Origin of the sequence: Thiomonas bhubaneswarensis (assembly GCF_001418255.1) — a bacterium.
Taxonomy (GTDB): domain Bacteria; phylum Pseudomonadota; class Gammaproteobacteria; order Burkholderiales; family Burkholderiaceae_C; genus Thiomonas; species Thiomonas bhubaneswarensis.
The window spans coordinates 1-87,134 of the sequence record NZ_LIPV01000010.1 but is presented as its reverse complement, the minus strand read 5'-3'; the positions used below and the strand labels follow the sequence as shown (position 1 = coordinate 87,134).

Here is an 87,134-nt window from a genome sequence, read left to right as displayed (position 1 = left end):
AAACTCACCGCAAATCAATTGTTTATGAATAAATTAGGGACGACTAATTCGTATAAATCCAGCAAGCAAAAATCGGATGCCCCTTAATAATCATGGGCGGCCCCGCACGGTGCGCTTGAAACCCGGCCCTCCGCAGCAATCGTTCCACCCCGATATTCGTCACCATAATCAGCCGCTTGGCCCCCTGCTCAGCCGCACAGGCAAGGGATGCGTGCATCAATGCAATCGCGGCTTCTGAGGACATCTTCCCCAGCGCTGAGGTGGCTTGGCTGTTGAAATCGGTGGCCGCAAAGCGCGACAACTCCCAGACATCAGGGGATACTGGTGGCGCAAGGCCATTGAGTAGTTGCGGGAACACCTCGCCCAGGAGATAGGGTCGGGTGGTGGGCAGCAGCCGGGCACAGCCGCAGACCTGCCCTTGATCATCCCGGCCGACAACATAGACGGTATCCGGGCGATCGAACTGGTCGGCTTCAATGCCCTCCTGAGAGGGCACGTCCCAGCCGAGCTTCTCCACAAACACCCGATGACGATAGCGCCCGACGCTGGCGTGCAAGCCCTGCTGGAGCTGCGCCGAGGATCCTGACACGATCTGCATACCACCTCCCATTGGCATCCATCCTTGGGGGTGTATTCCACCTGCGCCAACACGGGCGCGTAACTGTCAGATCTGACAGGCCATCAGGCGTAACGTGAACGAATATGCTGTTCGACCGTCGCTTGCCAGGACCAGGTTGAAATCAGCATGCCCAGCGCGGCATCGCTCCTGCTTCTGCCCAGATCGCGGTGCTGAGCATCCACGATCATCACATTGCTTCGGGGTTCGCCGACCGAGGTATAGACGGGCGGCACCGCAGAGGGATCCAGCCACCAGTCCCAACCCAAGGTGATGGCCGGGGATGTCGGACTCAGCCATTCGGTGTAACCGGAGATGGTGTCCAGACTGGCCGCCTCACAGAGGGGTGGTGATCCGTCATGTTCATCCAGGCCGGACAGCAGATGGGTGAAGGGGATCGTCCTGAGGGTTTCAACGGTGAGACGGATCAGGCCGTCATCTGACAGGGTCATCATTGACGCTTGGAAAAATGCAAGGCCGTCATGCGTGGTCGGGTACATCATGTTTGTCGTCCTCGATGAATTGCAGGTGGCACGTTACATGAAGACACAATGCAGGAATAGTGTCAAATATGACAGTCCGCCACAAGAACTGTCCGCAGGAGAAGGCCGTGAAGGGATGGCAAGAACACCAACTCCATGCGCTGCAGACGATCACGTGTGACGCGCAGTTGTTCGAGCTCGCCGCCTCGATCGTCCATTCCCTCGGATTCGATCATTGCTCCTATGGGCTACGCATGCCGCTGCCGGTCGCTCAGCCCAGGGTGGTATTGCTGACCAATTATCCGCGTGCCTGGGAGGAACGGTACAAGGAGAAAGGTTATGTTGCGGTTGACCCCACGGTCCGCCATGGCACCCACTCCCTGCAGCCCGTCGTCTGGTCGGACGCGTTCTTCGCCTCGAGTCGTGATCTCTGGGAAGAAGCCCGCTCGTTCGGCTTGTGTGTCGGCTGGGCGCAATCCAGCCGGGACGTGAACAGCACCATGGGCCTGTTGTCGGTGTCACGATCGGGGGAGCCGATTTCCGAGATCGAGTTGCGCGACAAAGAGATCCAGTTGGCTTGGCTGACGCAGATGGTCCATCTCGGGATGTCGCGCATTCTCACGGCCAAGCTGATGCCTGAAGCAAAAGCCCAACTCACCGACCGGGAGATCGAGGTGCTGCGCTGGACGGCGGAAGGCAAGACCGCGTCGGAGATCGCCGACATCCTCAATATCTCCGAGCGGACGGCGAATTTTCACATTGCCAACGTGATCACCAAGCTGAATGCGCCGAACAAGACCGCTGCGGTCATTCGGGCGGGAATGCTGGGGATGCTGGGCTGATCGCGCCAACCGTTTCTGGAGCAAATCTCTGGAACAACACGGAGGCGGTGATCGCGAAGCTTCGAGAAGCGCCTTGTCGCACCCTGTCAAGATTGACAGGTGTCCGCATTTGTTGCCCGAAATACCATGCATGGTTTGAGTTTCTGCACCTCCCGGGTAGCCCTTGACCGCCTACCCCTTGATTGCACAGAGTGATTCGCGCGCAGCAGCACTTCGTCTATTTCCAACCGATACCCACGATGGCATCCTTCAAATACGCAATCCATATCCACCAGGACAACAGCAACGTCTTCGATCAAAAACACCCGCCCGGCAATTTTGCGCCGTTTGCCGGCATCTATCGCTGCGTTGTGTGCGGGAAGGAGATTGGCATCGCGCAGGGTCATACGCTGCCTCCGCAAAACCACCATCAGCATCCCAACGGGCGTGGCAGGGTCGAGTGGCAGTTGCTCGTGCAAGCGCACAGCTACTGAGGCGTTATCGGGGTTCCATTGATGGCAACGCCACACAAACAATCGCACACGGCATCCGCTCCTGCCAGCACAACTATGCCTACATCCTCTTCCGACGCAAAACAAACACCCGTCAGACCCCCTCGGGCGGAAACCAGTGTTCTGGCGAAATTCGCACTTGTTCTACCCCTCATCTACATCGCCCTATGCCTGATTGGGTTCGGTGTTTCTCTGGCTGTGGAGAGCCATCTGGGCATTCCCCATTCGTCGCTGTACAAGGGTCAGATCGATCTGCTGGACCTGTCCTCCATCGGCATGCTGTACCTCTTGCCGCTGATCACCAAAATTGCCGTCGATATCAACAACAATCCGCTCACGTTTTTCGGCCATCTGTTCTCTCAGCAGTGGCTCAGTAACGGGCTGGGAACGGCTGCGTTTGCGCTCATCATCGGTCTTGCCGCATTCTTCCTCCTGAGCATTCTTTTCCATAAGAGTCAGCAGCCAGCCGCGGATGCCAAGAAGCCTTGGCGTGGGCAGCAGAAGTGGGAGCAATTCACTGGGCAGTTGGCAAAGGCCAAGGAAGCCCTGCGAGGGAAGGGTTGGAGGACCGTTTTGGCAATCGGCATCGGCGTGTTGTTCCAACCGCTGTCCACCCTGCTTGCAGCGCTGGCGCTGATCGTCGTGGCGCTGATCCTTTCGATGCCTGTGGTCATTGGCGTCGCTTCGGGCACGGCCCTGATTTGCCAGGACACCCACGGTGCAGCCATGGGGTGTTCTCGCGCAGCGCCAGGGGTTAAGACCCCGCCGCTTACGTCCACCGCTCAGCAAATCATCGACGTGCATTTGAAGGACGGCAGGGATGTTGCCGGGATCTACCTGCTGTCGACCCCCAGCGCGGTGCTGATTTTTCAACCTCAGACGCGGCGGGCCATGGCGGTTGCTACCGAATCGATCGCCGACATGTCGTTCAAAATGGAACCCTGAGCATATCCATTTGTGCGAAGGGTCATCCCAGCGGTCACTGCGGCTGCCCTCTCGGTCGATCTGATCCGCGAGACGCGAGGGGTCGATGCGGTGCATGCCCCCCACCGACGATGGCCCTGACTCCAAAATCGCGTCGGGAAACAGCGTGCCGAACGCGGCACAGAAAAAGGGGGAACAGAGGGTGTCGGGCGCAGCCTGACCAAGCAGCCGGTTTCGGCGGGCGCGACAAGCGCCGGGTGAAACCCAGGCCTACCTTGCCCCCCATCCTCCTGCTGTTCGATGTTGTCGCGAGCCGACAAATCATGGTTAAAAACACTACCCGTATTGATTGCACTGAGTCCACCCCCTACATTTAGCGCATGCGCCCCGCCACTGGCACAGCCCAAACCGTCTTTGATCGCCCGATTCAGCGTAACCGGCCCGTGTTGGCCGCGACGCTGGCGACTGGTCTCGTCTTGGTTTTGTATTGTGGGGGCGCTGCGGTTTTGGCGGTCTCGGCCTTTGCGATCATGGCCATCGCCAGTTGTGTGACTGGTTTCTTACGATTGCATTGGCGCGGCATGCTTGATTGGGCGCGTGCCAATATCGATCTGATGGTCGTGTCTTTGCTGGCCGTGCCCATGTTTGCGATCAGCGTGTCCATCCCGCTGTTGGCTTCACGGCAGCGCCTGCTTGCCTTGACACGCAAGGCGATTTCCCGCCGGACTGCCCGCGTCGGCCATCGCCGCATCGCTCATATCGCCCTCACCGCGCGGGTCGTCCCCGCCCCCATCGCCCGCGCCTGACGCGGGCATCATCCCTCCCCTTTCGCTGCGCCCTGCAGCCGCTGCTCCCCGCAGCCCGCGTCACCCATCCGAGCGGCGTTCGCTTTATCGGAGGTGGACTATGTCATCCACAATTGGCGCGCAAGCGCTGTTTGAGGCCCTGCTCTCGCAGGGCTACCCGATGGTCATGTACCTGCATGATCCCTGGCTTCAACAGACCCTGGACTACAAGACGGTCAAGGCCGCCCATCGCCGCCGTGAGCGCGGCAACTTCCCGCCGACGACGCCCATGGGCAAAGGCACGGCGGTCATGCTGCCCGATCTGGCAGTATGGCTGGCGAGCAAGAGCGCTGCGGCACAGGCCGACGCGCCCTCCCAGGGCGTTCCCGCCCATGCTGATCTCCCGCCCGCACCGCGCCGACGCGGACGCCCGCGCAAGGGAGGTGCAATATGAGCGCCGCGACCCGACACCGCATCGCCGCGCTGCTGCGCCCGCAGTTCGACCGCACCCGCCTGCCCGACCCCGAGCGCTACTACGTCGGCCAACTCGGCGCGCTGCAAGGCCGTGGCGTGTGGCGTGATGCGGTCTGTCCTTTCCACCCCGACACCCGCCCCAGCCTGCGGGTGAACGTGCAGAGCGGCGCGTTTCGCTGCATGGCCTGCGGCGCATCCGGGGGCGACGTGCTGGCCTTCCAGATGCAGCGAAATGGGCAGTCCTTCATCGCCGCCTGCAAGGTGCTGGGAGCCTGGGTTGGAGGCCGCCATGTCTGAAGTCATCGACGCCGTGGAATCACCCCAACAGGCCGCCCGCCGGTTGTCCGCGCCCGCCCGCCGTGACGGGTTCGAACCCGAGGCCCTTCACCCCTACACCGACGACGCCGGGAACGCGTTGTTCTGGCGCATTCGGCTCAAGCACCCCGATGGCAGCAAGTGGATACGCCCCATGCGCCGCACGGCTGACGGCACCGGGTACGAGATCGGAGAGCCGTCCGCGCCAGCCGCAGGCAAGCCTCTCTACAACCTGCGCGCCATCGCAGCACACCCTGACGCCGCGGTGATCGTGACCGAGGGCGAGAAGGCCGCCGATGCCCTGGGCAAGCTAGGTCTTATCGCGACCACATCGGGCGGCGCAAGCAGTGCCAACGCCGCCGACTGGGCCCCGCTGGCCAGTCGCCGGGTGCTGATCTGGCCTGACCATGACGAACCTGGCGCGCAGTATGGCCGGGAGGTAGCCGCCCGCTTGCTGGCGCTCGGCAGCACCATCGCCGTGATCGACGTGGCTGCACTCGGTCTGCCGCCCAAAGCAGACGCCTGGGACTGGTGGAAGGCCCGCCCGCAGACGACTGCCGCCGAGGTGCTGGCGCTGGCTGCGCTGCCGGTTTTGCCTGCCGCCCCCCTTGCGAATGCTGCGAATCTTGCGAACGCAGAACGCCATTCGCAGCATTCGCAACTACCCCCGCTGCCTGTCCCGCAAGCCCTGGAGCGCGCCTGCGCCCTGGTGATGCCGCAGACAGAAGGCAGCGACGCCCCCTACCCCTTGGGGGCCCTGGGCCCGCTGGCTGCTGCTGCGGCCGCCCTGGCCGAAGGCGCGCAGGTCTCGCCGGCCATGGCCGGGCAATCGCTGCTGGCGGCCGCCGCCCTGCTGGTGCAGGGCGCAGCGAACGTGCGCACCTTATCGGGTCACGCCGCACCCCTGAGTCTGTACGCCCTGACCATCGCCCAGAGCGGCGACGGCAAGGACACGGCCGACCGCCCCGCCCTGCGCCCGATCCATGACTTCCAGCGCGAAGCAGGCCAGCGCCATGCGGAGGCGATGCAAGCCTATGAGGAGGCCAAATCTCGGCGCAAGAAGAACGACCCGCCGCCCGACCCTCCCGGCCCTGCGCCCTATCGCATCGCCGCCGATCTGACCATCGAGGGCATGCGCCGCAGTTTTGCTGAAGGGGTGTCTGCGCAAGGCGTTTTCTCGACCGAGGCGGGCGCTGTGCTCGCCGGGCACGCCATGACGCCAGAGAACCGCACCAAGACCGCCGCAAGCCTGTGCGGGCTGTGGGATCGAGGCCACCTGTCTGTGGTGCGCGCGGGTGGAGGCCGGACGGAGCGTTATGGCGTGCGCCTGTCCGCTCACCTGCTGATCCAGCCCGCCGCCCTGGGGGATGTGATGGGGGATGAAGTGTTATCGGGCATCGGGTTCTGGCCGCGCTTCCTGCTGGCCTGGCCTGCACCGCTTGCGCCGCGTGTGTTCAAGCCCTGGCGACCTGAACACAGCCCGGACATGCTCAGGTATTGGGCTGACTGCAAGCGCCTGTTGTCGCGCCCGCTGCCTGATGACTGCGACCCGCTGCCGGTGGTTGAGCTCGACGCGCAGGCCGCCCAGCGCATGGCCGGGTTTTTTGAGGACATGGAGCGCGAAGGACGGCAGGGCGGACTGCGCGACGTGCAGCCCTTCGCGCTGCGCGCGACCGAACAAGCCTGCCGCATCGCCGGGGTGCTGACGTGCTTCGCGGGCGCTGAGGGGATCGACGATCAGGCCGCCGCCTGGGGTGCAGCCCTGGCTGCGCACAGCCTGGACAACTGGCAAGCGGCGCTATCGGGCAAGGCCGATCCGACACCGGGCCGGGCGCTGACGCTGTATCGCTGGTTGGTGGAGCGCGTGGGCTGGGTGGCCCTGAAAGACATTCCGCGCATCGGGCCGTCTTGTTTGCGCAGCGCTGACCGACGCAATGACGCCCTCGACCGACTGGAGGCGCTGGGGCTGGTGGAGTTCGACGGGCAGAACGTCAAAGCGCAAGGGGTTGACCATGCGCGCCGCTGACATCGTTCGCCGCATTTGGGGTGATCCACCCCTTGCGAATGCTGCGAACGCTGCGAACGCCGAATGCTATTCGCAAGATTCGCAGCATTCGCAGCCCATCCCCCAAAGCATTCCATCCCTGCCGGGCCTGCTAGCGCAGCACGGCGGCTTCCCCGGTATCGACTGGCACGGACTGACCCTGACTGACGCGCAGGCATCCGCTCTGTGGATCGTGCAGCGCCCCGACGGCCTGCTGACCGTGCTGACCACCGTGGCGCCGATCAATAAACCGCTGAGCTACGCCCATGCGTGGCCTGCTCGATTCACCACCCCGGAACCGGACGACGCCGCCCCCGCCCTGTCCGCTGCGCAGGCCCTCATCGCCCGCGCCCGTGAATCGCCGTTTTAACCGCAGCTGTCCCCACCCCGCAGAGTCAGGGCAGCGTGAGGGCAAAGCGACTGCGTGGAGGCAACCGCGTGGAGGCAACCGCATGGGGGGCAAGGTAGGCCTGGGTTTCACCCGGCGCTTGTCGCGCCCGCCGAAACCGGCTCTTGGTCAGGCTGCGCCCGACACCCTGTTTTTCCCTCTTTCCTGTGCCGCGTTCGGCACTGCGTTTCTCACCCGTTTTGGAGAAGATGATGACTGAACAGACCAACCCCTTGAACACGCTCTTTGACCGCCTCGATGCGGCGGCGAAACTCTCCCGTCAACTCAGCGGCAAAGCCGCGGCGCGCACGGTGTGCGAGGCCTTCGTGAGCGAGCGCCTGGCCGACCTCCAGGCCCTGCAGCGCAGCGGCGTGCCGCTGGCGCGTTATGCACGCCTGATCGCGCCCCGTCTGGGCGTGCGCCCTGCCGCGCTGCTGGACGCCGTGCGCCGGGCCGGTTTGTCGGCTGCGGTCTCGGCGCCGCGTTCGACGGCCGAGGCCAAGTCCCCGCCCGCAGGCCCGCCTCCTGCGGCGAAACCGTCCGCCTCATCCGTTCCTTCGCTGGCTCCTTCGCTGGCCCCTTCGCAGTCCCCGTCGGGCGTGCCCGGTCTGGAGCTGCCGCCCTGGGCGGACGGCTCGGATCGACTGCCGGAGGAATCCGAGGCGGACTACATCCTGCGCAAGAACCTAGAGGGGCCGCCCGCTGCCGGGATCAAAGCCATCGGCGAGTCTCCGGCGGAACGGGCGGATGCGCTGCTCAAAAGCGGCAAGCTCGCTTTCGGCGCGGACGGCCCGACCGAGAGCGACCGCAAGACGCTCATCACCCTCATCGAGCGCTTCGGTGCCAACGCCGTGGAGCGGCGCATCGACATCGAGCGCAAGGCGTCGCCGGGGGACAAGCTCTACCCGAGCACGCTGCGCGCACGCATGACGGGAGCGTCCCATGCGTGAACGCACCGTGCATCTGGCGCTGCGCGCCACCCCCGCCGAGGCGGCCCTGATCCGCCATGCCGCCGAGGCGGCGATGCTGTCCACCAGCAGCTACCTGCGCACCCTGGCGCTGGGGGGTGATGGGTGCGTGATCCGCCTGCAATCCCTGCAGGCGGAGTTGCGGCGTCAGGGCGGACTGCTCAAGCATCTGGTCGCACGCGGCGCGCTCGACCGCCACGCCACGGAACAGGCCCTGGCGCTGTGGCGTGAAGTGGTGCAGCAGATTGCCGAGGCCGCGCATGCTCGCCAAAATCATTGCGCGTAAAACGCCCGCGCGCGGATTCGGCGAGGCCGTGCGCTATATCGCCCGCGACCGCCCCGACCAGGCGGGCGATCCCCGCCCGGAAATGGGCACGCTGGGCTTTGCCTGTCCGCTGGATACGGCCGAGGATAGACAGACTGCCATCGCCATTCTCGACGCCACGGCAGCTGCGGCACGGCGCAAGACGGGAAGCTCCCCGGTCTATCACGTCACCCTGGCCTGGCAGGCGGGCGAACACCCTACGGCCACGCAGATCGGCGCGGCGTGCGCGCAGGTGCTGGGCGCGCTGGGCTTCGAAGGGCATGAGGCGCTGTGGGCGCTGCACCGTGATACCGAGCACGATCATGTGCATTTGATCGTCAACCGGGTGCATCCCGATGGTCATACCGCCAAGGTGCCTCGGCTGGACTGGCTGCTGCTGGACCAGGCCATGCGGGAGATCGAGCGGGCGCAGGGCTGGAATCACAGCCCCGGCCCGTATGTCGCCTTGGAGACGGTCAGCGGGCCGCAGGTGGTGCGCATGAGCCGGGCTGAACGTCAGGAGCGAGGGTTGCTGAAAGAAGGGCCGCAGACTTCACCGGGGGCGGCAGATGCGGCGCACCGTGAGGCGGCGGCTTCGTTTCAGGCTTGGGCGGCGGGCGGGCCTGCCAAGGCGATCAAGGCGGCGCTCGATACGCCGGGGGTGACGTGGGAACGGCTGCATCAGCAGGTGGCACGGTACGGGCTGCATATCGAGCCGAAGGGTTCGGGGATGGTGGTGACGACCCGGCTCGATGATGGGCGCACGCTTGCGGCCAAGGCGTCGCAGTTGGGGCGCTGGGCGAGCAAGGCGGAACTGGAGAAGCGCCTTGGCCCTTGGCAGCCGCCACCGGACAAACTGCCTGCGGCTTCGGTGAGTTATCAGAAGTCACTCGATGCGGGCCGATTGTCGGCGCAGGCGGACGGGCCTGTACGCGGGTTGATCGCCGATGAGCGGACGGCGCGGCGTTTGGAGCGGTCGGCGGCGCGCAAGGTGCTGGCGGCGCGGTTCAAGGCCGAGCAGGACACGGCGCGGCAGGACAGGCCGAAGCAAAGGGCCGCGCTGGTGCAGCAGCATCGGGCCGAGCGGGCGGCGCTGACCGTCCAGTTGCGCGAGGAACGCAAGGCGTTGACGGCGCAGGCCCAGCAGTCTGGCCAGCCGCTGGCCGTGGTGCAGTCCTCCCTGTGGGCGCTCAGGGCGGCGCAGCAGCGCGAGGCCTTGCAGAAGCGGCAGGCGGCGCAGCGCAAGGCGCTCTCAGTCAAATTGCCCAAACAGGAAGTGTGGCGCAAGTGGGTTGAGCGAGAAGCCGCGCAGGGCGATGAAGCGGCGCAGGCCGCGCTGCGCGGCATTCGCTACCGCGAGCGGCGCAAGAAGAACCAGCAGGTGGACGGCATCGAGGGCGAAGAACTCGACCCGCTGCGCAAACTCACCCTGGCCGGTCTGGAAGCGCAGATCGACCACAAGCGGCAGACTGTGTTGTACCGGGGAACAGACGGGCGGGAACGGTTCACCGACACCGGCCCGCGTATCGTGCTGCACGACAAGGGGGATGACAGCCTGGAAGCCGCCCTGCGCCTGGCCGCGCAGAAGTATGGCGGCAAGGTGGACATTACTGGCAGCAGTGAGTTTCGGGAGCGGGCGGCGCGGCAGGCGGTACGGCTGGGCCTTGAGGTCATGGACGCCGACTTGCAGGCCGTGGTGCAAGATGAACGGCAGCGCAGGCAAACATCCCGGCAGGCCGTGCCTGCCGTGAGCCGGGCCGTGCCGCCGGACGAGCAGGAGCAGCCTCGCCCGCACCTCTTGGATGTTTTGCGAGGCACGACGGCGCGGCAGATCGAGGCCGAAGCCGAGGCGCGGGCGAAGCGGGTTGCCGAAATCATCGCGCGTGCCGAGGCAGCCGAAACCGAGGCCGAGACTGGCCCGCCCGGAATGCGGGCGGTCGATGCGGCGCTGGCCGCCTGGCAGCAGGCCCTGACCGATGCGGCGAGAACCCGCGCCGTGCAGGACTGGATGCGCGGCATGGAGCGCATCGAACAGCAGGGCGGCGACGTGGCAGCAGCGAACGCGCACAGCCGCAAGGCGCTGGGCGGGCGTTATGCCGGATTCATGCGGGAGGTGGGCGGGCTGGCGAGGCAGCGCGTGCAGCACCGCGAGAACGACCGGGGAATGAGTCGCTGAAATGCATTGCTTTTGTGTAGACATTGATCTACGATGAATCCATGAAAATAGCGGGGTTCGACTGGGACAGCGGTAACTGGCCTAAGTGCGGGAAGCATGGGGTTTTATATGGATGCCTCCCGGCGATCAAGAGCAATTGGCGTTGTGTTGTGAAGAAGTCGGCTGCTGCCTTATATCCGGCCTTGGTTGCATATTGATCTGGTTGCCCAGATCAATTGCGGGCCCCGATGTCATTCGCGGACAAGCGCCTCATCTCCTAGAGCGGACTGTGGAAGTCCGGCACCCCATACAGGTTTGGCTTGTCCCGGTCCGACCGGTTCACATCACGCTGCGTCTTGCTGCCTTATCGCCTACGAAGCGGTCCATTCCTTTCGATAGGTTGAGTGGATCAAGGGCTGCCTTTTCGTTCAGGCCGCTTCCGGCCGCACGCTGCGGTAGCCTCTCTGGTAGGGCTGTTGCCGAGCCGTGACGGCCCAGATCGTTCGCGCCATCTTGGCCGCCTGCGCAACGATGACCACGTTGGCCGGGCGCCGGGCTCGGATCTGCTCCAACCACGGCCCCGGTTCTTTGGCGTGCATGAGCACCGAGCGCGCGCCGTGGATGAGCAGCGTGCGCACGTAGGCGTCGCCGCGTTTGGAGATGCCCTGCAGGCGCACCTTGCCCCCTGTGCCCCACTGCTTGGGCACCAGGCCCAGCCAGGCGCAGAACTCGCGCGCCGAGCCAAAGGCGTGGGCGTCGCCCATGGTGGCGATCGCCGCCGTGGCGGTGAGCACCCCGACGCCGGGGATCTCGGCGATGCGCCGCATGGCCTCGTCCTGGCGTAACTGCAAGGCCAGACGTTTCTCGATGGCGGCCATGTCCTCGCCCAGCGCCTTGATACGCGCCACCTGCTCGCGCAGGCTCTCCAGCACCATCTGCGGCAGCTTGGTCGAGAGCGACTCCAGCGCCGCTTCGACCTCACCCAGCATGGCTTTGGTCCCCTTGGCGAAGACGGCGCCGAACTCGTAGAGCAGTCCGCGTAGCGCATGGGTCTGCATGACGCGCATCTTCATCAACAGCTCGCGCTGGCGGTGCAGCGTCAGCGTGGCCTGCTGCGACAGTGACTTCACGCCCACGCACTTGGTGCCCGGCTGCTGCACCGCCAGCCAGATCGCCCGCGCGTCCGCTGCATCGGTCTTGTTGCCCGACACGAACGGCCGCACCGCCTTGGCGTGCAGCAGCCTCACTTCATGGCCCAGCCCGCCCAACTCGCGTGCCCAATGGTGTGCGCCGCCACACGCCTCCATCCCGATCACGCACGGCGCCCGGTTGGCGAAATGCTCCAGCATTTTGCTGCGCTTGATCTGCACGTTGACGATCTCGCCCGTGGCCATGTCCACCGTGTGCATCTGGAACACCAGTTTGGCGATGTCCAGTCCCACAACCTGCATGCCGTCGATCATGCCCATGATTTGCCCTGCGCTCATGCCAGTCTTACGATTCATCTCGGGTCTGCGATGGTGTTTGTGAAGACCGTGGTCTATCACGCCTTGGGCACATCGATACCGTATCCACTTGGGGACCCACCCCGCCACCCTGGCGGCAAGCCCACTCCCGAACGGCTGCGCGTTCATCTCCGCACTCCTCCTGTCTCAATCCCCGTAGGGAGGGAGGCATCCATCACATCTCCCGTGAGGAAATCGAACGGCTGTTTCTCGAAGGCCAAGCGCGTGTTGCGCCTGACCTCAAGCACACCACATTGGCTGAGAGCCGACACATGGCGGCAGGCCGGGTCGATGGCCGGGCCATGTTCGTAGCGTTCGCGTTTCGGGGCGGCGTCATCCGCCCAATCAGTGCCCGCTACATGCACGCGAAGGAGGCGAGCAACTATGAAACGAGTCCCTGAATTCAAGACGGACGCCGAAGCCGAAGCGTTCCTGGAGCAAGACCTTTCCGGTCTTGACTTCAAACAGTTCAAGCCGATGCGCTTCGAGGTGGCGAAGAAGGAAGCCGCGCTGAATATGCGCCTGCCCGCCGCCCTGATGGACGCGGTGCGCGCCAAGGCCAAAGCCAAGGGCATCCCTTACGCCCGCTATGTGCGGATGGTGTTGGAAGCCGACTTGCAGCGAAACAGGGGGATGAAGCGCTGAACATCCCCCTGTGGGGGGAATCCAGGGGTGTCCAGCAAAGGGACATCTCGGGGCGGTCTGGGGGGAATTGAGGGGGAATGCGCTCCCACTGAGTGCCTGATTTGACGAAAAAAAGCCCACGTTGTTGGCGTGGGCTTGTTCTGCAACTCATTGATTTACTAGGTATTTTTTGGTCGGGGCGAGAGGATTCGAACCTCCGACCCTCTGCTCCCAAAGCAGATGCGCTACCAGACTGCGCTACGCCCCGACGATGCCCGTTATTCTACCGAGCCGTGCCAAGGCGTCGGGTGTGTGCCTGGGCGAGGGCCCAGTCGAGATGGTCCTGCACGAGGGGGGGCTCCATGGCTCGCGCCTCGCGCAGCGCCTTGATTGCGGCCTCGCGCCAGGCGGCATCGGGGTGTTCGCGAAGTCCGTTGCCTATGGCCACGGCCAGATTGCGCCGCCAGCGGATGTAGCCGATGCGATGGATCGCGCTGCCTTCGGTGCGCTGCGAGAATTCGGCCTCGGTCCACGCCCAGAGATCGAGCAGCATGACCCGATCGAGGTCGTTGCGCACCTCGAAGTCGGGCAGTGGGCTGCGCTGGGCATGGCGGTTCCAGGGGCAGATCAGCTGGCAGTCGTCACAACCGTAAATGCGATTGCCGATCAGCGGTCGCAGCTCGACGGGAATCGCGCCCTCATGCTCGATCGTCAGATAAGAGATGCAGCGCCGCGCATCGAGTTGCTGCGGGCCGATGATGGCGCGAGTGGGGCAGATGTCGATGCATTTGCGACAGCTTCCGCAGTGTGCGCTGGTGGGCGCATCCACCGGCAGCGGCAACCCCACGAAAATTTCGCCGAGGAAGAACATCGAGCCACCGTCGCGTTGCAACAGCAGGGTGTGCTTGCCGCGCCAGCCCAGACCGGCGCGTGCGGCGAGTTCGACTTCCAGCACGGGCGCCGAGTCGGTGAACACCCGCACCACACCCGGATCGACCCGGGCGGCGATGTGATCGGCTAGTTGCTTGAGCTTTCGTCGCAGCACCTTGTGATAGTCGCGGCCTCGGGCGTAGAGCGACACGGTAGCCGCTTCGGGCTGTTCCAGGCGTTGCCATTCCACACCGCGCCAGTTGCCAGGAGCATTGCGCGGCAGGTAATCCATGCGTGCGGTGATGACGCGCAGCGTGCCCGGCACCAGTTCGGCGGGACGGGCACGCTTGAGCCCGTGCCGTTGCATGTAGTCCATGCCGCCGTGGTGCCCTGCCGCGAGCCAGTCCAGCAAAGGCGCCTCGGCTTCGCGCAGATCCACGCCGGTGATGCCGATTTGCGAGAATCCCAGCGCACGCCCCTGCTGTTTGATGTCCTGCGCCAAGAGGCGCAGATCCTCGGGCGATGCGCTGATGGGCTCCATCAGCCTCATTTTAGAAATTCGATATGCCTTCTGTCGCCCTCACGCTGCGGCTTGCCGATGAACACGACACCGAGACGCTCGCAAGCGCCCTGGCTTTGGCGTGGATGCAACACCCGGAGCCGCGTCTTCTGATCACCCTCGACGGCGACCTCGGCGCAGGGAAAACCACCTTTGCGCGGGCCTTTCTTCGTGCTTTGGGCGTGCAAGGACGCATCAAAAGCCCAAGTTTCAGCCTGCTGGAGGAGTACAAGCTCGACATTCCCGACCTACAATTGAAGGGAACTCTTCAGACCTCTGCCTATCACATTGATCTTTATCGGTTTTCAGACCCGCATGAATGGGACGATTCCGGGCTGCGCGATGTCGTTGGCGGCGCCGGGGTCAGTATGATCGAGTGGCCGCAGCGCGCGCAGGGGCTCTTGCCCCTCGCCGATTTGAGCGTGCATCTCGAGCCCGATGGCGAGCAGCGCCGCTGCACCGTGCGTGCCTGGACCGAACAGGGCCAGCGACTGGCTCGCGCCTTGCCGGAGGGTTTGAAGTCCGGTTGACGCCGTGGGTTGGCTCCTGCAGCCCCGGTCTTGGAGCAGGAGCTTGAACATGTTGACCTCACCGCGCCGACGTTTTCTCGTGCAATCGTCCAGCCTCGTACTGCTGCTGACGGCTCCCATGATCGCGCGCGGCGCGACGCTGATGTCCATCCGCGTCTGGCCCGCGCCCGACTACACCCGGCTGACGCTGGAGTCCGACGGCGCCTTGAGCGCCACGCATCAGGTCTTGAGCGATCCGCCCAGGCTGGTGGTGGACATTCAGGGACTGCAGCTCGACAGCCAGCTGCGCAGTCTCGCGGGCAAGGTCAAGGCGGACGACCCCTTCATCAAGGATGTGCGCGTCGGCCAGTTCAAGCCCGACGTGGTCCGTCTGGTCATCGACCTCAAGCAGGCCGTCAAGCCGCAGGTCTTCAGCCTGCTGCCAGTGGCGGCCTATCAGAACCGGCTGGTTTTCGATCTCTACCCCGCTCATGGCGGCGATAGACTGATGGCATTCATGCGGCAGCAGGAACTGCTCGACCGCGAGAGCCAGGCCGCCGCGGGCAACGCCCCTGCGCCCAAGCTGGCGCAGGCCCAGAACGGCCAGCAAGACTCCTTGGGCGACTGGATTCGCCAGCACCGCAGCGAGCTCGACGGCCCGCAAGCCTCTCAGCCGCAGCAGTTTGCGCAGGCCGAGCCCGGCAGCGGCCTGCCTCGCCAGCAGGCAACCGCCCCGTCAGACACGCTGGCCGACAGCCCTCCTTCGCGCCCCGATCCGGTACGCCGCGACCGCCGCAACTTCCGTACCGTGCTGCTGGCCATCGACCCCGGCCATGGCGGGGAAGATCCGGGGGCCACGGGGCCCAGCGGCGTCCATGAAAAAGATGTGGTGCTGCTCATCGCCCGGCATCTTCGCGACCTTGCGCAGAACACGCCTTACATGCGGGTCATGATGACGCGCGACAGCGACTATTTCGTGCCGCTGTGGACGCGGGTGGAGAAGGCGCAATCGGCCAATGCCGACCTGTTCACCTCCATCCATGCCGACGGCTGGTTCACGCCGGATGCCCGCGGCGCCTCGGTGTACTGCCTATCCGAAGGAGGCGCCACCAGCGTGGAGGCCCGGTTGATGGCGCAGCGCGAGAACGCGGCCGACGCCATTGGCGGCATCGACATCAACTCGCGCAGCTATCAGGTAGCCAAGGTGCTGCTCGATATGTCCACCACGGCGAAGATCAACGCCAGCCTGAAAATGGCACGCCCGACCCTGAGCAAGATGGGGGAAATCGTGCACCTGCATTCGAAGCAGGTCCAGCAGGCCGGGTTCGCCGTGCTCAAGTCGCCGAGCATCCCCTCCATGCTGGTCGAAACCGCCTTCATCAGCAACCCGGAAGAAGAGGCACGGCTGCAGACTCCCGCCTACCGCAAGCAGATCGCCCGCGCTATTTTCGAGGGCCTGCGTGCCTATCTCGATACCAACCCGCCTCTGGCCCGTCGCCGCATCCTGACGTGACGCGCCAGTGCCCGCTCATCGCGCCCGGCATCAAAGCGCCAGCCCGAGCTGCTCGTGGCTGATGATCACGCCGTCTTCGTCCGCGTAGAGCCACTCGCCCGGCCGCACGATCACATCCTGAATGTTCAGCACGGCTTCGACCATGCCATGGCCCTGCTTGTCGGGCGGAGCAGGCATGGCGGCCAGGGCCAACAGACCTATCGGCACCTGCTGAATTTCGTTGACGTCACGCACGCAGCCGTTGATCACCACGCCGGCCCAGCCATTCTGGGCAGCGAGCGCCGCGAGTTTGCCCCCCAGAAGCGCCCGCTTCATCGAGGCCGCTCCGTCGACCACCAGCACACGGGCCAGCCCTGCCGATTCGAGGGTCGATCGGATCAGGGCATTGTCGTCGCGACATTGGACGGTCGCAATCTGCCCGCGAAACCGGTTGATCTTGCCGAAGGAACGGAAAACCGGCGGCAGCACGCGCAGCTCGTTGTTGTGCAGGGCTTCGCGATGCGCGTCGCACAGATCGCAGGTTGAAAACAAAGCGTGCATGACCTCTTCTCCCCAACGCGTATTCAATACTTGACCATTGAACCAGACCCTCGCAGCGCCCGCCCCGTATCAGGTCAAGTCCTCTACGATGTCATGCCCGCGTCTTTTCATCCTCCCATGCCCACCCTTGCACTCAAAGTCGATGTCGACACCCTTCGTGGCACGCTCGAAGGCGTACCCGCCCTGCTCCGCCTGCTCGATCGACATCAACTCCGTGCCACCTTTCTGTTCAGCCTCGGCCCGGATCACACCGGCCGCGCGCTCAAGCGCGTGTTCCGTCCGGGCTTTCTCGCCAAGGTCCGGCGCACCTCGGTGACCAGTCACTACGGTCTGAAGACCCTACTCTACGGCACCCTGCTGCCCGGCCCGGACATCGGCAGGCGTGCGGCCGACCCCATGCGCGATGCCGCGCGCAGCGGCCACGAAACCGGGGTGCATACCTGGGACCACATCCTGTGGCAGGACGCCGTGGTTCGCAAGAGCGCCGAGTGGACGCGTCGCCAGCTCCAGCTCGCAGTCGATCGCTACGGCGATATTTTCGGCCAGCCTCCGCAGGTGCACGGCGCCGCCGGCTGGCAGATGAACGACGCCGCCTACCTTCTGGAACAAGAACTCGGTTTCACCCTGGCATCCGATGGGCGCGGCATCCACCCCTTTCTGCCCGTCGTGCAGGGACAGGCGCTAAAAGTGCCGCAGTTGCCGACCACCCTGCCGACGCTCGATGAATTGATCGGTGTGGACGGACTCAACGCCGACAACGTGGCCGACCACCTCCTGCGCCTGAGCACCGACGGGCGCGACCACGTCTACACCCTGCACGCGGAACTCGAAGGCGGACAGCTCGCCTCCGTGTTCGACCGTCTGCTGCACGGCTGGAAGGCCGCAGGTCTGCATTGCACCACCATGCGGGCCTATGCGGACACCTTGAATCTGAGCGCTCTGCCGCATCACGCGGTCGGCCTCGGCAGCATTCCCGGGCGCAGCGGCACCCTTGCCGTGCAGGGCGAGGTGCAATGAGCGAGCCCTCCTTCAACGAAACCGGCGAACCCGACACGCCTTGTGTCGGCGTCTGCTCCACCGGCTTTGACGACGTCTGCCGCGGCTGTCTGCGCACCGCTGTCGAAGTCGGCCGCTGGGTCGAGATGAGTCCCGAGGAAAAGCGCGCGGTCTGGCGTCGCATCCTGGCGGCGGGCTACACACCACGCCGAGCCGAGTGAGTTGCGTCTGATCAACGCCGGGGTTGCGAGTCAACCCCCGAGTTTGCTGCATCGCACAAATGCAGAATCCCTTGTTAGTATCAGTGACATGTTCAACCCACGCGCTGACGAACAACATGCTTGCGACCATCACCAAAGCCGTCTTTCCCGTCGCCGGTCTCGGCACGCGCTTCCTGCCCGCGACCAAGGCCACTCCGAAAGAGATGATGCCGGTGGTCGACAAGCCGCTGATCCAGTACGCAGTCGAGGAAGCCTATGCCGCAGGCATCACCGAAATGATCTTTGTCACCGGCCGCCACAAACGCGCCATTGAAGACCATTTCGACACCGCCTACGAACTGGAGCATGAACTCGAGGCGGCGGGCAAGCAGGCCTTGCTGGAAGTGGTTCGCAGCGTCAAGCCCGACAACGTCCAATGCGTGTTTGTGCGCCAGCCGGTCGCCAACGGGCTTGGCGCCGCCGTGTTGTGCGCGGAGCGCCTGGTCGGCAACGAGCCGTTCGCCGTCATCCTCGCCGACGACCTGCTGGTGGGTGAGCCGCCCGTCATGGCGCAAATGGTCGACATTCACAGCCGCCATGGCCGCAGCGTCATCGCCACGGAAGAAGTGCCGCGCGAGCACACCAAACGCTACGGCATCGTCAGCGGCCAGGAGATCACCCCGGGGCTGACCTCGCTGTCAGGCATCGTGGAAAAGCCGGCGCCCGACGTGGCGCCGAGCACCCAGGCCGTGGTGGGCCGCTACATCCTCAGCCCGCGCGTGTTTCATCACCTGCGTCACGGCAAGCCCGGTGCCGGGGGTGAAATCCAACTCACCGACGGCATCTCCGCGCTGTTGCACGAAGAAGCGGTCTACGCCTATCGCTACAGCGGCCGCCGCTTCGACTGCGGCAGCAAAATGGGTTACCTGGAAGCCACCGTGCAACTGGGCATGAGCCACCCCGAAACGGGGCCGGAATTCAGCGCCTACATCAACAGTCTCCGCGCCGAAGGCTGAGCAGCAATCCCGCCGCTTGGCCTGCGGCGCCCGGCCATCCGGTGGGCGCCGGGTTCGTCGCGCGCCTCAGCGCCGACGCAGCAGATGGTGGTATTCGCCGCCCTCGGTCTTCTGGTCGACCAGGGCGTTGCCGGTCTGGCGGGCAAAAGCCTGAAAATCCCTCACCGAACCGCCGTCGGTGGACACCACGCGCAGCACCTGTCCGCTCTGCATCTGGGCCAGCGCTTTCTTGGCTTTAAGGATGGGCAGCGGGCAGTTCAGTCCGCGTGCATCCAGATCGACATCAATCACGGGTTGGTCCACTCGGTTCTCCATTGTTGGGCGCGATGGCATGCATTTTAGGGCTGGCTCTGAAGGCGAACTCGACAACGAGGACAATCATGCAGAGCGTATCCGGGACATGGCCATGAATCTGATCTCGCTGTTTTCCATACCCAGCCTGTCGCGTGGTTCGGCAGTGTTGGAATTCTCCAAGCTGAGCGAACAGCAACTGCTGGCACTGGCCATCTCGCTCGAAGAAGACGATGCGCGCATCTACAGCCAATACGCGCAGGCCTTGAGCGCCGATTATCCTGACACTGCGGCGCTCTTTCGAGGGATGGCGGCCGAGGAAAATACCCATCGGCACCGCCTGCTCGAGCTCTACCGCAAACGCTTTGGCGACCGGATACCGCTCATACGCCGACAGGACGTGCGCGGTTTCATCGAGCGCAAGCCCTTGTGGCTGGTGCAACCGATCGATCTGGACAAGTTCCGCGCTCAGGCCGAAGTGATGGAGGCCGAGTCGCGCATGTTCTACGCCAAGGCGGCGCGGCACGCTACAGACGCCGGCATTCGCCAGTTGCTCGGCGATCTCGCGGCCGCAGAGGCCAGCCACGAACAGAAGGCCGAGGCGCTCGGCAATCGCTTCATCACGCCGCAAGCCATCCACGCCGAGCGCGAAACGCAGCGACGCGCTTTCGTGCTTCGCTTCGTGCAACCCGGACTGGCCGGCTTGATGGACGGATCGGTGTCCACGCTGGCGCCACTTTTCGCCGCCGCTTTCGCCACGCACGACTCCTGGGCCACGTTTCTGGTCGGACTGGCCGCCGCATTGGGAGCGGGCATCAGCATGGCCTTCGCCGAGGCCATGTCGGACGACGGTTCACTCACCGGGCGCGGCAGCCCCTGGCTGCGTGGAGGCGTCACCGGGCTGATGACCGCACTGGGTGGCCTGGGCCATACCCTGCCCTATCTTCTGCCGAACTTCCATCTCGCCACCCTGCTGGCCTTCGCCGTCGTCGCGGTGGAGTTGGTGCTGATCGCCTGGGTGCGCAAACGATTCATGGATACGCCGTTCGGGCTGGCGGTGTTGCAGGTCGTCGTGGGCGGTCTGCTGGTCTTTGCCACCGGCATTCTGATCGGCAGCGCCTGATCACCCCTCGGCCGCGTCTCACTTTTGCAGCAGCGCCTCGCGGGCCGCACTCAGAACGGCACGGCTCAATCCATCGACCAGTGCCGATGCCGCCCGCGCATAGTGCCAGTACAGGGGAACATCCAGCACACTGTCGGGCGCGATCTCGACCAGCCGCCCCTGCCGCAGATGATCGGTCACCAGGACCTGCGGGTGCATGGCCCAGCCCATGCCCTCCACCGAGGCGGTGACGAAGGCCTGAGTCGACGGCAGCACATGACGCGGCAGTTCGACGGCCCGATGACAAAGCCGACGCACCCATCTGGCCTGAAGGTCATCCTTGATGCTGAACAGCAGAGACGGGGCCCTGGACAAGGCTCCCGGCGTCACCCCCTGCGCGAAATGGTGCTGCACGAAAGCCGGGCTGGCTGCGGCGACGTAGCGCAAGGCGCCGAGCGGGCGGCTGTTGCAGCCACTGGTAGGCCGCGCCTCGGACGTCACGGCAGCCAGCACCTCGCCACTGCGCAGCCACTCAGCAGTGTGTCCTTCGTCGTCGACCGCCACGTTCATCAGCACCGGAGCGTCGGCTGCGTAGGCGGCAATCGCCGGGGCGAGCCAGGTGGCCAGGCTGTCGGCGTTCACGGCGATGGACAGCGGAACCCTCGCGCCCTCCCCCGGCGTCAGCGCGGGCAGCGCGTCGTGCAGTTCCTGTTCCAGCAGGCGTACGCGATCGATGTGCTGACAAAGGCGGCGCCCCGTCTCGGTCGCCCGGCAGGGCTGGTCGCGTATCACCAGCGCGCAGCCGACGCGCTCCTCGAGCAGCCTGACGCGCTGCGACACGGCCGACGGCGTGACATGGAGAGCGCGGGCCGCTCGATCGAAGCTGCCTTCGCGAATCACGGCGGCAAGTGCCGCCAGGGCGGCGTAGTCGAGCATGGGTTTAGCACTATTTAATTTGATGAAGTATCCGTAGTTTGCCTTTATCACGAACCAACCGCAAGATGGCGGACATGCTCTCGACCTCTTCGCTCCTCTCCGTCGCGTCTGCCGCAACGCAAGGCCTGACCCTCAGCCTCGGCCTCATCGTGGCCATCGGTGCACAGAACACCTTCGTGCTCCGCCAGGGCCTGCGCCGCGAACATGTGGGCCCCATCGTCGCGTTCTGCGCCTTGGCCGATGTGAGCCTGATCGCCACAGGCGTCGCCGGGATGTCGCAGGCGCTGGGCGAAAGCCCCCTGCTGTCACGCGCACTGGCACTGGGCGGGACTGTCTTTCTGGCGGTGTATGGCTGGCGCGCGCTGCAACGCGCACGCCGCATCGAAACGCTCGAAGCCACGGCCCAGGGCCGCGGGCTAAGTCTGGGCGCCGCGATGGCTCAGGCTCTGGCGTTCACCCTGCTCAACCCGCACGTCTATCTCGACACCGTGCTGTTGATGGGCAATTTGGGCGCTCGCCAGCCGGATGGACTGCGCTGGTGGTTCGTCGCAGGTGCGGGCCTGGGCAGCGCGCTCTGGTTCGGCATACTCGGCTACGGAGCGCGCTGGCTGGCGCCGTGGTTCGCCCGCCCCCGTGCCTGGCAGATTCTCGATCGTCTGACGGGCGTGATCATGGCGGTGCTGGCCGCCTTGCTGCTGCCTCACGCCTTTCCGGGCCTGTAGGGCTGAGGCATAGGCGTAAGCCGTGCTGCGCCTTTGATGTTGGAGACGGCAGGCAAGGCGTCGCAAAACATATCCCTTCGGCAGCGGCTGGTGTCTGAACCCATCGACATCGGGCCTTGCTTTATTTTTATATTTCCATAAAATTTGAAACATGGAAACGAAAGCCGCACTCCTCGCACTGGCTGCTCTTGCGCAAGAGGCCCGACTCCGCGTTTTTCGCACCTTGGTGCAGGCGGGCCCGAAAGGGCTGGCTGCGGGAAAAATTGCCGAGCTGGCCGCCCTGCCTCCCTCATCGCTGTCGTTCCATCTGAAGGAGCTCGTTCACGCCGAACTGATCGAATCCCGCCCGGAAGGACGTTTCGTGATCTACAGCGCCCGCTTCGCCACCATGAACGCCCTGATCGGCTATCTCACCGAGAACTGCTGCGGCGGCAACCCCTGCGGCCCTGCGGCGGTTCATTGCCCGCCCGCTTCACTTTCCCGAACTGAGGACATCGCCCCATGAAACGCTTTCATGTTCACGTCAGCGTGCCAGCGCTCGACGACGCCGTTCGCTTCTACTCCGCGCTGTTCGCCGCCGAGCCCACGGTACGCAAGGCCGATTACGCCAAGTGGATGCTCGACGATCCGCGGGTGAATTTCGCCATTTCGCAGCGCGGTGCCGCGCCCGGGCTGAACCATCTCGGCATTCAAGTGGAGAGCGGCGCCGAACTCCTGGATATGCAGCAGCGCGTCGAGGCCACCGATGCTGAGGCAATCGCGGAGCTCGGCACCGCCTGCTGCTATGCCCGCTCCGACAAATACTGGGTCAACGACCCGGTCGGCATCGCCTGGGAGACCTATCACACCCTGGACACAATACCCATGTTCAATGAGGCTGCGCAAGGCGCAGGCTGCTGTGTGCCAACGGCTGCAGCGCCAGCCACGGCCGCGAACGAGCGCGGCAGCGCCACCTGCTGCGGCACAGTGACCGGCGGCAAACCAGCCAAATCATCCTGCTGCTGAATTTCAACTCGAGGAGTCTTCATGGACAACAAGGTCTACAACGTGCTGGTGCTGTGCACTGGAAATTCAGCCCGTTCCATCATGGGCGAAGGGCTGATCAACGTAATGGGCAAGGGACGCTTCAAGGCGTACAGCGCGGGCAGCCATCCGGGCGGCGTGGTCAACCCCTTCGCCATCGAACAGCTCAAGACCATCGGCTACCCCACCGAAACGCTGCGCAGCAAGAGCTGGGACGAGTTCTCCACCCCGGACGCGCCCGTCATGGACTTTGTGTTCACCGTGTGCGACAAGGCTGCGGGCGAAACCTGCCCCATCTGGCCAGGCCACCCTCTCACGGCGCATTGGGGCTTTGAAGACCCAGCCGCGGTGCAGGGTAGTGACGAAGAGAAGCGCCGCGCCTTCCAGACCATCTTCCGCCAGATCATGTGCCGGGTTCGCGCCTTCGTCAACCTGCCGCTGGACAAGCTCGACGAAGCCGCCACCCGGCAGGAGATCATCGCCATCGGCAAGACGCAGGTTCTGCCCCTCCCCGAGGAATGCGAGCGCGGTGAGCTCGACGTGATCAGCAAGTAAATTTGCAGGGCTTCCACGGCAGGTGTTGTTCAGCCTGCCGCTTTTCATTCCAACTCCTTCCTCGGGTTCGCACCTTCCATGCTCCTCGCCGCCGCCATCTTCATCCTCACCCTGGTGTTCGTGATCTGGCAGCCTCGGGGCCTGGGCATCGGCTACAGCGCCCTGGGCGGCGCGGCACTCGCGCTGATGCTCGGCGTCATCCAGTGGGGCGACATCCCTGTGGTCTGGCACATCGTCTGGGACGCCACTTTCACCTTCGTCGGTCTGATCATCATCTCGCTCATCCTCGACGACGCCGGCGTGTTCCACTGGGCCGCGCTGCATGTTGCGCGCTGGGGCGGCGGCCATGGAAAGCGCCTCTTTCCGCTGATGGTCGTGCTTGGCGCGGTGATCTCCGCTCTCTTCGCCAACGACGGCGCTGCTCTCATCCTCACCCCCATCGTGCTGGCCATGCTGCTGGCGCTGGGCTTCGGCCCGGCGGCGGCGCTGGCTTTCGTCATGGCTTGCGGCTTTGTCGCCGACACAACCTCGCTGCCGCTGATCATCTCCAATCTGGTGAACATCGTCACCGCGGGCTATTTCGGCATTCCCTTCGACCGCTACGCCGCCGTCATGGTGCCGGTGGACCTGGCGGCGCTTGCCGCCACCTTGGTCGTGCTGCTGATCTTTTTCCGCCGTGACATCCCTGCGCGCTACGACCTTGCGCGGATCGACGAGCCCGCCAGCGTCATCAAGGACGCGCTGGTGTTTCGCTGGACCTGGCCGGTGATGACGGTTTTACTGATCGCCTACTTCGTCACCGCTGCCTGGAAGGTGCCCGTCTCGCTGGTCACCAGCGCCGCAGCGCTGCTGCTGCTGGCGCTGGCCGGGCGCTGGTGGCGCAGAGGGCAAGGCGCCGTCATCGATCTGCGCCATGTGATCAAAGGGGCGCCGTGGCAGATCGTGCTGTTTTCACTGGGCATGTACCTGGTGGTCTACGGCCTGCGCAACGCAGGGCTCACGGCCTATCTGGCGCTGGCTCTGGAGGCGTTGGCCCGCCACGGTTTCGTCGCCGCCACGGTGGGCACCGGTTTTCTCAGCGCCGTGCTGTCATCCGTGATGAACAACATGCCGATGACGCTGGTCGGCGCGCTGGGCATCCATCATGCGCAGGGGCTCGACCCAGCGGTGCGCGAAGCCATGATCTACGCCCATGTGATCGGCTGCGACCTCGGCCCCAAATTCACCCCCATCGGCAGTCTCGCCACCCTGCTCTGGCTGCATGTGCTCGACCGCAAAGGCGTGCACATCGGCTGGGGCTATTACATGCGCGTCGGCCTCGTCCTCACCACGCCCGTGCTGCTGTTCACCCTGCTGGCGCTGGCGCTGCGGCTGAGTCTTTGATCGCTCTCCACCACTCGCCTAATGAATACCGCCACCTCGTTTCCCGCCGCCCACGAATTCCACATCAGTCTGCGCGTCGCCGACCTGGAACGCAGCACCGTCTTTTATGCGGCCTTTTTCGGCCTGCAGCCCAAAGACCGCACGGCCCGCTACAGCACCTTCATCGTGCCGCAACTGCACCTCAACCTCGTGCTGCTCGTCAACGACCGCGGCGAAGCGCTCGACACCTACAGCCTGTATCACCTCGGGCTGGGCGTGGCGGGCAAGGCGCAGGTCATCGAGGCCTACCACGCCGCCGTGGCCGCCCAAGCCGAAATCGTCAAGCCGCCACGCACGACTTGGCGCGGCACGCCCCTGCACGAGCTGTGGCTGCGCGACCCGACCGGCTACCTGATCGAGATCTATGCCCGGCTGACTCCGGAAGAACTCGCCCAGATGCCCGCCGACCAGGAGCCCGTTTTTCTGCTGCATCACGAGACGGAATGAAACCATGACCTCGACCCGCATCTATCACAACCCGCAATGCGGCACCTCGCGCAATGTGCTGGCGCTGATACGCCACGCCGGCATCGAGCCGGAGATCGTCGAATACCTCAAGACACCGCCCGACCGCACCACCATGCTCGCCCTGCTCTCGGCCATGCAGATGACCCCGCGTCAACTGCTGCGGCGCAAGGGCACGCCTTACGACACCCTCGGCCTCGATGACGCCACGCTAACCGACGACGCGCTGATCGAAGCCATGTTGGCCCATCCCATCCTGATCGAGCGCCCCATCGTCGTATCGCCGAAAGGCACTCGCCTGTGCCGCCCTTCTGAGACTGTGCTCGAACTGCTGCCCGCGGGGCCCCTGCCGCCCTTCAGCAAGGAAGACGGCGAAGTGGTCATCGGCGAAAACGGCCAACGTCCTGGCTGATCCGAGCAATCTGTCGACATGCGCGACTTGGGTGATGCCATGCCCAAGCGCCCACCCGTTTGCTCTGCCCGCGTCAGCGGCGATCCACGTCCGCCTCTGGACGCCCGGTCGATTGCACTCAGTGCAGCCTGCCACGTAGCCTGAAAGCCAAACTGAACAAGTCAGGAGTGTCCACCATGATCCAAACCCTAGCCAAAACTTTCGCGACTCTGGCCCTGGCGGCGCTGACCGTCACCGCGCAGGCCAGCGTACTGCAGACGATGAAAGTCGCCGAGAACATCTATGCGCTCGTCGGTCCGCTCGGCCAGCGTGACGCCGCCAACGCGGGCGACAACGCCACGTTCGGCGCCATCGTCACACCGGACGGCGTGATTCTCATCGACAGTGGCGCCACCAAGGTCGGAGCCGATCTCATCGAAACCACGCTCCAGACCATCACACCCAAACCTGTGCGCTGGGTGATCAACACCGGCAGCCAAGATCACCGCTGGCTGGGCAATGCAACCTTCGCCGCGAAGGGCGCAAAGATCCTGGCACTGGCCGCGACCGTCAAGGTCCAGCAGGCCAACGTGAATCAGGAACTGCAGGTTCTCAAGATGCTCTTGGGAAAAACCGCCGATGGCACGGCGCCCATGAGCAGCCCCGATCCGCTGCCCGGCAACGACGCCAAGCTCAATCTGGGCGGCGTCGAGCTTGAGCTGCGCCATTTCGGCACCGGGCATTTCCCGGGCGATGCCGTGGTCTGGCTCCCGAGGCAGCGCATCGCCTTCAGCGGCGACCTCGTCTTTGCCGACCGCATGCTCGGCGTGCTCGACAACGGCAGCCGCGTGGATCAATGGGCGCAAACCTTCAAGACCTTCGCCGAAACCCTCAAGCCGGAGATCATCGTCCCCGGTCACGGCAAGCCCTGTTCGCTGGCTCAGGCCCAGGCGCAGACCGGCGACTATCTCGACTGGCTGGTGCGCGAAGTGCAGCCCGCGGCGCAGAACATGGACGACATGGACAAGACCGTGCAGCGCCTGCACGCCGCCGCTCCCGAGGCTTTTCGCAAACTCGACAACTTCGAGGGCATCGACAAGAAGAACATCACCCGCGCGTACCTGGAGTTTCAATGACAGCGGATTCTGACAGGTGCGATTTCGGAGGAAGGGTCATGCCGCGTGGGAATCCCGTGGGGCAGAAATCGGGAGGGATCAGGCCCGCATTGTGGCGGTCCAGTGGGAATTGAGTGGGAATGCATTCCCACTGAAGGACTGTCGGGCACAAAAAAGCCCGACCGTTTGGGTCGGGCTTATCCATAACCTACTGATTTAGCTTTATTTTTTGGCGGAGTGGACGGGACTCGAACCCGCGACCCCCGGCGTGACAGGCCGGTATTCTAACCAACTGAACTACCACTCCATGCAGATTCTGGGTGAAGAATCTGGCGTCCCCTACGAGATTCGAACTCGTGTTATCGCCGTGAAAGGGCGGTGTCCTAGGCCTCTAGACGAAGGGGACAAAACTTTCCATTCTGTAGCTTGGTGGAGGTAAGCGGGATCGAACCGCTGACCTCTTGCATGCCATGCAAGCGCTCTCCCAGCTGAGCTATACCCCCCAAAGCAAACCAGCATTCTATACCGAGATTTTTTGGCAGTGCAAGGTCTTTTTTCAGCCCCACTTGATTGCTCGGTTGCCACCAATCGGTGTTAGGGCCGACTGCGCGACAGGCAGACCATTGTTGCATGATGAAGGCTGCCGCCATGTTCAGCTCTGGCCGAATACCTCGGCATAGAGGTCGGCGCCGAAGCTGGTGTGCAGCGCTTGTGCCGCCTCGAGCTTGAAGCTGCGACTGCCGTCGTCTCGACGCTCGGCACGCAGCATCAGCGCTTCCTGGGCATGTTGGCGCTGCAAGTGGTGAGCAGCCTCGAACAGATGGGTGACCAGTGCCACTTTGATGCCGCGCTGGCGCAGGGCATCGACGACCTGCAGCAACAGCTCGGAGCCTTCGCGCTCCTTGGTGGAGGCGAAGGATTCGTTCGACAGCCACAGCCCGCCAGGGCGGATGAGATCGGCGATTTCGCTCATGCGCTCGAGTTCCTCGTCGAGCTTGCCGCCTTGCAGTTCGGCGTCTTCCTCGCGCTTGTAGTGGGTGTAGATCCCGCTGGCGAGTTCCCCGGCGTAGTGCTCAGCAGCGACGAACATGCCCGCGTGCAGCATGAGCTGCGCCAGACCGACCGAGCGCAGGAACGTGGACTTGCCGCCCTGGTTCGCCCCGGTAACGGCCAAAAGGCTCTTGCCGTTGGCCGTGACGTCATTGCTCACAGGGGCGTGTTTCAGGGTGAGCGCGAGGGTGGGGTCGCACAAGGCCCGCGCCTCGAGGCTCTGGCTGCCCATGGGGTGAAACTCAGGCAGACACAGCGCCACGCCCCATTCTGTGAGCTTGCAGTGCAGATTGAGGCAGGCGACGTAAAAACCCAGTTCAGCACGCAGCAACTCGAAGAAGCTCAGCACATGATCCGTGGCCTGCGCCATGGCGTTGGCCACGTCGTTGATGCCGCGATCGACCAGTTCGGACAGAGCTTGGGCGCCAGCTTCGTCGCGCTCGGCCAGGCGGAAGGTGTATTCCGGCGGTGCCTGGTGCAGCAGACGGGCAAGCCAGCCGGGCCGACTGCCCGTGCCCGCGTGCAGCACATAGCCGACTCCCGCATTGCCCGGCCCCAGACCCGCGCTGAGCAGTACACCGTGGCGGAACCGCAAGGTTTCCAGATGCTCCTGGACAGCCTCGAAATAGTCGTCGCTGATGTCGCGCTGCAGGCTCGAGAACAACGCGCCGAAGGCTTCAGACTGAAATCTGCCGATCAGGCTGTCGGTCTGCTGGCGCAAACGGCGCAGGTACTGCACGAAGGTCTGCAGCAGTTCGACCGCACCGCGAAGATTGAAGCTGGGGTAACGCCCGAACAGGCCCATGCCGAACAGGTGTTTCTTGCGACTGTCGATGGCTTCTACGACCAGGTCGTACAGCGCCCGCACCTCGTCGGCATGGTCGAGCGCGTCGCGCAGCGCGGCCTGCCGGTAGGCGATAACGCGGCCATCACCCGCGCCGCATGCGTCCATCAAGGCGCGCGCGGCGACGTCGAGCAGGAAGGGGTCTTCTTGCGCCATCACGGCCAGCAGGGTATCGACCTCCAAGTCCTGTGCCACGACCGGCCATTGCCGCGGTGGATCGGCCTTGGGGTCGAAGTCACGATCGGGAAAAAGCAGATGCGCCTTCATGCGGGAATACGCTCGAGCAATTGTTGCCGCGTCACACCGAACTTCTGCGCTAGCGCCAGGGCATACGACTTGCCATCCGCAGCACGGCGCACGACCTTGAAGGTGCGTATCGTCGGGTCGTTCACATCCACGGTGCCCACCATGCTCACGGTATGCGCGTCGAAAGCGTAGAGCTCGTCGAGAAAGGTCACGAACACGCACACCGAGCCGATAGCCGACAGCTTGGCCATGATGCGCCGCGCCAGCCACAGCGCATCATCAAGGGTGGTGGATGAGAAGATCTCGTTCATCAGCACCAGGCTGCGCGACGTGGCCGCCGCCAGGATGCGATGCATGCGCACCAGATCGTCCTGTAACTTGCCGCGCTGGTTGCTGATGTCCTCCACCCGCTCGAAATGGGTAAATATCTGATCGCACAGCAGCAAGGCGGCACTGCGGGCACCTATGGTCAAGCCCAGAGAGCCAAGGTGGTGCAGTTGTCCGAAAGTGCGGGCCAGCGTGGTCTTGCCGCCGTGGTTCGGACCGGTGACCACGATCATGCGTTCCTGCCCCTGCAGCTTGACGTCGTTGCATACGACAGGCTGTTGCTTGTCAAGACAGGACCAGGCCAGCGCCATGTCGAAGGCTTGCGCGACGTCGATCTGCCCCGGGTCGGTCGTCAACTCCGGCATACAAATCGTCAGCCCGGCGCGCTCGAAGCACCGCGTGTAATCGATCCAGCACAGATACCATGCCAGCTCGCGGTCCAGCCGCAGCAAGCGCGCGTCGGCAAAGCCCTTCTGCGCCTCACAAAACCGCGCCAGCCCGCCGAAAACCTCGGGGTTCAGCATGGCAACCCGGTCGAGGATCTGCCCTTCCACCGGATTCAAACCGGATGAGGGTGTGAACTGCACACGGTAGTCCTTGACCTCGCCCTGACGGAAACGAGAGAAGAAATCGGCGATGGTGGCGCTGTAATCAGGCTCTTGCGGGTCCTGCAGCACCGATACCGTGGTGCCATCGATGCGCACGGCGTAGCGCAGTTTTGCCAAGGCATCGATCAGGGCCTGCGTCTCTTGCCCTCGCGCCTGCTGCTCGGCCGAGGTCACGAGGGCTGCAACATGCTCGCGCAAAGCTCGCAGGGCTTGCGAATGCAACTCGGCCGAAGCCAGCATGTGATGCAGGGCGTCGAGCGTCTGGCCGTAGATGCGCACCGCATCGAGAAACCAGCGCTGCCCTTCGATGGCGTTGTAGGCCTTTTCACTGCGGCGCAGCGATGCGCGCATCTGGCGCATGCCCTCTTGGAACGCCTGCATCCCCTTGTTTACGCTGGCCTGCTGCAAATCCTGCAGCGCCGCCTGACGGTACCGCACTTCTTCCGCATCATGCAGCGGCGTGCCGAAAAGCGACTGCAGCAACAGCAGCACCTGGGCACGGTACGGTGCTTCGTCATCCACGCGATCGGCCACGTAGTATGCGGGCTTTTCGCGCGGCAGAAAGGCGCCGTACGCCGCCGTGAAGACTTTGTCGAGGCAAAGATCGTGAAACACGTCGCGCAAATCGGGACTCGACGCGGCGTCTTCCGCCGCCTGGCTCGAGAAGACGATGCTGTGAAAGGGCACCATGTCGGGCATGGCGGACTTCAGCGATAAGGGTTGACAAAGCGTGCGCGCTCGCCGAGTTCGGCGTCGATTTCCAGCAGCCGGTTGTACTTGGCCAGACGCTCGCTGCGAGACAGCGAGCCCGATTTCATCTGCCCAGCATCCACCGCCACGGCGAAATCGGCGATGAAGGGATCTTCGGTTTCTCCACTGCGATGCGAGATCACGGTGCGCCAGCCCGCACGCTGGCAAAGCTGCACAGCCTCGACTGTCTCGCTCACCGTGCCGATCTGGTTGAGCTTGATCAGCGAGGCGTTGGCCGTGCCTTCGTCGATGCCGCGCTGAATGAAGCGAACATTGGTGACGAAGTTGTCATCGCCGACGATCTGAATGCGCTCGCCGAGCCTGCGGGTCATCTGCGCGAAGCCGCTCCAGTCGTCTTCGGCCATGCCGTCCTCGATCGACACGATGGGGTAGGCCGAAAGCCAGTCGGCGTACAGATCGATCATCTGTTCGCTGCTGTAACGCTGATGGCCCGATCGGGTGAGCCTGTACTCACCCTCCTGATAGAACGATGTGGCCGCCGGGTCGAGGGCGATCGCCAGGTCGATGCCCGGGCGATAGCCCGCGCGCTCGATGGCCCGCACGATCAACTCGCAGGCCGCCGCGTTGCCATTGCCCAGCCTGGGCGCAAACCCGCCCTCGTCACCTACGGAGGTCGAATGCCCCATGCTCTGAAGCAGCTTGCGCAGGGCGTCGAAGGTCTCGGCGGCGTAACGCACGGCTTCGGTAAAACCGGGTGCGCCCAGCGGAACCAGCATGAACTCCTGAAAGTCCATCGAGCTGCTTGGCGCATGCAGTCCGCCGTTGAGCACATTGAACATCGGCATGGGCAACAGATCGGCCTTGCCCACACCCAGGCTGCGATAGAGCGGCAGATCTCGCTCGACGGCTGCCGCACGTGCCGTGGCCATGCTCACGGCCAGCAGCGCATTCGCCCCCAGTCTCGCCTTGTTCGGCGTGCCGTCGAGCTCGATGAGCCGGGCGTCGATCGCCTGCTGATCGAGCGCGTTGCGGCCGACGAGACCCTTGGCGATCTCGCCCTGGACATGCGCCACGACCTTGCGCACCCCTTTACCGAAGTAACGATGCGGATCGCCGTCACGCAATTCCACGGCTTCCTCGCTGCCTGTGGAGGCTCCCGAGGGCACGGCCGCGGCACCGCTGGCGCCTGACTGCAGAACCACTCTGGCCTTGATGGTGGGAACACCACGCGAGTCGAGGATTTCCATCGCATCGATGGCGGCGATCGGAGACTGGAGTTGAACGTTCATGGCCTGCTTTCGAGTAGTGCCATCGGGCTGCGCCCGAGGCCATGCGCTCAAACGGTTTCGGTCTGACGCGGAGCGCTCTTGGGTGAACCGAGGTCTGCCGCCACCTCACCCGACATGGGCTGCCCCTTTGCCTCGTACATATAGCCGCGCGTGAACGGGTACTCGCACTGCCGCGCACGCAAGGTCTGGCTGCAGTCCACCCGTTCTTCCACCACGCCATCGGGACGGCTGCCCAACATCTGAAACAGCGAAATCCATCCCTGCTCGAAGCCCATGGCCGAGCCTGCGAGGTAAAGGCGGTAGGCGCGCAGCGTCTTTTCGGCCTTGTCGCCCAACACGCGACGGGCTTCGTCGATGTGGCCTTCGAGCGCGTCCACCCAGTACCACAGGGTCTTGGCGTAATGCGGCCGCAGGCATTCCATGTCCAAGGGCTCCAGACCGCCGCGGGCCATGGTGTCGGCCATCACGCTGATATGGACAAGCTGGCCGCCGGGGAAAATGTATTTTTCGATGAAGTCGCCCATGCCGCCGGCGAGCTGGCTGTTGTCAACTCCCCCGGCGGTGATGCCGTGGTTCATCACCAGTCCGCCCGGCTTGAGCAGGCGGCGGATCTTGCTGAAATACAGCGGCAGATTGGGACGGCCCACGTGCTCGCACATGCCCACCGAGGCCACCTTGTCGAAAGGCTGAGACTCATCGACGTCGCGGTAATCCTGCAACAGCATGCGCACCCTGCCCTGCAGCCCTTTCTCGGCGATCAGCCGGTTCACATGGTTGTATTGGTTCTTCGACAGGGTGATGCCCGTGGCGTCCACGCCGTAGTGCTCTGCGGCCCAGAGCAGCAGCCCGCCCCAACCCGCGCCGATGTCGATGAACCTCTCGCCCGGCTTGAGCATGAGCTTGGTGCAGATGTGGTCAAGCTTGGCCTCCTGTGCCTGCGCCAGGGTCATGGAAGGCTGGGCGAAGTAGGCGCATGAGTACACCCGGCGCGGGTCGAGCCAGAGCGCATAGAAGTCGTCGGAGACGTCGTAGTGGCTCTGGATCTGCGCGGCGTCTTTCTCGCGTGAATGGTGCGAGTGTTCCCACAGGGTGCGGCGCAACTGATGCCAGATGCGCGCGGTGGCGGCCGAGGGCTCGTTGCGCGGGTCGTCGTCGAGCAGCACTGGCGCGATACGCATGAGATCGCGCAGGCTGCCGAAGATGTCCACCAGGCCCTCCACGTAATCTTCGGCCAGCTTGCCGATCTGCCCCGTGGTGATGTGCCACAGCGCCCGCTTGTCCCTCAGCCGCATTTCAACCTGCGCATGGCTCGGGCCGACACGTTGACCGCCCGGCAAGACGACACTGCAAGGCAAGGGAAGATGCGACAGACGCGCATCGACCTGACCGAGAAGCGAAGAAGGGATCGAGGACATGCTGAACTCCTTTCAAAGTTGAGTGGGCATGAGGGGGCCAACGCCTTGAACAAGCGTGCGGGGCTTTGAGGGATGAGTGCGCACGGCCTGGAAGACAGGGGCGCGGTCTTGCGGAAAGGGCAAGACAAGAGGAATCGACAGGACTGATGACATCCGGTTTTCTCGCTACGGTCGCAGCCCCTTGAAAAAACCAGGGGCCAGCATGAAGACGGGTAGGAGTCATCAGCCCGGGGCAAGCCCTCAGAGGCATTTGAACGGCGAACTCCATCGCCGTTTGATGTTTTTTAATTTAGGCCACGAAAGCCGCAGGGTCAATGAAACGCCGACGCTCAGTTGCATCGAAATGCAAGTGTCCCGACTCTGTCGTCCTGCTACTGAGCCCCCCAGGGCCGGGCTCAGTACTTCTGCCGAGCCGGAATGACCCCGCGCACCCCGCCCAGCGGGTCGGCCATATCGCCGCGATAGCGCGGAATCAAATGCAGATGCACATGGAAAATGCTTTGTCCTGCGGCGGGTCCACAGTTCACCCCGAGGTTGAAGCCGTCGGGCTGGCGTTCGCGCTGCAGCCGGTCTCGGCCAACCGCGGCCAGGGCGAGCAGCGCCTGCTGTTCCTGCTCCGTACAGTCGAACCAGTCAGCCACATGGCGAAACGGAATCAGCAGCATGTGCCCCGGATTGACGGGGGTTCGGTCATACACCGCGAAGGCCAACTCGTTGTGCAGAACCCGGGGCATCTCCCGGCAGAACGGGCATTGTGGGTCGGCGTCAGCGTTCATGCGAGTTCCCTCAAATGCGACGTGTCGTTGACACAATGCAGTACCACCTTGCCGTGCGCGTCCACCTCGAACCTGTTGAGGCAGCACGGATGTTGGGTGATGCGCCAATAAGCCGAGAGTGGCAGATCGAGCGCTTGCAACAGCAAGGCGCGGTTGACGCTGTCATGCCCGACCAGCACCACCGTGTGATCGGCATGCCGCTGCATCAGGGTGCGCAGCGCGTCGGCCGTTCGCAATGCCAGATCCTGCAGCGATTCACCGTCGGGAAAACGCACCCACTGCGACGCGGCTTTCCACAGCGCGTAGTCCTGCGGGTGCGACGACTGCACTTCGTCGTGGGTTTTCCATTGCCAGGCGCCGTAGTCGAGATCATTCACGCCTTCGAGCACCTGTGCGCTCAGGCCGCAGGCCGACGCGATTTCGGCGCCGGTATCGCGGCAGCGCCCCATCGGGCTGGTGTAGACGGCTTGCGGCGCGAATTCGGCCGCTATGCGATGCGCCACGGCCTTGGCCTGCTGGCGTCCGTGCGCGGTGAGTTCGAGTTCCATGCGCCCGCGAAACCGCTCGGGGCGGATGCCTTCGACCTCACCATGTCGTGTCAGGATGATGTGCATCATGGGCTCCTTGAACCGTCCTGTACCGCTGGTAAGGCGTCGGTACAAACCATAGGCTGCGCCCGCTAGACCATCAAGTCAGACTGTGTAACGCGACGTTCCAGTTCAGCCGCGCCCATTCGGCCGCCTCCTGGCGCAGGCTATATTCGGTCAGCGGGTTGGCTTTCAGCCAAGGCTCGGGCGCGACGATGTCGAGCGCGGGGCGCAGCCCCGGCAGGCTCACGCCCGTGGGGTGGTAGCGCAGTCGCAGGCCGTCGAGGTCGACCGCGGTGCGATTGCGCGCCAGGATGACGGCCAGCCGCAGCGCCATGACGGCGTCGAGATCGAGACTTTCCAGATCGGTGGCGCTGAGTTTTTTGAGCTTGCCGGTATGCGCCAGCACCAGCTGCGCCAGCGCAGCCTGCTCGCCGCGCGAGAACCCCGGCATGTCGGCATTGGCGGCGATGTAGGCCGAGTGCTTGTGATACGCGCTGTGCGAAATGGACAAGCCGATCTCGTGCAGTTGCCCTGCCCAGCGCAGCAGGCGCTGTTCCCCTTCCGAGGCATCCGGGCGCAGTTGCCTGTAGAGCTGCAGCGCCAATTCGCTCACGCGCTGCGCCTGCTGCGGATCGGCGCCGTAGCGCTGGATGAATTGCAGCGCCGTGACCTCGCGCATGTCCTGCGATTGCTCGCGCCCGAGCAGGTCGTAGAGCACGCCCAGGCGCAGCGCTGCATCGGTGACTTCCATGTGCTGGATGCCCAGCTCCTCGAAGACGCCCAGCATGATGGCCAGCCCGCCGGCGGCCACCGGCACGCGGTCGGGCTTGAGACCCTCCATGCGCAACTTGTTGAGGTTGCCGGCCCGCACGAAAGCCCGGCGCAGTTCGCGCAAGCCCTGCAGGGTGATGTCGCCCGGCTGGTCGGGCGGGTTCAAGCCACTGCCAGCGATCATGTCGGCGAGCGCACGCGCCGTACCGCTCGACCCCACGGCATGATTCCAGCCGTTGCGCTTGAAATCGGCGGCGATGATCTGGATCTCCTTGCGGGCCGCGATCTCGGCCGCGCGCATGGTGGTTTCGTCGACCTGATTGCCGGGGAAGAACCGCTGGCTCATCGACACGCAGCCGATGTAGAGCGACTCCATCATGCCCGGTTCATAGCCCTGGCCGATGATGAATTCGGTGGAGCCGCCGCCGATGTCGACCACCAGCCGCTTGCCCTGCACCACCGAGACCGAATGCGCCGCGCCGATATAGACCAGCCGCGCCTCCTCCCGCCCGGCAATGACCTCGATCGGAAAGCCCAGTGCCGCCTGCGCGCGTTGCAGGAACTGCGGCGCATTCTTGGCCACGCGCACCGTGTTGGTGGCCACGGCGCGAACGCGGTCGGGATGAAACTGGCGCAGGCGCTCGCCAAAGCGCTGCAGCGTTTGCAGCGCGATCTGCTGCGCTGCTTCGGAGAGGTATTTCTTGTCGTCGAGCCCTGCGGCCAGACGCACAGGCTCGCGCAGCGAGTCGATGGCGTAGATCTGCACCCCCGCGGCGCTGTCCTGTGCTCTGCCGATGAGCATGCGGAAACTGTTCGAGCCGAGATCGACCGCGGCGAGATGCTGGTTCATCAAAGTGGGCATAGGCGCATTGAACGTCAGTTTGATGACGACTTGTTGAAGCTTGTCATCAAGAATTCATCGGATGCTGTCATTCTCGCTCGGATTTGTCGCGGCGCTGGCAAAATGCCGTCTGGCTTTCCGTTCCTATCTTCATGTCCCAAACCGACATCGCCCCCCGCCTGCTCAACCGTGAGCTGGGCACCCTCGAATTCAATCGCCGCGTGCTGTTTCAGGCGCTGGACGACACCAACCCCCTGCTCGAACGGCTGCGTTTTCTCAGCATCGTGTCGAGCAATATGGACGAGTTCTTCGAGACCCGCGTCGCCACGCTGCAAGACATGCTGGAAGCCGATCCGGGCTCGCGCACGCCCGACGGCATGCAGGTCAGCGACGCGCTGGCCGAGATCTCCGTACGGGCGCACGCCCTGATTGCCGACCAGTACCGCGTGCTGCAGCAGGCCGTGCTGCCCGCGCTCGACAAACAGGGCATCCGCCTGTATCGCCTGCCCGACTGGACCGAGGCGCAGCGCGCCTGGGCGCAGCATTATTTCGAGACCGAGGTCTCGCCCCTGCTCACGCCCATCGGCCTCGACCCAGCGCACCCCTTCCCCCGCGTCATCAACAAGAATCTGGTGTTCGCCGTGCAGCTCGAAGGTACTGACGCCTTCGGCCGCAATATCGAGCTGGGCGTGGTGCAGACCCCGCGCACGCTGCCGCGCATCGTGCCCATGCCGCCGGAGTTGTGCGACGCGCGCTACGGCTTCATGCTGCTGTCCTCGTGCATGCAGGCTTTCGCCGGGCAACTGTTTCCGGGACTGGAGGTGCGCGGCGTGCATCAGTTTCGCGTCACGCGCAACAGCGAGCTGTTCATCGACGACGACGACATCACCAATCTGCGTGCTGCCCTGCAGGGCGAACTGCGCGCCCGGCATTTCGGCGATGCGGTGCGGCTCGAAGTCGCCGCCGACTGTCCGCACGAGGTGATCGAGCGTCTGCTGCGCGAAAACAATATCCTGCCGCAAGACTGTTACCGCGTCGATGGCCCGGTGAATCTGGTACGGCTGCAGGAAATCCTCGATCAGGTCAACGAGCCGCAACTGCTGTTCAGCCCCTACCTGCCCGCCCTTCCTCGAAACTGGCCGGGGGTCGACGCCGAAATCTTCGACCGCATCCGCGAGCGCGATCTGTTGCTGCACCACCCTTACGATGCCTTCGCGCCCGTGGTCGATCTGGTGAAGACGGCCGCGCGCGATCCTTCGGTGGTCGCCATCAAGCAGACCATCTACCGCACCGGCGGCAACTCCGAACTGATGGACGCCCTGATCGAGGCGGCGCGCAACGGCAAGGAAGTCACCGTGGTACTGGAACTGATGGCCCGGCTGGACGAGGAGACGAATATCAACTGGTCGTCGCGGCTGGAAGCCGCAGGCGCGCACGTGGTCTTCGGCGTGGTCGGCTTCAAGTGCCACGCCAAGATGCTGCTCATCGTCAGACGCGAAACCGCCGAGGACAGCGGTCGCAAGATGCTGCGCATGTACGCGCACCTCGGCACGGGCAACTACCACGCCCGCACCGCGCGGCTCTATACCGACTTCGGCCTCATGACGGCCAACCCCGAAATCTGCGAAGACGCACGCCGCGTGTTCCTGCAGATCACGGGCTCCAGCCAGGTGCAGGAGCTCAAACGGTTGTGGCAGTCGCCCTTCACCCTGCACGCCAATGTGCTGGCCGCCATCGCCCGCGAGGCCGACCATGCCCGCAGCGGCAAGCCGGCGCGCGTCTGGGCACGAGTCAACGCTCTGCTCGAACCCACGGTCATCGAGGCGCTCTACGCCGCCTCGCAGGCCGGAGTGGAGATCCGGCTGCTGGTACGTGGCGCGTGCATGCTGCGCCCTGGCGTCGAGGGACTGTCCGACAACATCCGGGTGCGCTCGACCATAGGCCGATTCCTCGAACATTCACGGGTGTTCTACTTCCACAACGGCGGCGAAGCCGAGGTCTATATTTCCTCGGCCGACTGGATGGAGCGCAATCTGCTGCGCCGGGTCGAAATCGCCGTACCGCTGCTCGACAACAAGATCAAGGCCCAGGTCATCCGCGAAGGCCTGCGCGTGCAGTGGCAGCATCCGGGCAATGCCTGGGAGATGGACAGCGACGGCAACTACCACCGTCCGCGCGGCTCGCGCAGCCGACTGAGCTGCCATCAGGTGTTGATGCACTCGCGGCTGGAGCGCAAGCAATAGCGGCAGCCTGAAAGCGGCCGTTGCGCCCGCCGGGTCGATCAGGCCGCTTCGCGCTTGTCCTCGACGACGCTTGCGGCATGCGCCGCATCGGACGGCACCACGCGCGCGGCGGGAAAGCGCACCACGAAGCGGCTGCCCTTGCCCGGCGTGCTGTGAACCAGCAGTTCGGCCTGATGGCGCAGCAGCACGTGTTTGGCGATGGCCAGACCAAGCCCGGTGCCGCCCGAAGCACGCGAACGTCCGCGATCCACTCGGTAGAAGCGCTCGGTCAGGCGCGGGATATGCTCTGCCGCGATGCCGATGCCGGTATCCGTCACGCTGAACTCGGCGTAACTCGGCTGACCGTCGACGAAGACCGCATCCCATGCCAGGGTGATGGAGCCCCCGTCGGGCGTATAGCGCACGGCATTGCTCACCAAATTGGACAGCGCCGAATGCAGCTCCTGCGGGCTGCCGCGCACCCGGGAGTCGGTGCTCACTTCCAACCTGATCTGGTGTCGGCCGTTGGACAGCGCCTGAGCCTCGTTCTGGTATTGCGCCATCATCGACTTCATGTCGATGACATCCTCGGGCGGCGGATACGGATCGCCCTCCAGCCTGGCCAGCACCAGCAGATCGTCCACCAGATGCCGCATGCGGTCAGACTGCGTCAGCATCATGTCCAGCACTCTCAGGCGGTGAGCCTCATCCATCGGCACGTCGCGCAGGGTTTCGACAAAACCGCCCAACACGGTGAGCGGTGTCTTGATTTCATGCGAGACATTGGCGACGAAGTCGCGCCGCATCGCCTCGGTGCGCTCCAACTGGGTGATGTCCTGCGACAGCAGCAGTTTCTGTTGATCGCCATAGGGAAAGATCTGCACACTGAGCGTGAACTGCGTGCGGGCGCCGGATCGGTGCATGTGCAGAGGCTCGTGAAAATGCCCGGCCTGCAGATAGGCGACGAATTCCGGGTTGCGGATCAGGTGTACGGCATGCTGGCGAAGATCGCGCTGGACATCGAGGCCGAAGTGCAGCGCCGCGGTGGCGTTGCACCAGTCGATCTGATTGTTCTGATCGAGCAGCATCACCCCGTTGGGCGAAACCTGCAGCGCCTCGATGAACCGATGCAGTTTCGACTCCTCGTGATTCAGGCGCCCCGTCCACAAGCGCAACTGTCGCGAAGCGCGGTAAAACACTTCGCCCCACGCCCCCGAGCCCTTGGGTACAGCCGAGACCTCCGGCGCTCTGAGCCAGCGGATCAATCGTGACAGCGCCAGCGAGTCGCGCACCACCACGCCAATGAGCACCAACAGCGCCGCAACGGCTGCGCCTGGATACCCGTCGATCAACGCACCCACGCCTGCGGCCAGCAGGGCTAGGAGCAGGATGGTGGAAACGCGCCAGACAATGGAAATCATGGATGCCGCGCCACAAGAGCGGCTCTCGGAAAACGCTGCCCGCTACGGCCGTCAGTTCTGCCCATCAGGCTCGCAGCGGAAGCAATAATGAATCACACTTTGGACCCGTTCTAGCGGCTTTCGGCAAGTCGCAGATCCGACTCTCAGGCCGCCGACGCCTGCACGGCCCGTGTCTGCGCCGTGAAACGATAGCCGGCGCCGCGCACGGTCTCCACCATCTCGGCGCACTGCACCGGCGCCAGAGCCTCGCGCAGGCGCTTGATGTGGACATCCACGGTGCGCTCTTCGATGAAGACATGGTCGCCCCAGACCTTGTCGAGCAGCGCGCCACGGCTGTGCACCCGCTCGGGGTGGGCCATGAGATAGTGCAGCAGCTTGAACTCGGTGGGGCCCAGGCGGATTTCGACCGCATCGCCGCCGGGCTTTTTGAACATCGCACGACGGCTCGACGGATCGACCGACAGCCCCCCGACCTGCACCAGTTCATCGGTGAGTTGAGGTGCCCGGCGGCGCAGCACCGAGCGGATGCGCGCCAGCAGTTCCTTGGGCGAGAAGGGCTTGGTGATGTAATCGTCGGCCCCCGCGTCCAGCCCCTGCACCTTGTCGCTCTCTTCGCTGCGGGCTGTGAGCAGAATGATGGGGATGGCCTTGGTGCGCGCATCCGCGCGCAGCGCGCGGGCCAGCGCCACGCCCGACATGCCGGGCAGCATCCAGTCGATCAGCAACACATCGGGCAGCACGTCACGGATGACGCGCAAGGCCTCTTCTGCGCTGCCGGCGCGAATCGGGCAATGTCCGGCATGCTGCAGATTCATGGACAGCAATTCGGCAATCGCGGGCTCGTCTTCGACGATGAGGATGTTGCTCGATAAGCTCATGGTTCAATGCCCTGGAGAGGGAAGCGCAAGAGGCCGGGGCCGGGGTCAGAGCGAGCCGGCGACCTCGCGGAAGGCTTCCTTGTTGTGACGCACATCGGTGCCGCGCACGATATAGATGACGGCTTCGGCAATGCTCTTCGCATGGTCGCCGATGCGCTCGATGGCCTTGGCCACGAACATCATGTCGAGCATGGTGGAGATGGCACGTGGGTCTTCCATCACATAGGTGATGACCTTGCGGGTGAAGCCGTCGAACTCGTCGTCGATGCTGCGGTCGGTCTCGACGATGTCGACAGCGGCCTTTTCATCGAGACGCGCGAAGGCGTCGAGCGATTTGCGCAGCTGATCGATCGCCAGATCCGAGGCGTGCTGCAGATCGGAGATGCCGATGGCCACCGACGAGCCCGACTCGACGATGTCGCGTGCCATTCGGGCGATGCGTGAGGCTTCGTCACCAGCGCGTTCCAGATTGGCGATGGTCTTGGAGATGGCCATCAGCAGGCGCAGGTCGCGTGCCGTGGGCTGGCGCTTGGCGATGATTTGGGCGATGTCGCCGTCGATGTCGACTTCCATCTGGTTCACGCGTTTTTCCACCTGCAGCACGTTGCGCGCGGCCTCGATGTCGAGGTGGCGCAGCGCGTAGATGGCCTGCGCGAGCTGCGATTCGACCTGCCCGCCCATCTCGAGCACGCGGGTGGAAACGGCGTTGATTTCAGCGTCGAACTGCGACGACAGATGCTGCTTTTCCATGATGTGCTCTCCGATCAGCCAAAGCGGCCGGTGATGTAGTCCTCGGTTTCCTGCTTTTTGGGCTTGAGGAAGATCTGATTGGTCTCACCGAACTCGATGAGCTCGCCCAGGTACATATAAGCCGTGTAGTCTGACACGCGCGCGGCCTGCTGCATATTATGGGTCACGATAGCCACGGTGTAATCGCGCTTGAGCTCGATCACCAGTTCCTCCACCTTGGCCGTGGAGATGGGATCGAGCGCGGAGGTCGGCTCGTCGAGCAGCAGCACCTCGGGCTTGATCGCCACGCCACGAGCGATACACAGCCGCTGCTGCTGCCCGCCCGACAGGCTCATGCCGCTTTGCTGCAGCTTGTCTTTCACCTCGCCCCACAGCGCGGTCTTGGTCAGCGCCCATTCCACGCGGTCGTCGAGCTCCGACTTGGGCAGCTTCTCGTACAGCTTGATGCCGAAGGCGATGTTGTCGTAGATCGACATCGGAAACGGCGTGGGCTTCTGGAACACCATGCCGATCTTGGCGCGTACCAAAGCCACGTCTTCCTTGCTCGTCAGAATGTTCTGACCATCGAGCAGAATTTCGCCCTCGGCCCGCTGCTCGGGGTAGAGCTCGAACATGCGGTTGAAAATGCGCAGCAGGGTGGATTTGCCACAGCCCGACGGCCCGATGAAGGCCGTGACCTTGTTCTTGGCAATCTCCATGTTGACGTTCTTGATCGCCTTGAACTTGCCGTAATAGAAGTCCAGGTTCTTGACCGTCATGCAGGCCGGAGCCTGAGGGGTTTCAGCGACAGCGCTCATGTTGGGCCTCTCAGTGTTTTTGACGAATCAGGATGCGTGCGGTCACGTTGATGACCAGCACGCCGAAGGTAATGATCAGCACCCCGGCCCAGGCCAAGCTCTGCCAGTTGCTATAGGGGCTCATCGCGTAGTTGTAGATGGTCACCGGCAGGTTGGCCATGGGTTGCGACAGCCCCATGTTGAAGAACTGGTTGTTCAGCGCGGTGAACAGCAGGGGCGCGGTTTCACCGGCAATGCGCGCCACGGCGAGCATGATGCCGGTGAGCACCCCTGCCCGCGCCGAGCGCAGGATGACGGCGGAGATCACCTTCCACTTCGGCGTGCCCAGTGCATAGGCGGCTTCGCGCAGCGAACCCGGCACCAGCCGCAGCATGTCTTCGGTGGTGCGCACCACCACCGGCACGACCAGCAGCGCCAGCGCCACCGAGCCCGCCCAGCCCGAGAAGGTCTTGGTGTTGGCCACGATCAGCGCATAGACAAACAGGCCGATGATGATGGAAGGCGCCGCCAGCAGAATGTCGTTGATGAAGCGAGTCACCTGCGCCAGCCAGCCCCGTCCGCCATATTCCGACAGATAGACCCCGGCCATGATGCCCAGGGGCGTGCCCAGCAGCGTGCCCACGGCGGTCATGGCGAGCGAGCCGTAAATGGCGTTGAGCAGACCGCCCTCGGTCATCGGCGGCGGCGTCATCTGCGTGAACGTCGCCACGCTCAGACCGCTAAGGCCGAGTTGCAGCACGGAAAACAGAATCCAGAGCAGCCAGACCATGCCGAAGGCCATGGCCGCCAGCGAGAGGGTCAGCACGACGATATTGGTCGTTTTGCGGCGCGCGAAGTAACGCTGGCGGAAGTCGCCCTTGGCCGTCTGGCCCAGAGTCGTTGCGTTCATGAGCGGGTTCCTTCGCCTTTGGCCAGTTGCGCCAGCAGCAGCTTGGACAGCGCCAGCACAACAAAGGTGATGAAGAACAGCACCAGTCCGAGGTAGAACAGGGCTGATTGATGCAGAGGCCCGGCCTCGGCGAATTCATTGGCGAGCACCGAGGTGATGGTGTTGGCCGGTGCAAACAGCGAGGAGCTGAACGCGCTGGTATTGCCCACGATGAAGGTCACCGCCATGGTCTCGCCCAGGGCGCGCCCCAACCCCAGCATGATGCCGCCGATGACGCCAGCCTTGGTATAGGGCAGCACCACATTGCGCACCACTTCCCAGGTCGTGCAGCCGATGCCGTAGGCCGATTCCTTGAGCATGGGCGGAGTGATCTCGAACACATCCTTCATCACCGACGCGATGAAGGGAATGATCATGATGGCCAGGATCACCCCGGCCGACAGCAGGCCGATGCCCACCGGCGCGCCCTGGAACAGGAAGCCGACGCCAGGCACATTGCCGAACAGGTTCTGCAGCGGCGTCTGCACATACTGGGCCAGCAGCGGCGCGAAAACCAGCAGGCCCCACATGCCGTAAACGATGGATGGAATGGCGGCGAGCAACTCGATGGCGGTGGCCAGAGGACGCCGCAGCCAGATGGGGGAGAGTTCAGTGAGGAACAGCGCGATGCCGAAGCTCACGGGCACCGCGATCAGCAAGGCGATGATCGAGGTGATCAACGTGCCGTAAATCATGGAGAACCCGCCGAACTGATCGCTCGTCGGATCCCAGGTCGAACTGGTGAAAAAACCCAGGCCCGTGGCCTTGATCGCAGGCCAGGCGCCGATGAACAGAGAGATGATGATGCCGACCAGCGTGGCCAGCGTGACGATGGCCGCAAGACGGGCCGCGCCGGAAAACAGCAGATCGCCCAGAGGGTTGTGTTTGCGCTTCTGCCCTGCGCCGGGATCGCCGATGAGCACCTTGGACCTTGCGTTCATGGAAGTTGTGGAATAGCTCGCAGCCATGACTGTAAATCCTTCAATCAAACTGGCCCGCACGGAACGCTCCGTGCGGGCCTGTGGCATCCCGCAATGATCGGGGCACAGGCCATGCGATCATTGCGAGGGATTTACCGCTTCAGGCTCGATTACTTCCAGACCTGCTGGCCGGAGGCCGACTTCACCGAACCCCACTCCTTGTAGATCGCTTCCTTCACAGCAGCAGGCATGGGGATGTAATCCAGACCTTCAGCTGCCTTGTCGCCATCCTTGTAGGCCCACTGGAAGAACTTGAACACGTCGGCAGTCTGCTCAGGCTTGTCGGCTGTCTTGTGCACCAGGATGTAGGTGGCGTTGGTGATCGGCCAGGAGGCGTCGCCCGGCTGGTCGGTCAGCACTTGATAGAAGGTCTTGCTCCAATCGGCGCCAGCGGCGGCAGCCTTGAAGGCGTCGATCGAAGGCTTGACCGTCTTGCCAGCCTTGTTCACCAGATCGACCACGTCGAGCTTGGGGTTCTGCTTGGCGTAGGCGTATTCCACATAGCCGATGGAGTTCGGCAGTTGCGTCACGAAGCCGGCCACGCCGGGGTTGCCCTTGCCGCCCGTGCCGACGGGCCAGTTGACGGTGGTGCCGAACTTGTACTTCTCGGCCCACTCGGGGTTGGTCTTAGACAGGTAGTTCGAGAAGATGAACGTGGTGCCCGAAGCGTCAGCACGACGCACCACGGCGATCTGCGCATCAGGCAGCTTCACGCCAGGGTTGAGCTTGGCGATGGCGGGATCGTTCCACTTGGTGATCTTGCCCATGTAGATGTCGGCCAGCACCGCACCGGTGAGCTTCATCTCGTTGGACTTGATCCCGGCGATGTTGACCACGGGCACCACGCCGCCCATAACGGTCGGAAACTGGATCAGGCCGTCCTTGGCCAGCTCTTCATCGGTCAGCGGCATGTCGGAAGCGCCGAAATCGACGGTTTTGGCCTTGATCTGCTTGATGCCGGCGCCAGAGCCCACGCCCTGATAGTTCACCTTGCCCATGCCGGCCTTGTTGAACTCGTAGGCCCACTTTTCATAGACGGGCTGGGGAAACGTGGCACCGGCGCCCGAAATTTCGAGCGCATTGGCGCTGTAAGTAGCGGCCAGAAGGGCCGAAGCCAGCAGGCTCTTGACGATAATTTTCATTGAGTGAACTCCCTGTGTTGAACGGTATGAACGGCGCAAAGCAACATGCCCGTGTGAGGCAGCGACCGACACTTTAAGACACGAATATGACATTTTCGTGTCATTCACGGGAATGCACTAATCGGCTCAAGAAACCCGTTTCTTCAGCAGGAACAGGCGCGCCACCAGATTGATCGCCAGCACGATACCCACCACCAGAAACGCTGCGGCGTAGGCCAGCGCGTGCGCCGAGGCGAACGGCTGGTTGATGAAGCTCCAGATCACATAGGTGAGATAGCCGATGGGTTCCTGCGTCAATTTGCCATTCCACAGATAGTTCGACCAGCCCGCGGTGTAGATCAGCGGCGCGGTTTCACCCACCGAAATCGCCAGCGCGAACAGCACGCCCGTGAGCACCCCGGCGCGCGCCGAGGGCAGCAGCACGCGCATCACCACCTGATGTTCCTTGCAGCCCAGCGCATACGCGGCTTCGCGCAGGCTGGCCGGGTTCTGTCGCATGGACAATTCGGTGAAGCGGGCGATGTAGGGCATGACCATGATGGCCAGGGTGATGGCCCCGGCCAGCGCCGAAAACTGCCAGCCCATGCCCACCACCAGGGTGACGTAGGCGAAGTACCCCAGCACGATGGAGGGCACACCGGTCAGCACATCGGATAGGAAGCGCACCACCCTGCCCCAACGCCCGTGGCCATATTCCGCCAGATAGATGCCGCTGAGCACGCCGATGGGCGCGGCGAGCAGCAGCGCACCGCCGCTAAGCACCAGCGAGCCTTCGATGGCATTGAGCAGCCCGCCGCTGATACCGTTGGTCACCTGGGTGAACAGGCCGATCGACAGTGCCGCGCTTCCCTTGGACAGAGTCATCCACAACAGGTCGGCAAGCGGCACCACCACCACGGCGAATGCCAGGACGCACAGCGCCGCGAACACGCCGTTGAACACCCGGCGCTTGCGTTGCCGACGGCTGACCCGCTCAGACACGATGGACGGCGATGCGGTTTGTGAGGAGGCGAGCGATGACATTGACGATGACTGCGATGATGAGCAGCACCAGGGCAATTTCCGCCAGCGAGCGAACGGCCATTCCGCTAGGGTCCTGCAAGGCGCTGTCGAGTTGGGAAGCGATGAACGCCGCCATGCTGGTGATGGGGCTATAAAGGGTGTCTGGCAGATAGTTGAGCGCGCCGCCGCTAACCATGAGCACCGCCATGGTTTCCCCCAGCGCCCGGCCCAGCGCCAGAATGACCGCGCCGATCAGCGGCACGCGCACGGCGGGCAGCAAGATGTGCAGCAGCACTTCGGCCCGGGTAGCGCCCAGCGCGAAACTCGATTCACGCATTTCGCGTGGCACCCGTTTGAGCGCCTCGACCAAGGTGCTGGTGATGACCGGCAGCACCATCAGCGCAAGAACCAGACCCGCGGTCAGCAGGCCGAAACCGCTGGTGGCCGCCCCGGAGAAGAACGGAATGAAGCCCAGCACGCGCTCCAGCAGGGGTGCAATATGGGTGAGCACCAGCGGCGCCAGCACCTCCAGTCCCCAAAGGCCGTAAACCACGCTGGGCACCATGGCCAGCAACTCGACGATCTGGGAGAAGGCGCCGCGCAGCGCATGCGGCGCGTAGTCGTTCAGAAACAGCGCCACGCCGATGCCCACGGGCACGGCCAGCAGCAGCGCAATCGCCGAACTCGCCAGGGTGCCGACGATGAACACCCAGATGCCGTAGGTCGCGCCGATAGGCACTTCAAAGCCGTAGCGCTTGACCGGGTTGGAATACAGGTTGCCGAGGTTCCAGGTTTCCGTGGTCAGAAAGTGCAGTCCGTTGAACTGGATCGCGGGCCATGAGTAGGCCGTCAGAAACACCACGATCGCCATCAGCGCAAGCGGAATCAGAGTGGAGACGGCAAGCAGTCCGGGACGGAACACGCGCATGGCTGGAAGAATTCGAGGAGGAGAAAAACACGCGCCCGGGCAGCCCCAAGGGCGGCCCGGACGGTGCGGTTTACGGTCAGTGTTACTGGATCTTGGCGATCTGCGCCTTGCTCAGTTCCTGAATGCGCGCAGGCAGGGCGATGAAGCGCACTTGTTCAAGATACTTGGCCGCGTTGCCGCCCTTGGTTTCCACCGCCCAGCCGAGAAACTCGCGGATGGCCTTGGCGGTTTCGGGGTTGGCCTGCTTGGTGTTGACGATGGCGTATTCGTAATTGATGATGGGATAAGAGTCGGCTCCGTCGGAGAACACCAGGCTCAAACGCTCATCGGCCGGTGTCTTGGCGATCAGGCCCGAGGCCGCCGCACTCACCGTCTTGGCGGTCGGCAGGAGGAAGTGACCAGCCTTGTTCTTGATCATCGCGGTGCCCAGGCCGGCCTTGGCGATTTCCTTGTGGAAGCTCACGCCGATGTAGGCGACCGAGTAAGGCGTCTGCTGGCAGGCCTGCACCATGCCGGGGTTGCCGTTGGCACCCACCCCGCCCTGCACCGCAGGCCAGGAGATGGACGTGCCGAAGCCGACGCTGTCATTCCACTTGGGCGTGGAGAACGAGAGGTACTGGCTGAAGATGAAGGTATCGCCACTGCCGTCGGTGCGGTGGATGGGCACGATGGTGTGATTGGGCAGCTTGACGCCGGGGTTCAGCGCCTTGATGGCGGCGTCGTCCCAGTTCTTGATGCTGCCGTCGTAGATGCCGGCCAGCACCGGCCCGTCGAGCTTGAGGTGCTTGTTGTTCAGACCGGGCACGTTGTAGTTGATGGTCTGGGCGGAGATGGCCAGGGGAATGTTGACGATGCTGGGGTTCTGCTTGATCTGCGCATCGGCCATGTAGGCGTCGGATGCGCCGATCTGCGCCACGCCGGAAATCGCTTCGGCGATGCCAGTGCCGCTGCCGGTGCCCTGGGTGGTGATCTTCACATCGGGGTGGGCCTTGGTGTAGTCGGGCACCCAGAGGTTGAACAGCGGGTAGAGCAGTGTGGAGCCGGTTTCCAGCAGGGTGATCTGGGAGGCTTGGGCGGGCAGCGCGAACAGACCAGAGGCGAGGGTCAGACCAGCAACAGCCAGACCGGCCTTGAGCTGGGTGCGACGGGACAGATTCAGGGACATCGTATTTCTCCGAAGGGACATTCCCCGCACTGACGGCGAGGGCTGGACGGCATTTCAGACGCCCAATATGACAACTCCGTGATACGTATGTCTTGTTACGACTGTCACAACATGACCCTGAAAAATCAAGGCCTTGCGCTGCTTTACCGGGTCACCCTGGGCCTCACTCGAGCAACGCCGCCTTGAGCGCGGAGGCCACGCGCGCGCCCTGTTCCTGCTCGGCATGCTCGACCATGATGCGCAGCACCGGTTCGGTACCGGAGGGACGGATGAGCACGCGACCACTGCCGTTGATCTGCGCCTCTGCTGCGGCGCGAGCCTGGGCAAAACCGGCGTGGTTCTTCCAGTCGAGGCCCTGAGGCAGCTTGACGTTGAGCAGTGTCTGGGAAAAAAGCTGTACCGCCTGCAGTTGTTCGCCCAGGCTGCGGCCCGTGCGCACCACCAGTTCGAGCATCTGCAAGGCGGCGACGATGCCGTCTCCGGTTGTGTGCCGATCGAGCAACAGCATGTGACCCGAGCCCTCGCCACCGAGTTGCCAGCCTCGGGCCAGCAGTTCCTCGAGCACATAGCGGTCGCCCACCGCGGCGCGCACGAATTCCATACCCTGCTGCTGCAGCGCCTTCTCAACGGCCATATTGGTCATCAGCGTGCCCACCACACCTGCGGGCTTGCGATCCATGGCCAGCAGATAGAGCAGTTCATCGCCGTTGAACAGGCGTCCGTGGCGATCGACGAGTTGCAGCCGGTCGGCATCGCCGTCGAGTGCGATGCCGTAATCGGCATGGTTGGCCCGCACCGCGCGGATCAGGGCGTCGGGTGCGGTGGCGCCAACGTCTTTGTTGATGTTGAACCCGTCGGGATGCGCGCCGATGGAGATGACTTCGGCACCCAACTCGTGGAACACCGAGGGCGCGATGTGATAGGCCGCGCCGTGGGCGCAGTCCACCACCAGACGCAGCCCCTTGAGGGTGAGGTGATTCGGAAAGGTGCTCTTGCAGAATTCGATGTAGCGCCCCGCGGCATCGTCGAGGCGCCGGGCTTTGCCGAGCTGCTCGGAGGGCACGCAACCCTCGGCCTCAGCCAAAGTGGCTTCGACTTCAAGCTCCCAGACATCCGGCAGCTTGCTGCCGCCAGACGAGAAGAATTTGATGCCGTTATCGGCGAACGGGTTGTGCGAGGCGCTGATCACCACCCCAAGATCGAGCCTTAGCGCGCGGGTGAGGTAGGCCACACCAGGCGTCGGCAGCGGCCCCACCAGCACCACATCGCAACCGGCGGCGATGAAGCCGCATTCCAGCGCCGCTTCGAGCATGTAGCCCGAAATGCGGGTGTCCTTGCCGATTAGCACTGTCGGCCTCTGCACCCCCTGATTGCGCAACACCTTGCCCGCGGCATGCCCAAGGCGCATGCCGAACTCCGGCACGATCGGGCTCTTGCCCACGTGGCCACGAACCCCATCGGTCCCGAAATACTTTCTGCTCATGCTTGCTCCGTCCAAGTTGAGATGTCCATCTGCGGCACGCGGCCTCAACGATCCAGGGCGCACCACACTTTCAATGCATCCACCGTCGGCGCGACATCATGCACACGCACGATGTCGGCGCCACCTGCGACGCAGACCATCGCTGCCGCCAGGCTGCCGGCCAAGCGGGCCGACACCTCGCGCCCCGTCAGGGCGCCGATCATGGATTTACGCGAAACCCCTATCAGCAGCGGGTAACCAGATTGTGCGATCTCGGGCAGCCGTTTCGCCAAGGTCAGATTGTGATCGAGCGTCTTGCCAAATCCAAACCCCGGATCGAGGGCGATTCTCGACCGTGCGATGCCAGCCGCCTCGGCCGCAGCGGCGCGCGCCAGCAAAAAATCGCGCACTTCGGCCAGCACGTCGGCGTAGTGCGGCGACTGCTGCATCGACTCCGGGTCGCCCTGCATGTGCATCAGGCAGACCCCCGCGGTCGAACCGGCAACCGCCTCCAGGCCGCCGGGCCGTTGCAGGGCATGGATGTCGTTGATGATGTCCACGCCGAGGTCCAGCGCACGCCGCATGGTTTCGGGCTGATAGGTATCGACCGACACCGGCACGTTCCATCGCACCACTTCTTCGAGCACCGGGCCGATCCGGGCCCACTCCTGCGCGTGCGTCAGGCGCGGAGAACCGGGCCGTGACGACTCGCCGCCAACGTCCAGAATGTCCGCCCCCTCGTCGATCAGCAGCCGTGCATGTTGCAGGGCCTGGCGCGCGTCCGCATGCTGCCCGCCGTCGGAAAAGGAGTCGGGCGTGACATTGACGATGCCCATGACCAGCGGCCGCTGTAGAGACAAAGTGAATCGACCGGCTTGCCAGTGCCTTGCCATGAAAACGCGCTCCATGAAAAAGCCCGGTCGAGGACCGGGCTGTGTACTGCTCGTGGTTCGGCTCAAACCATGTGAGCCGTCGCAACTCAGAAGCCTTCTCAGGCCGCCGTGGCCGACGGAGCGTCGGTTGCCGAACCCGTCGCCGGGGCCGAAGGCGTGCGGGGCGCCGAAGTCGGCCCGCTGCTGGGCGGCAGCTTGGGCGGCCTGGGCTCGCGTCCGGCCATGATGTCGGCCAGTTGCTCGGAGTCGATGGTTTCCCATTCGAGCAAGGCAGCCGCCATGGCGTGCATCTTGTCCTTGTTTTCTTCGATCAGGCGGCGCGCCAGGGCGTACTGCTCGTCGATGATGCGGCGGATTTCGGAATCGACCTTCTGCATGGTCTGCTCGGAGACGTGCGTGGTCTTGGTGATGGACCTGCCCAGGAACACCTCGCCTTCGTTTTCCGCGTAAACCATGGGGCCGAGCGACTCGGTCATGCCGTAGCGGGTGACCATGTCACGAGCCAGTTGGGTGGCGCGCTCGAAGTCGTTGCTGGCGCCGGTCGTCATCTGGTTCATGAAGACTTCCTCGGCGATGCGGCCGCCGAAAAGCACCGAGATCATGTTGAGCATGCGGTCACGATCCATGCTGTAGCGATCGTTCTCCGGCAACTGCATGGTGACGCCCAGCGCACGGCCACGAGGAATGATGGTGACCTTGTGCACCGGATCGGTCTTGGGCAGCAGCATGGCCACCAGCGCGTGACCGGACTCGTGATAGGCGGTATTGCGGCGCTCTTCCTCGGGCATGACCATGCCCTTGCGCTCGGCGCCCATCATGATCTTGTCCTTGGCACGCTCGAAATCTTCCATTTCGACCACGCGCGCGCTGCGGCGGGCGGCGAACAAGGCCGCTTCATTGACCAGATTGGCCAGGTCAGCGCCCGAGAAGCCCGGGGTGCCGCGCGCCAGGATGTCGGCACGGATGTCGGTGCCGACAGGAATCTTGCGCATGTGGACCTGGAGAATCTGCTCCCGGCCGCGGATATCGGGCAGGGTGACGTAGACCTGCCGGTCGAAACGACCTGGGCGCAGCAGGGCCGGGTCGAGAATGTCGGGACGGTTGGTCGCGGCAATCACGATCACGCCCAGATTGGTCTCGAAGCCGTCCATCTCGACCAGCATCTGGTTGAGGGTCTGCTCGCGTTCGTCGTTGCCACCACCCAGGCCTGCGCCGCGATGGCGACCCACGGCGTCGATTTCATCGACGAAGATGATGCAGGGCGCGTGCTTCTTGGCGTTCTCGAACATGTCGCGCACACGGGCCGCACCGACGCCGACGAACATCTCGACGAAGTCGGAACCCGAAATGGTGAAGAACGGCACCTTGGCTTCGCCTGCAATGCTCTTGGCCAGCAGCGTCTTGCCGGTACCGGGCGGGCCGACGAGCAGCACGCCGCGCGGAATGCGGCCGCCGAGTTTCTGGAATTTTTGGGGATCCTTGAGGAAGTCCACCAGTTCCTTCACGTCTTCCTTGGCCTCGTCGCAACCGGCGACGTCGGCAAAGGTCACGTTGTTGCTCGATTCATCCAGCAGACGGGCCTTGGACTTGCCGAAGCTGAAGGCACCGCCACGCCCACCGCCCTGCATCTGGCGCATGAAATAGACCCACACGCCGATCAGCAGCAGCATGGGGAACCAGGAAATGAAGATCTGCGTCAGGAACGATTGCTCCTGACGGGGAGCGCCGACGACCTCGACACCGTCTTTCACCAGATCGCCGACCATCCACAGATCGCCGGGCGAAGTGAGATTGAAGCGGCGCCCTTCGGTGGTCGTGACATCCAGAATGCCGCTCTGGTGCACGATGACCTTCTTGATGCGGCCGGCCTTGGCGTCCTGCATGAACTGGGTGTAGCTCACGGCATCCGCCGACTGCTCGGGACGGTCGAACTGCTTGAAGACCGTGAACAGGACGAGCCCGATCACGAGCCAGATCGCAATTTTGGAAAACCATTGATTATTCAAAACCAACCTCCCGAAGCAAAGCAAGCGCAGATGCCAGACATGAAGCCCATTTTAGGCATTTCAAGAGTGCGAGCGCGGCGATTGTGGAAAACCGATCCGACAAAATGGGCTATTGATTTAGCCAATCCGATCGAATTTGACAAAAAGCAACTCTGCGTTGCACTCTCCCTACGTCAGCGCTTCATTCGGGAGCTCTTTTTAGTGTGCGAGCCAGAAGGAAGGTTTCCGCGGACTTGTCGCGCGAAGCCTGCGGCTTGACGGCCTTGACCTGCTGAAACACGAGTTTGAACGCTTTCACGATCTGGCTGTAATAGCTGCCGTGAAAGGTCTTGATCACCATGGCGCCCTGAGGCTGTAGCCACCGCTGGGCAAAGTCGAGCGCCAGTTCGCTCAAGTGCTCGATTCTCGCCGCGTCGGCCGACGGTATGCCGGTGAGGTTGGGCGCCATGTCGGATAACACCACATCGACCTTGCGCCCTTCGAGCAGCGCCTCGAGCTGGCCGACCACGGCCTCCTCGCGAAAGTCGCCCTGAAGAAAGTGCACGTCGGGCACCGGTTCCATCGGCAACAGATCCAGCGCAAGAATGGTGCCCTGCACCACGCCGCCACGCATCAGCCGGTTGCGCGCGTACTGCGACCACGAGCCCGGCGTGCTGCCCAGGTCGACCACGATCTGCCCAGGGCGCAACAGCCCCTCGGCCTCGTCGATCTCCTTGAGCTTGTAGGCGGCGCGGGCCCGATAGCCTTCGCGCTGCGCCAGTTTCACATAGGGATCGTTGAGGTGATCCTGCAGCCAGGCTTTGCTGAACTTGTTTTTCTTCGCACTCGACATGGGTTCTTCAGGGACAATAGAGGGCCAGACTGACATACGGTGCTGCTGCCCGCGCCGCACACAAGCAACATGACCACATTGGAACTCACTCCGCCTTTCCGAAGCAGCCTGCGCGCCCAGGCACACGGGCTCAAACCCGTCGTGCTGATCGGCGAGCAAGGGCTCAACCCCGCCAATCTGGCGGAAATCGACGTTGCGCTCAAGGCCCACGAACTGATCAAGGTGCGCGTTTTCGGCGACGACGCCGCGGCTCGGCTGGCGATGCAACACACCATTTGCGATGCTCTGGGAGCGGCCCCGGTGCAGGCGATCGGCAAGCTGCTGGTGCTGTATCGGCCACGTCCGAAAGCGCCCAAACAGATTTCTGACGAAGAGATTCAGGACACCAAACGCGGCAAGTCGCCCCGAACCGTCAAGGTGGTGGTGCCATCGAGCAGCCCCACCCACCGGGCCAAGGTCAAACGCGTCACCCTGCTGGGCAATCAACGCCTGACCGCCACGGGCAAGGTCAAGCGCGCCAAACCACGTCTGACCAGCGCGAAAAAATCCTCACATCGCTGAAGCGCCCGCACAAAGCGCAAAGCGCTTCAGCCCGCCAAACGTCGCGCGGGCAGACGCCAGACGTAGGCGGCCACGCACAGCGCCTGCAGCGAGAACACCAGGCTGGCGATGCCGTGCCACATGCCCGCCTGCGGTGAATGGCTGTAGGCAGCCTGCAGCAGCCGGGGCACCACGCCGAACTCACCCAGGACGGCAAAGAACACGCCCCCCAGCGGCAGCAGTTGGTCTGGCGACATCGCCTTGTTCTCGGCAAAGCGTTCGAGCGAGGCGATCAGCACGCCGAAGACGATGGCGGCCAGCGCCATGATGTAGAACATGCGGCTGGCCACGGCGGCGGCGATCATTTTCTCGGGCACCGTGGCGAATGCCGTCGGCGCGCCGATGAGACCGACAGCCGTCATGCCGCCCAGCCAGAGCGCAGCAAGAAACCAGCGCGTGCGCAGGCTCGTCATTTGTAGTGAACCGCCAGAATTTCGTAGTGGCGCACGCCGCCCGGCGCGGCGACCTGGGCGACATCGCCCGACTCCTTGCCGATCAGCGCCCGCGCGATGGGGGAGTTGATGGAAATGCGCCCCTGCTTCAGATCGGCTTCATCGTCGCCCACGATCTGATAGGTGATTTCGTCGCCGCTGGATTCGTCGCTCAACTCGACCGTGGCGCCGAACACAACGCGGCCATCGGCCTGCAGTTCGCTCGGGTCGATGATCTGCGCCGTTCCTAGCTTGGCTTCGATGTCGGCGATCCGCCCTTCGATGAAACCCTGCTTGTCTCGGGCCGCGTCATATTCGGCATTTTCGGAAAGATCGCCTTGCGCACGCGCCTCGGCGATCGCCTGGATCACCGCCGGTCGTTCGATGGTCTTGAGACGATGCAGCTCTTGCTTGAGTTGTTCCGCGCCTTTGCGCGTCATGGGGGTCGCCATGGATGGGCCTCCGTCATGCTGTGAAAAAAGCCGTGAAAAAAACGAGCACCGCAGCGGCTTGCGCTGCGGTGCTCGATGCGGGCGGATTTTACGCCGTCGCGAAGGATTGCAAAGGGTAGACCGCGATTTTCTGCAGTTGTTTCATGCCTTCGACGGCGGCCAGGGCACCCGAAATCGTGGTGTAGGTCGTGACCCGCGCGGCCAGCGCCGAGGTACGGATAGCGCGTGAATCGGCGATGGCATTGCGCCGCTCCTCCACCGTGTTGATCACCAGCACGATTTCGTCGTTCTTGAGCATGTCCACGATGTTGGGGCGGCCTTCGGTGACTTTGTTGATCACCTGAACCTCGACCCCGGCCGCGGCGATGGCGGCCGCGGTGCCGCGCGTGGCCACCACGCCGAAGCCCATGGCCACCAACTGCCGCGCCACTTCCACGGCGTCGGGCTTGTCGCTCTGCTTGACCGAAAGAAACACCTTCCCACCCGCCTTGGGATCAGGAAGACGCGTGCCCGCCGCGAGCTGCGACTTGACGAAGGCCTCGCCGAAGGTCTGCCCCACACCCATGACTTCGCCGGTGGACTTCATCTCGGGACCGAGGATGGGGTCGACGCCGGGGAACTTGCTGAAGGGGAACACCGCCTCCTTCACACAGTAGTAAGGCGGCGTGACTTCGCGGGCTATGCCTTGCTGCGCCAGCGTCTGACCGGCCATGCAGCGCGCCGCGATCTTGGCAAGCTGCAAGCCCGTGGCCTTGGAGACGTAGGGCACGGTACGAGAGGCCCGCGGGTTCACTTCGAGCAGGAAGATGCGATCCTCGCCGTCCTGTTGCTGGATGGCGAACTGCACATTCATCAGACCGACGACCTGCAGCCCGTGGGCAAGCTTGACCGTCTGCTCCTTGATGCGCGCCACCGTGGCGGCCGACAGCGAGTACGGCGGCAGCGAGCAGGCCGAGTCGCCGCTGTGCACCCCGGCCTGCTCGATGTGCTCCATGACGCCGCCGATGAACACCTGGGTGCCGTCGCTGATGGCGTCGACATCGCATTCGATGGCGTCATTGAGAAAGCGATCGAGCAGCACCGGCGAGTCGTGGCTGACCTTCACCGCCTCGCGCATGTAGCGCTCGAGGTCGCGCTGTTCGTGCACGATCTCCATGGCACGACCGCCCAGCACGTAGCTAGGACGCACGACCAGCGGGTAGCCGATTTCCTCGGCCCGCGCCAGCGCCTCGGCTTCCGAGCGCGCGGTGCGGTTGGGCGGCTGCAGCAGGCCGAGCTGCTCGACCAGATGCTGGAATCGCTCGCGGTCTTCGGCCATGTCGATCATGTCGGGACTGGTGCCGATGATGGGCACCCCATTGGCCTCCAGATCGAGCGCGAGCTTGAGCGGCGTCTGCCCGCCATATTGCACGATCACACCGACGGGCTGCTCCTTGTCGACAATCTCCAGCACGTCTTCGAGCGTGAGCGGCTCGAAATAAAGGCGGTCGGAAGTGTCGTAGTCGGTGGACACGGTCTCGGGATTGCAGTTGACCATGATGGTCTCGAAACCATCCTCGCGCATGGCCAGCGCCGCGTGCACGCAGCAGTAGTCGAACTCGATACCCTGCCCGATGCGGTTGGGCCCGCCGCCCAGCACCATGATCTTCTTGCGCTGGGTGGGCAGCGCCTCGCACTCCTCGTCGTAGGTCGAGTACAGATAGGCGGTCTCGGTGCCGAACTCGGCGGCGCAGGTGTCCACGCGCTTGAACACCGGCCGCACCTGCAGCGCACGGCGGCGCTCGCGCACGGCGGTCTCGGTGGTGTGCAGCAACTTGGCCAGGCGCCGATCGGAAAACCCCTTCTGCTTGAGCGCGTAGAGATGGTCGCGGTCGAGCTTGTCGAGGGTGTGGTGGCGTTCCAGATCCAGCTCGGTCTGCACGATGTCTTGTATCTGAGCCAGAAACCACGGGTCGATGCGGGTGAGCTGATGCACTTCGTCCAGGCTCATGCCCTGCGCAAAGGCGTCGCCCACGTACCAGATGCGCTCGGGGCCGGGCTCGCCCAGCTCCTTTTCCAGCACCTCGCGGTCCTGCGTCTTTTCGTTCATGCCATCGACGCCGACTTCGAGCCCACGCAGCGCTTTCTGGAAGCTCTCCTGGAAGGTCCGGCCCATGGCCATGACCTCGCCCACCGATTTCATCTGCGTGGTCAGACGCGAGTCGGCCTGGGGAAACTTCTCGAAGGCGAAGCGCGGCACCTTGGTGACCACGTAGTCGATGGTCGGCTCGAACGAGGCCGGCGTGACGCCGCCGGTGATGTCGTTGCGCAACTCATCCAGGGTGTAGCCCACGGCCAGCTTGGCCGCGATCTTGGCAATCGGAAAGCCGGTGGCCTTCGACGCCAGCGCCGAGGACCGGCTCACCCGCGGGTTCATCTCGATGACGATCAGGCGCCCGTCCTTGGGGTTTACCGCGAACTGCACGTTGGAGCCGCCGGTATCGACGCCGATCTCGCGCAGCACCGCGATGCTGGCGTTGCGCATGATCTGGTATTCCTTGTCGGTCAGGGTCTGCGCCGGGGCGACGGTGATCGAGTCGCCCGTGTGCACGCCCATCGGGTCGAGGTTTTCGATGGAACAGACGATGATGCAGTTGTCCGCGCTGTCGCGCACCACTTCCATCTCGAACTCTTTCCAGCCGATCAGCGATTCCTCGATGAGCAGTTCGCTGGTGGGCGAGGCCTCCAGGCCGCGCTTGCAGATGATCTCGAACTCTTCCGGGTTGTAGGCAATGCCGCCGCCGGTGCCACCCAGAGTGAAGCTGGGGCGGATGATGACCGGAAAGCCGATCGACTTCTGGACGCCCCAGGCTTCTTCCATGCTGTGCGCAATGCCCGAGCGCGCCGAGCCCAGGCCGATGCGCGTCATGGCCTGCTTGAACTTCTGGCGATCTTCGGCCATGTCGATGGCCGCGGGCTTGGCGCCGATCAGTTCCACGCCGTACTTGCCCAGCACGCCGTTGTGGTGCAGATCGAGCGCACAGTTCAGCGCGGTCTGCCCGCCCATGGTCGGCAGGATGGCGTCGGGCCGCTCCTTCTCGATGATGGTCTCGACCACCTGCCAGGTGATGGGCTCGATGTACGTCACGTCGGCCGTTTCCGGGTCGGTCATGATGGTGGCCGGGTTACTGTTGACCAGAATGACCTTGTAGCCTTCTTCACGCAGGGCCTTGCAGGCCTGGGCGCCCGAATAGTCGAACTCGCAGGCCTGGCCGATGATGATGGGGCCGGCCCCGATGATCAGAATGCTTTTTATGTCGCTGCGCTTGGGCATGGGCGAGTCTCTTTATGCAGATGAATTCAGGAAAAATCAGTGGGTTCTCGCCGTGGCTGCCAGCGCCAGCTTGACGCCGAAGCCCAAAAAGCCCGCGCCAGTCGCGCCCATCGTCAGGGCTGAAAGCCGACGCCTGCGACGGAAGGCGTCAGCGACCCTTGCACCGCCGAAAATCAGCACCGAGAGGTAGAGCGCGCTGAAAAACTGCACGATCAGCCCGAGTAGCAGGAACGACAGCGCCGGATGCGGGTAGTGCGGGTCGACGAACTGAATAAAGAACGAGACGAAAAACAGAATGGCCTTGGGGTTGAGCAGGCTGATGAACAAGGCCTTGCGAAACGGGCTCTCCAGCCGCTTGCCGCTCGGATGCGGTGGCATGTGAGCATAAGTGGCGGCATGGGCATGCAGACCGGTATCGGGCGTGCGCCAGCGCTTCCAGGCAGCGCGCAGCATGTTGATGCCCAGCCAACCCAGATAGAGCGCGCCTGCGGCCTGCACCAGGTGGTAGAGGGTCAGATTGGTTTCGAGCAGCGACGCCGCACCGGCGGCGGCCAGCACCATCAGCACCGTGTCGCCCAGAAACACGCCCATCGCCCCCAGATAGCCCTGGCGCACCCCGCGCTGTGCGGCCACGCTGAGCACATAGAGCGAGTTCGGCCCTGGCAGCAGGACGATGAAAATCACCCCGAGCACATAGGTCCACAGATTGACGACGCCGAACATCTGCAATCTCCTGCTCAGGCGCGATCCATCAGACCGACGAAGCGATCGAACAGATAGCCGATGTCGTGCGGGCCGGGGCTGGCCTCGGGGTGGCCCTGGAAGCAGAACGCCGGTTTGTCCTTCCAGGCCAGGCCCTGCAACGTGCCGTCGAACAGTGAGACATGCGTGGTGCGCACCGTGTCGGGCAGACTGGCCGCATCCACGGCGAAACCGTGGTTCTGGCTGGTGATGGACACCCGGCCGCTGTCCAGGTCTTTCACCGGATGGTTGGCGCCGTGATGACCGAACTTCATCTTGAACGTCTTGCCCCCAGCCGCCAGCCCCATGATCTGATGCCCGAGGCAGATACCGAAGGTCGGCACGCCGGCGGTGATGATCTGCTGCGTCGCCGCAATGGCGTAGTCACAGGGCTCCGGGTCGCCCGGGCCGTTGGAGAGAAACACGCCGTCGGGCCGCATCGCCAGCACCTCGGAGGCGGGCGTCTGCGCCGGCACCACCGTCACCCGGCAGCCCCGCGCAGCCAGCAGACGAAGGATGTTGTATTTCACGCCGAAGTCGTAGGCCACCACATGCCTGACGGGGCGATCCATCTCGCCATACCCCTCCTGCAGCGACCAGTCGGTCTGCGACCACTCGTAGGCCTTCGTCGTGGAGACGACGCGCGCCAGATCCATGCCGGCCAGACCGGCGAAACCGCGCGCAGCGCTTATCGCCGTCTGCACCACGACATCGGTGAGTTCCTGCCCGGCTTCCAGCGCCATGATGCAGCCGTTTTGCGCGCCGTGGGTGCGCAGGTGGCGCGTCAGGCGGCGGGTGTCGATACCGGCAATCGCCACCGTGCCCTGGGCGCGCAGATAGTCGCCGAGCGACTGCTGGCTGCGGTAGTTCGACAGCAGCGTGGGCAGGTCTTTGACGACAAGCCCGGCGGCGTGCACCTTGGCGGCCTCGACGTCTTGCGCATTGACACCGACATTGCCGATGTGCGGGTAGGTCAGAGTGACGATCTGGCGGCAGTAGCTCGGATCGGTCAGGATTTCCTGGTAGCCGGTGATCGAGGTGTTGAACACGACTTCGCCTACCGTCTGCCCCATCGCGCCTATCGAATGTCCGCGAAAAATCGAGCCGTCGGCGAGAACCAGGACGGCTTTGGGCAGCATGGGCAACATGAAAATTCTCCGGTGAGCGCCGGGATATTGGAATGGATCGGCGGCCTGACCGGTCGATCTGGGGCGTGTCCGAGGCAAGGGCTCCGAGAGCCATTTGCCCGTTCATCGCACCCCTTGGGAGGACGCCGCATCGCGCAGACGCCTCAGGCGCACAAAAGTGGACGGATTATATTCACGCCGTCTGCCGCGATGAACACGATTACCGCCCCCGCATTAGCCCCCCGCCCGTTTCCTCTGCTCGCGCTCGCGTTGGGGGTATTGCTCGCCCACGCCCTGTTTCTGGCGTGGTTGCTGTTCACCCCGCCCCCACCGCCCGACAAACCGGAGCAGCGCCTGGAATGGGTGAGCCTGATCAAGCCACCGCCCCGCACCGAGCCCACGCAGGCGCCACAGTTGCCGACGCCGCAACCGCCCCCCGCCCGCCCGACACCGCGCCCGGCGCCAACCCGGCCTGAGGCGCATCGCTCACCCGTGCATCGGGCCGAGCCCGCCAAGCCTGCGCCGCGTGTGGCGACGCAGGAGCCTGTCGCGCCAACGGCGCCGACCAAGGCCGCAGCCCCCACGACGATGCCAACCGCAGCCGCCCCGACGCCGCATCCCGCTCCTGCTTCGCCCAAGGCGCCGACGCCCGAGACGCTTGAGGCCGCGCACGCGACCGCACACCCCGCAACCGCCGCCTCCGCGCCGACCGTTGCGCCCCCCGTCGTGGAAACCGCGGCGTCCTATCAGGCCGACTATCTCGACAACCCGCCGCCGACCTATCCGCAGTTGTCGCGTCAGTTGGGCGAGGAAGGCACCGCCCTGCTCAAAGTTCAGGTCGGCTCGGACGGGCGGCCGCTGCAGATCCGGCTTCTGTCATCCACCGGCTTCCCCAGGCTGGATGAAGCCGCCGAGGCGGCGGTGGCGAAATGGCGCTTCGTCGCGGCGACTCGCAACGGACAGTCCATCACGTCCTGGGTGCTGGTGCCGGTCAAGTTCCGCATCCTCAACTGAGTAACGCCCGGTCCAAGATGGCCGCGCTGTCGCACGTAGTCGAGAGCGTGCCAAAGCCCCCGCCCCATTCGCCGCCCAGACGGGACGCGCAAAACGGCTCGGCAATGGCTTGCGGCGCGTGTTGCAGCAGCAGCGCGGCCTGCATGGCGAGCACGATATCGTGGCTGACGCTGCGGGCCTCGGCCTGCAGACCCTCGGGCTGTCGCAGCCTGGCCGCCAGACGCCGGACATGCGCGTCGAAGTGGGCGTTGCGCCCCTGGGCCGGGGCGAGTTCGGCCATCAGCGCATCGAGGGTGCGCGGGTTCTTGCCGAGCGCGCGCAGCACGTCCAGGCACATCACGTTGCCCGACCCCTCCCAGATGGAATTGACCGGCATTTCGCGGTAGATGCGCGCCTGCACGTCGTCTTCCACATAGCCGTTGCCGCCCAGCACTTCCATGGCCTCGGCGGCGAGCTCGGCACCGCGCTTGCAGATGCGGAACTTGGCCGCAGGCGTGAGCAGACGACGCAGCAGCGACTGCGCCTCGTCGTGCTGGGCGTCGAAGGCCTCGGCCAGACGCATGGCCAGGGCGATGGCCGCCTCCACTTCCAGCGCCATGTCAGCGAGCACGTTGCGCATCAGCGGCTGGTCGATCAGCGCCGCGCCGAAAGCCAGCCGATGCCGCGCATAGTGCACCGCCTGACTGAGCGCCTGGCGCATCAGGCCAGTGGTGCCCAGCACGCAATCGAGCCGGGTGTAGGTACCCATTTCCAGGATGGTGGGAACGCCGCGGCCTTCCGCGCCGAGCAGATGCCCCCAGGCCCCCTGGAACTCCACTTCCGACGAAGCGTTGGAGCGATTGCCGAGTTTGTCCTTGAGCCGCTGGATCAGCACCGGGTTCTTGCTGCCGTCGGGTACCCAGCGAGGCACGAAGAAGCAGCTCAATCCACCCGGGGTCTGCGCCAGCACGAGATGAGCGTCGCACTGCGGCGCGGAAAAAAACCATTTGTGGCCGGTCAGCCGCCAGCCGCCCGCGCCGTCGGGTTCGGCGCGGGTGGTGTTGGTGCGCAGATCGGAGCCGCCCTGTTTCTCGGTCATGCCCATGCCGATCAGCCCCCCGCGTTTCTGTGCCAGCGGCAGATCACGCGGGTCGTACTCGGGACGCAGCAGAACGGACAACGCCTCGCGTACGAGCCCGGCGTCACGCGCCAGCGCGGGTATCGCGCCATAGGTCATGGTGGTCGGACACATCGATCCGGCTTCGATCTGCGTCTGCAGGATGAAGCCCGCGGCCCGCGCCGCATGCGCTCCATGTCGAGCTTGCGCCCACGGCCCGGTGTGCAGGCCGCGCCGGGCGATGTCGGCCATCAAACCATGCCAGGCGGGGTGAAATTCGATCTCGTCGAGCCGATGGCCGCGCGCGTCGAAGCTGCGCAGAAGGGGCGGATACTGGTTGGCCAGATGCCCTAGCGCAAAGCTGGCCGCGGTGCCGAGTTCCTCGCCCTGGCGAGTGAGATCGGGCACGGCCCAGGCAGCGCCAGCCCGATCCACGGCCTCGCGCAGCGCCGGATCGGCGCCGAACAGGTTGTAATCCTGCAAGGGCGGGGCCTGATTGGTCACGGTGTGGGTGGGCCAGGTCATGTCGTCTCCTCCAAACAGCGATTTGCTGCGCTGATTGCACTCTCTTGCTCAGTCGGACGCAAGACTTGCCCCGTTACCATGCTCGGCTACCGTCGAATTTCCATTGCCTTACCCCGGCCAGGCCACGCCTTCGCCCTTCGTTCATGCCGCATTCCTCGTCAGACTTCGCTTCCTCCCACGCCGACCCGAGCCGCAACCTGACGCGCTGGCTGTTCGTCGGCCTCGTCATTCTCTGGTTGGGCACGCTGGGCTGGCGCGATCTGGTGCCCACCGATGAAGGGCGCTACGCCGAAATTCCGCGCGAAATGGTGGTTTCGGGCGACTGGGTCACGCCTCGGCTCGACGGCTTCAAGTACTTCGAGAAGCCGCCCCTGCAATATTGGGCGACGGCGGTGACTTACGAACTGTTCGGCTTCGGCGAGTGGCAGGCGCGGCTTTGGACCGGGCTCACCGGACTGCTGTCCATCGTGTTCGTCGGCTGGGCAGGCGGGCGACTGTTCAACCGGCGCACCGGAATCTTCGCTGCGGCAGTGCTGGCCAGCATGTTCTATTGGAACGCGATGAGCCACATCAACACGCTGGACATGGGCACCGCCGCCACCATGTCGGCCAGCCTGTTGGCGTTTCTTCTGGCACAGCGCCCAGACGCCAGCCGCGCACAGACCCGCGGGTGGATGTGGGCCTGCTGGGCATTCATGGCGCTGGCCGTGCTGTCGAAGGGGCTCATCGGCATCCTGCTGCCCGGAGCGGCCTTGGTGCTCTACACCCTGATCTACCGCGACTGGCGGCTGTGGACACGGCTTTACATCGTCAGCGGGCTGGTGGTCTTTCTGGCCATCGCCGCGCCCTGGTTCGTCTGGGTGCAGGTGCGCAACCCCGAGTTCTTCGACTACTTCTTCATCTACCAGCAGTTCACCCGCTTTCTCACCAACGAGCTCAAACGGCCCGGGCCCTGGTGGTATTTCATTCCCATCCTGATCCTGGGTGTTCTGCCCTGGCTGGGCAGTCTGGTCCCGGCCCTGATCGGCGGCGCCCGGCAACCGGCGCTGCGCGGCGCGGCCTTCGGCAGCGCGCAGGGCCGCACCCTCCACGCCCAGGGCATGCTGGTGATCTGGGCGGTGCTGATCTTCGTGTTCTTCAGCATTTCCAAATCGAAGCTGCCGTCGTACATCCTGCCCATCTTTCCGGCGCTGGCGCTGCTGATCGGCGACCATCTCGACCGAGCGCCCCGGGGTGCGCTGCGCTGGCAGTTCGCGCTGCTGGCCGTTCTCGGGCTGGCGGCGATGATCGGTTTCACGCAGTTGCATCGTTTTGGCAACGCCTACACCTCGGGCGCGCTGTATCAGCAATTCGGCTGGTGGCTTGAAGGCACGGCCGTGCTCGCGTTGCTTGGCGGTGTGGCAGCCTGGCGGCTGGAGGGACAGGCGCGGCGCACCGCGGCCGTACTGGTGGTCTGCGTGGCGATGACGCTGGGTTTTTCGCTGGGCATTCAGCAATTCCAGATTCTCGGGCGCACCGTGTCGACCAAGGACGTGGTACAGGCCATTCGCCCCTGGATTCATCCGGGGCAGCCGTTCTACGCCGTGGGCACTTACGACCAGACCCTGCCGTTCTACCTCGACCGCACGGTGACGCTGGTGGAGTATCAGGGCGAGCTGCATTTCGGCATCGCGCAGCAACCCAGCCTGTGGGTGCCCACCTATGCCGATTTCGCCAAACGCTGGACTGCGGATCGTCTGCCTCTGGCGCTGATGCCGCCCTCCACCCTGCCCGTGTTGCAAGACCTGCACATCCCCATGACGGTGATCTACCGCACGACCCGCTTCGTCGTCATCGCCAAGCCGGGACAGGACTATGGCGCTGCGGCGCAGGCTGCGGCCGCGCGTCTGCCTGCTGCATGGAACGAAGGCAAATCGCTCGTTGCCCCTGGAGGTCAACCATGAGCGCGGTGGCTTTCGCCCTGGTGCTCACCGGGGTGCTGCTCAATGCCGCGGCGCAGCTGCTCATCAAGTCGGGGGCGGAAACGGTGGGGCGCTTCAGCTTCACCGCAGGCAATATCTGGCACGCCGGGTTGCACTTCGCCCTGCAATGGCAGATTCTGCTGGGGCTGACGTTCTACGCGGTGTCGGTAGTGGTGTGGATTCTGGCGCTCACCCGGGTGCAGGTCTCCATCGCCTACCCGATGCTGTCGCTCGGCTATGTGGTCACCGCTTTTGCCGCGTGGTGGCTATTCGGCGAAGCGCTCACAGTGCAGAAACTCGTCGGCATCGCCATCATCATCGTGGGCGTCATCGTCGTCGCCCGAGCCTGATCGTCTGCGCATGAACCCTCAAGACATTCTTCCCTTCACTCGTCCCGAGATCGACGAAGACACCATCGCCGGTGTCGTCGAAGTGCTGCGTTCGGGCTGGATCACCACCGGGCCGTGGTGCGCGAAGTTCGAGCAGGCGCTGTCCGATTATTTCGGCGGCCGCCCGGTGCTCGCCTACGCCTCTGGCACGGTGACCATGGAGATTGCGCTGCGGCTGCTGGGCATCGGCCCGGGCGATGAGGTCATCACCACGCCGCTGTCCTGGGTGGCCACCAGCAACGTGATCCTCACGGTCGGGGCCACGCCGGTGTTCGCCGACATCGACCCCGTCACCCGCAACATCGATGCGAGCCGCATCGAGGCCGCCATCACCCCGCGCACGCGGGCGATCCTGCCGGTGCATCTGGCCGGACTGCCCGCCGATCTGGATGCGATCTACGCCATCGCGGCGCGGCACGGGCTGCGGGTGATCGAAGACGCGGCGCAGGCCATCGGCAGTATGTGGCAGGGGCAACGCATCGGCAGCTTCGGCGACTTCGCCTCGTTCAGCTTTCATCCCAACAAAAACATCACCTCCATCGAAGGTGGTTGTCTGGTGCTGCCCAGTGGCGCCGACGTCGATCTGGCCCGCAGGCTGCGGCTGCAAGGCGTGCAGCGCAGCGGACTCGACGGCATGGAGGTCGATGTCGTCGGCGGCAAGTCCAACCTCACCGACGTGGCCGCACGCGTGGGCTGGGGGCAGCTTCAGCGTGTGGACGAGTTCAACGCCCGCCGCCGCGAACTGGCGCGGCAGTACTTCGCCGCGTTCGACGCCCTGAACATCGAGGCACGCGGCATTCAATTGCCGCCGCGCGACTTCGCGCAGAGCAACTGGCACATGTTCCAGATCGTGCCGCCGCCGCAGGTTCAGCGAGCCGCACTGATGCAGGCGCTCAAGGACCGCGGCATCACCACCGGCGTGCACTATCCCGCCATCCATCTGTTCAGCCTGTACCGGGCGCGAGGCTTCAAGCCCGGCGACTTTCCCCACGCCGAAGCCGTGGGCGGGGCCATCCTCACCCTGCCGCTGTTCCCCGCCATGCAGGACAGCGACGTCACCCGCGTGACTTCGGCGCTCGACGCCGTGCTGCGACAATTCGGTCTATGACTCTGCACCCGCATCCCGCCGTTTCGGTGGTCGTCCCCGTCTACAACGAAGAGGCCGGACTCGCCGCCCTGTTCGCCCGCCTCTACCCCGCGCTCGATGCGCTGAACGAACCCTACGAGATCCTGTTCGTCAACGACGGCAGCCGCGACCGCTCCGCCGCCCTGCTGGCCGCGCAGCAACGCCTGCGCCCGGACGTCACCCGCGTGGTGCTGTTCAACGGCAACTACGGCCAGCACATGGCCATCCTGGCCGGTTTCGAGCACACCCGCGCGCCCATCGTCGTCACCCTCGACGCCGACCTGCAGAACCCGCCGGAGGAAATCGGTCGCCTGGTCGCGAAGATGCGCGAGGGCTACGACTACGTCGGCACCATACGCCGCATGCGCCAGGACAGCTGGTTCCGCCGCAACGCGAGCAAAGCCATGAACTGGACGCGCGAGAAGATCACCAGCGTGCGCATGACCGACCAGGGCTGCATGCTGCGCGCCTATGGCCGCGACGTGGTGGACACGGTAAACCGCTGCACCGAGTCCAACACCTTCGTTCCCGCTCTGGCCTACACCTTCGCGCTCAAACCCACCGAGATCGAAGTGGCGCACGAGGAGCGGCAGGCGGGCGACTCGAAGTATTCGCTGTTCAAGCTCATCCGGCTGAACTTCGACCTGGTCACCGGGTTTTCGCTGGTGCCGCTGCAGCTCATGTCGTACTCGGGCATCCTGCTGTCGCTCGCCTCCGGCGCGCTGTTCCTCTACCTCATGGTGCAGCGCTTCGTCGAAGGCTCGCAGGTGCAGGGCGTGTTCACCCTGTTCGCCATCACCTTCTTCCTGCTCGGCGTGGTGCTGTTCAGCATCGGCCTTCTGGGCGAATACATCGGGCGCATCTACGAGCAGGTGCGCGGTCGTCCGCGCTACCTGGTGCAGGCCGTGCTGCAGGATATGCCGCCCGAGCCCGGCGTGTTCGTCCCGCAACCGCTTGCCACGCCCCAAGCCGAGCCCTCCTCCGCTGTCAGGCTGCCGTGAAAGCCGTCGTCTTCGCCTATCACAACGTCGGCGTACGCTGCCTCAAGACGCTGCTGGCGCGCGGCGTGCAGGTCAATCTCGTCGTCACCCACCCCGACAGCCCGGGCGAAACGCTCTGGTTCGATCGCGTGGCCGATGTCGCCGCCGAGGCCGGCATTCCGGTGATCCTGGTCGACGAGACGGTGGACAATTCGATCATCGACCGCGTCGTGGCGCTCGCCCCCGACTATCTGTTTTCCTTCTATTTCCGTCGCATGCTGCCCGCGCGGCTCCTGGCCGCGGCACGCATCGCCGCGTTGAACATGCATGGCTCGCTGTTGCCCAGATACCGGGGTCGTGTGCCGGTGAACTGGGCCGTGCTGCACGGTGAAACCGAGACCGGCGCCACGCTGCACGTCATGGAGATCAAGCCCGACGCGGGCGACATCGTCGCGCAGCAAGCCGTGCCCATCCTGCCCGACGATACGGCCAAGGACGTATTCGACAAGGTCACGGTCGCCGCCGAAATGACGCTGTGGAACGTGCTGCCGAAACTGCAGCGCGGCGAGGTGCCGCGTCGCGCCAACGACCTGGCCGCGGGCAGCTACTTCGGCGGACGCAAGCCCGAAGATGGCCGCATCGACTGGGCTCAACCCGCGCAGGCCATCTACAACCTCATCCGCGCCGTGGCCCCGCCCTACCCTGGTGCCTTCTTCGAGCTGCAAGGCAGACGGTTCATCGTCGCCCGCGCGCGGCTGGCGCGCCCCGATCTGACCGCTCAGCTTCCCGCCCGTGCAGCACCAGGCCTGCATTGGGCGCAAGGTCAACTTCTGGCCAAGGCAGGTGATGGCGGCGTCATCCACATCCGCGAACTTTGGCTTGCCGAGCAGCCCGGCAAGCCACTGAGCGCACAACAACTATCGGAACTCGCAAGGCTTCAACCATGAAAAAAATCCTCATCCTCGGCGTCAACGGCTTCATCGGTCACCATCTGTCCAAGCGCATCCTCGCCACCACCAACTGGCAGGTGTACGGCATGGACATGAACACCGACCGCATCGACGATCTGCTGCCGAATCCGCGCTTCAAGTTCTTCGAAGGCGACATCACCATCAATAAAGAGTGGATCGAGTACCACGTGCGTAAATGCGACGTGATCCTACCGCTGGTGGCCATCGCCACGCCCGCCACCTATGTGAAGGCGCCGCTGCGGGTGTTCGAACTCGACTTCGAGGCCAACCTGCCCATCGTGCGCGCCGCAGTGAAGCACAAGAAGCATCTGGTGTTTCCGTCCACATCCGAGGTCTACGGCATGAGCAGCGATGCCGAGTTCGACCCCGAGAACTCGCCGCTGACCTACGGCCCGATCAACAAGCCACGCTGGATTTACGCCTGCTCCAAGCAGTTGATGGACCGCGTCATCGCCGCCTACGGCCAGCAGGAAGGCCTGAACTACACCCTGTTCCGCCCGTTCAACTGGATCGGCGCCGGGCTCGACACCATCTTTTCCGCCAAGGAGGGCAGTTCACGCGTGGTCACCCAGTTCCTGGGGCACATCGTGCGCGGCGAGAGCATCAGCCTGGTCGATGGCGGCCAGCAAAAGCGCGCGTTCACAGACATCGACGACGGCATCGACGCACTGATGAAAATCATCGAAAACAAGGACGGCGTGGCCAGCGGCCAGATTTACAACATCGGCAACCCGGCCAATAACCACTCCATCCGCGAGTTGGCCGAGCGCATGCTGCGCCTGGCCGCCGAGATTCCCGAATACGCCGCATCCGCTGGGCAGGTCAAACTAGTGGAGACCAGCTCCGGCGCCTACTACGGCAAGGGCTACCAAGACGTGCAGAACCGCGTGCCCAAGATCGTCAACACCATGCGCGATCTGCAATGGGCGCCCAAGGCCGATCTGGACACGGCTCTGCGCAAGATTTTCGACGCCTACCGCGGCCAGATCGCGCAGGCGCGCGCCCTGATGGACGAGACCGGCAACTGATCCACCGGCCCGTTGTCTTAGAATGCAATGTGACGGGCCGCCTCGCATCGCGGCGCGGTGAACCGGGTCAGGTCGGGAACGAAGCAGCCACAGCCGTTTACCGTGAGTGCCGGGGGAACGGCTCGTCACCCTCATACCCCCTGAAGGCTTGTGTGCCGCGTCATCTGACGGTCTGATCGCCTGCGATCTCCAGCTTTCACCTTGACTCTGATGCTGAATCCATGAGCCATGTTCAGCGCCACAGTCGCAATTTGTGTCAAAATCCCCCGCAATTCTTTCCAACGAGGTGACCATGGCTAGCGAACTGATCAAACACACCAATGACGCGGATTTCGAGCAGGATGTGCTGAAATCGGGCGTTCCCGTTCTGGTGGATTTCTGGGCCGAGTGGTGCGGTCCGTGCCGCATGATCGCGCCCACGCTCGACGAGATGGCCAGCGAATACCAGGGCAAGCTGGCGATCATGAAAGTGAACGTCGATGAAAACCGCACCATTCCGGCGAAATTCGGCATTCGCGGCATCCCGACGCTGCTGCTGTTCAAGAACGGCGAACTCGCCGGCAACAAGGTCGGTGCCGCCTCGAAGTCTCAATTGACGGCCTTCGTCGACGCTCATCTATAATTTTGTCCATAGCGCGGTCACCCCACCGCGCAAAATCCCCAGACTGAACAGCTGCTCCAGGCTGTTCAGCCGCCGTGATACCCCCTGCACGGCCACGTCCCGCCCTCACGGTTCCCACGTTTTTCTTCGCTGCCGCCGCGTGCCGAACTGACGCACGCACCGTCTGACGACAAGGTCCGACGCAGCCGCTCCTCCCCGAGTTTTCACCATGCATCTGTCCGAACTCAAAGCGACGCACGTCTCCAAACTGCTCGAAATGGCGCAGTCCCTGGAGATCGAGAACGCAAGCCGACTGCGCAAGCAGGAGCTGATGTTTGCCATCCTCAAGCGCGTGGCCCGCAACGGCGAACAGGTCTTCGGCGACGGCTGCCTCGAGGTTCTGCCCGACGGCTTCGGTTTTCTGCGCGCGCCCGAATCGAGCTACATGGCGTCGCCCGACGACATCTACATTTCGCCCAGCCAGATCCGCCGCTTCAACCTGCATACCGGCGACTCGATCGAAGGCGAAGTGCGGGTGCCCAAGGATGGCGAGCGCTACTTCGCGCTGGTCAAGGTGGACCGCGTCAACGGCGTGAGCCCGGAGGAAAACAAGAACAAGATCATGTTCGAGAACCTCACGCCGCTGTTCCCCACGGAACATCTGCGTCTGGAACGCGACATCAAGGGCGAGGAAAACATCATCGGCCGGGTGATCGACATCATCGCCCCGATCGGCAAGGGCCAGCGCGGCCTGCTGGTCGCCCCGCCCAAGAGCGGCAAGACCGTGATGCTGCAGGCTCTGGCCCATGCCATCACGTCCAATCACCCTGAAGTCGTGCTCATCGTGCTGCTGATCGACGAGCGGCCGGAAGAAGTGACCGAAATGCAGCGCTCGGTGCGTGGCGAGGTCGTCAGTTCCACCTTTGACGAACCCGCCGTGCGACATGTGCAGGTCGCCGAAATGGTGATCGAAAAGGCCAAGCGTCTGGTCGAGCTGAAGAAGGACGTGGTCATTCTGCTCGACTCCATCACCCGCCTGGCCCGGGCCTACAACACCGTCGTGCCGACCTCGGGCAAGATCCTCACCGGCGGCGTGGATGCCAATGCGCTGCAGCGCCCCAAGCGCTTTTTCGGAGCGGCGCGCAACATTGAAGAAGGTGGGTCGCTGACCATCATCGGCACCGCGCTGGTCGATACCGGCAGCCGCATGGACGAAGTAATCTACGAAGAGTTCAAGGGCACCGGCAATATGGAAATCCACCTGGATCGCCGCCTGTCGGAAAAGCGTGTCTACCCTGCCATGCTCATCAACCGCTCGGGCACGCGCCGCGAAGAACTGTTGCTCAAGCCCGAAATCCTGCAGAAAGCCTGGATTCTGCGCAAGCTGCTCTACCCGATGGACGAGATCCAGGCGATGGAGTTCCTGCTCGACAAGATGAAGCAAACCAAGAACAACGCCGAATTCTTCGATCTAATGCGACGGGGCGGTTGAGCGTCTGACGAAATCTGCGATAATTGCGCGTTTTGCCAAGTACCGACGGCTCGACTCAACGGCCTGTTTGGCGGCTAGCGTTTCATCAAGGAACCCCCATGAAATCAGGAATCCACCCCGAATACCGCGAAGTCTGTTTCCTCGACCTGTCCACCGGCTCGAAGATCATCATTTCATCCACCGCGCAGACCCGCGAGACCATCAAGCTCGACGACGGCCGCGAAGTGCCGCTGTACAAGGTGGAAACCAGCGCCGAGTCGCACCCCTTCTACACCGGCCAGCAAAAGAGCGTGGATACACTGGGCGGCCGCGTCGAGAAGTTCCGCCAGAAATTCGCCAAGGCAACCGGCAAGGCCTGAGCGCCTGTCTCGCCAAGGGGTTGCTCGCAACCCCGATGCACCTCGAACAACGGGCAGCCAGGCTGCCCGTTGTTGTTTTCGCTCTTCCCTGACCTGCAACACCATGAGCTCGCCGTTTTCTCACGGACAGACCCGCCGACCTGCAGCGCGTCCTGCGCTGCAGCCGGGCGCCGTGGGGAAACTGCCTCGTCCGTTGCTGCTGCTGCTTTGCGCGGCCTACATCCTGCCCGGATTTCTGGGGCGCGATCCCTGGCGCACCGATGGGCTGAGCTTCGCGGTGATGTGGCAGATGGCCCAGAGCGCAACGTCCTGGTGGCATCCGGTCCTGTACGGTCACGCCATCAGCGGAGGCTGGCTCGCCCACTGGCTGGGCGCCGGATCGATCCAGCTCCTCGGTGGCTGGCTGGGCCCCATCCTCGCCTCGCGGGTGCCGTTCATGCTCGCGCTGGCGGCAAGCATGAGTCTGACGTGGTACGCCGCGTTTCACTTCGCCCGCGTTGATGACGCACAGCCTGTGCGACCTGCATTCGGGCCTGCCATCGCGCCTAACGACTATGCCCGCGCTATCGCCGATGGCGTGCTGCTCACCTTGCTGGCCACACTCGGCCTGCTGGGGCGGGGCCATGAGGCATCGACCCAGGTCGTTCAGCTCGCCGCCCTCAGTGCGGTGTTGCTGGGCGTCTCCCTGGTGCCCCGCAGGCGCTGGAAGGCCGCAGGCTGGATCGCGGCGGGGCTGCTGGGCCTCGCGCTGACGGCAGCCGGATGGTTCGCCCTATTGCTGGCGCTCGTGCTCGTCGCGGTGCTGGGCAAGCGTCTGCTCACTCTTCAAAACGGGAGCGTTGCAATCGCCCTGGGCACAGGCATCATCGCCGGGCTGTGGGCGGAATCCCGACTTGGATGGTCGCTGCACGGCACATGGCCGGGTCTGACAACGCTGGGCAATTTCTTTCGCATCGGACTCTGGTTCACCTGGCCTGCCTGGCCTCTGGCGGCCTGGGCCTTGTGGCGCTGGCGCGAATCGCTGCTGGCCTGGCACCTGCGAACGGCCTGGGCTGTGGCCTTGCTGGCTTTGTTGAGCGCATTGGCGCTGGGCAACAACGACAAGGTCTTTCTGCTGGCCCTGCCTCCCCTGGCGATCCTCTCCGGGTTCGCCCTGCCGGTCATGCGGCGTGCGGGCCTGGCGGCCATCGACTGGTTCGCGGTGCTGTTCTACAGCTTGCTGGCCTTGGTCGTGTGGGTGATGTGGCTGGCCATGTTCGTCGGCTGGCCGCCCAAGCCTGCGGCGAATATCGCGCGGCTGGCGCCGGGTTTTCAGTTCAGCCTCGACCCCCTTGCCCTGATCATTTCGCTGGCGGCCACCGTGGCCTGGGGCGCCGTGGTGCTGTGGCGAACCGGGCGGCATCGGCACCCGCTGTGGAAAGGCATGGTGCTATCGGCAAGTGGCGTCACCCTGGCCTGGGTGCTCGTCGGCAGCCTCTGGATGCCGGTGCTGAACTACGCGAGCACCTACCGCCTCGTCGGCCGCGAACTGGCGCACGCCGTCAGCAGCGCCAGCGCGCTATCGATGCAACCGGCCAAGCCTTGTCTTAGGCCCGTGGGCCTCGACCTCACGAGCCAGGCTTTGATCGGCTATTGGAGCGGGCTTGATTTCTCACGTTCGAAGAACGCGGTCTGCCCCTACGCGCTGGGAACGCGAGCGCCGCTAGCGGACTCTGAGTGGCGGCTGATCTGGCAAGGGGGCCGACCGGGAGACCGAGGCGCGACCTTCTACCTGTATCAGCGGCTTGCGCCCTGAGATCGACGGAACCCGCTCCTCGTGCAATCTCTTCGCAGTCTGTTGCGTCTGGCCGCGAGCGTGCTCGTGGGGCAGCTCGCGGTGATCGGCTTCGGTGTGGCCGACACGGTAATGCTGGGCCACTACGCCTCGACGTCCAGCCTCGCCACCCTGTCGGTCGGTCAGGCAATCTACATCACCTTATTTGTGGCGCTTTCGGGGGTCACCCAGTCGCTGCTGCCCACCTTGGGACGCGGCTTTGGCGCGAGCCGACCCGATGCGGTGGGCGCCAGTTTCCGCCAGGGTCTCTGGCTCGCAGCAGGGCTGTGCGCCCTGGGCGTGGCCGTACTGCTCTGGCCCCAGCCGCTGCTGGCGTTGACGGCACAGGCCAGGGACGCCACGGTCGATCGCTACCTCGCCCTGCTCGCGCTCGGGTTGCCTGCCGCGCTGGCGTTTCGCGTGCATGCGGCACTCAGCCAGGCGATTTCGCGACCCCTTCTCACGGCGGCGCTGCAGATCGGCGGCCTGGGCCTCAAGCTCCTGCTCAACGCGGTGTTTCTGCTGCCCGACCGCTTCGGGCTGCACGGCTTGACGCCGATGGGCGCCGAAGGCTGCGCCCTGGCCACCGTGTTGACGCAATATGCGCTGCTGGCCATCGCCGTGCTGCAACATCGGCACAGCGCCGCGCTGCGGCCCTATGCCGCGCTCTCGCGCTGGGACTGGCCGGACTGGTCGGCACAGGCTCATCTCTTGCGGCTCGGCGGGCCGATCGGATTGAGTCTGCTGGTCGAAGTGTCCGCCTTCACCTTCATGGCGCTGTTCATCGCGAGGCTGGGTGACACGGTGCTTGCGGCCCATCAGATCACCGCGAATTTCGCCACGGTGCTCTACATGCTGCCGCTGTCCATTTCCATCGCCACCGGCTCGGTGGTGGCGCAGCACCTCGGCGGCGGTCACACCCGTGCGGCACGGCATACCGCTTGGAGCGGCGTGGGCGCCGCCGCGTTGATCTCCATCGGCCTGGGGGTGACGGTCTGGCTCGGGCGCGACCGCATCATCGGCTGGTACACGTCCGATGCTCAGGTGCAGGCTGTCGCCCATCACCTGTTCCTGTTCATCGCCCTTTATCAGGTGTTCGACGCGGTGCAGTCCACCAGCGCCTTCATTCTTCGCTCTTATCACATCGCCCTTTTGCCCAGCGTGCTTTACGCGCTGTCGCTGTGGGGCGTGGGGTTGGGCGGGGGATATGTGCTGGGCTTCAACACCCTGGGGATTGCCCCACCCTCCCTGCAGGGCGCGGCGGGTTTCTGGATGGGCAACACCACGGGGCTGGCAATTGCGGCAACCTGCTTCGCCTTTCTGCTGTGGTGGGTGGCCCGCCGGCCGTCCTGAGGCAGGACTCTGTGACGACACCGCGACTTCGCACGCGGTGTCGTGACTGAGGGCAAAGCGTCTTAGTTGGCGTTGCGCAGGCCCTTGGTCCAGGCTTCCATGGCTTCGTTGGCCGGTGCCATGGGGGCTTCGAGGAAGGTGACGACGAACTTGTCGCCCATGTCGGCAATGCCGATGGAGCGGGGACGCACGGCCAGCACCATCGGATTGGGCAAGGCGATACCGAAGCAGAAAATCACCTCGGCGGCGGCCTTGATCTCGGGCGCGATGGTGCCGCCGATGGCGGTGGTGTGCTCGTAGTGGTCGAACACGCCGATGAACTTGACCTTGGGGTTCTCCGCGATCTTCTGTTTGAAGTAGTCGACCACTTCGGTCACGGTGGTGTAACGGGTTTCAGACTTCGGAACCTCGGCAACGTAGACGGGATACTTTTCTTGCAACAGGGTTTGCTTCATGGGAACTCCGAGAATGCGTCGCGGGTGCGACTTAGGGAAAACCCAAGCAATTTAATCGGATACACAGGTCTGCATATCAGCATGGATCAAATTTCATGCGCGATGGTCTACGGGACGATGGAGGCTTGGCCGCAGATGAGAGCAAACCCGTCTCATGTCCCCTGCAGCGATTCAAGCTGCTCGCCGAGCTCGAGCCAGCGTTCCTCCAGTTCGGCGATACGCGTTTCAAGCGTGTGGTGACGCCTGCCCTGCTCGGCGCGCTCGGCTGCGGGGGTGTCCGGATGGGCAAGCGCGGCCTCCAGCGTGCTTCGCTCGGACTCGGCCTGTCGCAGCTCGGCTTCGACCTTGGCGAACTCGGCCTTGATCGGCTTGAGCTGCTGCGCGCGCTGCTGACGCTGCGCGGCCTGCTGGCGCCGGGCCTCCTTGCGGTCGGGCTGGGCCTGCGCAGCGCCGTCGGTTGCGGGCCTGGGCTGGGCTGCGCTCTGCCGCTGCGCGGTGCGCGACAGCGCCCACTGCTGATAGTCGTCGAGGCTGCCCTCGAAGTCCTGCACCCGGCCGTCGGCCACCAGCCAGAAGGCGTCGCAAGTGGCGCGCAGCAGCGCGCGGTCGTGCGAAACCAGCAGCACCGTGCCGGCATAGTCCTGCAAGGCTATCGCCAGCGATTCGCGGGTGGGCAGATCGAGGTGGTTGGTGGGTTCGTCCAGCAGCAGCAGATTGGGCCTGCGCCAGATCACCAGCGCCAGCGCCAGGCGCGCCTTTTCCCCGCCGGAAAAACTGCCGCAGGCGCGCAGCATCATGTCGCCGTCGAACTGGTAGCGGCCCAGCCAGTTGCGCCATTCCTGCTCGGTGGTCTGCGGCGCCACGTCGCGCGCCAGGCGCTGCATGTGCTGCAGCGGCGATTCGTCCAGCCGCAGCACATCCACTTCCTGCTGCGCGAAGTAGCCAATCACCAAGCCCTTGCCTTCGATGCGCTGGCCCGAAAGCGGCGGCAGCACGGCCGCCAGGGTCTTGACCAGGGTGGACTTGCCCTGCCCGTTCGCCCCCAGAATGCCGATGCGCTGTCCGCCGACGATGCTGCGGCTCACGCCGGTGAGGATGGGCGCGTCACCGTAGCCGCAGCTCACCTCCTGCAGCGTGAGCAGTTGCTGTGGCAGGCTCGTCGGTTCGAGCATCTCGATGCGCAGCGCGCCGCTGAGATAGACGGGCGCGAGCCGCTCCATGCGTTCGAGCGCCTTCATACGGCTCTGGGCCTGACGCGCCTTGGTCGCCTTGGCGCGGAAGCGCTCGACAAAACGCGTCAGCCGCGCGATGTCTTGTTGCTGGCGGGCATATGCGGCCTGCTGCTGCATGAGTTTTTCGGCCCGCTGTTCCTCGAACAGGGTGTAATTGCCGCCATAGCGGGTGAGCTTGCCGCCTTCGAGGTGCACGGTGATGCGGCAGACGGCGTCGAGAAATTCGCGGTCGTGAGAGATGACCAGCAGCAGGCCGGGGTAGCGCGCCAGCCATTGTTCCAGCCAGACTAGGGCATCGAGGTCGAGGTGGTTGGTGGGTTCGTCGAGCAGCAGGCAGTCGCTCGGGGCGAACAGCGCCTGCGCCAGCGCCAGCCGCATGCGCCAGCCACCGGAAAACTGCATCACCGGCTTGCGTAGCTCGTCCACGCTGAAACCCAGCCCCAGCAGCAAGGCTTCGGCCCGGGCGCGAGCGGTGTAGCCGTCGGCCAGCTCGTAGGCATGCTGCGCCTCGGCCAGAGCATGGCCTGCGGCCTCATCCTGGTCGGCGCTGCTCATCGCCGCTTCCAGCGCACGCTGCGCCGCCTGCAGCGCGACGTCACCCTGCATGACGAAATCGGTGGCCGACGCCTCGCTGTCGGGCACGTCCTGCGCCACCGTGGCCAGCCGCCAATCGGACGGCTTTTCCAGACTGCCCGCATCCTCGTGCAGAAGACCGAGCAGCAAGCCGAACAAGGACGATTTGCCCGCGCCGTTCACCCCGACCAGGCCGACCTTGTCGCCCGGATGCAGGGTGAGGCTGGCGTGGTCGAGCACGACCTGCACGCCGCGCCGCAGCACGATGTCGGTAAGCCGGATCATGCGCGCTCCGGCCTGGCGAAGGCGGCACGCAGGTCGGCGGCCAGCAGCACGCAAACGCCCTCAAGATGCAGTTCAGTTTCCAGCCAGATTGCGGGGAGCGTCGGGAACGCAGACTCGAAGGCCGCACGCTCGTTGCCGACTTCCAGCACCACCACGCCCTGCTCTGAGAGATGCGTAGGTGCGTCGCGCAAAAAACGCCGCACCAGATCCATGCCGTCCGCGCCGCCAGCCAACGCCATCGACGGTTCGTGACGATATTCCGCGGGCAAGTTCTGCATGCTCGCGGTGGGTACATAAGGTGGGTTGCACAGCACCAGGTCGTAAATCTGCGACGGCGCAAACGCAGCCCAGAGATCGGAGGCGAGAAGGTGCAGACGCGACTGCAGCGCATAGTTGTCGCGGTTGATCGCGGCCACGGCCAGGGCGTCGGGGGAGAGATCGGCTGCGTCCACCTCGGCCTGTTCCCAGGTCAACGCGGCAAGAATGGCCAGGCAGCCCGAGCCGCAGCACATGTCGAGCACGCGGCGGGGCGGCTCGGTGAGCCAGGGATCGAGCGCGCCCTCGTCGAGCAATTCGGCAATGAAGGAGCGCGGCACGATCACGCGCGGGTCCACGACGAAACGCTGGCCGACCAGCCATGCCTCGCCGAGCACATAGGCCATGGGCTGGCGGGTGTTCACGCGCGATGCCGTCAGCTCCTCCGCACGGCGCGCATGCTCGGGGCTGAGGGGCTGCTCGGCGTGGTCGGCAAACCATGGCGCCTCGGTGGCCGGTAGGCCCGCCACATGCAGCACCAGCCAAGCGGCTTCGTCTGCGGCGCTGGCACAGCCATGTCCGTAGTCGAGATCGGCGGCCTCAAGAGCCTGTGCCGTCAGCGCCCAGGCTTCCCCGAGGGTGTGCGCAGACGAAATCGGCGGCGTCGGTTGCGCTGGCAGCGTCATGCCACCAAGGCCTCGAGGGTGCGGCGGTAGATGTTCTTGAGCGGATCGATGGCGGCCACCTCGACCCATTCGTCGATCTTGTGGATGCTGGCATTCACCGGGCCGAATTCGACGACTTGGGGGCAGATCTTGGCGATGAAGCGGCCATCGGACGTGCCGCCAGTGGTGGACAGCTCGGCTACCAGGCCGGTTTCGGCGCGGATGGCATCTTGAAGCGCGGCAGACAGCGCACCGGGCGGGGTGAGGAAGGGCTCGCCGCCCAGAGTCCAGTCGAGGCTGTAATCGAGAGCGTGACGATCGAGCGCAGCGTGGACCCGCTGCTTGAGTTGCTCCGGGGTCGATTCGGTGGAAAAGCGAAAGTTGAAGTCAACCACCAGCTCGCCCGGAATGACATTGGTCGCCCCGGTGCCTGCATGGATGTTGGACATCTGCCAGGAGGTTGGCGGAAAGTGGGCATTGCCCTCGTCCCAGACGGTGGCAGCCAGCTCCGCCAGCGCCGGTGCCGCCAGATGAATCGGGTTGCGGGCCAGATGCGGATAGGCGATATGCCCTTGCACACCACGCACCGTGAGTCGGCCCGAGAGTGAACCGCGTCGGCCGTTCTTGATGACATCGCCCAGCTTCGCGGTGGAAGTGGGCTCGCCGACGATGCACCAGTCCAGCCGTTGGCCTCGCGCCGCCAGCATCTCGCACACCTTGACCGTGCCATCGCGCGCAGGGCCTTCCTCGTCACTGGTGAGCAGAAAGGCAATCGCGTGGTTCGGCTGCGGGTGCTCCGCCAGAAACTCCTCGACGGCCACCACCATGGCCGCCAGCGAAGTCTTCATGTCGGCCGCACCGCGGCCAAAAAGCTTGCCGTCTCGCACCGTGGGGGTGAACGGCGGGCTCTGCCATTGATCCAGCGGCCCGGTGGGCACGACGTCGGTATGGCCAGCAAACACCAGCACCGGCGCGTCGGCCTGCCTGCCGGGGCGCAAGGCCCACAGATTGGTGACGCGAAAGTCCGGCGGCCCGCTCTCCACGGCTTCGCAGGCAAAACCCAGCGCCTGCAACCGACCGCGCAGCACTTGCTGGCAGCCCTCATCTTGCGGCGTGATGGAGTGGCGGGAGATCAGGTCATGGACCAGGGTTTGCGTGGGTGACATGCGGAAATGGGGTGTGCCTCAGCGCGGCGCTCAACGCGGCGAGTCGAGGTCGAGGGTGATTTCGGTGAATGAGGGCGTATCGTCTTCGATCGCCTCGACGGGCGCCGTCTGTTTGCGCAGAGTGGCGTCGTTCTCCAGGCGCCATAGCAGGTTGGTCGGGGAATCGGCGTAGGCTAGTGCCTCCTCACGGCTGACCACGCCGTCGATCACCATGGCGGCAAGCGCCTGCTCAAAGGTCTGCGAGCCTTCGGCCATGGATTTTTCCATCGCCTCTTTCACGCCGGAGAAGTCGCCCTTTTCGATCAACTCGCGCACGAGCTGGGTGTTGAGCATGATTTCCACCGCGGGCGTCAGCCCACCGGCGCTCGCTCGCAGCAGCCGCTGCGAGACGATGCCGCGCAGGCCCGAGGCCATGTCGTTGAACAGCGCGGCCCGTTGATCCATGGGATAGAAGCCGACGATACGGTTGAGCGCCTGATAGCTGTTGTTGGCGTGCAGCGTGGCCAGACAGAGATGGCCCGACAGGGCGTATTGCAGCGCCGCACTCATGGTCGCCTGATCGCGGATCTCGCCGATCATGATGCAATCGGGCGCCTGGCGCAGCGCGTTTTTCAGCCCGACCGCGAGCGACTCGGTATCGATGCCGACCTCGCGCTGATTGACGATCGACTTGCGGTTGGAAAACAGGTATTCGATGGGCTCTTCCAGCGTGAGGATGTGGCCCGTCTTGTTGGCATTGCGATAGTCGATCATCGCCGCCAACGTGGTGCTCTTGCCCGCGCCGGTAGAGCCCACCATGAGCAGCAAGCCGTGCTTTTCCATCACCAGATCGGCCAGAACGCCCGGCAGATTCAGCGATTCCAGCGCCGGAATTTCACCTGGGATGTAGCGCACCACCATCGCCACGCTGCCGCGCTGGCGGAAGGCGCTAATCCGGAAGCTACCCAGGCCCGGCCGCGGCAGGCCGATGTTGAGCTCGCCGGTTCGCGTAACTTCCGCCGCCCGCTCATGCCCCACGGCTTCGGCCAGCAGACGGAACGGTTCCTCCGGCGTCAAGACCTGCCGGTTCACGGCCACCGCATGCCCGTTGATGCGGATGAGGATGGGGGCGTGCGGACTGATGTAGATGTCGGAAGCCTTCTTCTCCGCCATCAGCTTGAACAAACGCTCCATTGCCGACATACATCCCCCTTGGTGTTGGTGACGGTGATTTCGATGTGATGCGCCGGGTGCCCAGACCGTCAGGCCCGCAGCAGTTCGTTGATGCTGGTCTTGGCGCGCGTCTGCGCGTCCACCTTTTTCACGATCACCGCGCAATACAGGCTGTACTTGCCGTCGCTGCTGGGCAGGTTGCCGCTGACCACCACCGATCCTTCGGGAATGCGGCCATAGCTCACCTCCCCGGTGGCGCGGTCGTAGATCTTGGTCGATTTGCCGATGTAGACGCCCATCGAAATGACGCAGTTGTCCTCGACGATCACGCCCTCCACCACTTCGGAGCGCGCGCCGATGAAGCAGTTGTCGCCGATGATGGTCGGGTTGGCCTGGATCGGCTCCAGCACCCCGCCAATGCCCACGCCGCCCGAGAGATGCACGTTCTTGCCGATCTGGGCGCAAGAACCCACCGTGGCCCAGGTATCGACCATCGTGCCTTCGTCCACATAGGCGCCGATGTTCACATAAGAGGGCATCAGCACCACATTGGGCGCGATGTAAGACCCGTGCCTGGCCACTGCCGGCGGCACCACGCGCACGCCGGTGGCGCGCATCTGGGCTTCGTCGAGGTTGTGAAACTTGGTCTGCACCTTGTCGAAAAAGTGCAGATCACCCGCCTGCATGGCCACGTTGTCATGCAGGCGAAAGCTCAGCAGCACCGCCTTTTTCAGCCATTGATGCGTCACCCACTCGCCGCCGACGCGCTCGGCCACGCGCAGCTTGCCGACATTGAGCTGGTCGATCACATGGCCCACGGCCTCGCGCAACTCGGCCGGCGCGTTGGCCGGGCTGTAAGCGGTGCGGTTTTCCCAGGCTTGGTCGATGAGGGTCTGCAGTTGTTGCGTCATGGTGAGGGTCTTGGTGAGGGGTTGAGTTCAGAACAATAGGCAGCGATACGGCGGGCAGCTTCGACGCATTCGTCCACCGGAGCAACCAGAGCCATGCGGATGCGCCCGCGCCCGGGGTTGGCGCCGCCCTGCTCGCGCGCCAGGTAGCTGCCGGGCAAAACGGTGACATTGTATTTTTCGAGCAGCCCTCGGGAGAACTGTGCATCATCGCCCGGCGTGGCCGCCCAAAGGTAGAACCCGGCATCGGGCAGGCGCACGTCCATGACGGGCTGGAGCAGAGGCAGCACCGCGGCGAATTTTTCGCGGTACAGCGCGCGATTGTGTTCGACGTGCGCCTCGTCGCTCCAGGCCGCCACACTGGCCGCCTGTACCGCAGGCCCCATGGCGCTGCCGTGGTAGGTGCGGTAGCGGGTGAAGGCATGGATGAGCGCCGCGTCTCCAGCGACAAAGCCCGACCGCAGGCCCGGCACATTCGATCGCTTGGACAGCGAAGTGAAGTAAACGAGGTTGCGAAAGTCTGTGCGCCCCAACTGTCTCGCAGCTTCCAGGCCACCCAGCGGCGGCTGCGACCCGAACCAGATTTCCGAATAGCACTCGTCGCTCGCAATGACAAAGCCGTGGCGGTCGGAAAGTTCGAACAGCAGCTTCCATTCATCCAGCGGCATGACGGCGCCCGTCGGATTCCCCGGCGAGCAGACGTACAAAAGCTGGGTGCGCTGCCACACGGACTCGGGCACCGCCGCCCAGTCCACCGCGAAATTGCGCTGCGCGTCCACCGCAGCGAAATACGGCTGCGCGCCGGCCAGCAGCGCCGCGCCTTCGTAGATTTGATAGAACGGATTCGGACACACCACCGTGGCGCCTTCTCGCGAGGCATCCACTACCGTCTGCGCCAGAGCGAACAACGCTTCGCGCGAGCCGTTGACCGGCAAGACCTGGCTCTGCGGGTCCAGGTTCACGCGGTAGCGGCGCTGCGCCCACTGCGCACATGCCGTTCGCAAATCCAGGCTTCCGACCGTGCTGGGATACACCGCCAGCCCGTCCAGATGCGCTGCCAGCGCCTGCTGAATGAAGGGCGGGGTCGGATGCTTGGGCTCGCCAATGCCCAGACTGATCGCCGACCACTGCGGCGAAGGCGTCACCCCCTGGTGCAGCAGACGCAGTTTTTCAAAGGGATAGGGCTGAAGCCGGTCGAGGCGAGGGTTCACGAGGAGCGCGGAAACGAAAGAGAAAGAGCGCCGCCATTCTACGAAGCGCCTTCGCGACACGAGGCGCGACAAAAAACAGAAATTTTCAGTCCAGAGAGCGACAGACTGTCATCAAGCGGCCCCTTGCGGCGTTACCCGCATGAGAACCCTGTGTTGACCGGAACCGACCCGCCTGAACTGGCCACTATGCTATGGATCATGCTTACGCCCTTCCTCGAGCGCTCGTGACCGACGCCACGCTCATCGACTCCACGGAGCTCAACCGGTTTTGCGCCGAAGTTCGCGTCAGGGCCACCCGCATGGCGCTCATCGAACTGCGCGATGCCGCGCTTGCCGCCGACGTGGTGCAGGACAGCCTGCTCAAACTGGTGAGCAACTACAAATCGCGCCCGGCCGATGAATGGGCACCGCTGTTCTACAGCATTCTGCGCAATCGCATCACCGACATGCATCGTCGGCGCAAGGTGGAGAAGATTTTCGACTTCTTCTTCTCCAGCGACGAGGAAGAAGACCAAGCCCCCGGTTGGGAGCAGATTGCCGACGAAGCCCTCGGGCCCGAGCAGCAGATCGCCAACGGGCAACTCGCAGGGCGCATCGCCGATGCGATCTCGACCCTCAGCCCACGGCAGCGCGAAGCGTTTTTGTTGCGGGAAATGGAGGGTTTGTCCATCGTGGACACCGCCGCAGCGATGAAAGTCAGCGAAGGCAGCGTCAAAACGCACCATATGCGCGCGCTCACCCGCTTGAGGGAATTGCTTGAATCCGACCATCCCGCTAAAGTTTGAATTGCCCGAATCAGGTGCCATCATGACCACCCGCAACCACCTCACTACCGCTCAGATCGACCACTACCGCAGTGGTCTGGCGTCGGCTGAACAGGCGGCGCAAATCGAAATGCATCTGAAAGATTGCCCGCAGTGCCAGCACGACCTGCAGTTCGGGCGGCGTGTGAGCGCACTGCTGGCGCCGCTGCCCCAACTGGCCGCGCGCATGCCTCGTCGCCATGCGCGCGCCGTGCGCTGGCCCCGGGTCTTTGCCGCGGGCATGGCGACGGCCTCTCTGGCGCTGGCGGTGTTCATCAGCGTGCCGCATTTCAGCCCAAGCGGCGGTTACCCGAACAATCTCAGCCCACAGGTCGCGGACGCCGTGCAGAACATCGAGTTCTACCAGTGGCTTTCCAACCACCCGCAGATGCTGCAACAAGGACTGCAAAATGGCAATCCGGCCTGAGAGCCGCGGCAGTGCGAGTTGCGCCCTGCGTGGCACATGGGTTGGCCTATGCATCGCACTTGCTGGCGCCACAGGGCTGGCGCCGCTGGCTTCGGCCAATCAGCGTGACGGCCAGGGCGGCTATCAGCGCTGGGAGCGCATGCCCCCGCAGCAACGCGAGCGCATACTTCAGGAACAGGAGCGCTTCAAGCGTCTGCCGCCCAGCGAGCAGGAACGACTTCGCCGCGAGTACGAACAGCAGCGCAGATAATTGCCGCCTGAACCCGGCCCTCGTCAACCCAGTGCATCGCCGGGCCGCACGTCGATCGACGTCAGTGATGCGCGTGCGGAAAGAACAGAAAAACCTCCTGGCCATCGCGCACCACCCTGGTACGAACGCCATGAGGCAGGGTCAGCTTGGTGCGCACATGGCCAAACGGCAGCCCCGACAACACCGGCACCCCATGCGGTTTGAGCTGAGCGCGCAGCCACTGCACGGCCGAGTCCAGGTCGTAGCCCGCATCGTGCGCGCTGAGTTTGTACCCGGTGAACTGCCCGAGCAGAACCGCCTTCTGCCTCTGGGCCACTCCGGCCAGCAGCAATTGCCCGAACATGCGCTCGATCCGGTACGGGTGTTCGTTCACATCCTCCAGAAACAGCACGCCCTTGGCACTGGGTAGGTAGGGCGTGCCGATCAGGCTAGTGACCAGCGCCAGGTTGCCTCCCCAGAGCACGTCTTCGACATCGAGTCCACGCGGCGCATCGTCGCAGGCGAAGCCCACGGCTTCCAGAGTGCCGTCCACCGCGTCCAGAAAACTGTCCACGGTGATGTCGTCCGGCCTTTTCTCACCGAAGTCGTAGGACGCCATCGGGCCGCTGAACGTGACGGCGCCGGTCTTGGCCAGCAGGGCGAGCTGCAGGGCGGTGAAGTCGCTGTGTCCGACCCACATCTGTTTGCGCGCCTTGATGGCCTGCGCCAGCAAGTCGTAGTCGATCGACTGCAGCAGACGCGTCAATCCATAGCCGCCGCGTGTCATCATGACCACATCCGCCCGGCTTCGCGCCGCAGCGTGAATGGCGCGAAGGCGCTGGGCGTCGGTGCCGGCAAAGCGCTGCGCGCGCGCTAGCGCCTGGGCGCCCAGGTGCACGCGAAACCCCAGGCTTCGCAGATGCGCCGCAGCGATCTCCAGACGTTCCGGCTCCTGCACGGCCCCAGCGGGAGATAGAAGGCGCAATGGGCCGCGAAGGGGCGCGCTGTGGGCACTGGGGTCGGGAGCGGGCATAGGTGGAAACGGGGCGGATGAGTGACGCGGCATCAAGAGATCGGCGGCTCGATATCGAGCTCGGTGACCTCGATGCCCGAGAGACGGGCATCATGCGCGGGATGAGCAGGCTGTTTCTGCGCCAGACGCAGGGCACGAAAGAAGTCTTGAAGCAAGGCGCTGCAAGCCGCCTGCTCGACTTCGGCGGTGACGTCGCAATGATGATTCAGACGCGGATCGGCGAACAGGTCCACCACGCTGCCCGCTGCGCCCGTCTTGGGGTCACGCGCCCCGAAGACCACGCGGGCGAAACGCGCATGCAGCAGGGCCATCGCACACATCGCGCAAGGCTCCAAGGTGACGTAGAGCGTGCACTCGGGCAGGCGGTAATTGCCCAGCAGCGTCGCAGCCTGACGCAAGGCGACGATCTCGGCATGCGCCGTCGGGTCATGGTCGCCGATGGGCCGGTTGTATCCGGTGGCGATGACCACGCCGTCCTTGACGATCACCGCCCCCACGGGCACTTCGCCCAAAAGCCAGGCGTTTTGCGCCTGATCGAGCGCCAGGCGCATGAACGCGCGGTCGGCTTCATCGTCGGGCGCCATCGTCTTGGGCGGCGGGGCTTTCATTCGGGCACGCTGGCCGGGTGTGCCTTCAACGCCTTGTCGAGCGACTGTTTGAATTGCTTGAGCGCGGCCGAAGCGGGCTGGCCCTCGTCACCCCTGGCGTCTGCGGCGCTGGACGAACCCGAAATGCCCACCTGCGCCGAAAGCTGTGTGCGCACCAGCCAGACGACGATCAGCAGGGTCAACAGCAAACCTATCAGTCCGAACAGCATGCGCATTTCGCTTCACTCCCACTCAATCATCAACAGGTCGCCTAAACCCGCGTGGTTAAAGGGATTCGCTGTGATCAACATAAGGCGTTACCGTCACTTTTACCGTAAGAAGCGCGCATCTTTTGCTGGCGCGGAAGATGGAGCGATTTGCGGGGCGGCAACTCTGGCAACACCATTGTCAACCAACGTTCATCATACCGGACCCCCGATGGCCACCCAAACTCCCCCACGTTTGGCCACCTAAATTCCCCCACCCTGGCCGCGGCGCGATGAGGCGCTGACGGGTCGGCGCGTGCCGGCAGCCAGAGGTCTGGCAGGACGTTACCTTCCCCTCCCTCAACGACGAGGGAGAGGCACGGGAGTGAACGTCTTGAAGCCGCATTTGCAAACCACTATCTGGACGCTGCTCAAGGGCAGTGCCAGCCAGCGAGAGATCGCCCGGGTGACCGGCATCGATCGCAAGACGATCCGCGCCTATGCGCGGCGTTTTGCCGAGGAGCAGGCAAACTCCCCCGGGGTGGCCACCGGCTCGGAG

The 87,134-nt window shown here is 64.3% G+C and carries 88 protein-coding genes, 4 tRNA genes, 1 other RNA gene, 1 pseudogene and 1 riboswitch; of the genes and pseudogenes, 46 read left to right on the top strand and 48 right to left on the bottom strand.

What is annotated here, in order from left to right; genetic code table 11:
* Nucleotides 1-43: 43 nt before the first annotated feature.
* Entirely contained in the window at nt 44-598 is a 555-nt protein-coding gene (locus ASC45_RS13150; protein WP_055451488.1) for an acyl-homoserine-lactone synthase, read from the bottom strand.
* 83 nt (nt 599-681) lie between these two features.
* Nucleotides 682-1,119 (bottom strand): DUF4902 domain-containing protein, encoded by a 438-nt coding sequence (locus ASC45_RS13145; protein WP_245610065.1) that lies wholly within the window; start codon nt 1,117-1,119, stop codon nt 682-684.
* A gap of 68 nt (nt 1,120-1,187) precedes the next feature.
* Here ASC45_RS13145 and ASC45_RS13140 point away from each other — a divergent pair, with 68 nt between their 5' ends.
* From ASC45_RS13140 to traI, 11 genes are all read left to right on the top strand, one after another.
* A complete protein-coding gene (locus tag ASC45_RS13140) occupies nt 1,188-1,940 on the top strand; it encodes an autoinducer binding domain-containing protein (protein ID WP_055451487.1) in 753 nt (250 codons plus the stop codon).
* Nucleotides 1,941-2,179: 239 nt separating this feature from the next.
* Nucleotides 2,180-2,413 (top strand): hypothetical protein, encoded by a 234-nt coding sequence (locus tag ASC45_RS13135; RefSeq protein WP_055451551.1) that lies wholly within the window; start codon nt 2,180-2,182, stop codon nt 2,411-2,413.
* A 75-nt stretch (nt 2,414-2,488) separates the two neighbouring features.
* Complete coding sequence (locus tag ASC45_RS13130) at nt 2,489-3,376, top strand: hypothetical protein (RefSeq protein ID WP_141655796.1); 888 nt, start codon at nt 2,489-2,491, stop codon at nt 3,374-3,376.
* Between the two features lie 359 nt (nt 3,377-3,735).
* Nucleotides 3,736-4,161: a hypothetical protein gene (locus ASC45_RS15770; RefSeq protein ID WP_141655795.1), complete on the top strand. Its 426-nt coding sequence runs from the start codon at nt 3,736-3,738 to the stop codon at nt 4,159-4,161.
* A 100-nt stretch (nt 4,162-4,261) separates the two neighbouring features.
* Nucleotides 4,262-4,594 (top strand): hypothetical protein, encoded by a 333-nt coding sequence (locus ASC45_RS13120; RefSeq protein ID WP_055451484.1) that lies wholly within the window; start codon nt 4,262-4,264, stop codon nt 4,592-4,594.
* Entirely contained in the window at nt 4,591-4,911 is a 321-nt protein-coding gene (locus ASC45_RS13115; protein WP_055451483.1) for a CHC2 zinc finger domain-containing protein, read from the top strand. The genes ASC45_RS13120 and ASC45_RS13115 overlap by 4 nt, the downstream gene beginning before the upstream one ends.
* Complete coding sequence (locus ASC45_RS13110) at nt 4,904-6,955, top strand: DUF3987 domain-containing protein (protein ID WP_055451482.1); 2,052 nt, start codon at nt 4,904-4,906, stop codon at nt 6,953-6,955. Before ASC45_RS13115 ends, ASC45_RS13110 begins: the two co-directional genes overlap by 8 nt.
* Entirely contained in the window at nt 6,942-7,343 is a 402-nt protein-coding gene (locus tag ASC45_RS13105) for a hypothetical protein (RefSeq protein WP_055451481.1), read from the top strand. Before ASC45_RS13110 ends, ASC45_RS13105 begins: the two co-directional genes overlap by 14 nt.
* Before the next feature lie 251 nt (nt 7,344-7,594).
* Nucleotides 7,595-8,311, top strand: a complete 717-nt coding sequence (locus ASC45_RS13100; protein ID WP_141655794.1) for a hypothetical protein — start codon at nt 7,595-7,597, stop codon at nt 8,309-8,311.
* Nucleotides 8,304-8,615, top strand: a complete 312-nt coding sequence (locus ASC45_RS13095; protein WP_055451479.1) for a plasmid mobilization protein — start codon at nt 8,304-8,306, stop codon at nt 8,613-8,615. Before ASC45_RS13100 ends, ASC45_RS13095 begins: the two co-directional genes overlap by 8 nt.
* The gene (traI, locus tag ASC45_RS13090) at nt 8,590-10,809 is read left to right on the top strand and encodes a TraI/MobA(P) family conjugative relaxase (protein WP_055451478.1); all 2,220 of its coding nucleotides are present in this window, start codon (nt 8,590-8,592) and stop codon (nt 10,807-10,809) included. Before ASC45_RS13095 ends, traI begins: the two co-directional genes overlap by 26 nt.
* 407 nt (nt 10,810-11,216) lie before the next feature.
* On the opposite strand, the gene ASC45_RS13085 is transcribed toward traI, so the two are convergent.
* Nucleotides 11,217-12,239: an IS110 family RNA-guided transposase gene (locus tag ASC45_RS13085; RefSeq protein ID WP_055451550.1), complete on the bottom strand. Its 1,023-nt coding sequence runs from the start codon at nt 12,237-12,239 to the stop codon at nt 11,217-11,219.
* A gap of 26 nt (nt 12,240-12,265) precedes the next feature.
* On the opposite strand from ASC45_RS13085, the gene ASC45_RS16260 reads away from it, so the two are divergent.
* Nucleotides 12,266-12,694 carry a BrnT family toxin gene (locus tag ASC45_RS16260; RefSeq protein ID WP_211263366.1) on the top strand — a complete coding sequence of 143 codons (429 nt, stop codon included), beginning with the start codon at nt 12,266-12,268 and terminating at the stop codon, nt 12,692-12,694.
* Entirely contained in the window at nt 12,678-12,938 is a 261-nt protein-coding gene (locus ASC45_RS13075; protein ID WP_055451476.1) for a BrnA antitoxin family protein, read from the top strand. Before ASC45_RS16260 ends, ASC45_RS13075 begins: the two co-directional genes overlap by 17 nt.
* A gap of 170 nt (nt 12,939-13,108) precedes the next feature.
* Here the strand turns inward: ASC45_RS13075 and ASC45_RS13070 are convergent.
* Nucleotides 13,109-13,185: transfer RNA gene (locus tag ASC45_RS13070), tRNA-Pro, on the bottom strand.
* 15 nt (nt 13,186-13,200) lie between these two features.
* Nucleotides 13,201-14,328 carry a tRNA epoxyqueuosine(34) reductase QueG gene (queG, locus tag ASC45_RS13065; RefSeq protein WP_082454416.1) on the bottom strand — a complete coding sequence of 376 codons (1,128 nt, stop codon included), beginning with the start codon at nt 14,326-14,328 and terminating at the stop codon, nt 13,201-13,203.
* A 23-nt stretch (nt 14,329-14,351) separates the two neighbouring features.
* Here queG and tsaE point away from each other — a divergent pair, with 23 nt between their 5' ends.
* Complete coding sequence (gene tsaE / locus ASC45_RS13060) at nt 14,352-14,876, top strand: tRNA (adenosine(37)-N6)-threonylcarbamoyltransferase complex ATPase subunit type 1 TsaE (protein WP_055451474.1); 525 nt, start codon at nt 14,352-14,354, stop codon at nt 14,874-14,876.
* Nucleotides 14,877-14,925: 49 nt separating this feature from the next.
* On the top strand, nt 14,926-16,368 hold the full coding sequence (locus tag ASC45_RS13055) for an N-acetylmuramoyl-L-alanine amidase (RefSeq protein ID WP_055451473.1): 1,443 nt from the start codon (nt 14,926-14,928) through the stop codon (nt 16,366-16,368).
* Between the two features lie 30 nt (nt 16,369-16,398).
* On the opposite strand, the gene rraA is transcribed toward ASC45_RS13055, so the two are convergent.
* Nucleotides 16,399-16,908, bottom strand: a complete 510-nt coding sequence (gene rraA, locus ASC45_RS13050) for a ribonuclease E activity regulator RraA (RefSeq protein WP_055451472.1) — start codon at nt 16,906-16,908, stop codon at nt 16,399-16,401.
* A gap of 117 nt (nt 16,909-17,025) precedes the next feature.
* On the opposite strand from rraA, the gene ASC45_RS13045 reads away from it, so the two are divergent.
* The 3 genes from ASC45_RS13045 to galU all read left to right on the top strand — a co-directional run bounded on the left by ASC45_RS13045 (nt 17,026) and on the right by galU (nt 19,120).
* On the top strand, nt 17,026-17,925 hold the full coding sequence (locus ASC45_RS13045; RefSeq protein WP_055451471.1) for a polysaccharide deacetylase family protein: 900 nt from the start codon (nt 17,026-17,028) through the stop codon (nt 17,923-17,925).
* The gene (locus ASC45_RS13040) at nt 17,922-18,125 is read left to right on the top strand and encodes a DUF1289 domain-containing protein (protein ID WP_055451470.1); all 204 of its coding nucleotides are present in this window, start codon (nt 17,922-17,924) and stop codon (nt 18,123-18,125) included. The genes ASC45_RS13045 and ASC45_RS13040 overlap by 4 nt, the downstream gene beginning before the upstream one ends.
* Nucleotides 18,126-18,241: 116 nt before the next feature.
* A complete protein-coding gene (gene galU / locus ASC45_RS13035; RefSeq protein ID WP_055451469.1) occupies nt 18,242-19,120 on the top strand; it encodes a UTP--glucose-1-phosphate uridylyltransferase GalU in 879 nt (292 codons plus the stop codon).
* 66 nt (nt 19,121-19,186) lie between these two features.
* On the opposite strand, the gene ASC45_RS13030 is transcribed toward galU, so the two are convergent.
* On the bottom strand, nt 19,187-19,435 hold the full coding sequence (locus ASC45_RS13030) for a sulfurtransferase TusA family protein (protein WP_055451468.1): 249 nt from the start codon (nt 19,433-19,435) through the stop codon (nt 19,187-19,189).
* A gap of 91 nt (nt 19,436-19,526) precedes the next feature.
* Between ASC45_RS13030 and mbfA the strand changes: the two genes are divergently transcribed.
* Nucleotides 19,527-20,534 (top strand): iron exporter MbfA, encoded by a 1,008-nt coding sequence (gene mbfA / locus ASC45_RS13025; protein ID WP_055451549.1) that lies wholly within the window; start codon nt 19,527-19,529, stop codon nt 20,532-20,534.
* Nucleotides 20,535-20,552: 18 nt separating this feature from the next.
* Here the strand turns inward: mbfA and ASC45_RS13020 are convergent, their stop codons facing one another.
* Complete coding sequence (locus tag ASC45_RS13020; RefSeq protein WP_055451467.1) at nt 20,553-21,449, bottom strand: LysR family transcriptional regulator ArgP; 897 nt, start codon at nt 21,447-21,449, stop codon at nt 20,553-20,555.
* A gap of 65 nt (nt 21,450-21,514) precedes the next feature.
* Here ASC45_RS13020 and ASC45_RS13015 point away from each other — a divergent pair, with 65 nt between their 5' ends.
* From ASC45_RS13015 to ASC45_RS12980, 8 genes are all read left to right on the top strand, one after another.
* The gene (locus ASC45_RS13015) at nt 21,515-22,171 is read left to right on the top strand and encodes a LysE/ArgO family amino acid transporter (protein WP_055451466.1); all 657 of its coding nucleotides are present in this window, start codon (nt 21,515-21,517) and stop codon (nt 22,169-22,171) included.
* Between the two features lie 151 nt (nt 22,172-22,322).
* Nucleotides 22,323-22,676: an ArsR/SmtB family transcription factor gene (locus ASC45_RS13010; protein ID WP_055451465.1), complete on the top strand. Its 354-nt coding sequence runs from the start codon at nt 22,323-22,325 to the stop codon at nt 22,674-22,676.
* Complete coding sequence (locus ASC45_RS13005) at nt 22,673-23,176, top strand: ArsI/CadI family heavy metal resistance metalloenzyme (protein ID WP_055451464.1); 504 nt, start codon at nt 22,673-22,675, stop codon at nt 23,174-23,176. The genes ASC45_RS13010 and ASC45_RS13005 overlap by 4 nt, the downstream gene beginning before the upstream one ends.
* A gap of 21 nt (nt 23,177-23,197) precedes the next feature.
* Nucleotides 23,198-23,749: an arsenate reductase ArsC gene (locus tag ASC45_RS13000; protein WP_055451463.1), complete on the top strand. Its 552-nt coding sequence runs from the start codon at nt 23,198-23,200 to the stop codon at nt 23,747-23,749.
* A 78-nt stretch (nt 23,750-23,827) separates the two neighbouring features.
* On the top strand, nt 23,828-25,132 hold the full coding sequence (locus ASC45_RS12995) for an arsenic transporter (protein WP_055451462.1): 1,305 nt from the start codon (nt 23,828-23,830) through the stop codon (nt 25,130-25,132).
* A gap of 21 nt (nt 25,133-25,153) precedes the next feature.
* Nucleotides 25,154-25,618 carry a VOC family protein gene (locus tag ASC45_RS12990; RefSeq protein WP_055451461.1) on the top strand — a complete coding sequence of 155 codons (465 nt, stop codon included), beginning with the start codon at nt 25,154-25,156 and terminating at the stop codon, nt 25,616-25,618.
* A gap of 4 nt (nt 25,619-25,622) precedes the next feature.
* Entirely contained in the window at nt 25,623-26,048 is a 426-nt protein-coding gene (arsC, locus tag ASC45_RS12985) for an arsenate reductase (glutaredoxin) (RefSeq protein ID WP_055451460.1), read from the top strand.
* Nucleotides 26,049-26,224: 176 nt separating this feature from the next.
* Nucleotides 26,225-27,163 carry an MBL fold metallo-hydrolase gene (locus ASC45_RS12980; RefSeq protein WP_055451459.1) on the top strand — a complete coding sequence of 313 codons (939 nt, stop codon included), beginning with the start codon at nt 26,225-26,227 and terminating at the stop codon, nt 27,161-27,163.
* Nucleotides 27,164-27,372: 209 nt separating this feature from the next.
* Here the strand turns inward: ASC45_RS12980 and ASC45_RS12975 are convergent.
* The 10 genes from ASC45_RS12975 to ppx all read right to left on the bottom strand — a co-directional run bounded on the left by ASC45_RS12975 (nt 27,373) and on the right by ppx (nt 36,631).
* Nucleotides 27,373-27,449, bottom strand: a tRNA-Asp gene (locus ASC45_RS12975).
* Between the two features lie 23 nt (nt 27,450-27,472).
* Nucleotides 27,473-27,548: transfer RNA gene (locus ASC45_RS12970), tRNA-Glu, on the bottom strand.
* 21 nt (nt 27,549-27,569) lie between these two features.
* Nucleotides 27,570-27,645, bottom strand: a tRNA-Ala gene (locus ASC45_RS12965).
* A 149-nt stretch (nt 27,646-27,794) separates the two neighbouring features.
* On the bottom strand, nt 27,795-29,303 hold the full coding sequence (locus tag ASC45_RS12960) for a MutS-related protein (RefSeq protein ID WP_055451458.1): 1,509 nt from the start codon (nt 29,301-29,303) through the stop codon (nt 27,795-27,797).
* Nucleotides 29,300-30,916: a MutS-related protein gene (locus ASC45_RS12955; protein WP_055451457.1), complete on the bottom strand. Its 1,617-nt coding sequence runs from the start codon at nt 30,914-30,916 to the stop codon at nt 29,300-29,302. The genes ASC45_RS12960 and ASC45_RS12955 overlap by 4 nt, the downstream gene beginning before the upstream one ends.
* Nucleotides 30,917-30,924: 8 nt before the next feature.
* A complete protein-coding gene (gene eno / locus ASC45_RS12950) occupies nt 30,925-32,217 on the bottom strand; it encodes a phosphopyruvate hydratase (RefSeq protein WP_055451456.1) in 1,293 nt (430 codons plus the stop codon).
* A 47-nt stretch (nt 32,218-32,264) separates the two neighbouring features.
* Entirely contained in the window at nt 32,265-33,632 is a 1,368-nt protein-coding gene (locus ASC45_RS12945) for a class I SAM-dependent methyltransferase (protein ID WP_055451455.1), read from the bottom strand.
* Between the two features lie 206 nt (nt 33,633-33,838).
* Nucleotides 33,839-33,913: riboswitch (Fluoride riboswitch) on the bottom strand.
* Nucleotides 33,914-34,027: 114 nt separating this feature from the next.
* Nucleotides 34,028-34,408, bottom strand: coding sequence for an HIT family protein (locus tag ASC45_RS12940; RefSeq protein WP_055451454.1), 381 nt, complete (start codon nt 34,406-34,408; stop codon nt 34,028-34,030).
* Nucleotides 34,405-35,022, bottom strand: a complete 618-nt coding sequence (locus ASC45_RS12935) for a histidine phosphatase family protein (protein ID WP_055451548.1) — start codon at nt 35,020-35,022, stop codon at nt 34,405-34,407. The genes ASC45_RS12940 and ASC45_RS12935 overlap by 4 nt, the downstream gene beginning before the upstream one ends.
* Nucleotides 35,023-35,095: 73 nt before the next feature.
* A complete protein-coding gene (gene ppx / locus ASC45_RS12930; RefSeq protein WP_055451453.1) occupies nt 35,096-36,631 on the bottom strand; it encodes an exopolyphosphatase in 1,536 nt (511 codons plus the stop codon).
* A 131-nt stretch (nt 36,632-36,762) separates the two neighbouring features.
* On the opposite strand from ppx, the gene ppk1 reads away from it, so the two are divergent.
* Nucleotides 36,763-38,853, top strand: coding sequence for a polyphosphate kinase 1 (ppk1, locus tag ASC45_RS12925; RefSeq protein ID WP_055451452.1), 2,091 nt, complete (start codon nt 36,763-36,765; stop codon nt 38,851-38,853).
* Nucleotides 38,854-38,891: 38 nt separating this feature from the next.
* Here the strand turns inward: ppk1 and phoR are convergent, their stop codons facing one another.
* From phoR to ASC45_RS12855, 14 genes are all read right to left on the bottom strand, one after another.
* Nucleotides 38,892-40,253: a phosphate regulon sensor histidine kinase PhoR gene (gene phoR / locus ASC45_RS12920; RefSeq protein ID WP_055451451.1), complete on the bottom strand. Its 1,362-nt coding sequence runs from the start codon at nt 40,251-40,253 to the stop codon at nt 38,892-38,894.
* A 143-nt stretch (nt 40,254-40,396) separates the two neighbouring features.
* Nucleotides 40,397-41,131: a phosphate regulon transcriptional regulator PhoB gene (gene phoB, locus ASC45_RS12915; RefSeq protein ID WP_055451450.1), complete on the bottom strand. Its 735-nt coding sequence runs from the start codon at nt 41,129-41,131 to the stop codon at nt 40,397-40,399.
* A 45-nt stretch (nt 41,132-41,176) separates the two neighbouring features.
* Entirely contained in the window at nt 41,177-41,881 is a 705-nt protein-coding gene (gene phoU, locus ASC45_RS12910) for a phosphate signaling complex protein PhoU (protein ID WP_055451449.1), read from the bottom strand.
* A gap of 14 nt (nt 41,882-41,895) precedes the next feature.
* Nucleotides 41,896-42,678, bottom strand: coding sequence for a phosphate ABC transporter ATP-binding protein PstB (pstB, locus tag ASC45_RS12905; RefSeq protein ID WP_055451448.1), 783 nt, complete (start codon nt 42,676-42,678; stop codon nt 41,896-41,898).
* Between the two features lie 10 nt (nt 42,679-42,688).
* Nucleotides 42,689-43,567 (bottom strand): phosphate ABC transporter permease PstA, encoded by an 879-nt coding sequence (gene pstA, locus ASC45_RS12900; RefSeq protein ID WP_055451447.1) that lies wholly within the window; start codon nt 43,565-43,567, stop codon nt 42,689-42,691.
* Nucleotides 43,564-44,547 carry a phosphate ABC transporter permease subunit PstC gene (gene pstC, locus ASC45_RS12895; RefSeq protein WP_055451446.1) on the bottom strand — a complete coding sequence of 328 codons (984 nt, stop codon included), beginning with the start codon at nt 44,545-44,547 and terminating at the stop codon, nt 43,564-43,566. The genes pstA (ASC45_RS12900) and pstC (ASC45_RS12895) overlap by 4 nt, the downstream gene beginning before the upstream one ends.
* 149 nt (nt 44,548-44,696) lie before the next feature.
* Nucleotides 44,697-45,728: a phosphate ABC transporter substrate-binding protein PstS gene (pstS, locus tag ASC45_RS12890; protein WP_055451445.1), complete on the bottom strand. Its 1,032-nt coding sequence runs from the start codon at nt 45,726-45,728 to the stop codon at nt 44,697-44,699.
* Nucleotides 45,729-45,854: 126 nt separating this feature from the next.
* The gene (pstA, locus tag ASC45_RS12885; protein ID WP_211263365.1) at nt 45,855-46,709 is read right to left on the bottom strand and encodes a phosphate ABC transporter permease PstA; all 855 of its coding nucleotides are present in this window, start codon (nt 46,707-46,709) and stop codon (nt 45,855-45,857) included.
* Complete coding sequence (pstC, locus tag ASC45_RS12880) at nt 46,702-47,658, bottom strand: phosphate ABC transporter permease subunit PstC (protein ID WP_055451443.1); 957 nt, start codon at nt 47,656-47,658, stop codon at nt 46,702-46,704. Before pstC (ASC45_RS12880) ends, pstA (ASC45_RS12885) begins: the two co-directional genes overlap by 8 nt.
* 82 nt (nt 47,659-47,740) lie before the next feature.
* Nucleotides 47,741-48,823 carry a phosphate ABC transporter substrate-binding protein PstS gene (gene pstS / locus ASC45_RS12875; protein WP_082454410.1) on the bottom strand — a complete coding sequence of 361 codons (1,083 nt, stop codon included), beginning with the start codon at nt 48,821-48,823 and terminating at the stop codon, nt 47,741-47,743.
* A 163-nt stretch (nt 48,824-48,986) separates the two neighbouring features.
* On the bottom strand, nt 48,987-50,306 hold the full coding sequence (gene glmM / locus ASC45_RS12870) for a phosphoglucosamine mutase (RefSeq protein ID WP_055451441.1): 1,320 nt from the start codon (nt 50,304-50,306) through the stop codon (nt 48,987-48,989).
* 44 nt (nt 50,307-50,350) lie between these two features.
* Nucleotides 50,351-51,178: a dihydropteroate synthase gene (gene folP / locus ASC45_RS12865; RefSeq protein WP_055451547.1), complete on the bottom strand. Its 828-nt coding sequence runs from the start codon at nt 51,176-51,178 to the stop codon at nt 50,351-50,353.
* Between the two features lie 98 nt (nt 51,179-51,276).
* Nucleotides 51,277-53,184, bottom strand: coding sequence for an ATP-dependent zinc metalloprotease FtsH (ftsH, locus tag ASC45_RS12860; protein ID WP_055451440.1), 1,908 nt, complete (start codon nt 53,182-53,184; stop codon nt 51,277-51,279).
* Nucleotides 53,185-53,365: 181 nt separating this feature from the next.
* Nucleotides 53,366-54,016 (bottom strand): RlmE family RNA methyltransferase, encoded by a 651-nt coding sequence (locus ASC45_RS12855; RefSeq protein ID WP_055451439.1) that lies wholly within the window; start codon nt 54,014-54,016, stop codon nt 53,366-53,368.
* A gap of 69 nt (nt 54,017-54,085) precedes the next feature.
* Here ASC45_RS12855 and ASC45_RS12850 point away from each other — a divergent pair, with 69 nt between their 5' ends.
* Nucleotides 54,086-54,577 carry a YhbY family RNA-binding protein gene (locus tag ASC45_RS12850; RefSeq protein WP_055451546.1) on the top strand — a complete coding sequence of 164 codons (492 nt, stop codon included), beginning with the start codon at nt 54,086-54,088 and terminating at the stop codon, nt 54,575-54,577.
* Nucleotides 54,578-54,603: 26 nt separating this feature from the next.
* Here the strand turns inward: ASC45_RS12850 and ASC45_RS12845 are convergent, their stop codons facing one another.
* The 5 genes from ASC45_RS12845 to carA all read right to left on the bottom strand — a co-directional run bounded on the left by ASC45_RS12845 (nt 54,604) and on the right by carA (nt 60,701).
* Nucleotides 54,604-55,029 carry a DUF4149 domain-containing protein gene (locus ASC45_RS12845; protein WP_055451438.1) on the bottom strand — a complete coding sequence of 142 codons (426 nt, stop codon included), beginning with the start codon at nt 55,027-55,029 and terminating at the stop codon, nt 54,604-54,606.
* A complete protein-coding gene (greA, locus tag ASC45_RS12840) occupies nt 55,026-55,499 on the bottom strand; it encodes a transcription elongation factor GreA (protein ID WP_055451437.1) in 474 nt (157 codons plus the stop codon). The genes ASC45_RS12845 and greA overlap by 4 nt, the downstream gene beginning before the upstream one ends.
* Before the next feature lie 88 nt (nt 55,500-55,587).
* A complete protein-coding gene (carB, locus tag ASC45_RS12835) occupies nt 55,588-58,812 on the bottom strand; it encodes a carbamoyl-phosphate synthase large subunit (RefSeq protein ID WP_055451436.1) in 3,225 nt (1,074 codons plus the stop codon).
* Nucleotides 58,813-58,848: 36 nt separating this feature from the next.
* Nucleotides 58,849-59,535 carry a leucine efflux protein LeuE gene (leuE, locus tag ASC45_RS12830; RefSeq protein ID WP_055451435.1) on the bottom strand — a complete coding sequence of 229 codons (687 nt, stop codon included), beginning with the start codon at nt 59,533-59,535 and terminating at the stop codon, nt 58,849-58,851.
* Nucleotides 59,536-59,549: 14 nt separating this feature from the next.
* The gene (carA, locus tag ASC45_RS12825; RefSeq protein ID WP_055451434.1) at nt 59,550-60,701 is read right to left on the bottom strand and encodes a glutamine-hydrolyzing carbamoyl-phosphate synthase small subunit; all 1,152 of its coding nucleotides are present in this window, start codon (nt 60,699-60,701) and stop codon (nt 59,550-59,552) included.
* Between the two features lie 189 nt (nt 60,702-60,890).
* On the opposite strand from carA, the gene ASC45_RS16170 reads away from it, so the two are divergent.
* The gene (locus tag ASC45_RS16170) at nt 60,891-61,694 is read left to right on the top strand and encodes an energy transducer TonB (protein WP_055451433.1); all 804 of its coding nucleotides are present in this window, start codon (nt 60,891-60,893) and stop codon (nt 61,692-61,694) included.
* Here ASC45_RS16170 and ASC45_RS12815 read toward each other — a convergent pair.
* Nucleotides 61,687-63,315: an isovaleryl-CoA dehydrogenase gene (locus ASC45_RS12815; protein ID WP_055451432.1), complete on the bottom strand. Its 1,629-nt coding sequence runs from the start codon at nt 63,313-63,315 to the stop codon at nt 61,687-61,689. The two genes, ASC45_RS16170 and ASC45_RS12815, sit on opposite strands and share 8 nt — an antisense overlap.
* A gap of 143 nt (nt 63,316-63,458) precedes the next feature.
* Between ASC45_RS12815 and ASC45_RS12810 the strand changes: the two genes are divergently transcribed.
* The 12 genes from ASC45_RS12810 (at nt 63,459) to ASC45_RS12760 (ending at nt 75,388) form a co-directional block, all read left to right on the top strand.
* A complete protein-coding gene (locus tag ASC45_RS12810; protein WP_055451431.1) occupies nt 63,459-65,258 on the top strand; it encodes a glycosyltransferase family 39 protein in 1,800 nt (599 codons plus the stop codon).
* Nucleotides 65,255-65,626 carry an SMR family transporter gene (locus tag ASC45_RS12805; RefSeq protein WP_055451430.1) on the top strand — a complete coding sequence of 124 codons (372 nt, stop codon included), beginning with the start codon at nt 65,255-65,257 and terminating at the stop codon, nt 65,624-65,626. The genes ASC45_RS12810 and ASC45_RS12805 overlap by 4 nt, the downstream gene beginning before the upstream one ends.
* 10 nt (nt 65,627-65,636) lie before the next feature.
* Nucleotides 65,637-66,773, top strand: coding sequence for a DegT/DnrJ/EryC1/StrS family aminotransferase (locus tag ASC45_RS12800; RefSeq protein WP_055451429.1), 1,137 nt, complete (start codon nt 65,637-65,639; stop codon nt 66,771-66,773).
* On the top strand, nt 66,770-67,792 hold the full coding sequence (locus ASC45_RS12795) for a glycosyltransferase (RefSeq protein ID WP_055451428.1): 1,023 nt from the start codon (nt 66,770-66,772) through the stop codon (nt 67,790-67,792). The genes ASC45_RS12800 and ASC45_RS12795 overlap by 4 nt, the downstream gene beginning before the upstream one ends.
* Nucleotides 67,789-68,718, top strand: coding sequence for a formyltransferase (locus ASC45_RS12790; protein WP_055451427.1), 930 nt, complete (start codon nt 67,789-67,791; stop codon nt 68,716-68,718). Before ASC45_RS12795 ends, ASC45_RS12790 begins: the two co-directional genes overlap by 4 nt.
* Nucleotides 68,715-69,770, top strand: a complete 1,056-nt coding sequence (locus ASC45_RS12785) for a bifunctional UDP-4-keto-pentose/UDP-xylose synthase (RefSeq protein ID WP_055451426.1) — start codon at nt 68,715-68,717, stop codon at nt 69,768-69,770. The genes ASC45_RS12790 and ASC45_RS12785 overlap by 4 nt, the downstream gene beginning before the upstream one ends.
* A 31-nt stretch (nt 69,771-69,801) precedes the next feature.
* Nucleotides 69,802-69,900, top strand: an RNA gene (ffs, locus tag ASC45_RS15570) — signal recognition particle sRNA small type.
* Nucleotides 69,901-70,062: 162 nt separating this feature from the next.
* Nucleotides 70,063-70,392 (top strand): thioredoxin TrxA, encoded by a 330-nt coding sequence (gene trxA, locus ASC45_RS12780; protein WP_055451425.1) that lies wholly within the window; start codon nt 70,063-70,065, stop codon nt 70,390-70,392.
* 208 nt (nt 70,393-70,600) lie between these two features.
* Nucleotides 70,601-71,863 carry a transcription termination factor Rho gene (gene rho / locus ASC45_RS12775; RefSeq protein ID WP_055451424.1) on the top strand — a complete coding sequence of 421 codons (1,263 nt, stop codon included), beginning with the start codon at nt 70,601-70,603 and terminating at the stop codon, nt 71,861-71,863.
* Nucleotides 71,864-71,961: 98 nt separating this feature from the next.
* Nucleotides 71,962-72,222, top strand: a complete 261-nt coding sequence (locus ASC45_RS12770) for a type B 50S ribosomal protein L31 (protein WP_055451423.1) — start codon at nt 71,962-71,964, stop codon at nt 72,220-72,222.
* 103 nt (nt 72,223-72,325) lie between these two features.
* On the top strand, nt 72,326-74,017 hold the full coding sequence (locus ASC45_RS12765) for a hypothetical protein (protein ID WP_055451422.1): 1,692 nt from the start codon (nt 72,326-72,328) through the stop codon (nt 74,015-74,017).
* A gap of 21 nt (nt 74,018-74,038) precedes the next feature.
* Nucleotides 74,039-75,388 (top strand): MATE family efflux transporter, encoded by a 1,350-nt coding sequence (locus tag ASC45_RS12760; protein WP_055451421.1) that lies wholly within the window; start codon nt 74,039-74,041, stop codon nt 75,386-75,388.
* A gap of 62 nt (nt 75,389-75,450) precedes the next feature.
* On the opposite strand, the gene ASC45_RS12755 is transcribed toward ASC45_RS12760, so the two are convergent.
* The 7 genes from ASC45_RS12755 to dapC all read right to left on the bottom strand — a co-directional run bounded on the left by ASC45_RS12755 (nt 75,451) and on the right by dapC (nt 83,290).
* A complete protein-coding gene (locus ASC45_RS12755; protein WP_055451420.1) occupies nt 75,451-75,843 on the bottom strand; it encodes a DUF6858 family protein in 393 nt (130 codons plus the stop codon).
* 152 nt (nt 75,844-75,995) lie between these two features.
* Entirely contained in the window at nt 75,996-77,933 is a 1,938-nt protein-coding gene (locus tag ASC45_RS12750; RefSeq protein WP_055451419.1) for an ABC-F family ATP-binding cassette domain-containing protein, read from the bottom strand.
* Nucleotides 77,930-78,874 (bottom strand): 50S ribosomal protein L3 N(5)-glutamine methyltransferase, encoded by a 945-nt coding sequence (gene prmB, locus ASC45_RS12745; protein WP_082454408.1) that lies wholly within the window; start codon nt 78,872-78,874, stop codon nt 77,930-77,932. Before prmB ends, ASC45_RS12750 begins: the two co-directional genes overlap by 4 nt.
* Nucleotides 78,871-80,019, bottom strand: coding sequence for a succinyl-diaminopimelate desuccinylase (gene dapE, locus ASC45_RS12740; RefSeq protein ID WP_055451418.1), 1,149 nt, complete (start codon nt 80,017-80,019; stop codon nt 78,871-78,873). Before dapE ends, prmB begins: the two co-directional genes overlap by 4 nt.
* A gap of 30 nt (nt 80,020-80,049) precedes the next feature.
* Nucleotides 80,050-81,201 carry a PilT/PilU family type 4a pilus ATPase gene (locus ASC45_RS12735; RefSeq protein ID WP_055451417.1) on the bottom strand — a complete coding sequence of 384 codons (1,152 nt, stop codon included), beginning with the start codon at nt 81,199-81,201 and terminating at the stop codon, nt 80,050-80,052.
* A gap of 59 nt (nt 81,202-81,260) precedes the next feature.
* Nucleotides 81,261-82,082 carry a 2,3,4,5-tetrahydropyridine-2,6-dicarboxylate N-succinyltransferase gene (gene dapD / locus ASC45_RS12730; RefSeq protein ID WP_055451416.1) on the bottom strand — a complete coding sequence of 274 codons (822 nt, stop codon included), beginning with the start codon at nt 82,080-82,082 and terminating at the stop codon, nt 81,261-81,263.
* Nucleotides 82,079-83,290, bottom strand: coding sequence for a succinyldiaminopimelate transaminase (gene dapC / locus ASC45_RS12725; RefSeq protein ID WP_055451415.1), 1,212 nt, complete (start codon nt 83,288-83,290; stop codon nt 82,079-82,081). The genes dapD and dapC overlap by 4 nt, the downstream gene beginning before the upstream one ends.
* A 191-nt stretch (nt 83,291-83,481) precedes the next feature.
* Between dapC and ASC45_RS12720 the strand changes: the two genes are divergently transcribed.
* From ASC45_RS12720 to ASC45_RS15565, 3 genes are read left to right on the top strand one after another with little or no spacing between them, the layout of a single operon-like run.
* Nucleotides 83,482-84,075 carry an RNA polymerase sigma factor gene (locus ASC45_RS12720; protein WP_055451414.1) on the top strand — a complete coding sequence of 198 codons (594 nt, stop codon included), beginning with the start codon at nt 83,482-83,484 and terminating at the stop codon, nt 84,073-84,075.
* Between the two features lie 22 nt (nt 84,076-84,097).
* Nucleotides 84,098-84,520, top strand: coding sequence for an anti-sigma factor family protein (locus tag ASC45_RS12715; RefSeq protein ID WP_055451544.1), 423 nt, complete (start codon nt 84,098-84,100; stop codon nt 84,518-84,520).
* Nucleotides 84,504-84,770 carry a DUF3106 domain-containing protein gene (locus tag ASC45_RS15565; protein ID WP_072243065.1) on the top strand — a complete coding sequence of 89 codons (267 nt, stop codon included), beginning with the start codon at nt 84,504-84,506 and terminating at the stop codon, nt 84,768-84,770. Before ASC45_RS12715 ends, ASC45_RS15565 begins: the two co-directional genes overlap by 17 nt.
* Nucleotides 84,771-84,831: 61 nt before the next feature.
* Here the strand turns inward: ASC45_RS15565 and ASC45_RS12705 are convergent, their stop codons facing one another.
* Genes ASC45_RS12705 through ASC45_RS12695 form a run of 3 tightly spaced genes read right to left on the bottom strand, consistent with a single transcriptional unit; the run spans nt 84,832 to nt 86,605 of the window.
* Nucleotides 84,832-85,782 (bottom strand): LD-carboxypeptidase, encoded by a 951-nt coding sequence (locus ASC45_RS12705; RefSeq protein ID WP_055451412.1) that lies wholly within the window; start codon nt 85,780-85,782, stop codon nt 84,832-84,834.
* A gap of 32 nt (nt 85,783-85,814) precedes the next feature.
* A complete protein-coding gene (gene tadA, locus ASC45_RS12700; protein ID WP_245610062.1) occupies nt 85,815-86,390 on the bottom strand; it encodes a tRNA adenosine(34) deaminase TadA in 576 nt (191 codons plus the stop codon).
* Entirely contained in the window at nt 86,387-86,605 is a 219-nt protein-coding gene (locus ASC45_RS12695; protein WP_055451411.1) for a hypothetical protein, read from the bottom strand. The genes tadA and ASC45_RS12695 overlap by 4 nt, the downstream gene beginning before the upstream one ends.
* A 355-nt stretch (nt 86,606-86,960) precedes the next feature.
* Between ASC45_RS12695 and ASC45_RS12690 the strand changes: the two are divergent.
* Nucleotides 86,961-87,134, top strand: a pseudogene (locus ASC45_RS12690) (IS21 family transposase); the annotation flags it as partial.

What these genes read in the sequence shown, in the direction of transcription:
- ASC45_RS13150 (WP_055451488.1), bottom strand. Translation starts at nt 598, where the DNA reads ATGCAGATCGTGTCAGGATCCTCGGCGCAGCTCCAGCAGGGCTTGCAC.
- ASC45_RS13145 (WP_245610065.1), bottom strand. Translation starts at nt 1,119, where the DNA reads ATGATGTACCCGACCACGCATGACGGCCTTGCATTTTTCCAAGCGTCA.
- ASC45_RS13140 (WP_055451487.1), top strand. Translation starts at nt 1,188, where the DNA reads ATGACAGTCCGCCACAAGAACTGTCCGCAGGAGAAGGCCGTGAAGGGA.
- ASC45_RS13135 (WP_055451551.1), top strand. Translation starts at nt 2,180, where the DNA reads ATGGCATCCTTCAAATACGCAATCCATATCCACCAGGACAACAGCAAC.
- ASC45_RS13130 (WP_141655796.1), top strand. Translation starts at nt 2,489, where the DNA reads ATGCCTACATCCTCTTCCGACGCAAAACAAACACCCGTCAGACCCCCT.
- ASC45_RS15770 (WP_141655795.1), top strand. Translation starts at nt 3,736, where the DNA reads ATGCGCCCCGCCACTGGCACAGCCCAAACCGTCTTTGATCGCCCGATT.
- ASC45_RS13120 (WP_055451484.1), top strand. Translation starts at nt 4,262, where the DNA reads ATGTCATCCACAATTGGCGCGCAAGCGCTGTTTGAGGCCCTGCTCTCG.
- ASC45_RS13115 (WP_055451483.1), top strand. Translation starts at nt 4,591, where the DNA reads ATGAGCGCCGCGACCCGACACCGCATCGCCGCGCTGCTGCGCCCGCAG.
- ASC45_RS13110 (WP_055451482.1), top strand. Translation starts at nt 4,904, where the DNA reads ATGTCTGAAGTCATCGACGCCGTGGAATCACCCCAACAGGCCGCCCGC.
- ASC45_RS13105 (WP_055451481.1), top strand. Translation starts at nt 6,942, where the DNA reads ATGCGCGCCGCTGACATCGTTCGCCGCATTTGGGGTGATCCACCCCTT.
- ASC45_RS13095 (WP_055451479.1), top strand. Translation starts at nt 8,304, where the DNA reads ATGCGTGAACGCACCGTGCATCTGGCGCTGCGCGCCACCCCCGCCGAG.
- traI (WP_055451478.1), top strand. Translation starts at nt 8,590, where the DNA reads ATGCTCGCCAAAATCATTGCGCGTAAAACGCCCGCGCGCGGATTCGGC.
- ASC45_RS13085 (WP_055451550.1), bottom strand. Translation starts at nt 12,239, where the DNA reads ATGCAGGTTGTGGGACTGGACATCGCCAAACTGGTGTTCCAGATGCAC.
- ASC45_RS13075 (WP_055451476.1), top strand. Translation starts at nt 12,678, where the DNA reads ATGAAACGAGTCCCTGAATTCAAGACGGACGCCGAAGCCGAAGCGTTC.
- queG (WP_082454416.1), bottom strand. Translation starts at nt 14,328, where the DNA reads ATGGAGCCCATCAGCGCATCGCCCGAGGATCTGCGCCTCTTGGCGCAG.
- tsaE (WP_055451474.1), top strand. Translation starts at nt 14,352, where the DNA reads ATGCCTTCTGTCGCCCTCACGCTGCGGCTTGCCGATGAACACGACACC.
- ASC45_RS13055 (WP_055451473.1), top strand. Translation starts at nt 14,926, where the DNA reads ATGTTGACCTCACCGCGCCGACGTTTTCTCGTGCAATCGTCCAGCCTC.
- rraA (WP_055451472.1), bottom strand. Translation starts at nt 16,908, where the DNA reads ATGCACGCTTTGTTTTCAACCTGCGATCTGTGCGACGCGCATCGCGAA.
- ASC45_RS13045 (WP_055451471.1), top strand. Translation starts at nt 17,026, where the DNA reads ATGCCCACCCTTGCACTCAAAGTCGATGTCGACACCCTTCGTGGCACG.
- ASC45_RS13040 (WP_055451470.1), top strand. Translation starts at nt 17,922, where the DNA reads ATGAGCGAGCCCTCCTTCAACGAAACCGGCGAACCCGACACGCCTTGT.
- galU (WP_055451469.1), top strand. Translation starts at nt 18,242, where the DNA reads ATGCTTGCGACCATCACCAAAGCCGTCTTTCCCGTCGCCGGTCTCGGC.
- ASC45_RS13030 (WP_055451468.1), bottom strand. Translation starts at nt 19,435, where the DNA reads ATGGAGAACCGAGTGGACCAACCCGTGATTGATGTCGATCTGGATGCA.
- mbfA (WP_055451549.1), top strand. Translation starts at nt 19,527, where the DNA reads ATGAATCTGATCTCGCTGTTTTCCATACCCAGCCTGTCGCGTGGTTCG.
- ASC45_RS13020 (WP_055451467.1), bottom strand. Translation starts at nt 21,449, where the DNA reads ATGCTCGACTACGCCGCCCTGGCGGCACTTGCCGCCGTGATTCGCGAA.
- ASC45_RS13015 (WP_055451466.1), top strand. Translation starts at nt 21,515, where the DNA reads ATGGCGGACATGCTCTCGACCTCTTCGCTCCTCTCCGTCGCGTCTGCC.
- ASC45_RS13010 (WP_055451465.1), top strand. Translation starts at nt 22,323, where the DNA reads ATGGAAACGAAAGCCGCACTCCTCGCACTGGCTGCTCTTGCGCAAGAG.
- ASC45_RS13005 (WP_055451464.1), top strand. Translation starts at nt 22,673, where the DNA reads ATGAAACGCTTTCATGTTCACGTCAGCGTGCCAGCGCTCGACGACGCC.
- ASC45_RS13000 (WP_055451463.1), top strand. Translation starts at nt 23,198, where the DNA reads ATGGACAACAAGGTCTACAACGTGCTGGTGCTGTGCACTGGAAATTCA.
- ASC45_RS12995 (WP_055451462.1), top strand. Translation starts at nt 23,828, where the DNA reads ATGCTCCTCGCCGCCGCCATCTTCATCCTCACCCTGGTGTTCGTGATC.
- ASC45_RS12990 (WP_055451461.1), top strand. Translation starts at nt 25,154, where the DNA reads ATGAATACCGCCACCTCGTTTCCCGCCGCCCACGAATTCCACATCAGT.
- arsC (WP_055451460.1), top strand. Translation starts at nt 25,623, where the DNA reads ATGACCTCGACCCGCATCTATCACAACCCGCAATGCGGCACCTCGCGC.
- ASC45_RS12980 (WP_055451459.1), top strand. Translation starts at nt 26,225, where the DNA reads ATGATCCAAACCCTAGCCAAAACTTTCGCGACTCTGGCCCTGGCGGCG.
- ASC45_RS12960 (WP_055451458.1), bottom strand. Translation starts at nt 29,303, where the DNA reads ATGAAGGCGCATCTGCTTTTTCCCGATCGTGACTTCGACCCCAAGGCC.
- ASC45_RS12955 (WP_055451457.1), bottom strand. Translation starts at nt 30,916, where the DNA reads ATGCCCGACATGGTGCCCTTTCACAGCATCGTCTTCTCGAGCCAGGCG.
- eno (WP_055451456.1), bottom strand. Translation starts at nt 32,217, where the DNA reads ATGAACGTTCAACTCCAGTCTCCGATCGCCGCCATCGATGCGATGGAA.
- ASC45_RS12945 (WP_055451455.1), bottom strand. Translation starts at nt 33,632, where the DNA reads ATGTCCTCGATCCCTTCTTCGCTTCTCGGTCAGGTCGATGCGCGTCTG.
- ASC45_RS12940 (WP_055451454.1), bottom strand. Translation starts at nt 34,408, where the DNA reads ATGAACGCTGACGCCGACCCACAATGCCCGTTCTGCCGGGAGATGCCC.
- ASC45_RS12935 (WP_055451548.1), bottom strand. Translation starts at nt 35,022, where the DNA reads ATGCACATCATCCTGACACGACATGGTGAGGTCGAAGGCATCCGCCCC.
- ppx (WP_055451453.1), bottom strand. Translation starts at nt 36,631, where the DNA reads ATGCCCACTTTGATGAACCAGCATCTCGCCGCGGTCGATCTCGGCTCG.
- ppk1 (WP_055451452.1), top strand. Translation starts at nt 36,763, where the DNA reads ATGTCCCAAACCGACATCGCCCCCCGCCTGCTCAACCGTGAGCTGGGC.
- phoR (WP_055451451.1), bottom strand. Translation starts at nt 40,253, where the DNA reads ATGATTTCCATTGTCTGGCGCGTTTCCACCATCCTGCTCCTAGCCCTG.
- phoB (WP_055451450.1), bottom strand. Translation starts at nt 41,131, where the DNA reads ATGAGCTTATCGAGCAACATCCTCATCGTCGAAGACGAGCCCGCGATT.
- phoU (WP_055451449.1), bottom strand. Translation starts at nt 41,881, where the DNA reads ATGGAAAAGCAGCATCTGTCGTCGCAGTTCGACGCTGAAATCAACGCC.
- pstB (WP_055451448.1), bottom strand. Translation starts at nt 42,678, where the DNA reads ATGAGCGCTGTCGCTGAAACCCCTCAGGCTCCGGCCTGCATGACGGTC.
- pstA (WP_055451447.1), bottom strand. Translation starts at nt 43,567, where the DNA reads ATGAACGCAACGACTCTGGGCCAGACGGCCAAGGGCGACTTCCGCCAG.
- pstC (WP_055451446.1), bottom strand. Translation starts at nt 44,547, where the DNA reads ATGAACGCAAGGTCCAAGGTGCTCATCGGCGATCCCGGCGCAGGGCAG.
- pstS (WP_055451445.1), bottom strand. Translation starts at nt 45,728, where the DNA reads ATGAAAATTATCGTCAAGAGCCTGCTGGCTTCGGCCCTTCTGGCCGCT.
- pstC (WP_055451443.1), bottom strand. Translation starts at nt 47,658, where the DNA reads ATGCGCGTGTTCCGTCCCGGACTGCTTGCCGTCTCCACTCTGATTCCG.
- pstS (WP_082454410.1), bottom strand. Translation starts at nt 48,823, where the DNA reads ATGTCCCTGAATCTGTCCCGTCGCACCCAGCTCAAGGCCGGTCTGGCT.
- glmM (WP_055451441.1), bottom strand. Translation starts at nt 50,306, where the DNA reads ATGAGCAGAAAGTATTTCGGGACCGATGGGGTTCGTGGCCACGTGGGC.
- folP (WP_055451547.1), bottom strand. Translation starts at nt 51,178, where the DNA reads ATGGCAAGGCACTGGCAAGCCGGTCGATTCACTTTGTCTCTACAGCGG.
- ASC45_RS12855 (WP_055451439.1), bottom strand. Translation starts at nt 54,016, where the DNA reads ATGTCGAGTGCGAAGAAAAACAAGTTCAGCAAAGCCTGGCTGCAGGAT.
- ASC45_RS12850 (WP_055451546.1), top strand. Translation starts at nt 54,086, where the DNA reads ATGACCACATTGGAACTCACTCCGCCTTTCCGAAGCAGCCTGCGCGCC.
- ASC45_RS12845 (WP_055451438.1), bottom strand. Translation starts at nt 55,029, where the DNA reads ATGACGAGCCTGCGCACGCGCTGGTTTCTTGCTGCGCTCTGGCTGGGC.
- greA (WP_055451437.1), bottom strand. Translation starts at nt 55,499, where the DNA reads ATGGCGACCCCCATGACGCGCAAAGGCGCGGAACAACTCAAGCAAGAG.
- carB (WP_055451436.1), bottom strand. Translation starts at nt 58,812, where the DNA reads ATGCCCAAGCGCAGCGACATAAAAAGCATTCTGATCATCGGGGCCGGC.
- leuE (WP_055451435.1), bottom strand. Translation starts at nt 59,535, where the DNA reads ATGTTCGGCGTCGTCAATCTGTGGACCTATGTGCTCGGGGTGATTTTC.
- carA (WP_055451434.1), bottom strand. Translation starts at nt 60,701, where the DNA reads ATGTTGCCCATGCTGCCCAAAGCCGTCCTGGTTCTCGCCGACGGCTCG.
- ASC45_RS16170 (WP_055451433.1), top strand. Translation starts at nt 60,891, where the DNA reads ATGAACACGATTACCGCCCCCGCATTAGCCCCCCGCCCGTTTCCTCTG.
- ASC45_RS12815 (WP_055451432.1), bottom strand. Translation starts at nt 63,315, where the DNA reads ATGACCTGGCCCACCCACACCGTGACCAATCAGGCCCCGCCCTTGCAG.
- ASC45_RS12810 (WP_055451431.1), top strand. Translation starts at nt 63,459, where the DNA reads ATGCCGCATTCCTCGTCAGACTTCGCTTCCTCCCACGCCGACCCGAGC.
- ASC45_RS12805 (WP_055451430.1), top strand. Translation starts at nt 65,255, where the DNA reads ATGAGCGCGGTGGCTTTCGCCCTGGTGCTCACCGGGGTGCTGCTCAAT.
- ASC45_RS12800 (WP_055451429.1), top strand. Translation starts at nt 65,637, where the DNA reads ATGAACCCTCAAGACATTCTTCCCTTCACTCGTCCCGAGATCGACGAA.
- ASC45_RS12795 (WP_055451428.1), top strand. Translation starts at nt 66,770, where the DNA reads ATGACTCTGCACCCGCATCCCGCCGTTTCGGTGGTCGTCCCCGTCTAC.
- ASC45_RS12785 (WP_055451426.1), top strand. Translation starts at nt 68,715, where the DNA reads ATGAAAAAAATCCTCATCCTCGGCGTCAACGGCTTCATCGGTCACCAT.
- trxA (WP_055451425.1), top strand. Translation starts at nt 70,063, where the DNA reads ATGGCTAGCGAACTGATCAAACACACCAATGACGCGGATTTCGAGCAG.
- rho (WP_055451424.1), top strand. Translation starts at nt 70,601, where the DNA reads ATGCATCTGTCCGAACTCAAAGCGACGCACGTCTCCAAACTGCTCGAA.
- ASC45_RS12770 (WP_055451423.1), top strand. Translation starts at nt 71,962, where the DNA reads ATGAAATCAGGAATCCACCCCGAATACCGCGAAGTCTGTTTCCTCGAC.
- ASC45_RS12765 (WP_055451422.1), top strand. Translation starts at nt 72,326, where the DNA reads ATGAGCTCGCCGTTTTCTCACGGACAGACCCGCCGACCTGCAGCGCGT.
- ASC45_RS12755 (WP_055451420.1), bottom strand. Translation starts at nt 75,843, where the DNA reads ATGAAGCAAACCCTGTTGCAAGAAAAGTATCCCGTCTACGTTGCCGAG.
- ASC45_RS12750 (WP_055451419.1), bottom strand. Translation starts at nt 77,933, where the DNA reads ATGATCCGGCTTACCGACATCGTGCTGCGGCGCGGCGTGCAGGTCGTG.
- prmB (WP_082454408.1), bottom strand. Translation starts at nt 78,874, where the DNA reads ATGACGCTGCCAGCGCAACCGACGCCGCCGATTTCGTCTGCGCACACC.
- dapE (WP_055451418.1), bottom strand. Translation starts at nt 80,019, where the DNA reads ATGTCACCCACGCAAACCCTGGTCCATGACCTGATCTCCCGCCACTCC.
- ASC45_RS12735 (WP_055451417.1), bottom strand. Translation starts at nt 81,201, where the DNA reads ATGTCGGCAATGGAGCGTTTGTTCAAGCTGATGGCGGAGAAGAAGGCT.
- dapD (WP_055451416.1), bottom strand. Translation starts at nt 82,082, where the DNA reads ATGACGCAACAACTGCAGACCCTCATCGACCAAGCCTGGGAAAACCGC.
- ASC45_RS12720 (WP_055451414.1), top strand. Translation starts at nt 83,482, where the DNA reads ATGGATCATGCTTACGCCCTTCCTCGAGCGCTCGTGACCGACGCCACG.
- ASC45_RS12715 (WP_055451544.1), top strand. Translation starts at nt 84,098, where the DNA reads ATGACCACCCGCAACCACCTCACTACCGCTCAGATCGACCACTACCGC.
- ASC45_RS15565 (WP_072243065.1), top strand. Translation starts at nt 84,504, where the DNA reads ATGGCAATCCGGCCTGAGAGCCGCGGCAGTGCGAGTTGCGCCCTGCGT.
- ASC45_RS12705 (WP_055451412.1), bottom strand. Translation starts at nt 85,782, where the DNA reads ATGCCCGCTCCCGACCCCAGTGCCCACAGCGCGCCCCTTCGCGGCCCA.
- tadA (WP_245610062.1), bottom strand. Translation starts at nt 86,390, where the DNA reads ATGAAAGCCCCGCCGCCCAAGACGATGGCGCCCGACGATGAAGCCGAC.
- ASC45_RS12695 (WP_055451411.1), bottom strand. Translation starts at nt 86,605, where the DNA reads ATGCGCATGCTGTTCGGACTGATAGGTTTGCTGTTGACCCTGCTGATC.